The sequence below is a fragment of the Streptantibioticus parmotrematis genome, assembly GCF_019890615.1.
In the GTDB taxonomy this organism is placed as follows: domain Bacteria; phylum Actinomycetota; class Actinomycetes; order Streptomycetales; family Streptomycetaceae; genus Streptantibioticus_D; species Streptantibioticus_D parmotrematis.
This window is the reverse complement of sequence record NZ_JAINVZ010000011.1, coordinates 1-113,278: the sequence shown is the minus strand read 5'-3', so window position 1 is coordinate 113,278 and position 113,278 is coordinate 1. Positions and strand designations below refer to the sequence as shown.

113 protein-coding genes, 1 tRNA gene and 4 pseudogenes are annotated in these 113,278 nt (G+C 71.2%); 64 read left to right on the top strand and 54 right to left on the bottom strand.

Annotated features, from left to right (window positions below; translation table 11 throughout):
* Nucleotides 1–98: 98 nt before the first annotated feature.
* Nucleotides 99–800, top strand: coding sequence for a TMEM175 family protein (locus tag K7472_RS17660; protein WP_252395778.1), 702 nt, complete (start codon nt 99–101; stop codon nt 798–800).
* A 24-nt stretch (nt 801–824) separates the two neighbouring features.
* On the opposite strand, the gene K7472_RS17655 is transcribed toward K7472_RS17660, so the two are convergent.
* Nucleotides 825–1,940: a saccharopine dehydrogenase NADP-binding domain-containing protein gene (locus K7472_RS17655; RefSeq protein WP_222979105.1), complete on the bottom strand. Its 1,116-nt coding sequence runs from the start codon at nt 1,938–1,940 to the stop codon at nt 825–827.
* A gap of 124 nt (nt 1,941–2,064) precedes the next feature.
* Here K7472_RS17655 and K7472_RS17650 point away from each other — a divergent pair, with 124 nt between their 5' ends.
* The gene (locus tag K7472_RS17650; RefSeq protein WP_222979104.1) at nt 2,065–2,634 is read left to right on the top strand and encodes a TetR/AcrR family transcriptional regulator; all 570 of its coding nucleotides are present in this window, start codon (nt 2,065–2,067) and stop codon (nt 2,632–2,634) included.
* Nucleotides 2,635–2,637: 3 nt separating this feature from the next.
* Here K7472_RS17650 and K7472_RS17645 read toward each other — a convergent pair whose 3' ends face one another.
* The 3 genes from K7472_RS17645 to K7472_RS17635 form a co-directional block, all read right to left on the bottom strand.
* A complete protein-coding gene (locus tag K7472_RS17645) occupies nt 2,638–3,492 on the bottom strand; it encodes a phosphotransferase (RefSeq protein ID WP_222979102.1) in 855 nt (284 codons plus the stop codon).
* Between the two features lie 237 nt (nt 3,493–3,729).
* Complete coding sequence (locus tag K7472_RS17640) at nt 3,730–3,957, bottom strand: hypothetical protein (RefSeq protein WP_222979100.1); 228 nt, start codon at nt 3,955–3,957, stop codon at nt 3,730–3,732.
* Nucleotides 3,954–4,178 carry a hypothetical protein gene (locus K7472_RS17635; RefSeq protein WP_222979098.1) on the bottom strand — a complete coding sequence of 75 codons (225 nt, stop codon included), beginning with the start codon at nt 4,176–4,178 and terminating at the stop codon, nt 3,954–3,956. The genes K7472_RS17640 and K7472_RS17635 overlap by 4 nt, the downstream gene beginning before the upstream one ends.
* Before the next feature lie 118 nt (nt 4,179–4,296).
* Here K7472_RS17635 and K7472_RS17630 point away from each other — a divergent pair, with 118 nt between their 5' ends.
* The 3 genes from K7472_RS17630 to K7472_RS17620 are packed head-to-tail and all read left to right on the top strand — an operon-like array spanning nt 4,297 to nt 5,568.
* Complete coding sequence (locus tag K7472_RS17630) at nt 4,297–5,127, top strand: helix-turn-helix domain-containing protein (RefSeq protein ID WP_222979091.1); 831 nt, start codon at nt 4,297–4,299, stop codon at nt 5,125–5,127.
* Complete coding sequence (locus K7472_RS17625) at nt 5,111–5,323, top strand: DUF397 domain-containing protein (protein WP_222979089.1); 213 nt, start codon at nt 5,111–5,113, stop codon at nt 5,321–5,323. The genes K7472_RS17630 and K7472_RS17625 overlap by 17 nt, the downstream gene beginning before the upstream one ends.
* Nucleotides 5,324–5,355: 32 nt before the next feature.
* Nucleotides 5,356–5,568: a DUF397 domain-containing protein gene (locus tag K7472_RS17620; protein WP_222979087.1), complete on the top strand. Its 213-nt coding sequence runs from the start codon at nt 5,356–5,358 to the stop codon at nt 5,566–5,568.
* A gap of 322 nt (nt 5,569–5,890) precedes the next feature.
* On the opposite strand, the gene K7472_RS17615 is transcribed toward K7472_RS17620, so the two are convergent.
* Nucleotides 5,891–6,751 (bottom strand): helix-turn-helix domain-containing protein, encoded by an 861-nt coding sequence (locus tag K7472_RS17615; protein WP_222979085.1) that lies wholly within the window; start codon nt 6,749–6,751, stop codon nt 5,891–5,893.
* A gap of 15 nt (nt 6,752–6,766) precedes the next feature.
* On the bottom strand, nt 6,767–7,522 hold the full coding sequence (locus K7472_RS17610; RefSeq protein WP_222979084.1) for a DUF6879 family protein: 756 nt from the start codon (nt 7,520–7,522) through the stop codon (nt 6,767–6,769).
* A 172-nt stretch (nt 7,523–7,694) separates the two neighbouring features.
* On the opposite strand from K7472_RS17610, the gene K7472_RS17605 reads away from it, so the two are divergent.
* The 7 genes from K7472_RS17605 (at nt 7,695) to K7472_RS17575 (ending at nt 14,281) form a co-directional block, all read left to right on the top strand.
* Nucleotides 7,695–7,925 (top strand): hypothetical protein, encoded by a 231-nt coding sequence (locus tag K7472_RS17605; RefSeq protein WP_222979083.1) that lies wholly within the window; start codon nt 7,695–7,697, stop codon nt 7,923–7,925.
* Nucleotides 7,919–8,566: a recombinase family protein gene (locus tag K7472_RS32715; protein ID WP_252395777.1), complete on the top strand. Its 648-nt coding sequence runs from the start codon at nt 7,919–7,921 to the stop codon at nt 8,564–8,566. The genes K7472_RS17605 and K7472_RS32715 overlap by 7 nt, the downstream gene beginning before the upstream one ends.
* Complete coding sequence (locus K7472_RS17595; protein WP_308013961.1) at nt 8,563–9,732, top strand: methyltransferase domain-containing protein; 1,170 nt, start codon at nt 8,563–8,565, stop codon at nt 9,730–9,732. The genes K7472_RS32715 and K7472_RS17595 overlap by 4 nt, the downstream gene beginning before the upstream one ends.
* Nucleotides 9,733–9,896: 164 nt before the next feature.
* Entirely contained in the window at nt 9,897–10,676 is a 780-nt protein-coding gene (locus K7472_RS17590; protein WP_222979082.1) for an aminotransferase class IV, read from the top strand.
* A gap of 130 nt (nt 10,677–10,806) precedes the next feature.
* Complete coding sequence (locus tag K7472_RS17585; protein ID WP_222979081.1) at nt 10,807–12,027, top strand: ferredoxin-like domain-containing protein; 1,221 nt, start codon at nt 10,807–10,809, stop codon at nt 12,025–12,027.
* Nucleotides 12,024–12,650, top strand: coding sequence for a precorrin-8X methylmutase (locus tag K7472_RS17580; RefSeq protein WP_222979080.1), 627 nt, complete (start codon nt 12,024–12,026; stop codon nt 12,648–12,650). The genes K7472_RS17585 and K7472_RS17580 overlap by 4 nt, the downstream gene beginning before the upstream one ends.
* Nucleotides 12,651–12,808: 158 nt before the next feature.
* Nucleotides 12,809–14,281 carry a precorrin-2 C(20)-methyltransferase gene (locus K7472_RS17575; RefSeq protein WP_252395809.1) on the top strand — a complete coding sequence of 491 codons (1,473 nt, stop codon included), beginning with the start codon at nt 12,809–12,811 and terminating at the stop codon, nt 14,279–14,281.
* Here K7472_RS17575 and K7472_RS17570 read toward each other — a convergent pair.
* Nucleotides 14,269–15,060 (bottom strand): cobalt-precorrin-6A reductase, encoded by a 792-nt coding sequence (locus K7472_RS17570; protein WP_222979078.1) that lies wholly within the window; start codon nt 15,058–15,060, stop codon nt 14,269–14,271. The two genes, K7472_RS17575 and K7472_RS17570, sit on opposite strands and share 13 nt — an antisense overlap.
* 188 nt (nt 15,061–15,248) lie before the next feature.
* Between K7472_RS17570 and K7472_RS17565 the strand changes: the two genes are divergently transcribed.
* The gene (locus K7472_RS17565; RefSeq protein ID WP_252395808.1) at nt 15,249–16,340 is read left to right on the top strand and encodes a cobalt-precorrin-5B (C(1))-methyltransferase; all 1,092 of its coding nucleotides are present in this window, start codon (nt 15,249–15,251) and stop codon (nt 16,338–16,340) included.
* 142 nt (nt 16,341–16,482) lie between these two features.
* On the opposite strand, the gene cobM is transcribed toward K7472_RS17565, so the two are convergent.
* Together cobM and K7472_RS17555 are read right to left on the bottom strand one after the other, a co-directional pair.
* Nucleotides 16,483–17,241: a precorrin-4 C(11)-methyltransferase gene (gene cobM, locus K7472_RS17560; RefSeq protein WP_222979075.1), complete on the bottom strand. Its 759-nt coding sequence runs from the start codon at nt 17,239–17,241 to the stop codon at nt 16,483–16,485.
* 128 nt (nt 17,242–17,369) lie between these two features.
* Nucleotides 17,370–17,987, bottom strand: a complete 618-nt coding sequence (locus tag K7472_RS17555) for a superoxide dismutase (protein WP_222979074.1) — start codon at nt 17,985–17,987, stop codon at nt 17,370–17,372.
* Nucleotides 17,988–18,512: 525 nt separating this feature from the next.
* On the opposite strand from K7472_RS17555, the pseudogene K7472_RS17550 reads away from it, so the two are divergent.
* A pseudogene (locus K7472_RS17550) lies at nt 18,513–20,456 on the top strand (APC family permease); the annotation flags it as partial.
* A 398-nt stretch (nt 20,457–20,854) separates the two neighbouring features.
* Here K7472_RS17550 and K7472_RS17545 read toward each other — a convergent pair.
* The 4 genes from K7472_RS17545 to K7472_RS17530 all read right to left on the bottom strand — a co-directional run bounded on the left by K7472_RS17545 (nt 20,855) and on the right by K7472_RS17530 (nt 26,362).
* The gene (locus K7472_RS17545; protein WP_222979070.1) at nt 20,855–21,946 is read right to left on the bottom strand and encodes a cation diffusion facilitator family transporter; all 1,092 of its coding nucleotides are present in this window, start codon (nt 21,944–21,946) and stop codon (nt 20,855–20,857) included.
* Nucleotides 21,947–22,095: 149 nt separating this feature from the next.
* Nucleotides 22,096–22,647 (bottom strand): hypothetical protein, encoded by a 552-nt coding sequence (locus K7472_RS17540; protein ID WP_252395776.1) that lies wholly within the window; start codon nt 22,645–22,647, stop codon nt 22,096–22,098.
* Between the two features lie 118 nt (nt 22,648–22,765).
* Nucleotides 22,766–24,715 carry an APC family permease gene (locus K7472_RS17535; protein WP_222979068.1) on the bottom strand — a complete coding sequence of 650 codons (1,950 nt, stop codon included), beginning with the start codon at nt 24,713–24,715 and terminating at the stop codon, nt 22,766–22,768.
* A 150-nt stretch (nt 24,716–24,865) separates the two neighbouring features.
* Nucleotides 24,866–26,362, bottom strand: a complete 1,497-nt coding sequence (locus tag K7472_RS17530; protein WP_222979066.1) for a glycoside hydrolase family 5 protein — start codon at nt 26,360–26,362, stop codon at nt 24,866–24,868.
* A gap of 189 nt (nt 26,363–26,551) precedes the next feature.
* Here K7472_RS17530 and K7472_RS17525 point away from each other — a divergent pair, with 189 nt between their 5' ends.
* Entirely contained in the window at nt 26,552–26,998 is a 447-nt protein-coding gene (locus K7472_RS17525; protein WP_222979064.1) for a nuclear transport factor 2 family protein, read from the top strand.
* A 326-nt stretch (nt 26,999–27,324) separates the two neighbouring features.
* Complete coding sequence (locus K7472_RS17520) at nt 27,325–28,173, top strand: MIP/aquaporin family protein (RefSeq protein WP_252395807.1); 849 nt, start codon at nt 27,325–27,327, stop codon at nt 28,171–28,173.
* A gap of 27 nt (nt 28,174–28,200) precedes the next feature.
* Here K7472_RS17520 and K7472_RS17515 read toward each other — a convergent pair whose 3' ends face one another.
* The 17 genes and pseudogenes from K7472_RS17515 to K7472_RS33465 all read right to left on the bottom strand — a co-directional run bounded on the left by K7472_RS17515 (nt 28,201) and on the right by K7472_RS33465 (nt 39,976).
* Nucleotides 28,201–28,842, bottom strand: a complete 642-nt coding sequence (locus K7472_RS17515) for a DUF998 domain-containing protein (RefSeq protein WP_222979054.1) — start codon at nt 28,840–28,842, stop codon at nt 28,201–28,203.
* A 162-nt stretch (nt 28,843–29,004) separates the two neighbouring features.
* Nucleotides 29,005–29,397: a hypothetical protein gene (locus K7472_RS17510; protein ID WP_222979052.1), complete on the bottom strand. Its 393-nt coding sequence runs from the start codon at nt 29,395–29,397 to the stop codon at nt 29,005–29,007.
* A 124-nt stretch (nt 29,398–29,521) separates the two neighbouring features.
* Nucleotides 29,522–30,808, bottom strand: coding sequence for a WXG100 family type VII secretion target (locus K7472_RS17505; protein ID WP_222979050.1), 1,287 nt, complete (start codon nt 30,806–30,808; stop codon nt 29,522–29,524).
* A 38-nt stretch (nt 30,809–30,846) separates the two neighbouring features.
* On the bottom strand, nt 30,847–31,146 hold the full coding sequence (locus K7472_RS17500) for a DUF6317 family protein (RefSeq protein ID WP_222979048.1): 300 nt from the start codon (nt 31,144–31,146) through the stop codon (nt 30,847–30,849).
* Nucleotides 31,143–31,550 carry a hypothetical protein gene (locus tag K7472_RS17495; RefSeq protein ID WP_222979046.1) on the bottom strand — a complete coding sequence of 136 codons (408 nt, stop codon included), beginning with the start codon at nt 31,548–31,550 and terminating at the stop codon, nt 31,143–31,145. The genes K7472_RS17500 and K7472_RS17495 overlap by 4 nt, the downstream gene beginning before the upstream one ends.
* Nucleotides 31,551–31,677: 127 nt before the next feature.
* On the bottom strand, nt 31,678–32,802 hold the full coding sequence (locus K7472_RS17490) for an NADH:flavin oxidoreductase (RefSeq protein WP_222979044.1): 1,125 nt from the start codon (nt 32,800–32,802) through the stop codon (nt 31,678–31,680).
* Between the two features lie 125 nt (nt 32,803–32,927).
* Nucleotides 32,928–33,119: a hypothetical protein gene (locus K7472_RS17485; protein ID WP_222979042.1), complete on the bottom strand. Its 192-nt coding sequence runs from the start codon at nt 33,117–33,119 to the stop codon at nt 32,928–32,930.
* Nucleotides 33,116–33,427 (bottom strand): annotated as a pseudogene (locus K7472_RS32710) (hypothetical protein); the annotation flags it as partial. The gene K7472_RS17485 and the pseudogene K7472_RS32710, both read right to left, overlap by 4 nt.
* A 159-nt stretch (nt 33,428–33,586) precedes the next feature.
* A pseudogene (locus tag K7472_RS32705) lies at nt 33,587–33,826 on the bottom strand (immunity 49 family protein); the annotation flags it as partial.
* Nucleotides 33,823–34,233, bottom strand: coding sequence for an immunity 49 family protein (locus K7472_RS32700; RefSeq protein WP_308013960.1), 411 nt, complete (start codon nt 34,231–34,233; stop codon nt 33,823–33,825). The pseudogene K7472_RS32705 and the gene K7472_RS32700, both read right to left, overlap by 4 nt.
* Before the next feature lie 60 nt (nt 34,234–34,293).
* A complete protein-coding gene (locus K7472_RS17475) occupies nt 34,294–34,950 on the bottom strand; it encodes a hypothetical protein (RefSeq protein ID WP_252395774.1) in 657 nt (218 codons plus the stop codon).
* Nucleotides 34,951–35,511: 561 nt separating this feature from the next.
* A complete protein-coding gene (locus tag K7472_RS33250) occupies nt 35,512–35,646 on the bottom strand; it encodes a hypothetical protein (RefSeq protein ID WP_289679049.1) in 135 nt (44 codons plus the stop codon).
* On the bottom strand, nt 35,634–36,134 hold the full coding sequence (locus tag K7472_RS17470; protein WP_222979040.1) for a hypothetical protein: 501 nt from the start codon (nt 36,132–36,134) through the stop codon (nt 35,634–35,636). Before K7472_RS17470 ends, K7472_RS33250 begins: the two co-directional genes overlap by 13 nt.
* Nucleotides 36,135–36,745: 611 nt before the next feature.
* Nucleotides 36,746–37,030, bottom strand: a complete 285-nt coding sequence (locus K7472_RS32695) for a hypothetical protein (RefSeq protein WP_252395773.1) — start codon at nt 37,028–37,030, stop codon at nt 36,746–36,748.
* A gap of 353 nt (nt 37,031–37,383) precedes the next feature.
* On the bottom strand, nt 37,384–38,028 hold the full coding sequence (locus tag K7472_RS17460) for a hypothetical protein (protein ID WP_252395772.1): 645 nt from the start codon (nt 38,026–38,028) through the stop codon (nt 37,384–37,386).
* A gap of 218 nt (nt 38,029–38,246) precedes the next feature.
* Nucleotides 38,247–38,843 (bottom strand): pentapeptide repeat-containing protein, encoded by a 597-nt coding sequence (locus tag K7472_RS17455; protein ID WP_308013959.1) that lies wholly within the window; start codon nt 38,841–38,843, stop codon nt 38,247–38,249.
* 239 nt (nt 38,844–39,082) lie between these two features.
* Nucleotides 39,083–39,976 (bottom strand): STAS domain-containing protein, encoded by an 894-nt coding sequence (locus K7472_RS33465; RefSeq protein ID WP_222979038.1) that lies wholly within the window; start codon nt 39,974–39,976, stop codon nt 39,083–39,085.
* Nucleotides 39,977–40,150: 174 nt separating this feature from the next.
* On the opposite strand from K7472_RS33465, the gene K7472_RS17445 reads away from it, so the two are divergent.
* Nucleotides 40,151–40,462, top strand: coding sequence for a helix-turn-helix transcriptional regulator (locus K7472_RS17445; protein WP_222979036.1), 312 nt, complete (start codon nt 40,151–40,153; stop codon nt 40,460–40,462).
* Between the two features lie 88 nt (nt 40,463–40,550).
* Here K7472_RS17445 and K7472_RS17440 read toward each other — a convergent pair whose 3' ends face one another.
* Nucleotides 40,551–41,204: a class I SAM-dependent methyltransferase gene (locus tag K7472_RS17440; RefSeq protein ID WP_222979034.1), complete on the bottom strand. Its 654-nt coding sequence runs from the start codon at nt 41,202–41,204 to the stop codon at nt 40,551–40,553.
* A 66-nt stretch (nt 41,205–41,270) separates the two neighbouring features.
* Nucleotides 41,271–41,636, bottom strand: coding sequence for a hypothetical protein (locus tag K7472_RS17435; RefSeq protein WP_308013958.1), 366 nt, complete (start codon nt 41,634–41,636; stop codon nt 41,271–41,273).
* A gap of 283 nt (nt 41,637–41,919) precedes the next feature.
* Here K7472_RS17435 and K7472_RS17430 point away from each other — a divergent pair, with 283 nt between their 5' ends.
* Both K7472_RS17430 and K7472_RS17425 read left to right on the top strand, forming a co-directional pair.
* On the top strand, nt 41,920–43,170 hold the full coding sequence (locus K7472_RS17430) for a sensor histidine kinase (protein ID WP_222979032.1): 1,251 nt from the start codon (nt 41,920–41,922) through the stop codon (nt 43,168–43,170).
* Nucleotides 43,158–43,802, top strand: coding sequence for a response regulator transcription factor (locus K7472_RS17425; protein ID WP_222979030.1), 645 nt, complete (start codon nt 43,158–43,160; stop codon nt 43,800–43,802). The genes K7472_RS17430 and K7472_RS17425 overlap by 13 nt, the downstream gene beginning before the upstream one ends.
* Before the next feature lie 108 nt (nt 43,803–43,910).
* Here the strand turns inward: K7472_RS17425 and K7472_RS17420 are convergent, their stop codons facing one another.
* The 4 genes from K7472_RS17420 to K7472_RS17405 form a co-directional block, all read right to left on the bottom strand.
* The gene (locus K7472_RS17420; RefSeq protein WP_222979028.1) at nt 43,911–44,636 is read right to left on the bottom strand and encodes a response regulator; all 726 of its coding nucleotides are present in this window, start codon (nt 44,634–44,636) and stop codon (nt 43,911–43,913) included.
* Between the two features lie 16 nt (nt 44,637–44,652).
* On the bottom strand, nt 44,653–45,915 hold the full coding sequence (locus tag K7472_RS17415) for a sensor histidine kinase (protein WP_222979026.1): 1,263 nt from the start codon (nt 45,913–45,915) through the stop codon (nt 44,653–44,655).
* A gap of 266 nt (nt 45,916–46,181) precedes the next feature.
* Nucleotides 46,182–46,733 carry a hypothetical protein gene (locus K7472_RS17410; protein WP_222979024.1) on the bottom strand — a complete coding sequence of 184 codons (552 nt, stop codon included), beginning with the start codon at nt 46,731–46,733 and terminating at the stop codon, nt 46,182–46,184.
* Nucleotides 46,734–47,072: 339 nt separating this feature from the next.
* Nucleotides 47,073–47,474, bottom strand: a complete 402-nt coding sequence (locus tag K7472_RS17405) for a winged helix-turn-helix transcriptional regulator (protein ID WP_222979023.1) — start codon at nt 47,472–47,474, stop codon at nt 47,073–47,075.
* A gap of 128 nt (nt 47,475–47,602) precedes the next feature.
* Between K7472_RS17405 and K7472_RS17400 the strand changes: the two genes are divergently transcribed.
* Complete coding sequence (locus tag K7472_RS17400) at nt 47,603–48,577, top strand: NmrA family NAD(P)-binding protein (RefSeq protein ID WP_252395771.1); 975 nt, start codon at nt 47,603–47,605, stop codon at nt 48,575–48,577.
* Between the two features lie 130 nt (nt 48,578–48,707).
* Nucleotides 48,708–49,265: a GNAT family N-acetyltransferase gene (locus K7472_RS17395; RefSeq protein WP_222979022.1), complete on the top strand. Its 558-nt coding sequence runs from the start codon at nt 48,708–48,710 to the stop codon at nt 49,263–49,265.
* Here K7472_RS17395 and K7472_RS17390 read toward each other — a convergent pair.
* The 4 genes from K7472_RS17390 to K7472_RS17375 all read right to left on the bottom strand — a co-directional run bounded on the left by K7472_RS17390 (nt 49,237) and on the right by K7472_RS17375 (nt 54,217).
* Nucleotides 49,237–50,259, bottom strand: a complete 1,023-nt coding sequence (locus K7472_RS17390) for an amidohydrolase family protein (RefSeq protein ID WP_222979020.1) — start codon at nt 50,257–50,259, stop codon at nt 49,237–49,239. The two genes, K7472_RS17395 and K7472_RS17390, sit on opposite strands and share 29 nt — an antisense overlap.
* A 168-nt stretch (nt 50,260–50,427) precedes the next feature.
* Nucleotides 50,428–51,942, bottom strand: coding sequence for an aldehyde dehydrogenase family protein (locus K7472_RS17385; RefSeq protein WP_222979018.1), 1,515 nt, complete (start codon nt 51,940–51,942; stop codon nt 50,428–50,430).
* A gap of 59 nt (nt 51,943–52,001) precedes the next feature.
* Nucleotides 52,002–53,075: an amidohydrolase family protein gene (locus K7472_RS17380; protein ID WP_222979291.1), complete on the bottom strand. Its 1,074-nt coding sequence runs from the start codon at nt 53,073–53,075 to the stop codon at nt 52,002–52,004.
* A gap of 221 nt (nt 53,076–53,296) precedes the next feature.
* Complete coding sequence (locus tag K7472_RS17375) at nt 53,297–54,217, bottom strand: LysR family transcriptional regulator (RefSeq protein ID WP_308013968.1); 921 nt, start codon at nt 54,215–54,217, stop codon at nt 53,297–53,299.
* Nucleotides 54,218–54,546: 329 nt separating this feature from the next.
* Here K7472_RS17375 and K7472_RS17370 point away from each other — a divergent pair, with 329 nt between their 5' ends.
* Nucleotides 54,547–56,286: a cytochrome c biogenesis protein DipZ gene (locus tag K7472_RS17370; protein ID WP_222979016.1), complete on the top strand. Its 1,740-nt coding sequence runs from the start codon at nt 54,547–54,549 to the stop codon at nt 56,284–56,286.
* On the opposite strand, the gene K7472_RS32685 is transcribed toward K7472_RS17370, so the two are convergent.
* Both K7472_RS32685 and K7472_RS17360 read right to left on the bottom strand, forming a co-directional pair.
* Entirely contained in the window at nt 56,273–57,013 is a 741-nt protein-coding gene (locus K7472_RS32685) for a sortase domain-containing protein (protein WP_222979013.1), read from the bottom strand. The two genes, K7472_RS17370 and K7472_RS32685, sit on opposite strands and share 14 nt — an antisense overlap.
* A gap of 22 nt (nt 57,014–57,035) precedes the next feature.
* The gene (locus tag K7472_RS17360) at nt 57,036–57,944 is read right to left on the bottom strand and encodes a hypothetical protein (RefSeq protein ID WP_222979011.1); all 909 of its coding nucleotides are present in this window, start codon (nt 57,942–57,944) and stop codon (nt 57,036–57,038) included.
* A gap of 639 nt (nt 57,945–58,583) precedes the next feature.
* Between K7472_RS17360 and K7472_RS17355 the strand changes: the two genes are divergently transcribed.
* Both K7472_RS17355 and K7472_RS17350 read left to right on the top strand, forming a co-directional pair.
* A complete protein-coding gene (locus tag K7472_RS17355; protein ID WP_222979009.1) occupies nt 58,584–58,889 on the top strand; it encodes a hypothetical protein in 306 nt (101 codons plus the stop codon).
* 231 nt (nt 58,890–59,120) lie between these two features.
* Nucleotides 59,121–59,573 carry an ATP-binding protein gene (locus K7472_RS17350; protein ID WP_222979007.1) on the top strand — a complete coding sequence of 151 codons (453 nt, stop codon included), beginning with the start codon at nt 59,121–59,123 and terminating at the stop codon, nt 59,571–59,573.
* A 72-nt stretch (nt 59,574–59,645) separates the two neighbouring features.
* Here the strand turns inward: K7472_RS17350 and K7472_RS17345 are convergent, their stop codons facing one another.
* From K7472_RS17345 to K7472_RS17330, 4 genes are all read right to left on the bottom strand, one after another.
* The gene (locus K7472_RS17345; RefSeq protein ID WP_222979005.1) at nt 59,646–60,131 is read right to left on the bottom strand and encodes a peroxiredoxin; all 486 of its coding nucleotides are present in this window, start codon (nt 60,129–60,131) and stop codon (nt 59,646–59,648) included.
* A 323-nt stretch (nt 60,132–60,454) separates the two neighbouring features.
* Complete coding sequence (locus K7472_RS17340; RefSeq protein WP_222979002.1) at nt 60,455–61,456, bottom strand: hypothetical protein; 1,002 nt, start codon at nt 61,454–61,456, stop codon at nt 60,455–60,457.
* A gap of 580 nt (nt 61,457–62,036) precedes the next feature.
* Nucleotides 62,037–62,762, bottom strand: coding sequence for a 5-formyltetrahydrofolate cyclo-ligase (locus K7472_RS17335; RefSeq protein WP_222979289.1), 726 nt, complete (start codon nt 62,760–62,762; stop codon nt 62,037–62,039).
* 11 nt (nt 62,763–62,773) lie between these two features.
* Entirely contained in the window at nt 62,774–63,940 is a 1,167-nt protein-coding gene (locus tag K7472_RS17330) for a helix-turn-helix transcriptional regulator (RefSeq protein WP_222979000.1), read from the bottom strand.
* A gap of 320 nt (nt 63,941–64,260) precedes the next feature.
* Here K7472_RS17330 and K7472_RS17325 point away from each other — a divergent pair, with 320 nt between their 5' ends.
* The 5 genes from K7472_RS17325 (at nt 64,261) to K7472_RS17305 (ending at nt 68,277) form a co-directional block, all read left to right on the top strand.
* Nucleotides 64,261–64,665 (top strand): ATP-binding protein, encoded by a 405-nt coding sequence (locus tag K7472_RS17325; RefSeq protein WP_308013956.1) that lies wholly within the window; start codon nt 64,261–64,263, stop codon nt 64,663–64,665.
* A 484-nt stretch (nt 64,666–65,149) separates the two neighbouring features.
* Nucleotides 65,150–65,818: a DNA glycosylase family protein gene (locus K7472_RS17320; protein ID WP_308013955.1), complete on the top strand. Its 669-nt coding sequence runs from the start codon at nt 65,150–65,152 to the stop codon at nt 65,816–65,818.
* Nucleotides 65,772–67,277, top strand: coding sequence for a B12-binding domain-containing radical SAM protein (locus K7472_RS17315; RefSeq protein WP_222978994.1), 1,506 nt, complete (start codon nt 65,772–65,774; stop codon nt 67,275–67,277). Before K7472_RS17320 ends, K7472_RS17315 begins: the two co-directional genes overlap by 47 nt.
* Complete coding sequence (gene tmk / locus K7472_RS17310; RefSeq protein ID WP_222978993.1) at nt 67,274–67,918, top strand: dTMP kinase; 645 nt, start codon at nt 67,274–67,276, stop codon at nt 67,916–67,918. Before K7472_RS17315 ends, tmk begins: the two co-directional genes overlap by 4 nt.
* 44 nt (nt 67,919–67,962) lie before the next feature.
* The gene (locus tag K7472_RS17305; RefSeq protein WP_222979287.1) at nt 67,963–68,277 is read left to right on the top strand and encodes a MazG-like family protein; all 315 of its coding nucleotides are present in this window, start codon (nt 67,963–67,965) and stop codon (nt 68,275–68,277) included.
* A 159-nt stretch (nt 68,278–68,436) separates the two neighbouring features.
* On the opposite strand, the gene K7472_RS17300 is transcribed toward K7472_RS17305, so the two are convergent.
* Nucleotides 68,437–68,507 (bottom strand) — tRNA-Gly (locus K7472_RS17300).
* 162 nt (nt 68,508–68,669) lie between these two features.
* Here K7472_RS17300 and K7472_RS17295 point away from each other — a divergent pair.
* The 3 genes from K7472_RS17295 to K7472_RS17285 are packed head-to-tail and all read left to right on the top strand — an operon-like array spanning nt 68,670 to nt 70,003.
* The gene (locus K7472_RS17295) at nt 68,670–68,843 is read left to right on the top strand and encodes a hypothetical protein (protein WP_222978992.1); all 174 of its coding nucleotides are present in this window, start codon (nt 68,670–68,672) and stop codon (nt 68,841–68,843) included.
* 42 nt (nt 68,844–68,885) lie between these two features.
* Complete coding sequence (gene dcd / locus K7472_RS17290) at nt 68,886–69,461, top strand: dCTP deaminase (protein WP_109448964.1); 576 nt, start codon at nt 68,886–68,888, stop codon at nt 69,459–69,461.
* Complete coding sequence (locus tag K7472_RS17285) at nt 69,458–70,003, top strand: phosphoribosyltransferase (RefSeq protein ID WP_222978990.1); 546 nt, start codon at nt 69,458–69,460, stop codon at nt 70,001–70,003. Before dcd ends, K7472_RS17285 begins: the two co-directional genes overlap by 4 nt.
* Nucleotides 70,004–70,051: 48 nt before the next feature.
* Here K7472_RS17285 and K7472_RS17280 read toward each other — a convergent pair whose 3' ends face one another.
* Entirely contained in the window at nt 70,052–71,008 is a 957-nt protein-coding gene (locus K7472_RS17280) for a Yip1 family protein (protein WP_222978988.1), read from the bottom strand.
* 80 nt (nt 71,009–71,088) lie between these two features.
* On the opposite strand from K7472_RS17280, the gene K7472_RS17275 reads away from it, so the two are divergent.
* Nucleotides 71,089–72,474: an MFS transporter gene (locus tag K7472_RS17275; protein ID WP_222978986.1), complete on the top strand. Its 1,386-nt coding sequence runs from the start codon at nt 71,089–71,091 to the stop codon at nt 72,472–72,474.
* A 132-nt stretch (nt 72,475–72,606) separates the two neighbouring features.
* Here K7472_RS17275 and K7472_RS17270 read toward each other — a convergent pair whose 3' ends face one another.
* Nucleotides 72,607–74,880, bottom strand: a complete 2,274-nt coding sequence (locus K7472_RS17270) for a (Fe-S)-binding protein (protein ID WP_222978985.1) — start codon at nt 74,878–74,880, stop codon at nt 72,607–72,609.
* A 401-nt stretch (nt 74,881–75,281) separates the two neighbouring features.
* Here K7472_RS17270 and dnaK point away from each other — a divergent pair, with 401 nt between their 5' ends.
* The 5 genes from dnaK to K7472_RS17245 all read left to right on the top strand — a co-directional run bounded on the left by dnaK (nt 75,282) and on the right by K7472_RS17245 (nt 81,173).
* Nucleotides 75,282–77,147: a molecular chaperone DnaK gene (gene dnaK / locus K7472_RS17265; protein WP_222978983.1), complete on the top strand. Its 1,866-nt coding sequence runs from the start codon at nt 75,282–75,284 to the stop codon at nt 77,145–77,147.
* Nucleotides 77,144–77,809 carry a nucleotide exchange factor GrpE gene (gene grpE / locus K7472_RS17260; protein WP_222978982.1) on the top strand — a complete coding sequence of 222 codons (666 nt, stop codon included), beginning with the start codon at nt 77,144–77,146 and terminating at the stop codon, nt 77,807–77,809. Before dnaK ends, grpE begins: the two co-directional genes overlap by 4 nt.
* Nucleotides 77,810–77,860: 51 nt before the next feature.
* Entirely contained in the window at nt 77,861–79,045 is a 1,185-nt protein-coding gene (gene dnaJ / locus K7472_RS17255; protein ID WP_222978977.1) for a molecular chaperone DnaJ, read from the top strand.
* 1 nt (nt 79,046) lies between these two features.
* The gene (locus K7472_RS17250; protein ID WP_222978975.1) at nt 79,047–79,499 is read left to right on the top strand and encodes a heat shock protein transcriptional repressor HspR; all 453 of its coding nucleotides are present in this window, start codon (nt 79,047–79,049) and stop codon (nt 79,497–79,499) included.
* A gap of 219 nt (nt 79,500–79,718) precedes the next feature.
* Entirely contained in the window at nt 79,719–81,173 is a 1,455-nt protein-coding gene (locus K7472_RS17245; RefSeq protein ID WP_222978973.1) for an FAD-dependent oxidoreductase, read from the top strand.
* Between the two features lie 82 nt (nt 81,174–81,255).
* Here the strand turns inward: K7472_RS17245 and K7472_RS17240 are convergent, their stop codons facing one another.
* Entirely contained in the window at nt 81,256–81,687 is a 432-nt protein-coding gene (locus tag K7472_RS17240) for a pyridoxamine 5'-phosphate oxidase family protein (protein ID WP_222978972.1), read from the bottom strand.
* A 59-nt stretch (nt 81,688–81,746) separates the two neighbouring features.
* Here K7472_RS17240 and K7472_RS17235 point away from each other — a divergent pair, with 59 nt between their 5' ends.
* The 3 genes from K7472_RS17235 (at nt 81,747) to K7472_RS17225 (ending at nt 85,578) form a co-directional block, all read left to right on the top strand.
* Nucleotides 81,747–82,112, top strand: a complete 366-nt coding sequence (locus K7472_RS17235; RefSeq protein ID WP_222978970.1) for a PPOX class F420-dependent oxidoreductase — start codon at nt 81,747–81,749, stop codon at nt 82,110–82,112.
* 148 nt (nt 82,113–82,260) lie between these two features.
* On the top strand, nt 82,261–84,924 hold the full coding sequence (locus tag K7472_RS17230; protein ID WP_222978968.1) for an ATP-dependent Clp protease ATP-binding subunit: 2,664 nt from the start codon (nt 82,261–82,263) through the stop codon (nt 84,922–84,924).
* 123 nt (nt 84,925–85,047) lie between these two features.
* Nucleotides 85,048–85,578, top strand: coding sequence for a type III secretion system chaperone family protein (locus K7472_RS17225; protein ID WP_109448914.1), 531 nt, complete (start codon nt 85,048–85,050; stop codon nt 85,576–85,578).
* Nucleotides 85,579–85,621: 43 nt separating this feature from the next.
* Here K7472_RS17225 and K7472_RS17220 read toward each other — a convergent pair whose 3' ends face one another.
* Nucleotides 85,622–86,845, bottom strand: a complete 1,224-nt coding sequence (locus tag K7472_RS17220) for a putative hexosyltransferase (RefSeq protein ID WP_222978966.1) — start codon at nt 86,843–86,845, stop codon at nt 85,622–85,624.
* 290 nt (nt 86,846–87,135) lie between these two features.
* The gene (locus tag K7472_RS17215) at nt 87,136–88,296 is read right to left on the bottom strand and encodes a pyridoxal phosphate-dependent aminotransferase (protein ID WP_222978965.1); all 1,161 of its coding nucleotides are present in this window, start codon (nt 88,294–88,296) and stop codon (nt 87,136–87,138) included.
* Between the two features lie 233 nt (nt 88,297–88,529).
* Between K7472_RS17215 and K7472_RS17210 the strand changes: the two genes are divergently transcribed.
* The 12 genes from K7472_RS17210 (at nt 88,530) to K7472_RS17155 (ending at nt 99,971) form a co-directional block, all read left to right on the top strand.
* A complete protein-coding gene (locus K7472_RS17210; RefSeq protein ID WP_222978963.1) occupies nt 88,530–88,829 on the top strand; it encodes a hypothetical protein in 300 nt (99 codons plus the stop codon).
* Between the two features lie 430 nt (nt 88,830–89,259).
* Nucleotides 89,260–89,802, top strand: a complete 543-nt coding sequence (locus K7472_RS17205) for a DUF2617 family protein (RefSeq protein WP_222978960.1) — start codon at nt 89,260–89,262, stop codon at nt 89,800–89,802.
* A 127-nt stretch (nt 89,803–89,929) separates the two neighbouring features.
* Nucleotides 89,930–91,462, top strand: coding sequence for a polyamine aminopropyltransferase (locus tag K7472_RS17200; RefSeq protein ID WP_308013954.1), 1,533 nt, complete (start codon nt 89,930–89,932; stop codon nt 91,460–91,462).
* Nucleotides 91,463–91,658: 196 nt separating this feature from the next.
* Entirely contained in the window at nt 91,659–92,477 is an 819-nt protein-coding gene (locus tag K7472_RS17195) for an SRPBCC domain-containing protein (protein WP_222978958.1), read from the top strand.
* Between the two features lie 9 nt (nt 92,478–92,486).
* On the top strand, nt 92,487–93,302 hold the full coding sequence (locus K7472_RS17190; protein ID WP_222978956.1) for an aldose epimerase family protein: 816 nt from the start codon (nt 92,487–92,489) through the stop codon (nt 93,300–93,302).
* A gap of 66 nt (nt 93,303–93,368) precedes the next feature.
* Nucleotides 93,369–93,908 carry an orotate phosphoribosyltransferase gene (pyrE, locus tag K7472_RS17185; RefSeq protein WP_222978953.1) on the top strand — a complete coding sequence of 180 codons (540 nt, stop codon included), beginning with the start codon at nt 93,369–93,371 and terminating at the stop codon, nt 93,906–93,908.
* Nucleotides 93,909–94,106: 198 nt separating this feature from the next.
* Complete coding sequence (gene fbaA / locus K7472_RS17180; RefSeq protein ID WP_222978952.1) at nt 94,107–95,129, top strand: class II fructose-bisphosphate aldolase; 1,023 nt, start codon at nt 94,107–94,109, stop codon at nt 95,127–95,129.
* Between the two features lie 152 nt (nt 95,130–95,281).
* On the top strand, nt 95,282–95,695 hold the full coding sequence (locus K7472_RS17175; protein WP_222978950.1) for a DUF3151 domain-containing protein: 414 nt from the start codon (nt 95,282–95,284) through the stop codon (nt 95,693–95,695).
* Nucleotides 95,696–95,885: 190 nt separating this feature from the next.
* Nucleotides 95,886–96,740 carry a tryptophan 2,3-dioxygenase family protein gene (locus K7472_RS17170; RefSeq protein ID WP_222978948.1) on the top strand — a complete coding sequence of 285 codons (855 nt, stop codon included), beginning with the start codon at nt 95,886–95,888 and terminating at the stop codon, nt 96,738–96,740.
* On the top strand, nt 96,733–98,001 hold the full coding sequence (gene kynU / locus K7472_RS17165; RefSeq protein WP_222978946.1) for a kynureninase: 1,269 nt from the start codon (nt 96,733–96,735) through the stop codon (nt 97,999–98,001). The genes K7472_RS17170 and kynU overlap by 8 nt, the downstream gene beginning before the upstream one ends.
* Nucleotides 97,998–98,738, top strand: coding sequence for an alpha/beta hydrolase (locus tag K7472_RS17160; RefSeq protein WP_222978944.1), 741 nt, complete (start codon nt 97,998–98,000; stop codon nt 98,736–98,738). The genes kynU and K7472_RS17160 overlap by 4 nt, the downstream gene beginning before the upstream one ends.
* Complete coding sequence (locus K7472_RS17155) at nt 98,739–99,971, top strand: cytochrome P450 (protein WP_222978941.1); 1,233 nt, start codon at nt 98,739–98,741, stop codon at nt 99,969–99,971. It begins immediately after the preceding gene.
* Nucleotides 99,972–100,072: 101 nt separating this feature from the next.
* Here the strand turns inward: K7472_RS17155 and K7472_RS17150 are convergent, their stop codons facing one another.
* Nucleotides 100,073–100,891, bottom strand: a complete 819-nt coding sequence (locus K7472_RS17150) for a diacylglycerol kinase (RefSeq protein ID WP_222978939.1) — start codon at nt 100,889–100,891, stop codon at nt 100,073–100,075.
* A 197-nt stretch (nt 100,892–101,088) separates the two neighbouring features.
* On the opposite strand from K7472_RS17150, the gene K7472_RS17145 reads away from it, so the two are divergent.
* From K7472_RS17145 to K7472_RS17100, 10 genes are all read left to right on the top strand, one after another.
* Nucleotides 101,089–102,372: an adenylosuccinate synthase gene (locus K7472_RS17145; protein WP_222978937.1), complete on the top strand. Its 1,284-nt coding sequence runs from the start codon at nt 101,089–101,091 to the stop codon at nt 102,370–102,372.
* A gap of 221 nt (nt 102,373–102,593) precedes the next feature.
* A complete protein-coding gene (locus K7472_RS17140) occupies nt 102,594–102,824 on the top strand; it encodes a hypothetical protein (RefSeq protein WP_222978935.1) in 231 nt (76 codons plus the stop codon).
* A gap of 455 nt (nt 102,825–103,279) precedes the next feature.
* Entirely contained in the window at nt 103,280–103,612 is a 333-nt protein-coding gene (locus K7472_RS17135; protein WP_222978933.1) for a hypothetical protein, read from the top strand.
* 21 nt (nt 103,613–103,633) lie between these two features.
* On the top strand, nt 103,634–103,942 hold the full coding sequence (locus K7472_RS17130; RefSeq protein ID WP_222978930.1) for a pore-forming ESAT-6 family protein: 309 nt from the start codon (nt 103,634–103,636) through the stop codon (nt 103,940–103,942).
* A gap of 51 nt (nt 103,943–103,993) precedes the next feature.
* Entirely contained in the window at nt 103,994–104,380 is a 387-nt protein-coding gene (locus tag K7472_RS17125; protein ID WP_222978929.1) for a DUF6507 family protein, read from the top strand.
* On the top strand, nt 104,377–108,072 hold the full coding sequence (locus K7472_RS17120; RefSeq protein ID WP_222978928.1) for a hypothetical protein: 3,696 nt from the start codon (nt 104,377–104,379) through the stop codon (nt 108,070–108,072). The genes K7472_RS17125 and K7472_RS17120 overlap by 4 nt, the downstream gene beginning before the upstream one ends.
* 576 nt (nt 108,073–108,648) lie before the next feature.
* Nucleotides 108,649–109,089, top strand: a complete 441-nt coding sequence (locus tag K7472_RS17115) for an HD domain-containing protein (protein ID WP_222979285.1) — start codon at nt 108,649–108,651, stop codon at nt 109,087–109,089.
* Nucleotides 109,089–109,352 (top strand): hypothetical protein, encoded by a 264-nt coding sequence (locus K7472_RS17110; protein ID WP_252395768.1) that lies wholly within the window; start codon nt 109,089–109,091, stop codon nt 109,350–109,352. Before K7472_RS17115 ends, K7472_RS17110 begins: the two co-directional genes overlap by 1 nt.
* A gap of 13 nt (nt 109,353–109,365) precedes the next feature.
* Nucleotides 109,366–110,733, top strand: coding sequence for a type VII secretion integral membrane protein EccD (gene eccD / locus K7472_RS17105; protein ID WP_222978927.1), 1,368 nt, complete (start codon nt 109,366–109,368; stop codon nt 110,731–110,733).
* 297 nt (nt 110,734–111,030) lie between these two features.
* Nucleotides 111,031–111,876, top strand: a complete 846-nt coding sequence (locus K7472_RS17100) for a CpaE/TadZ family protein (RefSeq protein ID WP_252395767.1) — start codon at nt 111,031–111,033, stop codon at nt 111,874–111,876.
* On the opposite strand, the gene K7472_RS17095 is transcribed toward K7472_RS17100, so the two are convergent.
* Nucleotides 111,858–112,745, bottom strand: coding sequence for a hypothetical protein (locus tag K7472_RS17095; RefSeq protein WP_222978925.1), 888 nt, complete (start codon nt 112,743–112,745; stop codon nt 111,858–111,860). The two genes, K7472_RS17100 and K7472_RS17095, sit on opposite strands and share 19 nt — an antisense overlap.
* 29 nt (nt 112,746–112,774) lie before the next feature.
* Here K7472_RS17095 and K7472_RS17090 point away from each other — a divergent pair.
* A pseudogene (locus K7472_RS17090) lies at nt 112,775–113,278 on the top strand (type VII secretion protein EccC); the annotation flags it as partial.

Below are 113,278 nucleotides of genomic sequence, written 5' to 3'. Positions count from 1 at the left end.
TGGGTAGGCGTCCGCGCGGTTCGTCGGAACGTCACGGTCGACGGAGTCCGGTGGCGACAGCAGGCGCGGCGGGCACGACAAGGGAGAGGCGCGAACGTATGGGTTCCAGAGGTGTCATCGACGAGATCGGGACGGCAGGGGCCGACCCGGCGGAGCCGTCGGTTCCCACGTCGGACGGGATCGAGAGCGGCATGTCGGGGGAGCGCCTGGTGCTCTTCACCGACGCGGTGACCGCGATCTCCATCACCCTGCTGATCCTGCCGCTGGTGGACCTCGTCCCGGAGACCGCGTCCGCCCACGAGCACGCCAGCGAGGTGATCACCGGTCACTTCGACCAGATCTGGAGCTTCCTGCTCAGCTTCGCGGTCATCGCGAACATCTGGCGGGAGCACCACCGGACCTTCTCGTCGGTCACGAAGCTCACCCGCGCCCTGACGATGTGGAACATGGGGTGGCTGCTCTCCGTCGTCGTCCTTCCGCTGCCGACGGAGATGCTCGGCACCTTCGGCCGCGACCGGTTCGTGGGGGCGTTCTACTACGCGACCCTCCTGGCCGGCATGGTCTGCCGGACCGCGATGCTGAGGATCCTGAAGACCACCCCGGCACTCCTGGAGGAGGACGGCGAGGCGGCCCGCGCGAGGACCGGCGACCTGTACGCCGAGAGCTGTCTCAACGTCCTCGCCCTGGCCATCGCCTTCGCCATCGCGCTGGCCGTACCCGTCCTGCAGTACTACAGCCTGCTGCTGCTCGCCGCCCCGCCGAGCCTGATGCGCCTGCGACACCGACGCGCCGCCCGCTGACCACGGGAACGGGCGGCGCGCTCCTCAGTCCAGGACGAAGGTGCCGCCCGCGGCCTTCGCCAGGTCCGTTCCGAGGGCGGCTGCCGGTGTCCAGGCCCCGGGCCTGCCGCCGCCACGGGCCAGCAGTTCGGTGACGGTGGCGGTGACGTCGGCCGTGAAGTCCATGCCCTCGTCGGCGCGGAGCCATCCCTCGCGCCGGGTGCCGTCCGCCCACTCGACGACGGCGTGCCCCCAGGAGTGCTCGCGCGGACGAGGTGCGGGCTTCACCGGGACCCGGCCGAGCCGGTCGACGGCGAGGCGTCGCAGCGCCGGAACGGACAACAGGCGGCCGAGCGACGGGAGCAGGGCACGTATCAGCGGAGCGGTCGGCACGAGGCCGGAAGTGGCGGTGACGAACGGTGCTCCGCTCACCGCGTGCGCCGCGACGAGCTCGCCGGACGCGACACCGGCCGACTTCGCCGACTCCCCGTCCGGAAAGGTGAGTTGCTGCGGGTCCGCCCCGAGGCGCGACGTCACCAGCCGCCCGTTCTCGTACCGCCGTCCGCCGGTGGTGAGCACGCCCACGATGCTGGCCGCCAAGGCGGCACCGAGCGCGCCTGCCTCGATGGCCACCGAGGCCACGGAGTCGACCCGCACCCGGTGCGGCGTGGCCCGGCCTTCGCACAGCTTCGCCACCACCGCCTCGGTCGCCAGCACGCCGAATCCGGCGCCGGTGACCAGGGTGCTGCCCGCCGCCACCGCTTCGTCGTGCAGGGCGAGCAGCCCCTCCACGGCGACCACGTCGTTGGCCTGGTCGACGTAGTGGCCGCCGGGCATGCAGGCGCGGGCGATCACCGGTGCCGTGGCGGCGAAGGCGCCCATCGTGTTCACCACCACCCGCGGGCGCTCCCGCGCGATCGCGTCCGCGATCCGCTCGGCCGAGTCGGCGACGACGACCTTCGCGTCCCCGGGCAGACCGGCTTCGGCCCCGGCGGCGGCCATCCGCTCCCGGCTGCGCCCGACCGGCACGACCGTCAGCCCCCGCGCGGCCAGTCGCGCGGTCACGCCGCGGCCCACCCGGCCGGTCGCCCCGACTATCCACACCTCGTCGTTCGTCCTGCTCTCGCCTGTCGTCCCGCCGGTCTCGCTGGTCTCGGTCATGCGAACGTCACCCTGCCTGCTCCGGACCGCACCGGGGACGGGCGTCCCCAGTGATGACACAGTGTGTCGTGAGTGCAGGCTAACACTGATGACACACTGGGACATCGCCTGTTACGGTTGACCTGTGGCGAGGTGGGATCCGGGTGCCGAGGAGCGCCTGAAGCGGGCGGCTCTGGAGCTGTACCTGGAGCGCGGCTACGACAACGTGACGGTGACTCATATCGCCGAGCGGGCCGGTCTCACCCGGCGCTCCTACTTCCGCTACTTCCCGGACAAGCGCGAGGTCCTGTTCGCCGGTTCGGAGCGCCTGCCCCCGGCACTGGCCGAGGCCGTCCTGACGGCAGACCCGGACGCGGCTCCGCTCGCTGCCACCCTCGACGCTCTGGCACGAGTCGGCGCCCAGCTCGTCGAGCACGTGGGCGGCGGCGCGGCGGAGCGCCGGGCGGTGATCGACGCCAGCCCGGAACTGCGGGAGCGTGAACGGACCAAGACGGCCGCGATCACCGAGGCGATCCGCGATGCCCTGATCCAGCGTCAGGTGAACGCCGGGACGGCCGAACTGGTCGCACAACTCGCCACGGTGGCCTGCGACAACGCCTTCCGGCGCTGGATCGGGGCCGAGGGGCACGCGAGTTTCGGCAGCTGCCTGGACGCGGTGACCAGTGAACTGCGAGCCGCCCTCGACGGGACGTGAGAGTCAAGCGCGGTTGCGGGGTCCCGAGATGGTCGGGGGCTCGTGAGGGAATTCCAGTAGCGCGCGGAAGCGGTTGTTGCTCGGTTCCGCGTCCTTTTCGCCTACGGTCGCGGACCACTGTCGGCACGTCGCGTTCACAAACGCTTCCACCGCTTTCGGGCTCGCCTGTCTCCAATGAGGAAACGGTGCCAGCCATTCCAGCGCGCTCGCCGGCTCATGCCCGCATTCCATCAACCGTACCGCCGTACACGCCGCGTCCACCCAGGCGGGACCGAGGGCCGGCATGGCCCAGTCGATCACGTACACCTCTCCGCCCGGCGTGGAGACCATGATGTTGTGCGGATTCGTGTCCGTGTGAAGAAGGGTCTCCCCTTGCAAGAATGCGACGTCACCCGCCGAAAGATAGTCCCGCAGTCGCTCGGAGAGCCGGGGAATACGGGCCCCCGAGCGGGCCAGCCATAAACTGTTTCCGCTCAGGGACCGCATCCGGTTCACGGTCGAGCGGACGGAATGCAGATCCGCTGATCCGGGGCCGAGATCCGCGTGCCGCCCCTGAATGTAGACGAAGGCCAAGCAGTACCAGCCGTCGACGTCGAAGGTGTGGCGGATCATCGGGCCGATACCGGCGACGGTCTGGTTGACGATCTCTTCGTTGCGCAGCCCCTCGAGGCCCGCCGTGTCGGACTTGTGCACCCCCTTGAGGAAGAGCGTCCCGTTTCTCGTGGTGGTCAAGGTCAGCGCGACCGCACAATTCAGCCCGGTGCCGACCGTCTCAGCGCCCAACACCTTTCCCGTGCGCGCCTCGACGGACGCGCGCAGGCCTGGCGGCAACTCGTCCCAGCCGACTCGCGTGATCACTCCACCCCACCCCTTCGCCGGGAGAAGGAGCCGGACCGCTCCAGCCCTTCCCCACCGCTTCTACCTGCCGACTACCGGGTCGCTTACCTGCCGACTACCGGGTCGCTCCGCACCTGCGACTGCGGACCTCGCCGCTCCACCCCACCCACTCGTGGTCACACTCTCCCAGAACCTACGGCTTCGTGGCCTTCCCCGGCCCGGCCCACTACCGCGAACCGCCATCGATTTCCGGCCGTCTCACGCGGGCGATTCCTTTCGACTCCGCCTGTTCGCGGCGGCCACGCGGGCGTTGAGGATTTCGCTTCTGCTCATCTGCTCGATGTCGTCGGGGCCCGTGGTCCATTCGCGACCGCCGCCGAGAGGACGCAGGAACACGCGGCCTTGCTCGAAGGCCCGGAACTCCCCCACTCGGTCATGAGCCGTGTCCTTCACCGGCTGCCCGACAACAGGGGCCCAGTCGTTCACCGTTGAATTTCCTTCGCGAGCCAGCAGGCCCGAATCGGATCAAGGCGTACCGTCACCACCGCCCGGTCGTTCTTGGTGACTTCGGGTTCGACCGACACATCGCCGTACCCCCGCCGCACGAAAGCGAGCTTCAGTCGTGCCGCTTCCCGGGCGGCCACGAGTCGACCGTCTATGCGGGGCCGACGAACCGACGGCGTGATGGTGTCGGGAAGCGTGCTCACGTGTGTACCTCGATCCGATGAGGATTACTGACTTCCCCTCAACGGTGGCGGGTTTGTGCCTACGCTGAACAGAGCCCGATCCATAACTGCCGGGAAGTTATGAACGGAGGTCACACACATGACAGTTGAGGCCAAAGATCTACAGACGGCGCCGTCGTTGCTGGCGTTCTTCGGCACCGAGTTACAACGCGTCCGCAACAAGGCGGGCTGGTCGCAGTCGAAGACGGCCAAGGCGGCGCACACCACGCAGGCCATGGTCAGCTACATCGAGTCCGGCGAGCGCGTTCCGTCGGCCGACCTGGCCAGGGACCTGGACCTCGCGTTCGACACGGACGGCCACTTCGGGAGGCTCCTCCCGCTGGTGATCCGCTACGCGTACCCGGGCTGGTTCCTGCCGTATGTGGAGCTTGAGCGGGCAGCCACGTCCATCCGGTCTTTTGAGGGCCAGGTCATTCCGGGTCTGCTCCAGACGGAGGGGTACGCGCGGGCCGTGCTCAGCGTCGTACGACCGGACAACCTGGACGATCTCGTCGCGGCCCGGATGACCCGGCAGGACATCCTCACGCGCGAGGACCGTCCGCGCACGTGGTTCGTGATCGACGAGTACGTTCTCGAACGCCGCATCGGAGGCCCGGCGGTCATGCGCGCGCAGCTTGAGAGGCTCCTCGAAGCAGGCCAACACCCTCGTACAGTCATCCAGTTGATCGAGAAAAAGCGTGCCGCGCATCCGGGACTGAACGGGCCGTTCAGCATGATGAGCTTCGCGGAAGGCGCGGACGTCCTGTGGGTGGACGGCTTCTCGCAGGGCCGGGCGGCGCTGGACGCGCAGGAAGTGGTCGAAGGCGCTCGAACCTATGATCTGTTGAGGGCCGTCGCCAAATCGCCTGAGGCGTCAGCCGACTTGATCCGCGAGCACCTGGAAGGACTCAGCCATGAGCAGAGCAAGTGATTTGCCCGTGACGTGGCACAAGAGCAGTCACAGTGGCCCGAACGGCGGTAACTGCGTCGAGATGGGGACGGGCCTGTCCGGTGTCGTTCCCGTTCGTGACAGCAAGGACCCGCACGGTCCGGCCCTGGCCTTCTCCCCGGCCGCTTGGGCGTCGTTCACGAACGCGGTGAAGCGCGGGGAACTCGGCGCCGTCTAGCCCGATCCGTGTCCGTCTGGAAGGACTCAGCCATGAGCAGAGCAAGTGATTTGCCCGTGACGTGGCGCAAGAGCAGTCACAGTGGCCCGAACGGCGGTGACTGTGTGGAGATGGGGATGGGCCTGTCGGGTGTCGTTCCCGTCCGTGACAGCAAGGACCCGCACGGTCCGGCCCTGGCCTTCTCCCCGGCCGCTTGGGCGTCGTTCACGGGCGCGGTGAAGCGCGGGGAGATAGGCGCCGCTTAGCGCCTGCTGAGCCGTACTGCGGCCCCGTCCGGCACGCCGGGCGGGGCCGTTCCCCAGCTCCCGGGCTTGAACGGGTGGGCCTGTAACCGTTCGCACCTGTTCGCCCGCTCGACCCCCCCCGCACGGTGGTCTGAAGCGCCACCAGGGAACTGCCGCCGCCGGACTGCTGTCGGCCCAGCACTCCGGTGCCGGCACACGCGAGGTCTTCACGCGGCTCGCCCCCCGCCGGGTCGCTCAGCTCGACCGCCCGCGCTCGCGAAAGCCCCCTGGAATCCGTCGGCAGAGCAGGGCGCTCGGTCTCCTGGCGCGTCGGTGCGCCGCGTCAGGCCCCCTCTCGCAGGCCCAGCGCGCGCCGCGCCGCGTTGATCACGTTGTGAGCATCGTTCCCGTAGACGGCGGACTCTTGCAGGGTCTTCCAGACACGCAGGTAGGTAGCGATGCTGTCCGCGTCATCGATCCACAGCTCTGCATGCCATGTCTCGACGGTGACCAGGCGCTCGTCATGAATCCAAAACCCACCGGTTGGAGGCAGTTTGAGTGAGGCGTCCGGCGGAATGACGCCCAACTGCACAGTGTCCGTGCCGATGAATCCGTCAAGCCGGTTCAGCTGGGCGCCCAGCACAGAGGGCGGGCAGATGAGCGCGCGCAGAGCGGCGTGACCGACGATGATGCGGAACCGCTTGTGCGATGTGTAGAGCATTTCCTGTCGCTGCATGCGGGCGCGCACGGCCTCTTCGGTGTCCTGCTTGGAGCGTTGCAGTTCTGCGTAACGCCGGAAGATCGACCGGGCGTAGTCCGGGTTCTGCAGGATGCCGGGGATCGTGGCACTCTCGAATCCGTGGATCACAGCGGACCGAGCGTACTCGGCGGCAATGGTCCGCTGTACCGGTTCGTGGCCGGCCGCGAGTTGGCGCCGCCACGATCGCACATGAGATTCGAACCCCCGTAACCTGGCGAGTAGTTCGTCATACGCCTCTGGCTGTCCGGTGGCTTCCGCCCACAGCTTCAAGTCTTCGGGCGTGGCCGTCTGCAGGCCGTTCTCCAGCTTGCTGACCTTGGTCTTGTGCCAGCCGCACCGGTCGGCGAGCTGCGTACCGGTGAGCCGTCCACCGGGTGCCCACAGCCGCAGCTCTCGGAGTCGAACGCCGAGGTCTTCGCGTGCCTTCCGGTAGTCCGTGCTCACCGGTACTTCACCTGCCTACTCCTTCTTCACGGGCAGCAGGGCCGCGAAGCGCTCGTGAGGGATGGCGTGATGCACTGCGGCGTCGCGCAGGACGGAGTATCGGACGACTTCGGCCGGCTCCGTGATGAGTTCGACGTTGACCAGGCTGTCGGCGTCGTCGAAGTTCAGCAGCGCGACGAGACGGGAGTCAAAGATCCAGAAGTCTTCGGTCCCGAGCGGCAGCTGTTCCGCGTCCTCGCGCCACAGGTTCCGCACGTCCTCGCCGAGTTCGGCGTTGCGCTGCGCGTTGGCCATGAGGTAGCGCTGGCCGACCGTCGGAGGGTTGTCGACGATGCGCACGCGGCCGACGGACTTGCCCGCCGCGACCTGGGTCCGGATCGTGCGGCAGTACCAAGAGTCCATGTCCCAAGCAACGGCACCCGATTCGGCGAACTGGGCGTAGGTGTCCGTGGCCTCGTCGGAGGCGTAGCGGCGCCGGGTTTCCAGTCGCCAAGCCGAATGATCGAACGTCTCGAAGAGGCTGTTGAACGCGTCCAGGTCAACGACCTTTGCTTTGCGCGTCAGGTCCTTCGGCCCCCAGTCGACGAGAAGTTCCCGCGGCACCACGATCGGTACCTCACCAGGGCCCAGGTGCTGAAGCCGCGCGAGGTCGTCGGGGTCGGTGAGCGGCGGACCGTGCACGATCACTTCGTGCGTGTCGAGGTCTTCGTGTACCGCGGGGCATCCGGTATCGCCGCTGCCAGTGCCGTTGAAGCGCAGCCTTCGTGGCATGACCAGTTCCTTCCTTAGGGGACTGATCTGCCAAGTCTCTGCGGGGCCGAGGCTCCGCGGAGAGAGCTTTGCAGACCTTCTTGAGGAACATCCCGCAACTTCGCTGAGCACTCAAGCAACTTCGAGGAACTTCCCTGGCGGTCTACCGTTCCTCGCTCCTAGCGTCCAGGTCATGGGCACCAGGAACACAGACAGCTGCCGGGCACCGGACATCGACCCCAACGTCGCGGTAGAGGCATTGAAGGTGGCACTCGATGATGCGGAGATCGTTCTGCCCTCGCTGAGGGCCGACATCGCGTCGCCGGACCTCGCCCTGGTGGAGTTGGGACGCGTCCGCGCGGACGTAGCCATGCGGCTGGCCACCGCACTGCGTGGAAGCCTCGCGGGGAGCGCCACATGCTGAACACGCGGCAGCCCCCTCTGGCGTTCGTCTACGACCGGCACGTCACTCAGGCCACCGGTATGTTGCAGGCCCGCATGGACGCCTGCACCGCGTACCTGGAGGCGAAAGGCTGGACAGACGGCGGCCGTTGGCTGGACGTCGGCGACGACGCCCTCAGCGATGACCGGCGTGCCGCGTTCGACGCGATGCTGCGCAACGTCCACGCCGCCGGGGCCGGAGTCCAGCGCGTCGTCCTCGTCCACGACTGGGACCGCCTCTCCCGCGACGGCCACGCCTGCGGCCTGCTGACCCGCCGCGTCCTGCTCCTGGGCGCCTGGGTGGAGACGACGCTCGGCGAGCGGCGCCGCGCTGACGGGTCCTGGATCGAGCGCGCCCGCCTCAACCACGCCCCCATCACGCCATGGGCGCCGCCGTGTGGGCGTCAGGCCGTTGCCGGCTCGGCCGCCGGCGCACCGGCCTGCCCGTCACCTGGGTCGGCCCCACACGGCACCTACCAACCGAAGGAGATCACGATGAGGATCGAACCGGTCGTGTACGGAGGCGACGACGACAAGCTGCCCGGCCGGCCGTGGCCACTGCCGCCGACGCCGCCCTCTCCTGACGGGCCGACCCCTGACGGCGACGGGAAGCACCGCAAGTGACCATCGGTACGGGCAAGGAGCGGCCCACCCGGAGGGAGCTGGGCCGCTCGCTCCGCGACAAGGGCGCCCTGACCCCCGACTGGGAAGCAGCGTTCGAGACCGTGGACCGTGCCGACTTCCTGCCCACCGTGATGTGGCCGCACCGCATGGCCGACGGGACCAGCGTCCGCGTGGACAAGACGACCGATCCAGATGCCTGGTACGAGCACGCCGACAGCGACGAACCGATCACCACCCAGTGGGACGACGGCCGCCACGACGACCAGCCGGGCACCGTGCCGACGTCATCGTGCTCCGCGCCATCCGTGGTGTTCCGCATGCTGGATGACCTCGACCTCGCTGACGGCATGCGCGTGTTGGAGATCGGCACCGGCACAGGCTGGAACGCCGCCCTGCTCGCTCACCGGGTGGGCGTGGCGAACGTGGTGACCGTGGAGATCGACCCGCGGGTCGCCGAAACCGCCAGGGGCGCCCTCGACCGCAACGGGCTTCGCGTCGGCGTGAGGGAAGGCGACGGGTGCGCGGGCCGGCCGGGGGCCGCACCTTTCGACCGGCTGATCGCCACGTTCGGTGTCCGCGACTTCCCGCGTGCCTGGGTGCGGCAGGTACGGCCCGGCGGCGTGATCGTGGCCCCGTGGGGCACGCACTTCACCCACCGCGACGTCGTGGTCGAGCTCCGCGTGGACGGCGACGGCCGGGCGGCGTCGGGCCGGTTCTTGCGGCTGGTCGAGTTCATGAAGGACCGCGGGCGGCGGGTGACGCGGCCAGGGCATGAGGAGTATCTGCCGGACGGCTGGCCCGGGGGCGCTGACGCCTCGGAGACGCGGTTGCCCGCGGATGCGTTCGAGCGGTTCGGGTCGTTCGAGTTCGCCGCGGGGTTGCGTGTGCCGGGTTGCGAGCTGATGACGGCCGTCCGTGACGGCGCCCGGAATGTGTGGCTGTACAGCCTCACGGACAGGTCGTGGGCAGCCGCGCTGTACGAGCCCGGCCAAGCGGTCACGAAGGCGTACCAGGCTGGTGGGCGCCGTCTCTGGGACGAGGTGGAGACCGCCTACGCGTGGTGGCGGGCCCAGGGCTCTCCGGACATCGACCGGTTCGGCCTCACCGTCACCGCAGGCGGTGCACTGGCGTGGCTCGACGGGCCGGGCGCCCACTGGTCGCTGTGAACGCCGTCAGCAGTCCCAGGGAAGCCCAGCGGTAGCTGAAGGCCCTGATCGGTATCCGTCCGGATCGGCTCCGCGCGCCCGTGGGCCGACGCGGCACTCCACGACGTCATGTTGCTCGATTCGGGACGACGGACGGCGGCGTGCGCGCCTGGCATGCTGATCGCATGCCCGACGCCGAACTCGACGGACGTCCCGTCGCTCCGGAGGAGCTTCAGGCTCTCGCGCTCACCAACTACGGGTCGTTCACCACGCTGCGGGTGGAGGACGGGATCGTGCGGGGGCTCGGGCTGCATCTGGAGCGGCTGCGGCGGGATGCCCAGGTGCTGTTCGGGGTGGACGTGGAGACCGCTCGCGTACGGGAGTTGGTGCGGCGGGCCGTGCCCGAGCGGGGGGCCGCCACGATTCGGGTGACCGTCTTCGACCCCGCCACGGATCTCGCCGCGCCTGATCGCGCGAGCGACCCCCGTGTGCTCGTCACCCGTCGCGACGCCGCCGCCGTGCCGTCGCCCCCCATGTCCGTCAAGACCGTCGCGTACGAGCGGGACCTGCCCGAGGTCAAGGGCGTCGGGCTGTTCGGCGCGCTCCGGCATCGCCGGGCCGCGCGGCTCGACGGGTACGACGACGCGCTCTTCGTGGACGCGAGCGGCGCCGTCGCCGAGGGCGGGACGTGGAACGTCGGCTTCTTCGACGGCCACGACGTGATCTGGCCGGACGCCCGCGTACTGCCGGGCGTGACCATGCTGCTGCTCCAGCGCGCTCACCCGCACCGGATCGCCCGCGTCACACCGGCCGACCTGCGCGGCATGCGTGCCGCCTTCGCCACGAACGCCGCCGTCGGCGTCCGCGCCCTCCGCCGCGTCGACGGCGTGGAACTGGACGCGGATCACCCGGTGCTCGACCGGCTGCGGAACGCCTACACCAGCGTCGCGGGCGAGGCCGTTTGAGGGCACCGATGTGGTGGCAGCCACAGAAACGCCAGGTCACGGCATCGTAGGGTTGCGCCGGGACGCGACGGTCGGCCAGGCTGGGACCGCGCCCCCACCCGATTCGTCCCCTCACGCCCCGGGAGCCACCGTGACCAGCGCCTGCGGCGTGCCCTCCGGCCGGGGGCGGCAACGCGACGACGCCTGCCCGGGCGCGTTGCGGCTGCACTCCGCCGACGACGGCGCGCTGGCGCGCGTACGGGTGCCCGGCGGGCTGCTCACCACCGCGCAGGCCGCTGAACTCGCCCTGATCGCCGACGAGTTGGGCGACGGGCACCTCGACCTGACCTCGCGCGGCAACGTGCAGCTGCGCGGGCTGCCGCACGACGCCGGGGACGTGCTCGCCGAACGGCTGGGCCGCGTCGGCCTGTTGCCGTCCCCCGCGCACGAACGCGTCCGCAACATCGTCGCCTCACCGCTCGGGCCCGACACCGTCCGCGTCCTCACCCGCGCACTCGACGCCGCGCTGTGCGCCGACGAGCGGGCCGCGCGGCTGTCGGGGCGGTTCCTGTTCGCCATCGACGACGGGAGCGGGGACGTCGCCGCGCTGCGCGCCGACATCACGCTGGTCGCCTCGCCACGCGACGTCACCCTCTACGTCGCCGACACCCCCGTACGCGCCGTTCCCGTCGCCGACGCGGCCGACCGCGCCCTGCGCGCCGCGCACGCCTTCCTCGACCTCGCCGACGCCGCCGGTGAGGGCGTCCGCGCGTGGCGGGTGCGCGATCTCGATCCCGACGGGACCCTGCTCGGCGGACGGGCACCGGGCCCGCCCCTGCCGCAGGGCACGCCCCCCGCCTTCGGGCTCACCGGCGGCGCGCTCAGCGTCGGGTTCCCGCTCGGGCGGGCGTCGACCGCGCAGTGGCGGGCGCTGGCCGGGGCCGCCTCCGGTGAGATCCGCCTCACGCCGTGGCGCGGTGCGGTGCTGCCCGGGATCGCGGACGACCGCGTGCTCGCCGGACTCGCCGCCGCCGGATTCGTCACCGCCGACGACTCCCCGTGGCACGGCGCCACCGCTTGCGCGGGACGGCCCGGCTGCGCCAAGTCCCTTGCCGACGTGCGCGACGACGCCCGTACCGCGCTCGCCGCCGCGACCGGCCCGCAGCCGCTGCCGGTGCACTGGTCGGGCTGCGAACGCCGCTGCGGGCACCCCGGCGGCACCCGGGTCGAGGTGACCGCGGTGCCGGACGGCTACCGGGTCACCGTGCACGGCGCCGAAGGAGCGCCCCGTACGATCACGGGGCTCACGGGTGACCGCACGTCCGCCGTCGTCGCGGCGGCTCGCGCAACCACACAGACGGGACTGACGTGATCGAGTACGAGAAGGACGGACCGGCGATCTACCGCCAGTCGTTCGCCACCATACGGGCCGAGGCGGACCTCGACGGCCTGCCCGCGGACGTGGCCCAGGTGGCCGTGCGCATGATCCACGCCTGCGGCATGACCGACCTCGTCTCCGACCTCGCGTTCAGCCCCGCCGTCGTCCGCGACGCGCGCGCCGCGCTGCGCTCCGGGGCGCCGATCCTGTGCGACGTGCGGATGGTCGCCTCCGGCGTCACCCGCAAGCGGCTGCCCGCGGACAACGAGGTGGTGTGCACGCTGTCCGACCCGTCCGTGCCCGCGCTCGCCGCCGAGTTGGGCACCACGCGGTCGGCCGCCGCGATGGAGCTGTGGCGCGACCGGCTCGACGGCGCGGTGGTCGCCGTGGGCAACGCGCCGACCTCGCTGTTCCGGCTGCTGGAGATGGTCGAGGCGGGCGCGCCCCGCCCGGCCGCGGTGATCGGCGTGCCGGTGGGCTTCGTCGGCGCGGCGGAGTCCAAGGACGCGCTGGCCGCGCACCCGTCGGGGCTGGAACACCTCGTGGTGCGCGGGCGCCGCGGCGGCAGCGCGATCGCCGCCGCCGCGATCAACGCGATCGCCAGCGAGGAGGAGTGAGCGCCTCGATGAACGCCATCCCGAACGCCACTCCCGATCCGGCGAACGCGGCATCCGATCCCACGAACGCGGCGCTCGACCCGGCGGACGGTTCCGTCGAAGCCGTCGCCCCCGGCAAGCTCTACGGTGTCGGACTCGGCCCCGGCGACCCCTCGTTGATGACCCTGCGCGCGGTCGAGGCCATCGCCGCCGCCGACGTCGTCGCGTACCACAGCGCCCGGCACGGCCGTTCCATCGCGCGTTCCATCGCCGAACGCCACCTGCGCGCCGACCACATCGAGGAGCCGCTGGTCTACCCGGTCACCACCGAGACCACCGACCACCCGGGCGGCTACGCGGGCGCGATGGAGGAGTTTTACGAGCAGGCGGCGGCCCGGCTCGCCGCGCACCTGGAGGCGGGGCGCAGCGTCGCGGTGCTCGCCGAGGGCGATCCGCTCTTCTACGGCAGCTACATGCACATGCACAAGCGGCTGGCCGGACGGTACGAGGCCGAGGTGATCCCCGGCGTGACCTCCGTGCAGGCCGCCTCCGCCCGCCTGGGCAGGCCGCTGGTGGAGGGCGAGGAGACGCTCACCGTGCTGCCCGGCACCCTCCCGCACGACGAACTCGCCGCGCGGCTGGCCTGCGCGGACTCGGCGGCCGTGATGAAGCTGGGCCGCACCTTCCCGGCGGTGCGCTCGGCGCTGGAGACGGCGGGACGGCTGGACGAGGCGCTGTACGTCGAGCGGGCCACGATGAGCGGCGAACGCGTCGGGCGGCTGGCGGACGTGGACCCGTCGACGGTGCCGTACTTCGCGGTCGCGATCCTGCCGAGCCGCGCCCCGGGCAACGCGTCGGTGGGCGTCGCGGCGGCGGCTGTTCAGAACGAGGTACGGGCCGGCACCCCCGGTGAGGTCGTCGTCGTCGGGCTCGGGCCCGCCGGCCCCATGTGGCTGACGCCGCAGGCGCGTTCCGCGCTGGCCGCCGCCGACGAACTCGTCGGCTACACCACGTACATGGACCGCGTCCCGGTCCGCCCGGGCCAGCGCCGGCACGCGTCCGACAACCGCGTAGAGGCCGAACGCGCCGAATTCGCGCTGGAGTTGGCGCGGCGCGGGCGGCGGGTCGCGGTGGTCTCCTCCGGCGACCCGGGCGTGTTCGCGATGGCGACCGCCGTACTGGAGGCCGCCTGCGCCGAGCCGTACAAGGACGTCGCGGTCCGCGTCGTGCCCGGCATCACCGCCGCTCAGTCCGCCGCCGCGCTCGCGGGCGCGCCGCTGGGCCACGACTTCGCCGTGGTCTCGCTCTCCGACCGCCTCAAGCCGTGGCGGGTCGTCGAGGCGCGCCTGCGGGCCACGTCCGAGGCCGACCTGGTGCTCGCCCTCTACAACCCGGCGTCCCACAGCCGCAGGACGCAACTGGAGACGGCGCTGAAGGTGCTGCTGGAGCGGCGCTCGCCGGACACCCCGGTCGTCGTGGCGCGCGACGTCGGCGGCCCGGAGCAGGCGGTGCGCATCACCACGCTGGCCGCGCTGGACCCGGCGACGGTGGACATGCGCTGCGTGCTGCTGGTCGGCTCGTCGCAGACCCACGTCGTGGAACGCGGCGACGGCACGACGGTCGCGTGGACCTCGCGGCGTTATCCGGACTGAGGCCCGGGGCGGCCCGTGCGACCGCGCAGCCCCGCCAGCCACGCCAGCGCTCCCGGCACGTCGGCGACGACCGGCACGTCCTGCGGCGGCGGTGGCCGTCGTACGACCACCACCGGGATCCCCGCCTCGCGGGCGGCCGTCAGTTTGGCGGCCGTGGCGTCGCCGCCGCTGTCCTTGGTGACCAGGACGTCGATCCGGTGCTCGCGCAGCAGCGCCCGTTCCCCCTCCAGGGTGAACGGGCCCCGGTCGAGGATGACGGTCATCCGCTCCGGGTGCGGCGGTTCGGGCGCGTCGACGGAGCGTACGAGGAACGACAGGCCGTGCAACGCGGGCCCGGCGAAGGCGGCCAGGCCCAGGCGGCCGGTGGTGAGGAAGACCCGGCGGCCCAGGCCGGGCAGCAGCGCCGCCGCGTCCTCCAGCGAGGCGGCGTCGTGCCAGCGGTCGCCCTGCGCGGCCACCCAGCCGGGACGGCGCAGGGCGAGCAGGGGAACATGGGTGGACGCGGCGGCCAGCGCCGCGTGGAAACTGATCTGCCGGGCGAAGGGATGGGTGGCGTCGATGACCGCGTCCGCCTCGTGCTCGCGCAGCCACCGCGCCAGGCCGTCCACCCCGCCGAAGCCGCCCACCCGGACCTCGCCCGGCGGCAGCGAGGGCCGCGCGACGCGCCCGGCGAGCGAACTGATGACCCGCAGCCCCGGCCACAGCCCGTCGTCCAGCGCGGCGGCGAGGCGGCGGGCCTCGGTGGTCCCGCCGAGGATCAGCAGGTGCCGTACGGTCATCGGACCTTCCCATGGCTGAGGCGGACGAGGGTGCCCGTGTGAGCACGGACGAGCGGGGCGGCCCCGTGGCAGACGGGACGCCGGGCGCCCACGCGGAGGCGGTCCAGGCGTCGGTCGGCCCCGGGGCCAACGGGACCCAGGGCGGCCACGCGGAGGCGGCGCAGGCGTCGGGCGGCCGGGCCGCGCAGCTGAAGCACACCGGCCTGCGCCCCGGCTGGACCACCGGTGCCTGCGCGACCGCGGCCACCACCGCCGCGTACACCGCGCTGCTGACCGGCGGCTTCCCCGACCCGGTGACGATCACGCTGCCGCGCGGCCAGCGTCCCGCGTTCGCGCTCGCCGTCGAGGAACTGGCGGACGGCCGGGCGACGGCGGGCGTGGTCAAGGACGCGGGCGACGACCCGGACGTCACGCACGGCGCGCTGGTCCGGGTGACCGTCCGCCACGGCGCGCCCGGCTCCGGGGTCGTCTTCCGCGCCGGTCCCGGCGTCGGCACGGTCACCAAGCCGGGCCTGCCGCTGGACGTCGGGGAGCCCGCGATCAACCCGGTGCCCCGGCGGCTGATGCGCGAGCACGTCGCCGAGGTCGCCGCGGCGCACGGCGGCACCGGCGACGTGGTGGTCGAGGTCGCGGTCGACGGCGGCGAGGAGATCGCGCGCTCCACCTGGAACCCGCGCCTGGGCATCCTGGGCGGCCTGTCGATCCTCGGCACCACCGGCGTGGTCGTGCCGTACTCCTGCTCGGCGTGGATCGACTCCATCCGGCGTGGGGTGGACGTGGCCCGCGCGGCCGGGCGCACCCACGTCGCGGGCTGCACCGGGTCCACCTCGGAGCGGGTCGCGGTCGAGGTGCACGGGCTGCCGCAGGACGCGCTGCTGGACATGGGCGACTTCGCCGGCGCGGTGCTGAAGTACCTGCGCAGGCACCCGGTGCCCCGGCTGACCGTCTCCGGCGGCTTCGCCAAGCTGTCCAAGCTGGCCGCGGGCCATCTCGACCTCCACTCCTCCCGTTCGCAGGTGGACAAGACGTTCCTGGCGGACCTGGCCCGCCTCGGCGGCGCGGACGACGCGCTGGCGGCCGCCGTCGCCGACGCCAACACGGCGCTGGAGGCGCTCCAGCTCGCCGCCGCGAAGGGCGTGCCGCTGGGCGACCTGGTGGCTCGGGCGGCCAGGACCGCCGCGCTGGACGTCCTGCGCGAGGCGCCGGTCGCGGTGGACGTCATCTGCGTCGACCGCGCGGGAACGGTCGTCGGCCGCGCCGCCCCCCTGGCGAACCGCTGACGGGCTCACCGCGGCCCCCCGCCGTCGAGCGTCCCGGCACCCCAGCCACCGCGGCCTCCGCCGTCCCGCCTCCCCGGCACCCCACCCCGCCATCAAGCCTCCGGCCCCACCCCGTCATCAAGCCTCCGGCCCGACCCCGCCATCAAGCCTCCGGCACCTCGCACCGGTCCCGTCCCGCCGAGTACAGATAGCTGTCGCCGAACTGCTCGGCGCCCAGCGTCGCCCCGACCATGATGACCGCGGTCCGGGTGATGCCCGCGTCCTTCAGCTGCCGCGCGATGCCCTCCAGCGGCCCGCGCAGCACGACCTCGTCCGGCCTGCTGGCGAACGCCACGACCGCCGCGGGGCAGTCGGGCCCGTAGTGCGGCAGCAGTTCGGCGACGACCCGGTCGGCGTGGCGGGCGGCCAGATGCACGACGAGCAGGGCGCGGCTGCGGCCCAGGGTCGCCAGGTCCTCGCCGTCCGGCATGGCGGTGGCCCGCTCGGCGACCCGGGTCAGGATGACGGTCTGGCCGACCGTCGGCACGGTCAGCTCGCGCTTGAGGGTGGCCGCGGCGGCGGCGAACGCGGGCACGCCCGGTACGACCTCGTACGGCACGTCCGCCGCGTCCAGCCGCCGCATCTGCTCGGCGACCGCGCTGTAGACCGAGGGGTCGCCGGAGTGCAGCCGCGCCACGTCGTGCCCGGCGCGGTGCGCGGCGACCAGCTCGGCGGTGATCTCCTCCAGCGTCATCCGCGCGGTGTCGACCAGGCGGGCGTCCGGCGGGCAGGCGTCGAGCAGTTCGCGCGGGACCAGGCTGCCCGCGTACAGGCACACCGGGCAGCTCTCCAACAGCCGCTGCCCGCGCACGGTGATCAGGTCGGCGGCGCCCGGCCCCGCCCCGATGAAGTGGACCGTCAACTCAATGCCTCCGTGTTGTCGCCGGTCCGCGACTCTACTGGCCCGACGGTTGACGTGCGACGACGGCCCGGCCGCGGGCCCTGGTGGGGCGGGTGCGGCCGGGCCGTGCGCAGGTGCCGGTGCCGGGGTCAGGCGGTGGCGGCGGCGGTGGCCGTGGCGAAGCGGTCGGCGACGTCCGTCCAGTTGACGAGGTCCCACAGCTTCGTCACGTAGTCGGGGCGCACGTTCTTGTACTGGAGGTAGTACGCGTGCTCCCAGGCGTCGAAGACCAGCAGCGGGGTGGCGTTCTGGCCGACGTTGCCGTGGTGGTCGTAGACCTGCTCGACGATGAGCCGCTTGCCCAGCGGTTCCCAGGCGAGGACGCCCCAGCCGGAGCCCTGCACGGAGGAGGTGGCGACGGTGAGCTGCTTCTTGAACGCCTCGAAGCCGCCGAGGTGTTCGTCGATGGCGTCGCGCAGGGCGCCGTCGGGGCGGTCGCCGCCGTCGGGGGAGAGGTTCTGCCAGAAGATCGAGTGCAGCACGTGGCCGGAGAGGTTGAAGGCGTAGGTCTTCTCCAAGCCGACCAGTCCGGTGGGTGTGATCTGGTCCTTGTCGCGGACCTCGGCGATCTGCTCCAGGGTGTCGTTCGCGCCCTTGACGTAGGCGGCGTGGTGTTTGGCGTGGTGCAGCTCCAGGATCTGCCCGGTGATCGCCGGCTCCAGCGCGGCGTAGTCGTACGGCAGGTCGGGAAGCGAGTACGTGCCCATGCGGGACACAGCCCCTTTCAACGTTCAACGTGCAACCGATGCGGTGGCGTTCGCGCGCCCGATGCTGTGGCGTTCGTACGCCCTCGCCACACTATTGCGCACTACTTGCAATTACTACTCGGCTGCTCCAGCATGTTGGGTGCGGGGTCCGGTCCGTCAACTTCTGCCGGGGAACGTCACCATTGGTGAGCCTCTGGCGAGCCACGGAGGCGCCCTTCCAGTCGCTGATCGTCTTTGCAGCCGGCGCCCGCCGGTCCGACCGGCCCCGCGCCCCTCGCCCCCCTCTCCGTGACGACGGCCGCCACACACCCGGTGTGTGGCGGCCGTCTCTTTTTCCCGTTCGGGCTGCTTTCCGGCGACAAGAGGGCGTTAAGACCGGCTCCGGTTTCACGTGAAACGTCCGATTCGGGGGTTCGGGCTGCGTTAAGAAAACTCCAACGGACCTGCTCAGCCGAAACGGAACCCTCCATGGCAACCGCGACGCCGACCCAGTCGGCCGACACCGCCGCCCAGCGCCCCGAGGCGCTGTCCCCTGCCGTCGATCTCCCCGAGAGCCTCGGCTACCGGCTGAAGAAGACCTTCCTGGGTCCGCCGCTGGTGACCTCCGAGCTGCACAACGAGAAGCTGTCCAAGCCCATCGCCCTCGGCGTGCTGGCCCCCGACTGCATCAGCTCCAGCGCGTACGGCACCGAGCAGATGCTCACCCAGCTGCTGCCGTACGTCGGAGTCGCCGGGTTCGCCCTGGTCATGCCGGTCACCGGCATCATCCTGGCGCTGCTGCTCCTGCTGACGCTGGCCTACCGCGACGTCGTGATGACGTACACCAAGGCCGGCGGCTCCTACATCGTGGCGCGGGAGAACTTCGGGCCCCGAATAGCCCAGATCGCCGCCGTCGCGCTGCTCATCGACTACATCGTCACCGTCGCCGTGCAGACCGCGGCCGGCACCGACGCGGTCGCCTCGATGCTCCAGCTGCTGCTGCACGTCGACATCGACCACGACAAGCTGTGGATCACCGTCGGCGTGGTGTGCCTGCTGTGCTACGGCAACCTGCGCGGCATCCGCGAGGCGGGCCGGGCGTTCTCGGTGCCGACCTACCTGTTCGTGCTGGCCACCGGGCTGACCGTGGTGGTCGGCCTGGTGCGGCTGGCGCTCGGCGACCTGCCCCGGCTCACCGACGCCCAGCTGCACGCGTCCGGCACCATCGGCCTGGGCCACCCCGGCGGCGGCCTGCTGATGGGCGCCTCGGTCTTCATCATGATGCGGGCGTTCGCCAACGGCGGCTCGTCGCTGACCGGCCTGGAGGCGATCTCCAACGGCGTCAGCGCGTTCAAGAGCCCGCAGGGCTCCAACGCCCGCCGCACGCTGGTCGTGATGAGCTGCATCCTCGGCGTGCTGGTGCTGGGCGTCTCCACGCTCGCCTGGCAGACCCACGCCATGCCGTACACCTCCGGCAGCCCGACCGTGCTCGCCCAGGAGGCCCATCTGGTCTTCGGCCAGAGCGGGTTCGGCAACGTGATGTTCGCGTTCGTGCAGATCGCGACCGCGCTGATCCTCTACACCGGCGGCAACACCTCGTTCAACGGCTTCCCGTTCCTGGCCAGTTTCGTCGCCGAGGACTCCTTCCTGCCCCGGCAGCTGACCATCCGCGGCCACCGGCTGGCGTTCTCCAACGGCATCATCGTGCTGACCGTGGTGTCGCTGGCGCTGCTCATCGCCACCGGCGGCAACCTCACCAAGCTCGTCTCGCTCTACGCGATCGGCGTCTTCACCGGCTTCGTGATGGCCGCCTCCGGCCTGTTCCGCTACCACTGGAACCGCCGCGAGCGGCACCGCACCGCGCGGCTGGTCATCAACGGCGCCGCGGCCATCGCGTCGGCCGCCGTCGTGCTGATCTTCGCGATCACCAAGTTCACCGAGGGCGCCTGGCTGGTCGTCGTCATCTTCCCCATCGGCGTCGTCGCGCTGATCCGCACCAACAGCCGCTACCGGACCGAGAGCGAGGTGCTGCGCGCCGCGCCCGCCGCCTCCTCGGTGCCCACCTGGACCCGCAGCGTCGTCTACGTGCTCGTCGACCGGCTCGACCTCGCCGTCATCAAGGCCCTGCGCTACGCCCACGCCCTGCGCCCCACCGAACTGCGCGCGGTCTACTTCATGGTCGACGACCACAACGCGGAGCGGCTGCGCGCCGAGTGGGAGGCCAGCCGGGCCGCCGATGTCTCCCTGGAGATCATCGAGTGCCCGGACCGCCGGGTGCGCCGGGCCGCCGCCGAACTCGCCGCCCGCACCGTCGCCGAGGGCGACACCGAGGTGACGCTGCTCATCCCGCGCCGCACCTACGGCCCCATCATCGGCCGTCTGCTGCACAGCCGCTTCGGCGACTCCATCGCCCAGGCGGTGAGCCGACTGCCGCACGTCGCGGCCACCATCGTGCCGTTCGACGTGGCCACCGCGATCGAGGAGGCCGAGGAGGTCGCGGGGGTGCGGCGCGGCCCGGACGAGCCGGGCGAGAGCGCGGTGCGCGCCGAGGGCAACCGGCACCCCGCCGTGCGCCGCGCCGCGTCCGCCCTGCTGACCCACGCCGAGCCGCCCGCCGAACCGCCGGCCGGCCGGGCCGACGGGACGACCGCCATCGGCGAGCTGGCCTGGCGGCACCGCGCCGTCGTACGCGGCCGGGTGCGGTCGGTGCAGGTGACGCCGGTGTCCGGTTCGCCCCGGCTGGAGTGCGAGCTGTACGACGAGAGCGGCGGCGTGGTCCTGGTCTTCTACGGCCGCCGCTCGGTCCCGGGCATCGAGGCGGGCACCGAGCTGCGCGCCGACGGCATGGTCGGCGCGACGGACGGCTACCTGTCGATGGCCAACCCCACCTACGCGCTGCTGCCCGCCGGTGCCGAGGAGGCCGCCGGGGCGGTGGACTGAGCCACGTGGCCGGTGTGCACGGTGGCCGCGGTCAGCCTCGGCACCGCGTGGGCCAGCGCGTGCCGCGCGGCCACCGCGATGCCGTGCGCGTCCGCCACGGTGAGGGCCGCGTCCACCACGATCTCGGTCTCCGCCCGCAGCGCGTGGCCGATCCAGCGCATCCGCACCCGGCCCACGTCCAGCACCCCCGGCACGCCGCGCAGCGCCGCCTCGGCCGCGTCCACCAGCGCCGGGTCGACGCAGTCCATCAGGCGCCGCCCGACCTCGCGGGCGGCGTCCCGGGCGACCAGCGCTATGGCGACGGTGATCAGCAGGCCCACGACCGGGTCGGCCCAGCGCAGCCCCAGCGCGGAACCGCCCGCGCCCAGCAGCACGGCCAGTGAGGTGAAGCCGTCGGTGCGGGCGTGCATCCCGTCGGCGACCAGCGCGGCGGAGCCGATCGCGCGGCCGGTGCGGATGCGGTGCCTGGCCACCCACTCGTTGCCCGCGAACCCGGCGAGCGCGGCCAGCGCGACCGCGCCCGGGTGGTCGAGCCCGCGCGGGTGCAGCAGCCGCGCCACCGCCTCGTACGCGGCGAAGGCGCAGGAGGCGGCGACGGTCAGCACGATGACGACGCCGGCCAGGTCCTCGGCGCGGCCGTAGCCGTAGGTGTAGCGGCGGGTGGCGGCGCGCCGACCCAGCAGGAACGCGATGCCGAGCGGGACGGCGGTCAGCGCGTCGGCCACGTTGTGCACGGCGTCCCCGAGCAGCGCGACCGACCCGGACAGCGCCACCACGGTGGCCTGCGCGACCGCGGTCACCGCGAGCACCGCGAACGACACCCACAGGGTGCGCAGCCCGGCCCGTGAGGTCTCCATCGCGGTGTCCACCCGGTCGGCGGAGTCGTGGCTGTGCGGGGCGAGCAGATGCCGCAGCCGGTGCGCGAGCCCGGAGCGGCCGTGCGCGTGCCCGTGATCGCCGTGGTCGTGGTGACCGTGCCCCTGTACGTGCCCGTGGTGACCGTCGTCGTCGTGGGGGTGTTGGTGCCGCTCACGCTGCATGACCTCACCGTGGCACACGAAACCCGTTGCGGCCATCACCGTCGTACCGGCCCTGACCAGGTGCGACGCGCTCGCAACTGCCGCCGGGGCGCAGCGCGTTCACCGTCGGCCGGGCGCACCGCGTCCACCACCGCCACGGGCGCGTCGCCTCAGCGCAGGCCGCCCGCCTCCAGCAGTTCCCGCGCGATCCGGTCGTCGATCTCGGTGCCGAGCCACCGCAGCGCCTCGCGGGTGCGTGGGTCGCCGTCGGTGAGCAGGCCCGCGGCGTGCGAGAGGCGGGCGCCGTGGTCGAGTTCGTGCCACAGCAGCGGGTTGGCGACGAGTACGGCCGGGTCGAGGCGGGCCGAGCCGCCGTCCGCGTCGACCAGCGTCAGCGTCCGTTCGACCACGCCGTCGACCCTGACCCGCACCAGCCGGTCCAGCCGCACCCGCCGTACGCGCCCCGGCCCGCGCACCGTGAGCACGCCGTGCGCGCAGCTGGTGAGGGCCGGGCACAGCACCGCGAACAGCGCGACCGCCAGCGCCGTCCACAGCGCGGCGCGTTCCGGGGTGAGGGTGCGCGCGGCGGCGTCCAGCGCGAACGCCGCGGTGAGTTCGGCCGCCGCCACGGCCAGTGCGGTGCGCAGCGCGCCGGCCCACTGCCCGTCGTGGACGACGACGGTACGGGCAGCGTGCCGGGGGAGGCCGCACGCGCATCGCATACCGCTGACGCTAGGTCCGGCGGCCGGGCGCGGACGGTCGCCTTGACGCGTCCCTGACGCGCGGGGCGCCCGTCTTGACGTGCCCCTCACCCACCCGCTCATCGGGTTCATCCGAACGTCATCCGACATGGACGCGCGGTCGCCTGCCGCGGTCCGGTTCCGCCTCGCGCAGCACCTCCCGGGTCACCGGCGCGACCTCGCCGTACCCGAAGAGGAAGAAGCGCAGGAAGTTGCGGAACGGGCCGCCCTCGGTCCACTCGAAGTAGATGTGCGGCACCCGCCCGGTCTCGTCCCGCACGTGCAGCAGCAGCGCGGCGAGCGAGTTGGCGATCGACGCGCTCTCCAGCGACAGCACCCGGTAGCGCCCGTGCAGCACCTGTCCGCGCACCACGAGCGCCGCCTCGAACTCCGACGGGTCGGTGACCGTCACCTCGACGAAGATCAGGTCGTCGGCGCCGGGCAGGTCGTTGTCGTGCCGGATCTGGCGCAGCTTGTCGCGGTACTCGGCGGCGTCCCGCGCGCCCGGCTCGTTGGCGATGAAACGCAGGCCGCGGCTGGCCGCGTCGCGCACGAAGCGCTGCGCCATGTCGTCCATGTCGACGCCGGTGACCCGCAGTTCGAAGGCGCGGGCCAGCCGGGACAGCAGCGAGACCAGGATGATCCCGGCGATGAAGCAGGCACCGATCTTCACGCCGTCCGGGCGCTCGGCGACGTTGACGACGGTGGTGTAGAGGAAGACCAGCGCGATCACCGCGAACCCGGCCGTCCACCGCCGCTGCCCCGCCTTGCGGGCGGCGATGGTGACCGCGATCGCCGCCGAGCTCATCAGCACCAGCACACCGGTGGCGTACGCGCCGCCCTGCTTGTCGACGCTGGCGTCGAACAGCCAGGTGACCAGGAACGCGACGAGCGTGAAGACCAGCACCATCGGCCGCACCGCCCGCGCCCACTGCGGTGCCATGCCGTAACGCGGCAGGTAGCGCGGCATCAGGTTGAGCAGCCCGGCCATCGCCGAGGCCCCGGCGAACCACAGGATGGCGATGGTGGAGAAGTCGTAGACCGTGCCGAAGGACGCGCCGAGGTACTGGTGCGCGAGGTAGGCCAGCGCGCGGCCGTTGGCGGGGCCGCCCGCCTTGAACTCGGACTGCGGGATCAGCACGGTGGTGATGAAGCTGGTGACGATCAGGAAGGCGCTCATGATCGCGGCGGCCGTGGTCAGCAGCTTGCGGGTGTCGCGGATGCGGCCGGTCGGGCGGTCCTCGGTGTCGCCCGGGTCGCCCTTGACGTGCGGCATCACCGCCACGCCGGTCTCGAAGCCGGACATGCCCAGCGCCAGCTTCGGGAAGATCACCAGGGACACGCCGATCATCGCGGCGACGTTGCCGTGCGCGGCGGTCAGGCCGTGCGTCCAGTCGGTGACCAGGTGGGCGGCGGTGACGACGTGCCACAGGCCGACGCCCACCACGACGACGTTGAGCGCGAGGTAGACGCCGACCAGGACGACGGCGACGCCGATGGCCTCCAGGAAGCCCTTGAGGAAGACCGCGCCGAGCAGCGCGATCAGCACGAGAGTGATGATCACCTGGTCGCCGTGCAGGGCGTTGGTGAAGTGCGGGTTCTCCACCAGGTGGGTGGCGGCGTCGGCGGCCGACAGGGTGATGGTGATCAGGAAGTCCGTCGCGGCGAACCCCAGCAGCGCCAGCACGAACAGCTTCCCCTGCCAGAACGACAGCAGGCGCTCCAGCATCGCGATCGAGCCCTCGCCGTGCGGGCTCTCCACGGCCACCCGGCGGTAGACGGGCAGCGCGCCCGCCAGCGTCACGACGACCAGCACGACCGTCGCCACCGGGGAGAGCAGCCCGGCCGCGAGCGCGGCGATGCCCGGCTGGTAGCCGAGGGTGGAGAAGTAGTCCACACCGGTCAGGCACATCACGCGCCACCACCGCTGGCCCTTGTGCGCGGGCTGCGGCACGGCGTGCGGGCCCTGCTGGTTCCTGGCCATGTCGGCCAGCCCTTCCAGCAGCCACGCCCGAAGGCGCCCGGCCCCGGCCCCGGGGGAGTCGGCCATCCCTGTCCCGCTCCCGTCGTCGCTCCAGCGGCCCCCTGGGCTCAGCGTAAGCGGCGGGTGGCCACCGTGCCCGCGGGCTCACCCGAGCGGTCGGATCGTCACCGGGTCCCGCGGGGTCGGGCCGTCACCGGGTCCCGCGGAGTCGGACCGTCACCGGGTCCCGCGCGGTCGGACCGTCACCGTGACCCGGGTCCCGTTCCGTACTCCGCGCAGCGTGATGAGCGCCCGGCCGTTCCCCGACCGCACGTCGGCGTGCGGCGCGCCGCTCACCGTGACCCGCGGGGTCGTGGGCCAGGCGGTCGTGGGCGTGCTGAGGACGGTCGGGGCGCGGCGGCTGACCGCGTTCGCCGTGAGGGTCAGGGTGTACGTGGCGGTGCCCGGGTCGTACGACTCCGCGACCGGCGTCCCGGCGACCGCCCGCGCGTACGGCGCGAACGCGGGGGCCTTGCCCGGCGCGGGCATGCCGTCCGGCGTGTAGGCGCAGTAGCCGCCGCCGTCCGGCGCCGCGCAGTCGTACCACATCGCCCATCCGGTGGCGAAGCCCGCCATGGAGGCGACCTGACGCCGCACCAGCTCGGCGTTGCCCGGCGTGACGGCCTGCGGCGGGCCCCACTCGCCGACCAGCACCGGCATGCGGTGCGCGGCCGGGTAGCCGCGGATGGCGTTCTCGTACGCGGTGACGAAGCCGTCGTCCGGGTTCCAGTCGGCGCCGTCCTCGACGGAGGTGTCGTAGGCGTGCGGCGCGTAGCCGATCCTGGGCGCGCCGGGGCGCGGATCGCGGAAGCCGGGCAGCTGGGTGGGCACGCCCTGGCCGACGAGGACGGTGGGCTCGACGAACAGCCAGGCGTCCGGGTCGGCGGTGCGCACGGCGCCGATCAGCCGCCGGTACATCGCGGCGAGCCGCCCGCGTTCCAGCGCGGCGGAGGCGGCCGGCAGGTCGGTGGGGTCGGGGACCGGGCCGAACGGCTCGTTGAACAGGTAGTAGCCGAGCAGCGAGCGGTGCCCGCGCAGGGTCTCGGCGACCCTCGTGTACGCGGCGGCCTGGGCGGCGCGCAGGTCGGCGTCGTCGTAGAGGTGGCGGAAGGCGGCCTGCACGGCGGGCTGGAAGTAGTCGTCGAACCAGTTCCCCGACGGGTCGGGCGCGAACGGCAGCCCGTCGGTCCTGGTCGCCCAGGCCGGGGCGCCGTCGAAGCCGAAGGCGGGCCCGAAGACGTCCTGGTGCCAGTCGACGAGGACGCGCAGCCGGTCGCGGTCGGCCCAGCCGAGGACGCGGTCGAGGTAGCGCAGGTAGCCGGTGTCGAAGTGCCCCGGCGCGGGCTCCACCTCGGACCACTGGATGTCCAGCCGTACGAGGTCGAACCCGGAGCGGGCGACCTGCGCGAGGCGGGCGGGGGTGACGGTGTCGTCCTTGCCGAGGTTGAGCCCGCGCAGCTGGAGCACGCGGCCGAGGGCGTCGGTGAGGCGAGGGGGCGAGGCGGGGGCGGCGTGCGTGGCGGGGGCCTGCGTGGCGGGGGCCTGCGCGGGGGAGGCCTGCGTGGCGGAGGCGGTCGGGAGCGGCATCGCGGTCGTGGCGAGGGCGGTGAGCAGCAGGGCGCACAGGGCACGCGGCCAACGCGCCCGGACAGGAACCGTGCATGACAGGGACATGGCAGCGGATGGTCCCGCCGGTCGCGCGAAGAGGCAAGGCCCGTGCGGCGATCACTTCGCGTGATGGCAGTCGTTCGCGGATGGGCGTTGGCCGGTGCGGGCGAGGCGAGTTGACTGGAGGTCGTCAGGGAAAGGGCGGGTCCGGAGCACGGAAACCGCCTTACGGGAACGTGGGCAGAGGGAGCGGACATGACCACGAGGACGGCAGCGGTGGAAGCGGACCACGGCACCACCGGCGACGACCCGAAGCAGGTGGTCCTGCGCTACTTCGCCGCGGTGCGGGACGGCGACCAGGAGGCGGTCGTCAACTCCTGGGCCGAGGACGGGACCTGCTGGTACGGCGGCGACCTGCCCATCTCCGGGCTGTGGCAGGGCCGCGACCAGGTCGTCGACGGCTTCCTCGCCACGGCCTTCGCCCACCTCGACGCGACCCGCGAGATCGGCCTGCGCGTCACGAACGTCTTCGGCGACGGCGACCAGGTGCTCGTCGAGTGGGACTCGTGGGCCACGGGGAAGACCGGCAGGGCGTACGACCAGAAGAACATCGGCGTCTTCGTGGTCCGCGACGGACGGATAGCGGCGATGCGCGAGTACGCCGACACCCAGCACTGGGAGCGCGCTTTGCTGAACCGGTAGGGCGAGCACCCGGCAGGGTGACGACCACGGGCCAGGAACCCTCCGGCGACGTCCAGAAGATCGTCGGCATCCGCCCCCTCGACGAGACCGCCCCGGCCGCCTGGGCCTCCGGCACCGGCCCCGCACCCTGGACGTGAAAAGGGCCCCTGCCACAGCCCTGACCAGGGCGCATGTCACGTTGCTCCCATCGCGGTACACGGAGAACCGTGGTAAACCCTAGATAAAGGGTTGAATCTGGACTGTCGAGGTCTGGAGGAGTGATGGCACAAGCGGCGGAAGTGAGCACTCCACGGCGTCGGGGTTATCGGGAGGGCCTCGGCGGGGAGCTGCTCGCGGAACTCCTGGGGACCTTCACCCTGATCGTCCTGGGTACCGGCTCGGTGGCCGTGGCGGTGGTGGGCCTTCCCGGCTCCGGTCGGCAGGTGACCGCCTTCGGACCGGGCAACTGGCTGATCATCGCCTTCGGTTGGGGCTTCGCGGTGGTGTTCGGTGTCTACGTGGCCGGCGGCATCAGCGGCGCCCACCTCAATCCGGCGGTGACCCTGGCGTTCGCCGCCCGGCGCGGGTTCCCATGGCGGAAGGTCGGCCCCTACTGGGCCGCGCAACTGGTGGGCGCGTTCCTCGGCGCGGCGGTGGTGTTCTCCGCGTACAGCTGGGCGATCAACGCGTTCAACCAGAAGGCGGGACTGCCCAGAGACAAGTCGCTCGGCACGTTCTCCATCTTCGCCACGTTCCCGGCGCAGTACTTCGGGCATTCGTGGTGGGGCCCGTTCCTCGACCAGGTCATCGGCACCGCTGTGCTGCTGATGCTGATCTGCGCGCTGATCGACACCCGCAACACCGCGCCCGCCGCGAACCTCGGCCCGTTCCTGACCGGCATGGTCGTCGTGGCGATCGGCCTGAGCATCGGCACCAACGCCGGGTACGCGATCAACCCGGCGCGTGACTTCGGCCCGAGGCTGTGGACGTACATCATGGGCTGGGGAAGCATCGCGTTGCCCGGCCATTATCAGTGGTTCGACCACTACTTCTGGATCCCGATCGTCGGGCCGCTGGTCGGCGGCCTGGTCGGCGCGGTGGCCTACGACCTGTTCGTCGGTCACGTGCTCAACGCGCGCTCGGTGACCGCCGAGCCCGGCCGCGCCGGCGCGGACGAGTCGGACCTGGAGGCCTGAGCGGCAGCGCGCCGTCCGCGCGAGCCGTCACCCGTCGCGTTCCCCGGAGCCGCCCCGCGGCTGCCCCGGGGAACGCGACGTGGCGCGCGCGGTCCCGCCGCGCGGGCACGACACGACCACGACCAGCGGCCACAGCGTCTGCGCCTCCGTCAGGACGCGTTCGGCCACGCCGGTCGGGCCGTGGTCCAGCAGCGTCAGCACGAACCACCCGGCCCCCGCGCACATCAACGCGCTCACCAGCAGCGTCGGCACGGGCCTGAGCCCCCACGGCACGCCCGCACCGCGGCCCGCCGCCAGCACCGGCCACAGGGCGAGCAGCGCGAACCCGATCACGACGACGGCACCGTGCCGCAGCGAGCCCCCGCTCACCGGCGCGGGCACCAGCGTGAGCGCGATCGCCGCCACCCCGCCCCCGGCCAGCGCCAGCCGCCCGGCCGGTGCGGCGGGACGCAGGCCGCGCGCGGTCAGCAGGTGGCAGACGCCGAGCGCGATGAGGGTCGAGGTCATCACCCAGTAGCCGGGAGCCCCCACCGCCGCCAGCACGCTGATCGTCTGCGTCACCGGGTCGTACGCGGGCCCCTGGAGCGCCTCGGCGACCCACCACCCGGCGACCAGCGCCACGGGCGCGAACCCGGACGAGACGAGGGCCCACCAGGGAACGAACAACACCGAACCACCGTAAACGCCCCCTCCCCACCTCGCCCGCCGCCACTCGAACGTTCACCTGACCGGAACACCCGGAACACCCGGAACGACTTGAACCAGCGGAACGACCGGAACGCGCCTGCCGGAAGCGCCCCCCCCGCGTCGGCCACGTGTGGTCCGCGACGCTCAGGACATCCCGGCCCGCCGTTCGAGGTCCGCCCGCGCCCCGCGTTCCGCGGGCAGTTCGCGCCCGCATGAGACGCCGATCAGGTAGACGGCCAGGTAGCCGAGGAGAAGCGGCCCGGAGACCGGAAGGCACACCAGGACGAGCGTGTTGACCACGGCCGGGGCGGTCAGGAACGGATGCCTGGCCCGACGCTCGGCGTTGCGCGCCCGCCACTCCTGCGGTGTAAGTCGCAGCCTGTAGGCCGTGAGGACGTCCCGGGCGGCGGCCAGCATCCCCACGACGACGATCAGACCAGTTGCGACGTCCAGCGCACCCCGCCACCCGGCCGCCCACGAGGCCCCGACCAGCGTCCGCCACCCCGCTCCAGCCAGGAGTGCGCTGCTCAGCACCATGATCAGACGGACGAGGAGAAGCCAGCTCCGGCGGACCCAGTAGGCCTTACCCCGCTCGACCCAGGTCGTCCCGAGACCCCGTACACGCTGTGGTTCGACGCCGAGTGCGCCCCGGGAGGGCCGTTCAGAAGACATTCGCGATGCCACTGCCCAGTCCCTTCATGGCGCCCCACACGGTTTTGCACGATCCCGAGGCGACGTCGGCCGTGCCGTGGGCGACGCCACCGAGGACGCCGTGGTCGTGGATGTCCTCGCTCCAGTGCTCGTGGAACGCCTTGTCGACGCCCACGGTCACCAGCATCACGCCCCCCGCCACGGCGGCACCGGTCGCCGCGGCGGCACCACCCACGAGTTCCTCAGGCGCCGCGGCCACGACCGCCGCACCCGCCGCCAGCCCGCCGAGGGCGGCGCCGCCGTCCACCACTACGGAATGCGTCCACGACCAGCCCTTCTCATGGTCCTCGTCGGCCTCGAACCCCGCCGCGGCGGTGGCCGCCGCGATGTCCAGGACCGGAACGTCCTTGAGGAAGTCGGGCAGCTTGTCCGCGCCTTCGACGATCCTGTAGTCGCGCACGGCGTCGGTGAGTTTGTAGTTGACGGCCTTGTCGAAGGTGGTGCGGCTGTGCTCGATGGAGTCGAGCTGCGTGTAGAGGGTCTTGACCTCGTGCATCGACTGCCGGTAGGCGGCGTCCTCGGGGAGGTCCGCGGGGATCCCCTTGCCGGCAGCCTTCAGCTTCCGCTGCTCGGCGCTCAACGCGTCGTACGCGCTGTCGGTCTGTGCCGACGCGCGCTTCAACTCGGCTTCGGCCTTCTCGGCCGCCGCCGACCGCATGTCGTCCTTGACCGCGTACAGGTCGCGCAGAAGGGCGGAGACGGTCGCCTGGTCCGCCTTCTTCATCGACCCGTCGGGGTTCACGTCGTCATACAGCTTCTTGAGGCGCTCGGCGGCGTCGAGCCGGGCCTGCTGGGCGGACTGCACGATCGTCCTGTAGACGATGTCGTACTCCTTGAGGCCAGCGATGGCCTTCTGATCGGCAATGCTGGGCGGGTCGCTCGTCATGAGCGGCTGCGGCTCGCCCTTCGGGCCGACTGCGACGCCCTGTCGCTGCGCCTCGTGTGCCGCGTTGTAGAGAGCGTTCTCCGCCGACGAGAGGTTGTCGGCCAGTTGCGTCAGTGTGGCACCGATCTCGCCCACGAAGGTGGACAGGGCGCCGGCCGTGAGCGCGTCGTCACTCCACTTGCGCCGGAATTCCTCCGCCGCCTCCCCTTTCCACCCCGCGTCGCCGACGAGGGCGTCCACCTTCCCGCTCAGGGGTTTGACCACACCTTCCAGGTCGTGCTGTGCCGAGGTCAGCGTCTGCCCCATGTGCTGGAGCCCCGCTATGTCCCCGCCGACCCAACTGTCACCCATCACGCCCCGTCTCCTCATTCATCGAGTTCGAGGTCTTCTCACTCATCGGGCATGAGGTCTTCGAAGACACCGTGCACATCGATGTCATGGCGCTGGAAGGAGTCGTGGGCGTAACCAAGCTTCTCTCCGTGCTCCTCGATCAGGTCGGACATCTTGGTGTGCAACCCGTCGATCGTCTCCATGACCATCCTGATCAACTGGTCGAGGCCGTCGTCACCGCTGTCCGCGATCGGTGGAGTGATTTTCGGCTTGACGTCCCGGTAGACCTTGGACTGCTGGGTGAAAGTGCCCGACATGCTCTTCAGGTCACTCAGGACCAGCTGGAGATCGGCGCTCACGACTTCTCCGTCCTGTACTGGTCGAGGTCCTTCTCCGTCCAGCGGCGGGCGTGCGGGGCGATGTCGGGATCGAGGTGGACCGGGCCCAGTCCCGCGCGACGCATCAGCGCGACGAACTCCGGTGCACGGGCAGCGGCCCACGGCTGCGCGCTGCCCAACCGTTCTGTCAGCAGGCCCAGTTCGGTGAACCCGACAGGGACCGGCCCTTCAGGACCTTCGAGGAGTTCGAAGACCACGTGGCCCGTGGCAACACTGCCGTCAGCCGACCGCTGCGGATGCGCGGGTACGAAGAGCAAGCCCTCACTGCTGTCGGCCGATTGTCCGGCGCTGGAGGCACCGGACTCGGCTGGTGTCTCGTAATCCCCGTACGCCCAGTAACTGAGTCCGCGTCTCGTCGATGGCATGCCTACCGCCCCTTCCCCTCCGACGGATCCGGTTCGCGATGCTACCGGGACGCGACGGATGGCCAACGGCCCCCGTCAGCACGCCAGATGGGCGATCGCACGGGGGCCGGGTCTCGGCGCAGCCGTCTCAGCTCAAGGACTTCAGGGACTCCGCGTCGTACGGGGCCAGGTCCGTGAAGCGGCCGGACAGGACCTTCGCGGCCCACTCGGGGTCCTGGAGGAGTGCGCGGCCCACCGCGACCAGGTCGAACTCGTCGCGCTCCAGGCGGTCGAGCAGGTCCTCGATGCCGCGGACGGACGAGCCCTTGCCCCGGAAGGAGGCGCTGAACTCCTCGTTCAGGCCGACCGATCCCACGGTGATGACCGGCTTGCCGGTGAGCTTCTTCGTCCAGCCCGCCAGGTTGAGGTCCGAGCCGTCGAAGGCCGGGTCCCAGTAGCGGCGGGTCGAGGCGTGGAAGGCGTCCACCCCGGCCTCGGACAGCGGGGTGAGGATCGCCTCCAGCTGCTCCGGGGTGTCCGCGAGGCGCTCGTCGTAGGCGTTCATCTTCCACAGCGAGTAGCGCAGGACCACCGGGAACGTCGGCGACACCGCCTCCCGCACGGCCGCCACCACCTCGGCCGCGAACCGCGTGCGGGCGACCGGGTCGCCGCCGTACGCGTCGGTGCGCCGGTTGGTGCGCGACCACAGGAACTGGTCGATGAGGTAGCCGTGCGCGCCGTGCAGTTCGACGCCGTGGAAGCCGATGCGCTCCGCGTCGGCCGCCGCACGGGCGAATGCGCCGATCACGTCGTCGAGGTCCTGACGGGTCATCGCCCGCCCCTCGCCCTCGGTGCCGTCCACGCGCAGGCCCGACGGCCCGACCGGGACCGCGTCCGCGAACGGCGGGCGGCCCGGCGCGCGGCGCATCCCGATGTGCCACAGCTGCGGAAGGATCGCGCCGCCCGCGGCCCGTACCGCCTCGGCGACCCTCGCCCAGCCCGCGAGCTGCTCCTCGCCGTGGAAGCGCGGGATGCGGTCGCTGTCGCCGGCCGAGGGGTGGTCGACGTAGGTGCCCTCGGTGACGATCAGCCCGACACCGGCGGCGGCCCGGCGCGCGTAGTACGACACGACGTCCTCGCCGGGCACGCCGCCCGGGGAGAACTGCCGCGTCATGGGGGCCATCGCGATGCGGTTGGCGACCTTGAGGCCGTTGATCGAGACCGGCCGGGACAGTATGTCCGCGGCACGGCCGGCGGAGGCGGTGAGGGTCACGGGTACTCCTCGCAAGAACGATCCGGTCCACGACGCACACCGCGCGCGCCGCACTGACAATCCCCAACCGGCCGGTGGGTCATGGCATTCCAGGGGGCGGTGTGATCCGCGATACGGGGGCGGGGCTACCGCGCGGCGACCGGTTCCGGGGCGGGCGGCGGCACGGTGCCGGGCGTGCGGGCCGCCGCCGTCGGCACCTCGCGGCCGGGCGGCCAGACCCGCCCGTCGAGCTCCCGGGCGAGATGGCTGACGAAGGCCGCCGCCATGGTGCGCGGGTCGGGCATGCGCGGGGTCAGCGCGATGAAGTCCGTGGTCACTGGTGTTCCCGGGGGTGCGAAGGGGCGACGGGGACGAACGCGGTCTGCACCAGCCGCGGGGACTCCCCGCGCCGCACCAGCGTGCCGCGCCCGGGAGGCCGCGGTCCGGCCGCGACGCCGGACAGCAACGGGCCCTCGGTGCGGTCGCCGGAGAGGATCAGCCCCGACGTGCCGCTCTCCCGCAGGGCCTGGAGGAACGGGTCGTACAGGCCGCGCGAGGCGCCCGCCACCCGGCGGGTGATCACGAAGTGCAGGCCGATGTCGGGCGCGGAGGGCACGAACGGCAGGAAGGGGGACAGTGGTTGCCGAGTCCGGCCGGCATGCGGCGGGGCTCGGCGGAGACCCCGGGGAGCGCGGCCTCGGGCAGTTCGGCGGGCAGCACCCGCACCGCCCGCACCCGCTCGGAAGTGCTGGGGAAGGTAGGGCGATTCGACCTCGATGGGAAACCCCGCGTCGTAGGCGAGATAGCCGATCGCCAGGAGGCCGAGGGCGAGGGACCCTTCGACCGACTCTTCGCGGTCCTCGTCCGCCGTCCAGTAGGACTTATGGGCTTCCAACGCCTCCAGGAGTGCTTGGTTGAAGCCCTCGTGATCGCGGCGGACGAAGCGGCGGTAGAGGTTGATGGGCGGGTAGAGCTGCTGGTCGAGCAGGTCGCGGGGGGCGACGCGGGCGACATCGGGGTGCGAGGTGTCGAAGGTGGTGGTCAACTCCTCGACGAGACAGGGACGTTCGGTCCGTAGGTCTGGAGGGTGTCGACCCAGTGGTACTGGAATTCGTCGATGGTGACCTCGGAGGCACGCAGTCGATCGAGGCTGAAGGAGCACAGCTGGTGCATGCGTTGCTGGTCCCGGCAGACGATGGCATGCCAGAAGGCGGTGAGCCAACTACCGGGGTGAGCGAAATACTGCGGACCGACCGCCGGAATGGTGCGCACCTTGTGGTCGATCCGGCATTCCACCGAGCCTTCGGTATTCCCCGCGGCAGCGAACATGGCGGAACCCACCTGCATCGCGGTGACCATTGCCTCCCACGATTCGATCAGCGCCCCGTCGGGATCCATCCCCAGCCTGATCCGCAGGTACAGGTCTGTTGGCCGCTCCGCGCCGAAGCCCACCGGTTGAGGAGGAGTCGTGGCTCCGGGACCGGCCAAGCGCGGCCCCCGGAGCCATGTCGATCAGAGCTTGTCCGACCGGTCGAGCCCCAGGCCGTCGATCAGTTCGTCCGGCTCGGTGCGGGCCAACCCGTAGCCTTCCGTCACGCCGAAGTACGTCGACTCCCCGGGATCCGCCGGAACTCCGAGCAGCGCGTCGAGGTCCCGTAGAGCGGCGGACAGGCGCGGTGCGTTGTGCCCGTAGACCTGTGGGTGGGGACGGCCGAAGAAGTCGTAATCCGCCCAAACGTCGTGGTAGACCTCCAGAACTGCTGACAGCCCGTCCTCCGCGGGATGCATGATGAGCCCGACCAGACCGTCTTCTGAATGCTCACGGCCGGACGCGTCGATGTAGGTACCCCTGCCGAGCACGAAGATGCCCAGGATCTCCGCCTCGGGGAATTCCTCCGGTCGGCAGCCCAGGATGCGGCGAGGGAGGTCCTTGTCATCGAGTGTCCTGTTGAGGAGCGAGAATTCAGTGGTAATTCCCAGCCCGCCGATTCCCTTGGTGAACCAGCCCCACCGCAGCCCCTCAGCCCTGTGCATCAGTCCATGCTCACGCAGGACTTCCACCATGCGGGCTGCCGTTGTGAGGGCGGATCCGAGGCCGGGCGCGAAGTGCTCTTCCAGGTCCCAGTTCCAGGCCCCCGTGTGCTGTGGCGCGCGCAACAAGATGGACATGTTTCTCCTGTATTGCTATGAACTCATGGAGTTGGCTCGACAGTAATGGACCCGTCTTCAAAGCGTAGCTCAACCGTGGCGTTCATTGCGTCCGCCTTCGACTGTATCCTGCGCAGGAGTTCGGGCGTGAGACTGCTCTTGGTGCCGTTCTTGATGTCGAGCACTGCTACCAGTAGTCCAGCGGCCTACGCGACTTCCGCACCACCATCGTCGATGGTGGTCGCCCGAAATTGCGTATCAATCGCATTGCGTGCCTCGGCGTATCGTGTGGCCAGTGGCGGTGGAAGCCGCCGGTGTGCGCCGGGTTGTTGTCGCCTCTTGGTTTTCCGGTCGAGCCTTCTCCACCACCGTGGGCCGAGTGGTGGGGCCTCCAGTGTCGTGCCCCTTGCCCGGCCCGGCGTGATCGTGAGACGCATTGTGCGGAGTCGTTGGCCGGCCCACCCCGTTGCTGCCCTGGGGCCCGTGGCTGGACGATCCCGTTGGCTCATCCGGATGTGGAGCGTGCGCTCGGGCCCGCGCCTTGCCGCCCGCGTGAACGTTGACGAGTTCGCGGGGCTGAAGTCAGGCGGGGGCGTCGTGCCGCTGGATCTCCGGATGCAGGCGGCCAGGAAAGCCGCACCCATCCCTGATGTCGTGGAAGAAGGCGACTTCCGTGGACAGGCCGATGGAATCAGGAGAGACCGTCAGCTCAACCATGCGCTGTTACTGGTGCTGCTTCCTTGCGCATCGATCCAGGTCCCGGGCCCGCGCCACGCGTGGGCCTGCCAATCTGTCGGGTCCCGGATGCCGGCCAGCGGGTCCCTTCCGTGGTCTTCGAGGTATTCCCGGCGTCGGTCTTCAATCTTGGCGGGGATGGCCTGACGGCAGTACTCCCAGAAGTCCAGTAGCACTCGAAGCGCTTGATCGAGAGTAAACTCACCGCGCACATGGTCGACGTACAGGTTTTCCACGACGAGGCCCTCAGGGCTGAACGTTACGGTGAAGGCGTTCCCGTCCATGCTCTCGGGTTCGAAAGCAGGGTTGGCCTGTGCGGTTCGCGCGAGGTCGATGGCTTCGAGAACAGCATACGGTGACAGCTGGATATCGCTCGTCACCCAGTGGCCGAGAATTTTGAGTTCGGCCGGGCCCGTGAAGCTCGGGAGCTCCCTGGCGTCTTCTGTGTAGTAAGTGGTGCGGATAGTCACTTGGGTTCCTATTTCTTGGGCATGAGCGGATGCTTAGTCAAGGCATGTTCGGTCTTCGGGTCGTAATAGCCCTCGAAGTCTACCCCTTTATAGCGACCTTCCACAGGCAAAGGTCCGGGTCTTTTACGGTTGCGTTCTCGAAAGCCTTCGTCAGGGCTCGTCGAACATCGCTTTCCGTCCAATTCGGCGGAAAGAAAGTCATCTTGGCCCGCTTCCAGCCGTGCCGGGGAACCTGGACGGTCATGTGAGGTCTTTTCCAATCCATCGTCGGTGCGTCGTCTTCCGGAAGTAGCTCGGACGGCGTCGCGGTGGGATCAGGAGGTATTGGCCCACCGTGCAGAGGCCCACAGGTTGGGGGCGCGGCGTCCGGCGCCGAGGGTACGTGCCTCCGGGATCGGACAGGTGCGGCACCCGGAGCCATGTCGGTCACAGGGCGCGCACCTTGCTGTTCTCACCAGGGCCAGTGGCCCGTATCAGGAAAGCGCGATCACAACCTGCCGGTGAGATCAGGGCTGCGACCGTCCAGCACATCGGGTGACACACCCAGCAGTGAATCATGCGTTCGCAAGGCTGAGGCCAAGCGGAGAGCGTTGGGCCGCTGGATTTCGTAATCACCCCAGGTGTCGTGGAAGACGGCCACCTTCCGCGGACAGGCCGATGGAAGCGGGAGAGACCGTCAACTCGACGAGGCGCTGTTCCTGGTGCTGCTCCCCTTGCGCGTCGACCCAGGTCCCCGTCCCGGTCACGAGGATGTCGGACATCTCGGCATCCGGCGAACCCACCGGCTTGGACCCAAGAGCGTGGGTCACCAAGTGCGCGTCATTGATCGACGTTCCCGCCAGGGAGAGTCTGGTTCGCACACCGAGTCCGCCCGCGCCGAAGACGAACCAGTCCATTCGAGGCCGTTTGGCTTCAGCAGGCCGTGATCGCTCAATACCGCAGATATTCGTGCCGCCGTCGCCAGGGCGGGCTTCAGGCTTGGAGTGGAGACTTCATCTAGTTCCCATACCCAGGAGGCACACTCCTCCGGGGCGCGCATCAGAATGGGCATGGAGGTTCCTCGCGGGTTTTGCAGTTCATTCAGTGAAACGGTGGCGGAGTCATCCTCGAAGCACGGTTCGAATACCTTCGGTTCGTGGATTTCCAGGATCGCGATCTTGTGTGCGGCCCTGGGGTCGACCAGCTGTCTGCCAGCATTCTTCTCGGCAGGGGATCGGTTCCTGACGACCCTTGCCCGTTCTCGTTCTTGTCAGAGGTGGTCGGTCAGATCCGGGCCCCGGCCGTTGTCGTCCAACTCGGGTTCGGCCAGCCCGTATCCGTCGGCGATTCCGAAGTAGGTCCCCTCGCCGGGCTCGGCCGGCACTCCCAACTCCGCCTCCACTGCCCGCAGGGCTGATTCCAGACGGGGTGCGTTGGCCGCGTACACGGCTGGATGGGGAACGCCCGCGAAGTCGACGGGCATCCAGATGTCGTGGTGGACGGAGACATCTGCCGCGACCCCGGTGCGATCGTGATGAACGATCAGTTCGACAAGGGTGTCCTCCTGTCGCTCGGTGCCGTCCGCGTCGATCCAGACGCCAGGTCCGCGCAAGCTGACGGTTCTGGCGTGCGCCTTCGGGATGCCCACGGGTCGATACCGCTGGATCTCCTCGGCCAGCGTCACGCTGTCGAGCTCGAGACCCATGAGGCTGATCTGCGCACTGCCACGAAGCTGTCCCTCCCCGAAGACGAACCACCCCCACGCGAGCCGGTTCGGACGGAGCAGACCGTGATCACGGAACACAGACGAGATGCGTGCCGCAGTGGCCAGCACCGAGCCAAGATCTTGGCCGGCCGACTCGAGCTCCCAGGTCCACGAGGCGCACTCCTGCGGTGAGCGCATCAAGTAGGGCATGACTCTTCCTTACGGACTCGGTTCGCGGGTGCGGAACAGCGGCCTTTTCATCATCCGCCTGAGCCGCCCAAGTGCAGGGCCGTCTCCAGGCTGCCAAGGACGTGGAAGGAGAGAAAGCCCGGGAGCTGTTCCGTTGCGGACTGCTCAGTACCTTTACGCCGGGCCGGTCGTGCTCGCTCGATCGGAGATGGTGCCCGACGACTCTCGCCTTCGCTCGGTCAGGGCGCCAGGACTTCGACGTGCGCGCCACGTTCGGCGAGGAATCGCTGGAGGGCGGGGCCGTCGATCTCGGAGCGTTCCCGGCCGTCGAGCACGGTGACGGGTCCGTACAGGGAGCCGGTGGCGCCGGTGAACAGGGTCGTACGGTCCAATGTGACGGACAGTGAGGCCCGTTCGGAGACGGCTCGCGTCAAGTCGGCGCCGCGCAGATCGGTGCCCAGCAGCGCCGTGCCGACGAATCGGGCTCCACGGAACCCGGTGCCCCGGGCGTTCGCCCAGCACAAGGACGCGCTGGTGAGGTCGGCGCCGCTCAGCACCGCATCGCGCACATCGGCATCGTCCAACTCCGCCTTCACCAAACAGCTGTGGGACAGATTTGCTCCGGTGAGGTCCGCGCGCGCCCACGACACCCGGTACATGTCCGCTCCGCACAGCGTTGTCCCCGCCGCACACGCGTCGGACAGCCCCGCCTCGGTGAGGTCGGCTCCGGTCAGATCCATCCCGCGCAGATCCAGGTCGGCGGCGAAGAGGGCACCGCTGTCCGCCGAGGCCCACGCGGACAGACGTGCCGCGGCTTCGGCGTCGAACGGCAACACGCGGACTCGCCGGACAACAGGGTCACAGGGCTTACGGGGTGTCATGTCCCACCTGGCTGCTCCTCACGAGACTCCCGCAGCCGTGAACTCTTCCGTCCGAAGCGCACCGTCCGGAGACAGACCGCCTCCGGGCATCGCCCCGACATGAATACGGTCGCGCAGGACGCCGGCCCCGGCAAGAACGCTGCCGACTCCCCCTCACGAGGCCGGTGGGCCGGAGCCGGAAAGGGACCCGTGCCTCAGCCCCGTTCTCCGTCCAGCGTGCTCATCGCCGTCTCCACGCTGTCGTGCATGCGGAAGATCCGTGCGGCGCCCGTGATCTCCAGCAGGCGGGCCACCTGGCGGGGGGCCGCCGCCACGTGTACGGGGATGCCCCGGCGCTCCGCCGCGAGGCGCAGCCTCAGCAGGATGTTCAGGCCCGTGGAGTCGCAGAAGTCGAGGCGGGACAGGTCGAAGACGAGCGCGGACGCCTCCGTGGCCGAGGCCTCGTCGAGGATCGTGGTGCTCGCCAGGTCGAGTTCACCCGCCAGGCGCAGTACGAGGACGGACCCGATGCGAGCGATGGTGAGGGTCGCGCGGGAGGACGGGTCGATGGGGGAGGGGCTGACCCGCGTCATCGGTCGATCCTTTCGCTCGCCGGGGCGGTCGTCGTGCGCTTCGTGCGCCGAGGCGGGCGCCGGGATGGTGCTCCGGCCGCCGATCGCCCGTTCCGCGGGCGTGGCCGCGGAGGCGGGGACGGACGCCGCGGGGGCGGCAGGCCTCGTGGGGGGCTTGGGCCGCGCGAGGGCCTTGGGCCTCGTGGGGGCTGCGAGCGTCGTGGGGGCCGTGGGGGCTGTGGGCGGCGTGGGGGCCGTGGGGGCTGTGGGCGGCGTGGGGGTGTGGGCCAGCAGGGCTGTGGCGCGTTCCAGGACCGCCCACAGTTCCTCCGCCTGCGCCCGGGAGCGCGCCAGGTGGGGATGGGCGGGCTCCTCGGTGGCCAGGTCGAGGTACGCCTCGACGCCACGGATGGCGTGGGCGACGGTGTGTCGCAACGAGTACCCGCCCGTGGTGGCCGGCACCACCCGGGGGTCGCCGATCCGCGCCGTGAGGACGGCGGTCAGCTGGTCGAGGCCATCCTTTGTGAGGCGTTCCACGGGGTGCTCTCCAGTCGGGTTTCCGCCACTGTCGGAAGCGGCGCCGGGTCTGGGCAGGGCGGTCGCCCCCGCTCAGGGGCAGTTTCATGATGCGCACACAGGGTCAACCTGTCAATAAATTCATGAATCCCAGTTCGTGTATTGCTCTTCGTGAGTCTCGTACCATCTGATGTCATGGAAGACAGGCGAGACACGCGAGGCACCTGGACGTTCCTGACGAACCACGCACGGGTGCTGGCCCATATCGCCCGCAACCCCGGCGCACGCATCCGCGACATCGCGGCGGGATGCCTGCTCACCGAGCGCGCGGTGCAGAAGATCATCGCCGACCTGGAGAGCGGCGGCTACCTGACGCACACCAGGCAGGGCCGCGCCAACCACTACCGCGTCATCCTCGGCGCCCCCCTGCGTCACCCCGCCGACCAGGGCACCGTCGACGACCTCCTGGTCCTCCTCGGCTCCGGCCTGGGCCGCGCGGAGGGCTGACCGGAGGCCCGGACGGCGCGTGGCCTCCGGGCGGCGTGGTCTTCAGGGGGCGCGTGGCCTCCGGGCGGCTTCTCCAGAGGGCGCGCGGTCACGTTCGCGCTGAGTACGACGGGCACGGGTGGAACCGGGCCAGGTACGCGAAGGGCGCGCCCTGACGCGTGCCGAGGTGCAGGCCCGCCTCGTCGGCGAGGCGGTGCAGTCTGCCGAACGGGATCCAGTGCCGGTCGAAGAACTCCCCCACCACCAGCCGCCCGCCAGGCGCCAGCACCCGCACCGCCTCCGCCAGCGCCCGCCCCGGCTCCGGGATCTCGCCCAGCGCGGTCACCAGGTACATGGCATCGAACGCCCCATCCGGGAACGGGAGTTCGCGGGCGTCCGCGCGGGTGGGCGTGATGTTGTCCAGCCCGTGGCGTTCCGCACGCCGCATCACGTGATCGAGCATCTCCGGCTGGACGTCCAGCACGTCGAGCCGCCCGCCCGGACCCAGCTGCGGGGCGACGTGCAACGACTGCAAGCCGGTGCCCGGGCCGACCTCCAGCACCCGTTCCCCCGGCCGCGGCCGGAGCACGTCGTCCAGCCGCCGCGCGGTGAGGAACGGCAACTGCACGTCCAGCAGCCTGCGTTGGGCGTACGGGTACGGCGCCTTGTCCCCGTACCACCAGGCGCCCCCGGCAACGGCGACGGCACCGGCGGCGAGTGCCCACCGGGCGCGGGGCCCGACGGTGGGGAGGGTGTGCGGCATGGGTGTCTCCTAGGAATGTGAACGGATGGTGGGATTCGACGGTGCCGTGTGGGTCCGGTACGGCCGTCAGGCGGGCCCGGGGCCGACCGGACCTCGTACCGCCAGCACGACGCAGGCCGCCGCGAGCGGCAGTTCCGCCAGAAGCGCCATCGCCACGGCGGAGACCAGGTCCGCGCCCGGCGCCGCCGTCGTGGTGTCGAACCACGCGTCGACCACCAGCAACGTCGCCGTGGCCGCCGCCGTCAGCGCGTGCAGACGGTGCCCGCGTACCGACAGCAACCCGGTGGCGATCAGCCCCACCGCCTCCAGGGCGTCCAGACCGACCCACGCCGTGCACCAGTGCGCCGCGGTGGCCGTGCCGGGCAGGCCGTCGGCCAGCACCACGAGCCACGGCAGGAGCGCGAGCCCGCAGGCGAACAACACGTGCCCCACGCGGAACCTGTTCCTTCGACGTCCCGGCTCCTTCGGCTCCTTCGGCTCCTTCGGCTTCCGGTCTCCCGACTCCCTTGCCATCGGCAGTACTTGACGACGCGTCAGAATGCTCATCGACACCGACCCCCGTGTTCCCGGCTCTGCTTCACGGCTTTCAGCCTCGGCCGTCGGGGACCGCACCGTCAGTAGCGCGGATGTCCGTCACGGGGGTGGCACCAGATACACCCCGGGGCGGGTGCTCTCGCCATGGTCCGCGCGTGACCTGGGCGTCTACCGTCTCCCCATGCACACGTCCGACCGCCTGCGACGCGCGTTCCTCGCACCCTTCCGGGGCGCGGGACGCTCCGCCGCGTTCCTCGCCACGGGTGTCCTGGTCCAGGTGGGCGTCCTGTTCGTCCTGGGCCTGCCGTGGATCCTCTTCGTACCGGTCGCGATGTGGGCGATCCTGCTCGCCGTGCTCGGTCCGCTTGTCGTCGTGGTCCTCGCCGGCCCGGTGCTGACCCGGGTGCAACGCGATCGTTTCCGCACCCGGCTCGGTGTGGACATTCCCCCGCCGCACACCGGACGACGGCCCGGGACGGCCGAGTGGCTGCGATCGCGGGCGGGACACCGGCAGCTGCGATACCACCTGCTGGACGGGCCGCTGCTCGCCCTCGCGGGAACCGTCGTCCTGGCGGGCTGGGCCGTGGCGTTCGCCGCCACGTCGGTGTACGTGTGGATCTGGCTGGTCCCGCTGGACTGGCGGGCCGGCCACCCCGGCTACTCGACCTGGGCGGCGTACGTCACCACGGCGGGCGTCGCGCTGCTGTACGCCATGGGATGGTCGTCCGGGGCGCTCGCGCGAGTCGACACCCGTACCGCCACCGTCCTGCTCGGCCCCAGCCGCGAGGAGCAACTGGTGCGCCGCGTAGAGGATCTGACGGAAAGCCGGGCCAACCTGGTCGACGCGGCGGACGCCGAGCGGCGCCGTATCGAGCGGGACCTGCACGACGGAGCCCAGCAGCGCCTGGTCTCGCTCGCGGTCAACCTCGGCCTCGCCAAGGCCACGCTCGGCGACCTTCCCGACGACGCCCGCCGTGTCATCGACGAGGCACACCGCGAGGCGAAGGAGGCGATCGAGGAACTGGGCCATCTGGTACGCGGGTTGCACCCCGCCGTCCTGGAGGACCGGGGCCTGGACGCCGCGCTGTCCGGGATCGCCGCGCGGGCACCCCTCCCGGTACGGGTCGCCGTGGACCTGCCCTCCCGGCCGTCGCCCACGATCGAGGCGGTCGCCTACTTCGTCGTCTCCGAGGCGCTGGCGAACGTGGTCAAGCACGCGGAGGCCTCGCGGGCCGAGGTCGTCGTGGAACGCTTCGGCGCGATCCTCCTCGTCGTCGTCAGCGACGACGGCGTGGGCGGCGCGCGACCGGACGACGGCACCGGACTCGCCGGACTGGCCAAGCGGGTGGCGTCGGTCGATGGCACGCTGTCGGTCAACAGCCCCGTCGGGGGGCCGACCGTCGTCACCGTGGAGCTGCCGTGCGCGCCGTGATCGCCGAGGATTCCGTTCTGCTGAGGATCGGCGTGGCGAAAGTCCTCCAGATGGCCGGGTTCGAGGTGGCCGCCGAGGTAGGCGACGGCGAGGCGCTGCTCGCGGCGGTGGAGGAGCACCGGCCGGACATCGCCGTGGTGGACGTGCGCATGCCGCCGGGCTTCACGGACGAAGGCGTGCGCGCCGCCCTCGTGATCAGACGGCAGTGGCCGGACACGGCGGTGCTGCTGCTGTCGCAGTACGTGGAGGAGCGCTACGCGGCCGACCTGCTGTCGGCGAACACCTCCGGCATCGGCTACCTCCTCAAGCAACGGGTCGCGGACGTCGAGGAGTTCGCGGACTCGCTGCGCCGGGTGGCCGCGGGCGGCACGGCGCTCGATCCGCAGGTCGTCTCCCAACTCCTGGTACGCCGCCACAGCGATCCGCTGGACCGCCTGACCCCACGCGAACGCGAGGTACTCGAACTGATGGCGGGCGGCCGCTCCAACGCCGGCATCGCCCAGCAACTCGTCGTCAGTGAGAGCGCGGTGGCCAAGCACATCAACAGCATCCTCACCAAGCTCGACCTCCCGCAGGCGGAGGGCGACCACCGCAGAGTCCTGGCGGTGCTGCGGTTCCTGGGGGTGGCGTGAGGGGATGACGGCGGGGCGTCGCCTCCTCACGCGGCGCCGGCCGGGCGTCGCCGCGTGCGGTGCGGTGCGGGGCCGGGCCGCCGGCGTCCGTGGTGATCGGCTCGGTGGCTAGTGGTCCGTGGGCGTGACCAGGCCGTATCGCCAGGCCCAGGCGATCAGCGCGCCCCGGTCCTCCAGGGCCAGCTTGGCCAGGATGTGGTTGAGGTGGGTCTTCACCGTGGCCTGACTGACCACCAACTCCCGGGCGACCTGGCGGTTGTTGAGGCCGCCCGCGACGAGTCGTACGACGTCGATCTCCCGCCGCGTCAGGCCCTCGGCCTCGGGCGGAGGCACGGGGGCGGAAGGGGCGGCGGCGTGGGTCGCGGGACGCGCTTCGGGCTCGCTGACGACCAGCTGGACCAGGCGGCGCTGGACCGCCGGGTCCAGGACGGTGCGGTCGGCGGCCACGTCGCGTACCGCGGCCAGCAGCGCCTCACCGGTGACGTCCTTGGTCAGGTAGCCCACCGCCCCGGCGCGCAGCGCGGGTATCACCGCGTCGTCGTCCGCGTACGTCGTCAGGATCAGCACCCGCGCGCCGAGGTCCGCGCCGAGCACCTCCGCCGTCACCTGCGCGCCGTCGAGCCCGGGCATGCGCAGGTCGATCAACGCGACGTCGGGCCGCTGCTCGACGGCGAGCCGCACGGCCTCGTGACCGTCACCGGCCTGGCCGACCACCTCGATGTCGTCGGCGGACGACAGCAGCAGCACGACACCGTCCCGTACCACCGCCTGGTCGTCGGCGACCAGCACCCTAATCGTCACGCGTCCGCCCTTCCGCAGGCCCTGGGCGCCCATCGGCGGGCCGATCCTCTCACGCCCCCGCCTCCTTGCCGCCGTGGTCCCGCGGGGTGGTGCTTCCGCCGGCCGACGCCGTGGTGCGGCCCGCGGCGGCTCCCCCCACGGCACCGGCACCCCGGTCCTCGGGCGCCTCCGCCACCGGCAGCTCCACCACGATCCGCCACCCCGGACCCGCGGGCGCGGGACCGGCGTCCAGCGAACCCCCGGCCGCCTCGATCCGCTCCGCCATGCTGCGCAGGCCCGTACCACTGCCCTGCACGCCCGAGGGACCGCGACCCGCGGGCAGTCCGTGGTCCCGCACGGTGACCCGCGCGGTGCGGCCCTCCCATGCCACGTCGACCTCGATGGGGCTGCCGGTGGCGTAGCGGGCCGCGTTCGTCATGGCCTCCTGCACCGCCCGGTACATCGCGTGGCCCGCCTCCGGCGCGAGCCGACCCGCCCGGCCGGTCACCCGCAGCCGTGCCTCACTGGGGAAGCCCCCGACCAGCCTGCCGAGATCGTCCACCCCGCGCAGCGGCGCGGCCCGCAGGGCGCCCACCGCCGCCCGTGCCTCCTGCACGCCGTCGCGGGCGAGCTCGGCGGCCCGGTCGAGCGGCTCGGTCAGCGCGGCCGGGGCGCCCTCCCGGGCGGCGATCACCCGCACCGCCTGCAACTGCACCGACAGCCCGGCGAGGCTGTGCGCCAGCACGTCGTGCATCTCCCGGGCGATCCGGCCGCGTTCCTCGACGGCCGCGGCCTCCTGCAACGCCTGCCGGGACGCCTCGACCTCGGCGAGCAGCGCGACGGCCCGGTCGCGTTCGGCCTGCAGGGCGGCGTGCTCTATGGAGCGGTCGGAGATGAACCAGGCGCCGACGCCCGCCAGCAGCCCGGCCGGGCTGCGGGAGATCACCGCGATCGTGGCCCCGAAGGCGACCGCGACCACGGCCACGCACGCGTTGCGCACCGGGCCGGCGGGGACGGCCATCGGCAGGACGGCGGCTCCGGCCAGCACGGGGACCTCGCCCAGCCCGTTCGGCGCCAGGAGGGTGATGGCGTAACCGGTGCAGATGGTCAGCGCCACGCCGAGGACGGCCACGCGGGGCGGCAGGAAGCGGCGGTTCAGCAACAGCCCGAGCTCGGCGAGGGCCCCGAGGACGCCGACGGTCACCTTGAGGGCGACCCCGTGGGCGGCGATCACCGACACCGCCACGCAGATCACCATGGCCGTCGCGCCGACGAGGTCACGGCGGTCGAACGTCCGCCGCCGCGCCGGGCCGGTCCCCAGCCATGTGCTCATGTCGTGCTCCGTTTCGCTGTCGGCGCCGGTGCGGATGCTCCGGCGCCGTGCCGGTGTCGCCATTCTCGCCGGGTGCGGGGCGGACGTGCGGCACACGCACACGCCGCCGCCGCACGGCCGACCGTCGCCCGCCTCACGATGGACCCCGTCGGTACCCGGCCGCGGGCGCCTGGCGAACGGCGCGAGGCCCGGGCGCCCCAGGGGGCCCGGACCTGCGGTGAGGCGTGTCCGGGTCCGTCGGGGACCGGCCCGCGCCGCGCCGTTCGTCAGACGTACGCGCCGGGGCGGGGCGCCGGGGCGGGGGCGGCGGTCTGCTCGCGGTCGGCCCGGGCGTGGAGGAGCTGACCGCGTACGACGATCGTGCCGAGGCGGACGACGACCTCGCCGAAGGCCATGAGTATCAGGGCCACCACCCACGCCTGGCTGCTGGTGATGTCGTGCGCGGCGGAGAAGTGGGCGACGTGGGCGCCGCCGGAGGGGTGCGAGGACCAGACGGCGAAGCCCAGCCGGAACCCCATGCTGATCACCCACAGGGCGGCCGCGCTGAGGGAGGCCTTGATCCGCACGTGCCCACCGGCGTACCGCACGTGGGTGAGCAGTCCGCCGAAGAGCCCGAAGGCGATGCCGATACCGGCGAACACGATGGCCAGCACGAGGTCGTTGCCCGCGGTCGGTATGTGGTGCAGGTAGTTAGTGGCAGCCCAGCCGATGATGCCGAGGGGCAGCAGGATCGTGCGGGCGGTGAGCCGCTCCTCGCGCATCTGCCGGAAGACGATGAGGAGGAGCGCGATGTCGATGATCCAGTCGGTGGTCGTCATGTGTAAGAGCATCCGCTCGAAGCGGCCTCAGCACTTCAACCCACGGGTGGAGCCAGGGTGGAACTCCGTCTCCACCCTGGGTGGGAGAGCCGCGCCTCCACCCGGTGGGGAAACCCTGGGGCCGACCGCCGTAGCCCACTCGTGGCCGATCCCGGGGCCCGCTCGTGGTCGTCCCCAGGGCCCTTTGTGGCCGCCTCCCAGGGCCCGGTCGCGGCCGGGCCCCGGGCCCGCTTGTGGCTGCGCGTCGGGAGGGCCGTGCGTCGCCCCCGCTCTCGCGCACCCAGCGATGGCGCCACGTGGTGAGCGGCAGCCGTACTACCGCTTCGCGCTCCGCTCGTCCTACCGCTTCGCGTTCCGCTCGTCGTACTCCTCGCGCGCGGCGAGGACGTCCTCGATGTGCCGCACCGACCATTCCGTGAGGGCCTTCAGGGGGCCGCGCAGCGTCTCGCCGAGCGGCGTCAACGCGTACTCCACGCGGATCGGCACCTCCGGGTACACCGTCCGCAGGACGAGGCCGTCGCGTTCGAGGGTGCGCAGCGTCTGCGTGAGCATCTTCTCGCTCACCCCGGCCAGCCGCTGCCGCAGTTGGGTGAACCGGCACGCCCCGTGCCTGCCGAGTTCGCCCAGCACGAGCACCGCCCACTTGCTGCCGATCTGGTCCAGCACGTCACGCGAGGGGCAGCCCCGCGCGTACGGGTCCCATGACGGTATGGGCTCGGTCACATCCTGGCCGGTCGCCACGAAGCTCACCTCGATGCTTTCGTCAGGGTGGCCACCTTACCCGGAAGTGGGTACTTACTGAAGGAGAGCGGCCAGGTCATCGTGGGTCTCGCGCCGCGGGAGGTCCGCGGCGGAAAGGGGCGGTTCCCATGTCGAATCCCATGTCGAATCCCACGTCGGCTTCCACGTCGATTCCCCCGTCAGTTCCCACTGCGGTTCCCACGTCGGCCTCCACATCAGTTCCCACATCAGTTCCCACGGGGGTTCCCGCGCCGATCGTCGTCACCGCGGCCTCGGGACAACTGGGCAGGCTCACCGTCGAAGCGCTGCTGGCCCGCGGAGTGCCGGCCTCCGGCATCGTCGCGACCAGCCGTGACGTCACCAGGATCGAGGACCTCGCCGATCGCGGCGTCGTGGTGCGCCGGGCGGACTTCGCGGAGCCGGACACTCTCCCCGCCGCATTCGAGGGTGCGGACAAGGTCCTGCTGATATCCACGACGACTGTCGACGAGCGCGTCGCCAACCACCGCCGTGCCATCGACGCCGCGGTGGCGGCGGGCGCGTCGCTCGTGGCGTACACGAGCATGCTGCGCGCGGACACGTCCAGCACGGCCCTCGCCGCCACCCACCGGGCAACGGAGGAGTACCTGCGCGAACGCGTCCCCGGCGTGATGCTGCGCAACGGCTGGTACGTGGAGAACTACACCGCCCAACTCCCGCACATACTCAGGAACGGAGCCCTCGTCGGGGCGGCCGGCCAGGGGAGGATCAGTGCCGCGACCCGCGCCGACTACGCCGACGCCGCGGCGGCCGTGCTGACCACCGGCGGCCACGCCGGCAACGTCTACGAACTGGGCGCGGACGAGGCGTTCACCCTGGCCGGGCTGGCCGCGGCGATCTCGGCCGCCACCGGGAAGCGGATCACGTACACCGACCTCCCGGCCGACGAGTTCGCCCGGACGCTGGCCGACGCGGGGGTGCCCGCCGAGCTGGCGGAGGTTCTTGTCGGCGCCGAACTCGCCATGAAGGAAGGTGAGTTGTTCACCGACTCCGGCGACTTGCGGCGCCTGATCGGACGGCCGACCACGACTCCCGCCGAGGCGATCGCCGCCGCACTCGCCTGACCGGACGGCGCCCGCACGACGGCGGTCCACGGCATGGTCAGGACGCGCCGATAGGGCATGGTCAGGACGCGCCGATGGGATCCCGGGAAAACCATTCGTCGGACCGTCGTTCCTCGGACATGATCGGCCGGTGCACATATACCTGGAGACCGAGCGCCTGACCCTGCGCCGTTTCACCACCGACGACGCGGACCTGCTGATCGAGCTGGACAGCGACCCGGCGGTGATGCGCTACCTGACCGGTGGCGTTGCCACGGCGCCGGAGACCGTTCGCGAGCGCTACCTGCCCAACATCCTCGCCGGCTACGAGAAGTGGGGCGGCGGCCTCGGGTTGTTCGCCGCGGAGGAGAAGGACGGCGGCGCGTTCATCGGCTGGTTCATCCTGCGCCCGGAGGACCGGCTGGACGAGGTCGAACTCGGCTACCGGTTGCGGCGGGCGGCCTGGGGCAAGGGCTATGCCACGGAAGGCTCGGAGGCGTTGCTGGCCAAGGCGTTCAGGGAGCTCGGGGTGCGCATGGTGTGGGCCGAGACGATGACCGTGAACCAGGGTTCGCGCAACGTCATGAAGAAGCTCGGCATGACGCACACGGAGACCATTCCCACGCCGCCCGACATGGAGAGGGTCGAGGGCTCCGAGCACGGGGGCGTCCGGTGCGAGATCACCAAGGAGCAGTGGGAGCAGCGGTAGCGGCGGTAGAGGCGGTAGCGCCCGGCGGCCGGATGCCGGATTGCTGCCGGACGCGTTGGGCGGCTGAGGGAAACAACTCCAGTGCCCGGCGCCCGAGTTCGTCGGCCTCGTCGCCGACCAGCACTCCCGAGTGCCGCAGGGCCTCGATGTCGGCCGCCATCGTCGCCTCCGTGCTGCAAGGGACTCCGCAGTCGGCGCCGTAGACGAGGTGGTCGCGCGGGACCATCGTGAGCGCGGGGGCGAGGGCGGAGTCCGCGCCGGAGGCCGCCGTGTCGAGGTAGAGGCGGCCCAGATGCCGCCGGATCTCCTCGCGGGTGATCCGCTGGGGGTTCGGCACCCAGGCCTCGGTACCCAGGAGTCCCAGTCGCCCCGACAGCGCGGGCAGAGCGCCACCGGCATGCGCGAGGATCAGCGTCACGTGGGGATGACGGCGGAACACACCCGCGTACAGCATGTCGACGACGCTGCGTGCGGTCTCGAACGCGACCTCCACCAGCGGGATGGGATGCCACGAGCGGGCCGGTGCGTAGGCATTGGGATGCGCGAAGACGACCGCTCGGCGCCGGTCCAGTTCGGCCCACACCGGCTCCAGGCGCTCGTCCCCGAGGGACACGCCGTTGTAGGCGGCGCTCACGGCGTACCCGTCGGCTCGCAGGTCCGTACCGGCCCGTTCGATCTCGGCGAGAGCCGCCTCGGGGTCGTCGGTGGGCAGGGCGGCGAGCAGTCCGAACCTGCTCGGGTGCTCCGCGACGACCTGTGCTCCGTAGTCGTTCGAGGCCCTCAACTCCTCCAGTTTCCGGGGGATGTTGCTCAGCATCTGCATCGCGATGCCGGTGCGGTCCATGTAGTCGAGCGTGGCCCGCGGGCTCCAGTGGTGGGGTCGCGGAGCCATGAAGTGCTGCGCGCGCATGGCTTCCCATCGCGCGGTGCGTTCCTGCTCGGTGATCGGGGGAGTGAAGTGGGCGTGTACGTTCACCCAGCCGTCAACAGTCATCGGGGCTCCGTTCGGTCGATTCGGTCGGCTCGGTCGATTCGGTCGGCTCGGTCGGGTAGGCGCCGGGTCGGTCGGGTAGGTCGGCTTGCTTCGTCCGGTCCGTTCGCTCTACTCGGTCTCGCCTCGTGCAGTCCGTCGGCCCGTCGGCCCGTCGGCCCGTCGGCCCGTTCACTCTGTCTGCTCTGTCCGCTCCCGAGTGGTGTCGCTGACCTCGACTGATGGCGCCCAGCGGGGGATCGGGCCGGCGCCCGAGGGAATGCGCAGGCTCTTGCTGTAGCCGAATTCGCGCAGCGTCTCGTGTGCGTGCTCGCGGCCGTAACCACTCGCGCCGATGCCACCGAAGGGGGTGCCGATGAACGCGCGGTGGTAGTGGTTGACGAACACCATTCCGCACTCGATGGCCCGGCTCACCCGCATCGCACGCTCGGCGTCAGCGGTGAACACGCCCGCAACCAGACCGAATTCGGTGTCGTTGGCGATCCGTACCGCCTCGTCCTCGTCGTCGAACGGGATCAGGGCGACCACCGGGCCGAAGATCTCCTCCTTCGCGACGCGCATGTCCGGGCGCACCCCGGTCAACAGCGTCGGACGCACGTAGTGGCCATCGGCCAGGCGCGGGTCGTCGGGCAGTTCGGCCTGCGCCGCGATCGTGGCGCCCTCGGCCACACCGACGTCGAGGTAGTCGAGTACCCGGCGCCGCTGCTGAGCGGTGACCAGCGGACCGACGTGCGTACCCGGGTCCGCGCCGTCCCCGACCCTCAGCCGCCGCACCGCGGCACCGACACGTTCGGCCACCCGCGGGTAGACGCCCGACTGCACCAGCACCCGGGAGGCCGCCGTGCACGCCTCGCCCTGGTTGAACCAGCCGCCCTCGACGATCCATGGGATCGCCGAGTCGAGGTCGGCGTCGTCGAAGACGACCAGCGGGTTCTTGCCGCCCAACTCCATCAGTGCCGGCGTGAGGTGGTCGGCGGCGGTCCGCAACACCGCGGTGCCGGTGGCCGGGGCACCGGTGAACGAGATCTTCCTGACCAGCGGATGCCCGGCCAGCAGCGCGCCGACCTGCCCGCGGCCCGGCAGCACGTGCACCACGTCGTCGGGCAGTACCGACTGCGCGATCTCGATCACCTTCAGCACCGAGAGCGGCGCCTGCTCCGGCGGCTTGAGCACGACGGCGTTGCCGACCGCGAGCGCGGGGGCGAGCTTGCCCGCCGTGTGGATCGGCGGCCAGTTGAACGGCACGATCGCGGCGATCACGCCGTACGGCTCCAGCGTCGTGACGTCCAGCAGCGGACCGCTGTCCCGTACCGCGCCGGGCATGGCCGCGGTCAGCCCGGCGAACAACTCGAAGATCGCGATCGCGGCTTCGACGTCGAACTGGCGGGCCTGGCTGAACGGTTTGCCGTTGTCGCTCGTCTCCAGCCGGGCGATCTCGTCGGCGTGCTCCCGGACGGCGTCGGCGATGGCGCGCAGGTACCTCCCGCGCTCGTGCGGTGTGCGCGCCTTCCACGCCAGGTGCCCCTGGTACGCGGCACGCACCGCGGCGTCGACTTCCTTCTCCCCTGCTCCCTGGAGGGTGGCGATCGGCGATCCGGTGGCTGGGTCGTCGACGGTGAAGCGGTCGGCCTCGTCGTCGGAGGACCAGCGGTAGCGGGTGATGGGGGGATCGGTGAACGCGGTCACAACGTGCCTCCTTAGGAGAAGAGTTGACGGGCCATCAGGAGTGGCTCAAGGCAGGCGACTTACGAGGCTCGAAGCCTGGCGGGCGCCAAGCCCAGCCGTACGGCGTTGCCTCCCGCGACGGCCGTGATCGTGGCGTCGTCCAGCCCGGCGGCGTACAGCCGGGCCAACGGGTCGGTGTCACCCATGTCGAACGGGTGGTCCGAGCCGAGCAGTACGTGTCCGGGCCCGGCCAGCCGGATCAACCGGGCGAGCGCCTCCGGGTCGTGGACCAGCGAGTCGAAGCACAGCCGTGGCACGTAGCTGCTGGGCCGGTGTTCGGTCGACCGGGCCTCGGGCCGGTGCGCCCAGGCGTGATCGGCCCGGCCCAGCATGCCCGGCAGGTAGCCTCCGCCGTGGGCGGCGACCAGCCGCAGACCGGGGAACCGGTCCAGGACGCCGCCGACGATGACATGGGACAGCGCCACCGCGTGCTCGACGGGCTGCCCAACGCTGTTGGACAGGTACCAGCGGGCCAGTCGCTCGTCGAGCGTGCATCCCCACGGGTGCAGGAACACCACCGCCCCCAGCTCCACGGCACGTTGCCACAGCGCGTCGTAGCGGCGGTCGGACAACTCCAGGGGGTCGCCGCCCCCGGGGCCGGGAGCGTGGGAGGAGATCGCTACACCGCGCAGGTCGTGGCGGAGCACCGCGTCCTCCAGTGCGGTGACGGCCAGTTCGGGGAACTGCTGCGGTACGACCCCGAACCCGGTCAGCCGGTCCGGGCGCGCCGCGCAGTGGGCGGCCACGGAGTCGTGGGTCAACCGGACCAGTTCGGCGGCCAGTTCGGGGTCGGCGATCCAGTGGTGGAACTGGGTCGGGGTGATCGAGACGACCTGGGCGCCGATGCCGGCGGTGTCCATCGCGGCGAGCCTGGCCTCGACGTCGACGAGCAGGGTGATCCGGTCGCGCAGACGCGCGGCCCCGACGGCGGCGGACTCGGATCCGGCGCGGTGGGCCTCCAGGGCCAGGTGCTCGGCGTGCCCCGGCCGTCCCGCGACCAGGGTGTCGATCTCGTTCGCCCACAGGTGCGCGTGGACGTCGACGGTGTGGACGTGCGCGTGGACGCCGACGGTGCCGATGTCGAGGTGTCCCATCGCTTCCTCCGTGGTGCCGCGCGGTGGTGGTGCTCGCGCGATCGCGTAGGTCCCGCAGGCGGGCAGGCGGGCAGCCGAGCGGCCGAGCAGTTGTGGTGCCGTGCTGCCGTGGCGTTCGGCGTCGCATTCAAGGATTGCCGCTGCCGACACCGCAAAGGAAGCCAATCTTCGGCATGACGTGCATAGACGACGTCAATGGCATGGCCCGGGGCGACGACGCCTCAGGGCGTGGAGATCTCCCGGAGGCGGGCGCGCAGCCAGCGGTGTCCGGGATCGTCGTCGTGCACGGGATGCCACCAGAACGCCTCGACCAGCGGGACGACGTCGAAGGGGCAGTCGAGGACCCGGAAGGCGGGGTCGGCGGCGACCAGGGCCGCCACCTTCTCCTGGAGCAGGGCCACCGCGCCGGAACCCCGCACGAGTTGCGGAACGACGAGGAAGGACTCGGCCACCGCGACCACTCGTGGGATCACCCCGAGCAACTCCATCTGCCGCCAGGCCGGGGCGCGCCCCAGCCGGTCAGCGAACGTCGCGATCCACGGCAGCACCCGCAGGTCCTCCATCGTGAGGCGTTCGCCCACCGCCGCGTTGTCCGCGGCGACCACGCAGACCCAGCGATCGGTGTGCAGGTCGATGGAGCGGGGCAGGTCCAGGTAGCCGTGCGGCATGAACACGCCGTCGACCGTGCGCAGGTACTCGTCGTCGTGACCGATCGAGCGCGTGGTGACGGGAACGAACCGCACGCAGGCGTTCGGCGCCTCGGCCGCCACCCTGGCCACCAGCCGGCCACCGACCGTACCGACTCCGTGGTCCGACGAGACGACGGTGAACGTCCGGCGGCTCGTCCCCGGGGTGAATTCCGCCTCGGCGGCGAACACCCGGTCCACCGCGACCACCGCGGTGGCCGCCAGCGGAAGCAACTGCTCGGCGAAGCGCGTCAGCCGGTAGGTGTTGCCGGAACGAGTCAGCAACTCGTCCCCGAACTGCCGGCGAAGCCGCGCCAACGCACTCGACAGTGTCGGCTGACTCCGCCCGAGCCGCCGAGCGGCCCCGGTAACGCTGCGCTCGGTCAACAGCGCGTGCAGGGCTTGTAGTTGAGTGGACTCCAGCCCCGCGCAGAGCAACGCGTCCCGCCCCGCCACCGCGCCCGTGACGCCGCCACCCCGACCGTCCCCGGGCCCCCGTGGCGGTCCACCACCCGTGGGGCTCATCCCGTCCTCGCTCATGTCCACCTCCAACGGACGGCCTATCACGGACGGTTGACGTATACGTCCGGGCGGCGCGCTCGCGAGACGGAGGGGGGCGACCGCGGGTCCGGAGCGCGGGTCGCGGAGCCTCGCCCCTGCGTGGTGTCCGCTCGTCAGTCGGTCAAGGGGAATCGTCGCGGCATCCAATCCGCGAGCTCCGCGTTGCCGAATCAGCTGTAGAGGCAGCCGGGTCGGCCGGCGTGCCGGGGCCGGGAGGCGACGTCGTGATCGTCCTTGTTCTGATCGGGCTGCTGGGCGGTCTGATCACGGCGGTGTCGCCGTGCGTTCTGCCCGTTCTGCCCGTGGTGTTCCTCGCGGGCGGTCCTGGCGCCGCGACCGGTGCGAAGGCGCAGGCGGACCCGGAAGGCGACTCCGGGCACGATGACCCGAGCGGTCGGCGCAACCGGCGCCCGTACGCCGTGGTCGCCGGGCTCGTCGTCAGCTTCAGTTTCTTCACGCTCGCCGGGACCACGATCATCAGCGCGCTCGGTCTGCCCGACGGCATCCTGCGCTACGTCGGCCTGGCGATGCTCGTCCTGCTCGGCCTCGGTCTGGTCTTCCCACCCCTGGAGCGGCTGCTGGAGAGGCCGTTCGCCCGGCTGCCGCAGCGCCGCGTGAACAAGGAAGGCTCCGCCTTCGCCCTGGGACTCGGGCTCGGGCTGCTCTACGTGCCGTGCGCGGGACCCGTGCTGGCCGCGATCACCGTGGCGGGTGCGCAAGGCCGGATCAGCACGCGCATCGTCGCCCTCACGGTCGCGTTCGCCGTGGGCACCGCCGTTCCGCTGCTCGTCTTCGCGCTGGCCGGCCGCGGTGTCGCCCGCCGCGTCGGGGCGTTCCGCCGCCGGGCACGCGTCTTCCGCGTCGCGGGCGGCGCGGTGATGATCGTGCTGGCCTGCGCGCTGGCGTTCAACCTGACCGATGTCCTCCAGCGGGCCCTGCCGGACTACACCGCGGCCGCCCAGAACAAGGTCGAGGACAGCCAGGCCGCCCGCCAGCAGCTCTCCGGCCTCACCGACAACTCCAACAAACTGCTCTCCCGGTGCGAGGACGGTGTCGACCAGCTGCGTGACTGCGGGCCCGCCCCGGCGTTCGCGGGCATCTCGCAGTGGCTCAACACGCCCGGCGGCCGGCCCCTGAGCATCAAGGAGTTGCACGGCAAGGTGGTCCTGGTCGACTTCTGGACCTACTCGTGCATCAACTGCCAGCGGGCCCTGCCGAACGTCGAGGCGTGGGACCGCGCCTACCGCGCGGACGGGCTCCAGGTCATCGGTGTGCACAGCCCGGAGTTCACGTTCGAGAAGAGCGCCTCCAACGTCGCCGACGCGGTGAGGAAGCTCGGCGTGCACTACCCGGTCGCCCTCGACAACCAGCTCACCACCTGGAACAACTACCGCAACCAGTACTGGCCCGCGCAGTACCTCATCGACTCCGACGGAACCGTGCGCTACCTCACCTTCGGCGAAGGCCGCTACAGCCAGACCGAGGACCTCATCCGCACCCTGCTCCAGCAGGCGCATCCGCACCTGTCGCTGCCGCCGAAGACCACCTCGCACTACACCCCCGTGCCCACGGACACCACACCGGAGACCTACCTCAGCACCCAGCGCATCGACCGCTACGTGGGCACACCCCTGGTCGAGGCCAGGCCCGAGCGGTACCACGCTCCCGCACGGCTCCCGTCAGGCGGAATCTCGCTCAACGGCACCTGGACCACCACCTACGAGGACTTCACCGCCGGTCCCGGCGCCCGCATCGACCTCAGCTTCCAGGCCGCCAAGGTCTACCTCGTCCTCGGCGGCCACGGCCCCGTGAAAGTCCTGCTCGACGGCCGCCTCCTGCGCACCGTCCAGGTCTCCGGCGCTCCCACCCTGTACACCCTCGCCGACCTCGGCGGTCCTCACCACGGCCTGCTCCAGGTCGAGCCGGCGCAGGGCGTCCAGGCGTACGACTTCACCTTCGGGTGACTCCACCCGGCCGGGGCCGCCGGGGCGACAGGGCCACCGGCTTCAGGGGCTGCTTCCCCGTGGCCCCGGTGGACGCTTCCCGCCCGGCCGCGTCGAGGCGGGCGAAGAGCACGATGTTGTCGAGGTAGGCGTGCCGCGCGGCCGACCAGCCGGTGCAGGTGATCAGACGGAGTTCGGGGTCGGGGGCGTCGTCGTAGACGGCGTGGGACGGGAAGCCGTCCTTGGGGTAGACCCCCTCGTCGTCGATCGTGAAACGCGCGGTGGTTCCGTCGGTCCTTCGTACCTCGACCCTCATGCCCACCCGGGCGGCGCCGAGGCCGTAGAAGGCGGCGGGGCCCGAGGCGGAGTCGACGTGGCCGGCGATGACGGAGGTGCCGCGTTCCCCCGGGGTGACGGTGGCCGTGGCCCAGCCCGCGCGGCGGGGGTCGGACGGCAGGGTCACCTGGCCGCTCGGGGAGAGGGCCAGGGCTGAGACAGCGGTGCGCAGGCCGATGGCGGGGATGGCGACGCTGACAGGCGCGGAGCGCGGCAGGCCTGCTCGCGGTACGGGGGCCTGAGGCCGTGGACGGGCGTGCGCGCCGCCCGGCGGTGTCGGTGGGGGTGGCGTCTGGAGTCCCCAGGCCGCGCCCAGGGTGACGAGTGCGACGAGGGCGCCGACGACGGCCCCCACGGTCCAGGGACCGCGGGGGCCGCCCCGTCGGTGACGCGCGCGGTTGCGCTTGATCACGTCGGGTCTCCTGTTCGCCGGGTCAGGCCCGGTGGCCCTTGCGGCGGCGGATGACCAGCGCACCCGCGGTGGCGGCGAGCACCAGGCCACCGGTCGCGAGCAACGCGGGGTGCTGGAGCGCCTGGGCGCCGCCCTCACCGGCTGCGACCGATCCGCTGACCTGGGCGGCGTGGCCCTGCGTCGTGCCGGGCAGGGTCTGGAACCACAGGAAGATGTTGGTGGGGATCGGTTTGGTCACGCCCGCCTCGGGGTCGGCGGCGAGCCTGTTGACCGTCGCCATGTCCTTGCCCTGCTCGATCTTGGCGAACGACGCCGGGCTGGTCACGCCGACGACGTAGACGGGCCACCACTCGGGGCGGTTGTCGTTGCGGTCGGTGATGATGTGGTCGTGACCGGGCAGCATCGCGTTCTTCAGCGCGGACGCGGGCTTGCCGAGAGCGGCCGCCAGCCGTGACAGGTCGGCCGTCATGGGGTGGTCGACGCACGGTTCGCCGCTCGGGCACTGGAGGTTCGCCGGGCCGGGCGCGAACAGCGGCACGGGGATGAACAGCGGGTCGGTGAACCGCTCCGAGGTGGTGCCCGGCGGGACGTGGTTGAACTTGGCTCCCGCCTCGCACTGGTTGGGGGCGCCGGAGGCGACCGACGGGTCGCAGTAGAAGTTCTGGGTGTACAGGAACTGGGTGGTCCGCCCGTCGTACCAGCCGTCCGTGACACCGATGTTGCGGCAGAGGTCCTGCGGTTCGCCGGTGGTGCACAGGTGCTTCAGCGGCTGGACGGTGTGCTCGCCGGTCGGGGCGGGCCCGAATCCGGAACCTGAGGAGCCGCCCATGCCGTCCGCCAGAGCCAGTCCTCCAATCGCGACGACTGCCAGCGTGGTGGCAGCGGTCGCGGCCGCGGCGCGAGAGAGGTGACTGCGTATGCCTGTACGCATCGTGAGGAGTCCTTCCGCCCGGGCACAGCGGCGCCGCCGCACCGTGCTTCCGGGGATAGCCGGTCACCCGACTGTGAGTTGCGCGGGTGATCTCGTCGTCACCTGTTTACGGGGAGTGCTCGCTCCCCGCCCCCGCTGGTGCGCGAGACGGGTGAACCGGCCTTCGCCGCCTGCTGATCGGCGACCGGCCCCGCCGTAGGCCGTCGGAGTGAATCTGTCGCTGGGCGGTGCCCGGGGCCAATCCTCCTGGCCGCCCGCGCCGAATGCGCGGTGACCGGCGGGCTTCCAGCCGGTCACCGCAGGGCCCGTGGCCCGCACCGGTGCCGCCGCGCCGGTTCGGGCCACGGCAGCGTGACGGTCCAGGGGACGCGGCGGTTCGGGCCACGGCAGCCTGACGGCCCGCGGGGCGCGGCGGTGGTGCCGGTCGGCGCGGGCGCGGAGGTAGCGGGGCGTAGGGCCGGACGCCGCTCGGGCCGGGTCGGCTGTCCGTATTTCCTCCGATTCGCCCCCATCCATGACACGTGACGGCATCGAATGCACGGTATGAGGCGGAGGGCCGCGCGTCCGCCCGGACCCACGAGCGGTGCGGGACGAGCGGACCGCCCGGCCCCCGAAATCGGCAGAAGGAGGTGCACGATCATGGCAACACGGGCCAAGCGCTCGGCAGCGGTCGCCGCTGCCGGTGTGATGCTGGCCGGTGGCGCCGCACTGACCACCGCGACGGAGGCGACAGCCGCCCCCGCCCCCACCAGCACGGTCAGCATGCAGCATCACCGCGTGTGGCATCCCGGCCACTGGACGAAGCTCTGGCACCCGGGCCACTGGACCTCCCAGTGGCACAGCGGCCACTGGGATCACCACCATCACTGGCGGCACGGCTACTGGCACCGGGTGTGGCACCCCGGCTACTGGCAGCACGAGTGGCACAAGGGCTACTGGTCCTGAGTCCTGAGCCGTAACCGGCGAAGCCGCTGGGCGGGCCGCTCGGCAGGAGCGGCCCGCCCAGCGATGTGGCGCTGCGGGACGCCCTCGGGTGCGGCGGCAATGCCGTTCCGACGCGGCCAACGGCCGCGGAGGTGACGCCACGTTCACCGGGGCGGGGCTGTCGGTGCCGTCACCCACCCACGTGCGCCGTGGCGCCGAATCCCATGGGAGACGTGTGAGGAGGTGAGAGCCATGGCGGTCGTCTCCCCGCGGCCCGGGCCGAGGCTCGGCCGCGGCGTCGTCCGTCGGTTGCCCGCGTCGGACCGGGCACCGGCCGCGGCGCGGCGTGTCGTCGCGGAACGGCTCCGCGTCTGGCGCCTGGAACGCCTCGTCGGCGACGTGGCCCTCATCGTCAGTGAGCTGGTGACCAACGCCCGGGTGCACGGCGTGGGATCGGTGACCCTGCGGATGGAGTTCACGGTCGGCACCCGCGGTCCCGCGTGTGTGCACGTGGAAGTGCACGACTTCGGCATGGGACCGCGAACGCGGGACGCGGCGGAGCCGGATGGGGGAGGGGCGGACCGGGACGTCGAACACGGCCGCGGGTTGCCGCTGGTCGCCGGGATCGCGGACCGCTGGGGTGTCAGGAACAGCGCGCGTGGGAAGGGCTGCACGGTGTGGGCGGACCGCTTCGTCGCATCCTGATTCCCGCCGTGGCAATGCGGATGACCACGGCCGCGGCGCGGGGCGGCGGGACGAAGGACCCGCGTCCCGGCGTCAGGTGGTGGCGAGTTTCCCCAACTCCCGAATGAGGGTGTCGACGGACTGGAAGGTGGCCCCGAGAAGCGCCACGTGCTTCCACCGCAGGCGACCGTCGGGGCCGGCGAGGAAGACGGCGCGGCGCAGGCCGATGCCCGGCGCGGCGACGCCGAACGCACGGGCGGCCTGGCGGTCGGGATCTGCCAGCAGAGGGATGCGCAGCCCGTACTTGCGGGCGAACGCCTCGTGGCTGTCGACGTCTTGAGGGCTGACGCCCCAGACCGTCGCGTCGAGTTCGGCGAACTGCTCCAGCCCCGAGGAGTAGGCACACATCTGCTTGGTGCAGACACTGGTGTCGTCCCCGGGGTAGAAGGCGAGCACGGTGGGCCGCCCCGCGGTCCGCGAAAGGGTGTAGTCGCGCCGTATGAACGTCGTTCCGTCCCAGACCCCACCGGCGAGGGTGATGTCGGGAAGCTGACTGCCGATCTGCGCTGCGCCGGGCATGGCCGTCCTCCGTCGTCGTAGGGTCACAACGGTCTCACGGGAGCTGGGTGGTGACAGAGGAGCGCCACATCCCCCTGGAACCGGCGGGACCACCTTCGCTCCGTCGGCCATTCGGAGCCGAGGGCGGGGCGGATGGGTCCGACGCTTGTCCTTGCGGCCTTTCCGGGCACCAACGTGGCTGTCCGCCTCCCGACGCCCGCGCCCGCCGCCACGAGCGGCACCGGAACAACAGGGAGACGCGGCAGCCGACCGCTCATAGCCCCCACGGGCGCTGGGAACGTCCATGGCCGGCGAGCGGAAGGCTGCGGGAGCCCTTGGCGGGCTCAGTCGTCGTACGCCTTGGTGACGACGAACCTGGTTCCGGCGAGTGGAGCACCGACACTCGTCTTGGCCCACTCGGTGAGTTGCTGCGGCTCCTGATCGAGCCGGTTCAACAGATCTGCGAGCTCATCAGCGTCTGGGGCCGTGGGTTGCTCGCAGCGAATCATGCTGCTCCCTGTCGCGGAGCTGTAGTCGTCAGCGTCTTCCTCGCTGGGATCATCGGGCTCCCAGCGGCCGATCTCGATCTCCCAGGTGTCGGCGCTGCTGTCTCCCGGCTGCGGCGCGTGAACTGACAGATAGTAGCGATCAGCGTCGAATGGCTCAGCGAAGATCTCAGGGTAGGTGTGATCCACGTGTCCTCTCACCCCGGAGCAGCGAGAGAAGGCGGTGGCCAGTACTCGCATGTCTGCGACTGCCTTCACGCGTTCCTTCGAGGTGACCCCCTTTTCGAGGCTGTCCAATTGCCTGCGAGCCCTATCGCTCAACACGCCCGTGCCACCGTCGTGCACCACAAACGGATGGTCGACGTCCCACAGACGCTGGCTCTCCGTGTCAGGGAGGAAGCCTCCCTCTGGGTCTTCGGCGACTGCTTCGAACAGCCCTCTTGCCTCCGCTTCCAATTCCGCGTTCACCGCGATTCGAACCGGCTCGGGCACCGCGAGCAAAGCGTCGTCCAAGTTGGCCAGCGCCTGGTGGAGTTCAAGACAGACGTACTCGTACCACAAACTGTGGGTGCCACTGAGGAGTTCGGCACGAGAACCCCGATCGGTCAGCGCGACAAGGTGCTTAGTCGGATAGTCCTCCACGCTGCCGTTGCGCCGGTCGTAGACGCTCAGAGGGACAGTGGCGAGGGCGGAGACCCGGTTGAACGCGTCGGTGATCGGCTTCGCGAGGGCGGAGTCACCGACGCTCGTCACAGTCGCGGAGACAACCCCCTCCGGCCCCTGGTAAGTCGCCAGGATCTGGGTCTTCCCGCGGTTCGCGTGCTGAGAGTAAATGGTCACAGGAGCACCTTTCGGCCAACGGCCTATGACGGCTGGATGGCCATGGAGGGTGTATGGAGGAGGCGGTGGCGAGGGTGTCTTCCGACGCTCCATGCCTTTGAAGTGACTGGCGGTGGCTCAGGTCCTGTCCCGAGCTCCGTGCCTATTCGCATCTTAGACGCCACCCGGATGCGTAACAACCTGATCCACCAACGTGGTCACTCCAGACACCTGGATAAGCTGTTGGTGGGATGGTCAGTGGCGAGACCGGCCCCGCAGAGGTCTGTGGGTCGGAGCGATGGGCTGCAAGGGGGTCTGGAGAGCTATCAGCCCGACGCAGAGCGAATTCGGAGTCGGACCACGCCGCGTCGGTGGCGGCCGTAGTGACAAGGACCGACAGTCCGTTCAACGATTAAGCGGGCGAGGACTTGAAACCGCGAGGACGCGCACTGAACTCGACATCGCAGCTCGACCATGACCGTCATACGGTTCTCGGCCTTGTATCTCGTGGACATCGAACAGCTCTGCTTGCCCTGGTCTTGGTGGAATCCCCTTGAGACCAGCCCATCAGCCCCCTCGACCGGCTGAGTCAACCATCGCCTCAGCTCCTCGAGGTGCGTGACGCGAGCAGGGGGATGGAGGCGATCTTCTGTGCGTCCAGGTGTTCCCATATCAGTCCGGACGGCCGATGTGGCGATGAGCAGTTGATGACCTCCTTTGGCGTCACGACCACGTCGACGCCGACGTCGTGCTCCGTCGCCGGGAGTTCCTCGTCAACGACCTGTAGCTCGTCCACGGTAGTGACGACGACAGTGTCCTCTCCGATGAGCCCGGCCTCAGTGAGGAACGCGAACTCCAGATCGGAGTACCCGGCCCCCTTACCGATGCGCACCCCGGCCCGGTTCACCGCGACGCTGCCGAGCACCACCATGTCCACCGGCCGGAGTGCGTCCACGCCCACCTTCGGGGCGATGTCGGCGGCCACTCGGCTGGAGGCGGCTTCGGCCGGAGGGACGGTGAGAACCGAAGGGTCGAGCAGGTAGAAGGGATGCGGGTCGGCGAGCTTGGGTACGGCCATGAACACCGTCTTGCCCTCGGACAGTGCGAGCGCGCGCACGGGAAGCTGAGCCTTGTCCGGCACCGCCTTGATGACCTGGGCGCCCCTCCAGGCGGACAGTTCACCGAGTCTGGCGGCGGCGGCCTCCGCGCCCCTGAAGTTCGGGATGCGGCCGTGCGCGGTGACGTCATGAACGGCGTCGGCAGCATCCAGGGCGTCCCATACCCGCTCACGAACTTGCTGCTTCTCACGGTCCACGTCCCTGAGCATCCGATCCCCCCTCATGCGGCCTCCATCAACGCCAGCAGGCGATCTTGGGCCTCCTGCACCGCGTTCTCACCTCGCCAGGGACGCAGTTCCCGAGCGGCGCGGAAGACGACGTTCATCCCACCACCTCCGCGGGTTCCTCGGAGTTCGTCAACGGCTTCGTTGAACACGGCGAGGGCGGCATCGAGGTCGCCTTGGCGGATCGCGGTCAGGGCGAGGTTACCCAGGACGATCGCGAGTGACTTGCGGCGGCCCTGCATCCGTGACGCGGTCTCTTCCAAGAATCGCTGCGCCTTGCCGTAGTCGCCGAGAGACAAGTAGCAGGAGCCGGCCAGGCGCCCAAAATGCGTCGGGGTGAACAGCTCGTGAGCCGCGTCGGCTCCATCAGACCGCTCGAGGTGCTTCTCGGCACCGAGCAGGGCGCGCTCGCACTCGCTGTGTTCGCCAAGGAAGGCATGCGCCTCGGCTGCGTGCAGCAGAGCGAGACCCGTCAGGGCGTGACTCGTCCCTCGGGTGGTCAGCGCGGCTTGGAGAGCGAGTTCGAGGCCCTGCCGGTGGTCGTTCGCTCCGTACAAGGCGACGTAGCAAGTACGCAGCAGCGCGTGTCCTTCGGTTGCGGGATCGCGCAGGTGGCGTGCTACTTCCAGACTCTGCGCGTAGTAGGCGCGCGCGGTCTCGTGGTCGCGACGATGAGACGCGTCCCACACCAACTGCCCCATGAGCGTTGCCGCATCGGCTTGAAGGGCACGCAGCTCGCGCTGCACTCGGCCGGCCGGAGCTTCATCGGCCAGGAGAGCTACCTGGTTGAGTTGCTGTCCCGCGTCTGCGAGGAGCGTGGCCGAGGGGACGGCGTCGTAGCGATCCGTCAGGTTGTCCATCTCGGAACGCAGCTCAGCGGCCACGACCAGGTCGGCCTGGGAAGGGTGCCGCAGCGCATGGCTGACGCGCTCTGTCTGGCCGGACGGAGTCTCGGGCGTCGCCCTCAGCAACTCTTCCAATTCCTCGGAACCCACTCGAAGGAGTCGGGCCAAGCGGGGCCGCAGGAACGGGAGAGGGCTCGACTCGCCCGACTCCCAGCGCCGAACCGTGGAGCGCTCAACGCCGAGAGCCTCAGCAAGGGATTCCTGCGTGAACCCCAGGGCACGGCGGTGTCGCACAAGTGCGTGCCTCTTCACCGCCATGGGTCAGCTCTCCCCGGTCGTCCGTAGCCTCCATGGAACACCGGCCTTCCAGGTCGCGACCTGGTGTGCCCCATTAGTGCCCCGTCCTTGCCCCAATTCTGCTCTGGTTCCGACTGCTGAGAAGCGGTTCTGTGAACTTCACCGGCAGACCACGCCGCTCGACGCGGCACTTCTGCCAACGAACTTAAGGAGAGCCGTTGCTGAGGTTCTACGCGGTGGATCCGGGCCCGAAGCCAGGCCGCCGAGCCTCGAAGCTGACATGTGCGCCCAGCGCCCCGTGGTTCGGCAGCGCCGCTCCGGCGGGGATGAGGGGAGGGCGCGTGGACGGCCAGAGTGAACGCCAGTTCAAACGTACGCCCGCCTCGGTCGGCAAAGCGCGCGCTTTCGTCCAGGCCGCGCTTCCCATCGAGCAGGCCCGTCATCGGATCGACGACATCGTGCTCTGCGTGTCCGAGCTGGCCACCAACGCGGTAGAGCACGGTACCCCTGCCGGGCACCTCTTCTTCGTACGAGTGATCTTCAACGAGACGCTGTTATGTGTCGAAGTGCACGACGCGGACAACGGCCGGCTCTGCCTGAAGTCGCCTTCGGACGAGGATCTGTCCGGGCGGGGTCTCTTCCTCGTTGACGCTCTTTCCGATGGCTGGGGCATCATGCCCCGCGATGGTCTCGGCAAAGTCGTCTGGGCTGAATTCAAGCTTCCCACCACACGGGCGCTCTCATGATGATGCCCGAATTACGACTGAGACGGCTGCCCGATGCGGAGGTCGTGTTCCGTCCGACTCGCCGGGATGTGGATCCCGTTACCGGTCAGCCAGATGCGCAAGCCGTCTGGAACCGCCATGATTGGGGGCTCGGTGAGTGCTGGCTCTGGTGTGGCCGAGCCCGGATCGGGGTGACATGGATCGGCCCCGTCCGGTCCAGCGGAATGCATGCCGACATGTACGCGTGCCGCACCTGCCTCTACCAGCTCGATCAGCGCGTACTGCTCACGAACCGCCGTCGTGACCGTACGATCCTGGGCCATCACCCGACGGACGAACAGGGGCAACCATGGCAACGCTGATCATCGATCACCCGGCATGGACCACGCACGACGACGGCACCACCACACGCGCGGTTCTGGCCAACGGTGCTGTCTGGCAAGCTCGTTGGTCCGGAGCCGATCTTGAGCTGCATGCACTCGAAGGGTCCGGACCCGAACCTCGAGTGGACCGGACGCCGGCCGACCAACTGCCTGCGAGCGCCCCCGCCGCGCTACGGACTGCCCTCAGCGGCCTGAAGCGCGTCGTGCGGCTGCCGAATCCGGACCTGTGGGACGCGATCACCACGGCCGTCCTGCGGCAGGTCGTACGGGCCGCGCAGGCCCGCGCCCTGTACCAACGCTGGTGCGCCGCCTACGGCACCCGCGACACCGCACTCGGCCCGGTCGCCCTCGCTCCGTCCCCGAAGACGGTGCTCGGTCTGTCCGACGACGCCTTCCGCGAGGTCGGTGCGGCGTTCCACCGCACTGCTCTGCAAGCCGCCGCTGCGGCTTACGAGCAGCACGCCGACGAGTGGCGGTCGCTCGACCCGGACGACCTCGTGAAGGCGCTGGACGACATCCCGCGTGTGGGCCCCTGGACGGCGTCGGCCGCCACCGCCGATTTCACCGGCGACTTCTCCGTCTACCCGCACGGCGACCTGGCCGTACGCACCTGGGCACACCGAGCGGCACCCGCCGCCGCTCTGCCCGACGCCGAGCGCCAGTTCGCCGTCACCTGGCAGCGCTACGCGCCCGACCGGTACCACCTGCACGCCCTCACTCTGTTCACTCTCGCCTGGGGGACACATGCCCGTACAGCCGAGCACAACGGAGCACCAGCCGACCGCACTTGATCTGATCTCCGGCGTCGACCGCAACCGCGCCCTCGACGCCCTGTTCGTCAACGCCCCGCTGCGCGACTACTCCCTGCGCCCACGCGTGAACGACTACACCCTCCCGGTTCTGGGCCTCGGATACATCGCCACGTACGCGGCTCACGCAGGATTCAACGTCGGCGTGCTCGATGCCGAAGCGCACGGCCTCGGCATCGACCAGACCGTCGCCGCCGTGAACGCCGCCAGGCCCCGGTGGGTCGGCATGAACCTCCTGGCATCCACGTACGAGTTGTCGGCCCGAATCGCGGTCGGCCTCGACCCCGGCATCTCCCTGATGGTCGGCGGTCACCACGCCAAGGCGATGCCGCAGCGCGTCCTCGAAGATCCCCGCATGGCCAACCTGACCGCGTTGGTCCTCGGCGAGGGCGAGACTCGCGTCACCGCCCTCCTCGACGACGCCGAGCGCCGCAAAGAGCTTCCCGGCGTGATGTGGCGCGACCGCCTGCTCGGCACGAACGGTGCCGGTATCGCGCGAGGCAAGGACACCGCGAAGTGGCTGGCACCCAACGTCAACGAGCTTCCGTTCGTCGACCGCGTATACCTGCCGCAAGACCCGTACCTCGCCGACGACGGCCGTACCGAGGCGAACATCGTCGGGTCGCGCGGATGCCCGTACGACTGCGGATTCTGCGGCGCCGCCGTATCCGCCAACCCCGACATCACGATCCGCACCCGGGAGCCCGCGAACATCATCGACGAACTCGACAGCGTGCACGACGAGTTCGGAACAACCGCCTTCCGCTTCGTCGACGACCTCTTCCTCGGCGCCGCCCGAATCATCCGCCCGGCCATGGAAGCCTTCACCGCCCACAGCATCGGCGACCACTACGCCTGGGACGCCACCGGTCGGATCAACGTCCTGTACCGCGCCGACGACGCCTTGCTCGACACCCTGGCCCGCAACGGCTTACGGGAAGTCGCTCTCGGCATCGAATCCGGCAGTGACCGCGTCCTCGTCGCGATGGACAAGCGCATCACCGCCGACATGACCGAGACCGTCACCCGCCGCCTCCTCGAACGCGGGATCAACGTCAAGGGGTACTTCATCCTCGGCTACCCAGGTGAGCGACCTGACGACCTCAAGGCCACCGTGCGCCACATCCACACCCTGTGGAAGCTCTCCGACACCCTGCCGGGCGCCTTCAGGGCCTCTGTCTTCGAGTTCCGCCCCTACCCCGGCACCCCGATATGGCAGCAGCTCATCGCCGCAGGCCACGCCCCCGACACGCTGCTCGCCTACGGCGACGTGGACCTGACCGACCACGGTGCCGACGAATCCCTGCGCGACCGCGATGAGTTCAACTTCTCCGTCGGCATCCAGTTCGGTGACGTCCCACTGCCCGGCATCCGTGCCGCACTGGCCGCCCTCGCTCGTGAACAGTTCGCCCGAACGCACCCTGGGGAGGCGACGGTATGACCTCCGGCTGCTTCGTCACCCTCGACGGACCCGGAGGCGTCGGGAAGTCGACCACGCTCAACGCCGTCTGCGAGTCATTGCGTCGCGCCGGCACTCCCGTTCGTGCCACCACCGAGCCCTCTACCAGTGCCCTCGGACAGTTCACCCGGGCGCACGCCGATCAGATCAAGGGGCACGCCCTCGCATGCCTCGTCGCGGCCGACCGGTACGAGCACATACGCGACGAAATCCGGCCCCAACTCGACCGCGGCAACACCGTCGTCTGCGACCGCTACCTGGCCTCGACCCTCGTCGTACAGCAACTCGACGGTGTACCTGAGCAGTTCTTGCTCGATCTGAACGCCGACATCCTGCTGCCCGACCTCGCGGTGATCCTCACCGCCGACGCGTCAGCCATCCGGCAGCGCCTGTCGCAACGCGGCGCGCATCACCGATTCGAGCGCGACCCCGACGTCCCCGCGCGCGAGGCCGCTCTCTACCGCCGGGCCGAGCGGACCGTGCTCGGACTTGGTGTACCCGTGCTCGTGATCGACACCACCAACACCACCCCATCGGCTACAGCCGAGCGGATCGCATCCGAGCTGCGTGCCCTCACGGGTAACGTCGCCTCCGGCCCGACCGACCCCGCAGCAGCACCTTGAGCCCGCCGCGCGCCCAACAGACCGGAGCACCACAGATGCAGCAAATGCAAGAGACCTGGGACACCGTCGAGCGGCTGGTCGAGTGGCTCGACACCGAAACAGAGCTCTCGCCCGACACGGCCCGCTTGCTGCGCGTACTGAAGATCACCGAAGAGGCGGGGGAAGTCGCCGAAGCGGTACACGGGGCCACCCTCGCCAACCCGCGCAAGGGCGCCAGCCACACCTGGGACGATGTCCAGACCGAACTGTGCGACGTCATCCTTACCAGCATGGTCGCTCTCCAGACCATCACCCCGGACGCGGCCAAGGTCTTCGAAGAGCGCCTCGCCCACGTGGCCGAGCGGTCCCTCAACCGCTGAACCGCCAGGTACCTCCTAAAAGGGCTCTTGGCCCGTTGGCGATTTTGGTCCGGTCATCACGCCGAGCGGCTCACTTGGGGCGCGCAGAGGGCACGGTGAACTCTGAGAGGTCTAGGTAGCAAAAAAGCCCCAAACCACTGGCTTGAGGCTTTCATTCGGAGCGGGTGACGGGAATCGAACCCGCGCTCTGAGCTTGGGAAGCTCATGTTCTACCATTAAACTACACCCGCGTAAGACAGGCTTTCGCTGTCCCAGCGTCGCTCACTGTACCCCATCGTCCGCCCCCGGTGTATTCGTCACGGGGTGCTTGCGGGGCGTGGGGTGGTTCATCCCCTAATGTGGCCTTCGTCCGTGCCGGGTCTCAGGGGAATCTCAGGGGAAGAGGGACGACGATGGAACGTACCGTCGTGCGGTGTGCCGAAGGTCATCTGTTCAGGACCAGCACCTTCCCCTTGCAGAATCTCGGCGCCGACCGCATCGGTCCCGGGCGGCTCATCCGGTGCCCGCAGTGCGGGCGGCTGCGTCACGCCGTGCCCGTCGAGGCGGTGCGGGAGGGCCGGGGGTAGTCCACGCCACCGGGAGCGGTCCGTGCCACGTATCCTCGTGGCGTGCTTCTCTCAGACAAGGACATCCGGGCCCAGATCGACGCCGGGCGGGTGCGTATCGACCCGTTCGACGAGTCGATGATCCAGCCGTCGAGCATCGACGTACGACTCGACCGGTTCTTCCGGGTGTTCGAGAACCACCGCTACCCGCACATCGACCCGGCCGTCGAGCAGCCCGACCTGACGCGGCTGGTCGAGCCGGAGGGGGACGACGCGTTCATCCTTCACCCGGGTGAATTCGTGCTCGCGTCCACGTACGAAGTGATCACGCTGCCCGACGACGTCGCCTCCCGGCTGGAGGGGAAGTCCTCGCTGGGGCGGCTCGGACTGCTCACGCACTCCACCGCGGGCTTCATCGACCCCGGGTTCTCCGGGCACGTCACCCTCGAACTGTCCAACGTCGCCACCCTGCCGATCAAGCTCTGGCCGGGCATGAAGATCGGGCAGCTGTGCCTCTTCCGGCTCACCTCCGCGGCCGAATTCCCTTACGGCAGCGGCAAGTACGGGTCGCGTTACCAGGGACAGCGCGGGCCCACGCCCTCGCGCTCCTTCCAGAACTTCCACCGGACGCGCGTGTGAGCACGCCCGCCGCCCCCGACGGCCAGGGTACGGAGGACACCGGCGCCGCGCCCGAACGCGAGACGCTGACCTACCCCCTCTTCGGCACCGCCGTCCGCGAACTGGCGCAGTCCATCGCCGACGACGGCTTCGAGCCCGACATCATCCTGTCCATCGCCCGCGGCGGCCTCTTCGTCGCCGGCGCGCTCGGCTACGCGCTCGACGTGAAGAACTTGCACGTCATGAATGTCGCCTTTTACACCGGGGTGGGGACCACACTGGACATGCCTGTTGTGCTTCCTCCAGTGCCCAACGCGATCGACCTGCGCGAGAAGAAGGTCCTCGTCGCCGACGACGTCGCCGACACCGGACGGACGCTCAAGCTCGTGCACGACTTCTGCGCCGGAAACGTCGCCGACGTGCGCTGCGCGGTGATCTACGAGAAGCCGCAGTCGCTCGTGCGGTGCGACTACGTCTGGAAGCACACCGACCGCTGGATCAACTTCCCCTGGAGCACGCTGCCTCCGGTCGTACGCCGCGGCGGTCAGGTCCTCGACGCCTGACCCCGCGACCGGTCCGGTCCTCGATGGCTGACCCCGCGACCGGTCCGGTTACAGCGTCGGTAGTTTGAACAGAACCAGCAGCGCTACCAGTTGGATCGACGCCGCGCCCAGTGCCTTCGGCCACGGCAGGTCGTGGGACTTGCTCACCATCGACGTCAGCAGCGCCGCGCACGCCAGCCAGGTCAGCCAGCCCAGCACCTGGACGAAGCCGTTGGCGCCGCCCAGGAAGACGGCGAACAGCAGGCGCGGGGCGTCGGTGAGCGACGTGATCAGCATCGACAGGCCGATCGTCGGTGCCCAGCCGCCGTCGCCGCCGAACTGACGGGCCAGGGTGTGCGTCACCGCGCCCATCATCAGGCCGCTGACGACCACCGCGACCGCCGTGCACAGCACCCACGGCACGCTCTGCGAGGTGCTGGAGCTGAGGATGTCCTGGCGGGCGGAGTCGAAGCCGAAGACCGCGATCAGCCCGTAGACGAACGTGACCAGCAGCGCGGGGCCCCACACCTGGTAGTCGCGCATCTGCCAGAACGTGCGGCCGGGGCGCATCACGATGCCGCTCAGCAGGTCGCGCCAGTGCAGACGCGGGCCCGAGGGCGGGCCGCTCGGCGTGCCCGCGCGGTACGTCGCCGGGTTGCCGCCCTCGCCGGGGGCGCCACCGTAAGGACCGCCCGCGTACGGGCCGTCCGCGTAACCGGTGTCGGCGTACGGTCCGTTGTCCGCGTACGTCTCGTCGCCGTAGGAGCCGTACTGGCCCCCGCCGTACGGCCCGTTGCCGTAACCGCCGTACGGGTCCTCGCCGTTGACCGCGAAGGACTGGGTGTGGCCCGGGGCGTCGTCGCGGGTACGGCCGTACGACGTGGGCTCGCCGAAGTACTCCGGGCGGCCCGTCGGGGGCTGCGCGGGGGGCTGCTGCCACTGCGGAGCGCCGCCCGGCTGGGGGCGGGGCGCCCGCTGCGGGGGCTGCTGGGCGGCTCGGCCGCGTCCGATCCTGAATCCTGCCACCCCACGAACGTACCCGTAACGGGCGGACGGCGATGCCGGGGGCCTGATCGGCGGGCGGGTTTGCTGCGAAGCTGTGACACGTGCCCGACGCCTTCGAAGCACCAGACGCCACCGAAGTCCCGGCCGCCCCGGCCCCCGCCGAAGACACCTCCGCCGACGGCTCCGCCACCGGATCACGGCATGTCCCGCAACCGGGTGACGCCGTCCCCCAGGAGGCGGTGGCCGCGCGGCGGTCGGTCTTCGTGGTCTTCCTGTGCTTCGGCGCGGTCTACGCGAACTGGGTGCCGCGCGTTCCGCAGATCAAGCACGCGCTCGGGCTGAGCGACAGCGGCCTGGGCGTGGCGCTGCTGGGGGCGCCGGTGGGGACGGTGTGCGCGGTGCGGCTGGCGTCCTGGGCGGTCGGACGCTGGGGGAGCCGCCGGGTCACGCGGTGCGGCGCGGTCGTGCTGAGCGCGGTGCTGCCGCTGGTCGCGGTCGCGTGGAACGCCGTGACGCTGACCACCGCACTGCTGCTCCTGGGCGCCGCACTCGGACTCACGGACGTGGCCATGAACGCCCAGGGCGTCGCCGTCGAACGCGCCCTGCGCCGCCCCGTGATGTCGGGCCTGCACGGCGCGTACAGCCTGGGCGGTCTGCTCGGCGCCCTGCTCGGTTCGACGGCGGCGCACCTGGACGTCGCCCCGCTCACGCACTTCACCGTGATCGCGGTCGTGAGCGCCGCGACGGTGTGGTGCGGATCCCGGCGGCTGCTCCCCGCGGACGAGCCGAGCCCGGCCTCCCCCGGCACTCCACCGACCGCCGCCGTGGCGAAGGCGAACGCGAAGGCGAGGGCGGACACGAAAGCGAACGCGAAGGCCCGCCCCGCCCGCTGGCCCCTGGCCGTCCTCCTCCTCGGCCTGATCGGCCTGTGCTCCTTCACCGGCGAAGGCGCGGTCGAGGACTGGAGCGCGGTCTACCTGCGCGACGGCCTGCACGCCGCCGCCGGCACGGCGGGCCTGGGCTTCGCGGGGTGCTCGGCGGCGATGACCGTCGTACGACTCGCCGGGGACCGCCTGGTCGCCCGCTTCGGCCCGGTCGCGGTGCTGCGCACGGGCGCGCTGGTCGCCGCGTCCGGTCTCGGCGCGGGCCTGGCGCTGCCGTCGCTGATCGCGTCCACGGGCGCCGCCCAGCCCGCCGCGATCGCGGGCTTCACGCTGTTCGGCGCGGGTGTGGCGCTCGTGGCCCCGGTGACGTTCAGCGCGGCGGGCAACCTTCCCGGGACCCCGTCCGCCTCCGCCATCTCCCGCGTCACCGGCATCGGCTACCTGGGCTTCCTGGCGGGCCCCCCGGTGATCGGCTTCACCGCCCAGGCGGCGGGCCTGCGCGGCGCCCTGGCGATCCCGGCGGCCCTGGCGGCCGCGATAGCCCTCCTGGCAGCAACGGTCCGCCCCCGGCGCGGGACGAGCGCGCGGGCGCCGGAGGCGTAGCCGCCTCGGGCGCCGAGGGCGCAGCGGCCGGCTCCCACCGCAGGCCCATCCCCCCCACCCACACACCGACGGCCGGTGCCCCCCCGACCCGGGGCACCGGCCGTCTGCCGGGGTGGGCGCGGGCGCCCTTCGCTACTTCGCCGGTTCCGGCTCGGGCTCCGGTGCGCTGGAGGGCTCCGGCTCGCCCGTGCCGTCCTTCGGGGTCTTGACCGAGTCCAGCAGGAGCTGGGCGACGTCCACGACCTGGATGGACTCCTTGGCCGCTCCGTCGTTCTTCTTGCCGTTGACCGAGTCGGTCAGCATGACCAGGCAGAACGGGCAGGCGGTGGAGACGATGTCCGGGTTCAGGGACAGCGCCTCGTCGACGCGCTCGTTGTTGATGCGCTTGCCGATGCGCTCCTCCATCCACATCCGCGCGCCGCCCGCGCCGCAGCAGAAGCCGCGCTCCTTGTGGCGGTGCATCTCCTCGTTGCGCAGTCCCGGCACCTTCGCGATGATCTCGCGCGGCGGCGTGTAGACCTTGTTGTGGCGGCCCAGGTAGCACGGGTCGTGGTAGGTGATGAGGCCCTCGACGGGGGTCACCGGCACCAGCTTGCCCTCGTCCACCAGGTGCTGGAGCAGCTGGGTGTGGTGGATGACCTCGTAGTGGCCGCCGAGCTGCGGGTACTCGTTGGCGATCGTGTTGAAGCAGTGCGGGCAGGTCGCGACGATCTTCTTCTTCGACGCGGGCTTCCTCGTCGACTCGTCCTCGTCGTCTTCGCCGAACGCCATGTTCAGCGTCGCGACGTTCTCCGCGCCCAGCTGCTGGAAGAGGAACTCGTTGCCCAGGCGGCGGGCGGAGTCACCGGTGCAGTTCTCCTCGCCGCCCATGATCGCGAACTTCACGCCCGCGATGTCCAGCAGCTCGGCGAAGGCCTTGGTGGTCTTCTTCGCCCGGTCCTCCAGCGCGCCCGCGCAGCCGACCCAGTACAGGTACTCGACCTCGGTCAGGTCCTCGATGTCCTCGCCGACGATCGGGACCTCGAAGTCGACCTCCTTGACCCACGCGAGGCGCTGCTTCTTCGGCAGGCCCCACGGGTTGCCCTTCTTCTCCAGGTTCTTGAGCATCGTGCCCGCCTCGGACGGGAACGCGGACTCGATCATCACCTGGTAGCGGCGCATGTCGACGATGTGGTCGACGTGCTCGATGTCCACCGGGCACTGCTCGACGCAGGCGCCGCACGTGGTGCACGACCACAGCACGTCGGGGTCGATGACGCCGTTCTCTTCCGCGGTGCCGATCAGCGGGCGCTCGGCCTCGGCCAGCGCGGCCGCCGGGACGCCGGCGAGCTGCTCCTCGGTGCCCTTCTCCTCGCCCTCCGCGTCCTTGCCGCCGCCGGCCAGCAGGTACGGGGCCTTGGCGTGCGCGTGGTCGCGCAGCGACATGATCAGCAGCTTCGGCGAGAGCGGCTTGCCGGTGTTCCAGGCCGGGCACTGCGACTGGCAGCGGCCGCACTCGGTGCAGGTGGAGAAGTCGAGGATGCCCTTCCAGGAGAAGTGCTCGATCTGGGAGACGCCGAACTGGTCGTCCTCGCCCGGGTCCTCGAAGTCGATCGGCTTTCCGCCGGAGACCATCGGCTGCAACGCGCCCAGCGCCACGTCGCCGTCCGCCTCGCGCTTGAACCAGATGTTGGGGAAGGCGAGGAAGCGGTGCCAGGCGACGCCCATGTCGGTCTTGAGCGAGACCGTGATCATCCAGATGAACGAGGTCGCGATCTTGACCGTGGCGAAGAGGTAGACGAGGTTCTGCAGCGTCGCGGTGGACAGCCCCCGGAAGGCGACCACCAGCGGGTACGACAGGAAGTACGTCGCCTCGTAGTGGGTCGCGCCGTGCAGCACGCCGTCGAGGCCGTGCAGCGAGTAGATGCAGATGCCGATGATCAGGATGACGTACTCGACGAAGTACGCCTGGCCGAAGTTGGAGCCCGCGAAGCGCGACTTGCGGCCCGGGCGGCGCGGGTGGCTCAGCTGGCGGATGACCATCAGCGTGAGGATGCCGAGGGTGGTCATCACGCCGACGAAGTCCACGAAGATGCCGTAGATCGTCCAGTCGCCGATGACCGGCAGCAGCCAGTCCGCCTTGAACAGCTGGCCGAAGGCGTTGACCAGGGTGAGCACCAGGGTGAAGAAGCCGACCGCGACGAACCAGTGGGCGACGCCCACCACGCCCCAGCGGTTCATCCGCGTGTGGCCGAGGAACTCCTTGGCGACGGTGACGGTACGCGCGACCGGCTCGTCGGTGCGGGTGCCGGCGGGGACGTCCTGGCCCAGCCGGGTGAACCGGTAGATCCGGGCGATGGCTCGGCCGAACAACGCCACGCCGACCGCGGCGAGTACCAGCGACACGATGATCGCGGCGAGTTGCATGGAGGGGCTCCTCGTACCTGCGCGGACGTTGTGCCAGCGGTAGCGCCCGTGCTGCTCGCTACGGCGGGGAACGACGTTCTTACTAAGCGGTAACTTACGTGGTCTTCCGAGACTACCCGCTAAACACCGCCCCATACAGCCGCCCGGCCGGTGATCTGCATCGCTGAGGCGACCCTGAGTGATCATGCCCGACGGGCTCGGAACCCGGCCGTCCGCGCGCCCGTGGCCCTCGCGCCCGCCCGCCGACAGGCTCCGGCGCCCCTCGCGCCCACCCCCGCCGACTGCTTATGCGTTGCTTACCCGCACAAGAGTTGAGTCGGCTCGACTCACGTCTGTTGACAGCGGGCGAGCCGTCCGGCACTCTTGAGTCAGTTCCACTCAAGTCGCTGGAGGAATCAACCATGGCACGTGCGGTCGGCATCGACCTGGGCACGACGAACTCCGTCGTCAGTGTTCTCGAAGGCGGTGAGCCCACCGTCATCACCAACGCCGAGGGCGCCAGGACCACGCCGTCCGTCGTCGCCTTCGCGAAGAACGGCGAGGTGCTGGTCGGCGAGGTCGCCAAGCGCCAGGCCGTCACCAACGTCGAGCGGACCATCCGGTCGGTCAAGCGCCACATGGGCACCGACTGGAAGATCGGCGTCGACGGCAAGGACTTCACGCCGCAGCAGATCTCGGCGTTCATCCTGCAGAAGCTCAAGCGGGACGCCGAGTCCTACCTGGGCGAGAAGGTCGCCGACGCGGTGATCACCGTCCCGGCGTACTTCAACGACTCCGAGCGCCAGGCCACCAAGGAGGCCGGTGAGATCGCGGGTCTGAACGTTCTGCGCATCGTCAACGAGCCGACGGCCGCCGCGCTGGCGTACGGGCTCGACAAGGACGACCAGACCATCCTCGTCTTCGACCTCGGCGGCGGCACCTTCGACGTCTCGCTGCTGGAGATCGGCGACGGCGTGGTCGAGGTGAAGGCCACCAACGGTGACAACCACCTCGGCGGCGACGACTGGGACCAGCGCATCGTCGACTACCTGGTCAAGCAGTTCCAGTCCGGTCACGGCGTGGACCTGGCCAAGGACAAGATGGCCCTCCAGCGCCTGCGCGAGGCGGCGGAGAAGGCCAAGATCGAGCTGTCCTCGTCCACCGAGACCTCGATCAACCTGCCCTACATCACGGCGTCCGCCGAGGGCCCGCTGCACCTGGACGAGAAGCTGATCCGGGCGCAGTTCCAGCAGCTCACCTCCGACCTGCTGGAGCGCTGCAAGACCCCGTTCCACAACGTCATCAAGGACGCTGGCATCCAGCTGTCCGAGATCGACCACGTGGTCCTGGTCGGTGGCTCGACCCGTATGCCGGCCGTCGCCGAGCTCGTGCGCGAGCTGACCGGCGGCAAGGAGGCCAACAAGGGCGTCAACCCGGACGAGGTCGTCGCCATCGGCGCCTCGCTCCAGGCCGGTGTCCTCAAGGGCGAGGTCAAGGACGTCCTCCTGCTGGACGTCACCCCGCTGTCCCTCGGCATCGAGACCAAGGGCGGCATCATGACCAAGCTGATCGAGCGCAACACCACGATCCCGACGAAGCGCTCCGAGATCTTCACGACGGCCGAGGACAACCAGCCGTCCGTGCAGATCCAGGTCTACCAGGGCGAGCGCGAGATCGCCGCGTACAACAAGAAGCTCGGGATGTTCGAGCTGACCGGTCTGCCGCCGGCCCCGCGCGGCGTGCCGCAGGTCGAGGTCACCTTCGACATCGACGCCAACGGCATCATGCACGTGGCCGCCAAGGATCTGGGCACCGGCAAGGAACAGCGCATGACGGTCACCGGCGGCTCCGCGCTGCCGAAGGACGACATCGACCGCATGATGCGCGAGGCCGAGCAGTACGCGGAGGAGGACCACAAGCGCCGCGAGGCCGCCGAGACCCGCAACCAGGCCGAGCAGCTCGTCTACCAGACCGAGAAGTTCCTCAAGGACAACGAGGACAAGGTCCCGGCCGAGGTCAAGACCGAGGTCGAGGGCGCGGTCGGTGAGCTGAAGGAGAAGCTCAAGGGCGAGGACGTCTCGGCGATCCGTGAGGCCACCGAGAAGGTCGCGGCCACCTCGCAGAAGCTGGGCCAGGCGATGTACGCCAACGCCCAGGCCGAGGGCGCGACCGCCGGTGCCGGCGCCGAGGGCGGCGAGAACGTCAACATGTCCAAGGACGAGGCCGCCGAGGACGTCGTGGACGCCGAGATCGTGGACGACGACAAGCGCGAGGGCGGTGCCGCGTGACGGAGGAGTCGCAGGGCTTCCCGAAGAAGCCCGCCGACGCCCCCGTCGACGCGGACGCCACCGCCGAGAACGCGGCGCAGGGCGCCGGGCCCGCTGAACAGGCGGGCCCGGGCGCCCCGGCCGGGGACGGCGGGCGCACGGCGGCTTCGGGAGCGGACAAGGAACTGGACTCGGTACGCGGCCAGTTGGCCGAGCGCACCGCGGACCTGCAACGCCTCCAGGCGGAGTACCAGAACTACCGCCGCCGGGTGGAGCGGGACCGCATCGCGGTCCGCGAGGTCGCCATCGCCAACCTGCTCACCGAACTGCTGCCGGTGCTCGACGACATCGGGCGCGCCCGGGAGCACGGCGAGCTGGTCGGCGGCTTCAAGTCGGTCGGCGAGTCGGTGGAGACGGTCGTCGCGAAGATGGGCCTTCAGCAGTTCGGCAAGGAGGGCGAGCCCTTCGACCCTCTGGTCCACGAGGCGTTGATGCACAGTTACTCGCCGGACGTCTCGGAGACCACGTGCGTGCAGATTCTCCAGCCGGGGTATCGGATCGGCGAACGGACGATCCGCCCGGCCCGGGTGGCGGTCGCTGAACCGCAGCCCGGCGCGCAGGGCAAGGCCGAGGACACGGCGGACGCACATGACGAGGAGAGCGGTGGCCCGGACGAGGGCTGACGCGCGGTACGGGGAAGCCGGACCGGAAGCCGGGAAGGAGGGACGCCGGGGATGAGCACCAAGGACTTCGTCGAGAAGGACTACTACAAGGTCCTCGGCGTCCCGAAGGACGCGACCGAGGCGGAGATCAAGAAGGCGTACCGGAAGCTCGCCCGCGAGTTCCACCCGGACGCCAACAAGGGCGACGCCAAGGCCGAGGAGCGCTTCAAGGAGATCTCCGAGGCCAACGACGTCCTGTCCGACCCCAAGCGCCGCAAGGAGTACGACGAGGCGCGCACGCTGTTCGGCGGCGGGGGCTTCCGCGCGCCGGGCGGCGCGGGCGGGGCCGGCGGTTTCGGCTTCGACCTGGGCGACCTGTTCGGCGGCGGCCAGGGCACCACCACCACCGGCGGCAACGCGGGCGGGTTCGGCGGCGGCCTGGGCGACGTGTTCGGCGGGCTGTTCAACCGCGGCGCGGGCACCCGTACCCAGCCGCGGCGCGGCCAGGACATCGAGTCCGAGGTCACCCTCAGCTTCACCGAGGCGGTCGACGGCGCCACCGTGCCGCTGCGCATGTCGTCGTCGGCGCCGTGCAAGGCGTGCGCCGGCACCGGCGACAAGAACGGCACCCCGCGGGTCTGCCCGACCTGCGTGGGCACCGGCCAGGTCTCCCGGGGCGCGGGCGGCGGCTTCTCGCTGACCGACCCCTGCATGGAGTGCAAGGGCCGCGGCATGATCGCCCAGGACCCGTGCGACATCTGCAAGGGCAGCGGGCGGGCCAAGAGCGCGCGGACCATGCAGGTGCGCATCCCGGCGGGCGTCAGCGACGGGCAGCGCATCCGGCTGCGCGGCAAGGGCGCCCCGGGCGAACGCGGCGGCCCCGCGGGCGACTTGTACGTGGTGGTCCACGTCGGCACCCACGCCGTCTTCGGGCGCAAGGGCGACAACCTCACCGTCACGGTGCCGGTCTCCTTCACGGAGGCCGCCCTCGGCGGCGAGATCAAGGTGCCGACGCTGCACGGCCCTGCCGTGACGCTGCGGCTCCCGCCGGGCACGCCCAACGGCCGTACCCTGCGGGCCCGTGGCAAGGGCGCCGCCCGCAAGGACGGCACCCGTGGCGATCTGCTGGTGACCGTCGAGGTCGCGGTGCCCGCGACGGTTGACGGCGAGGCCTTGCAAGCGCTGGAGTCGTACCGCGAGGCGACCGCGGGCGAGGATCCGCGGGCGGAGCTGTTCAAGGCCGCGAAGGGAGCATGAGATGGACGGCCGGAGCGTACGGCGCAACCCCTACGAGCTGACGGACGAGTCACCGGTGTACGTGATCTCGGTGGCGGCCCAGCTCTCCGGGCTGCACCCGCAGACCCTGCGGCAGTACGACCGGCTGGGCCTGGTCTCCCCCGACCGCACCGCGGGCCGTGGCCGCCGCTACTCCGCGCGCGACATCGAACTGCTGCGTCAGGTGCAGCAGTTGAGCCAGGACGAGGGCATCAACCTCGCCGGGATCAAGCGCATCATCGAGCTGGAGAACCAGGTCGCCGCGCTCAAGGCCCGGGTCGCCGAACTCCAGGCGGGCCTGGAGGGCGCGGCGGCGGCGATGCAGCAGCGCGAGGCCGCGGTGCACGCCTCCTACCGGCGCGACCTCGTGCCCTACGAGGACGTGCGGCAGGCGAGCGCGCTGGTGGTGTGGCGTCCCAAGCGGACACACGAGTAAGGGCGTTCGCGTTCACGCAGGTGCTTCCCGTAAGCAGGCGCTTCCCGTCAAGGGGGCGGACCGTCGAGCAGACGGTCCGCCCCCTTCGTCGTGTCCGCGGCCTCCCGCTTCTCGTGTCCGGCCGGGCCGCGCGAGCGGGACTCGAGAAGCCGGGTTGACAGTGACCGGGCTCACCCCCCGCACGCAGACACCCGAGCACGAGGACACCAGGAGGAAGCCATGGCCGCCGTCGTCATCGCCGGAGCCAGCGTCGCCGGACTCGCGAGCGCGCTGGCGCTGTCCGGGCAGGGTCACGACATCGTGGTCCTGGAGCGCGGGCCACGCCCACCCGAGGGGCCGTACGGGGAGGTGGTCGGCGACTGGCACCGCCCGCTGGTGCCGCAGGCCGCGCACTCCCACACGCTGGCCGCGCTCGGCGTGAAGGTGCTGCGGGAGCGGGCGCCGCGGGTGCTGGCCGCGCTGCGCGAGGCGGGCGCGGTCGCGCTGGACCTGACCGCCGCGCTGCCGCCGACCGTCAAGGACCGCGAACCGCGTTCGGACGACGCGGAGTTGACCGCGCTGGGCTGCCGCCGCGGCACGCTGGACCTGGTACTGGAACGCGCGGTGCGGGCGCTGCCCGACGTGCGGATCGCGTACGGCGACGGGGTGCGGGCGCTGCGCCTGGAGGCGGACGGCCGCCGGGTGACCGGGGTCGTCACCGCGGGCGGTCCGCTCGCCGCCGACATCGTGATCGACGCCACCGGACGGCGCGCCGAGTCCCGGCGCTGGCTGACGGCCGAGGGCGTGCCGGTCGCCGACGACGAGACCGCGCCCTCGGGCCTGAGCGTCTTCTCCCGCTTCCACCGCCTGCGCCCCGGCGCGCGTCCGGGACCGCTGGGCCGGGGCAATGCGGCGGGGATCGTCGGCCGCCACTACGCCGGGCTGCTGCATCCGGGGGAGGACGGCACGTTCGGCGTGCTGATCGGCGCGCTGCCCGGCGACCAGACGCTGGCGGCACTCGGCGACCCCGAGCGGTTCGCCGCGGTGGCCCGCCTGACGCCGGGCCTCGCGCCCTGGCTGGAGCAGGCCGACCCGGTCTCGCCGGTGCACACCATGACCGCGCCGCACAACGCGCTGCGCGGCCTGGCCACCACCCGGCAGCGGCCGGTCGCGGGACTGTTCGCGGTCGGCGACGCGGTGTGCGTCACCGATCCGCTGTACGCGCGCGGGGTGTCGCTGGCGCTGGCCGGCGCGTTCCGGCTGGCCGACCTGCTGGCCTCGGCCCCGGCCGTGGACATCGCGCTCAGCCGCCGTGTCGCCCGCTCCAACGAGGAGCTGTACGGGCCGTGGTTCCGGCAGTCCGCGGACGACGACCGGATCCGGATCGCCCAGTGGCGGGCCGCGATCGCCGGACGCCCTGCGCCCTCGGTGCCCACCGCGCTCGGCGGCCGCCCGCTGCTGTCGGAGGCGTGCGCGGCGGCGGCGAGCGACGGGGAGGTCTGGCGGGGGCTGACCCGGATGCTGACGGGACTGCGCACGCGCGAGGAGGTCTTCGACGACGCGGAGTTCCGCGCCCGGGTGCGCCGCGCGCCGGCCATCGGCACCTCGACGCACCTGCTGGCCCCCGGCCGCGCCGAACTGGCCCGGGCACTCGGCTCGTACGACGTGCGCGGGCGCTTCGACCGCGCGGCCTGAGGCGGGGGGCGGTGTCCGGGCCCGGGCGCGCTTCAGGCCCGCCGGGCCCGGTCCGCTTCAGGCCTGCCGGACCCTGCCCGCCTCAGGCCTGCCGCGCCGCGGCCGGCGCCGGGATGCGGCCCATGGCCCGGGTGAGGGCGATCTCGATGACGACGCGGTCCGGGTTCGGGACGACCTTCCTGCCGTAGCGCTCCTCGAAGCGGCGGACCGCCTCGTCGATCGCCTCCGGGGCCTCGCTGACCCGGGCCACGCCCTCCAGCGTGGCCCAGTGGCCGCCGTCGACCTGGCAGAGCGCGGCGCGCAGGCCCGGCGCGCCCGCCGCCAGGACGTTGCGCACCTTGACGCTGGTGCGGCGCGCGGTGACCCGGGCCAGCCGCGCCCCGGGGTCGTAGGTCGCGCCGACCGGGGCGACGTGCGGGGTGCCGTCGGGGCGCGGGGTGGTCAGGGCGCTGTAGAGCGGGGTGCGCCAGAAGGCCAGGAAGTCCGGTCCGGGACGGCCCAGGTCGATCGACATGGGCCAGACGCTACCTCCGGGCCGATGCGCTCGGGCGCACGGCGCGTGACGATGGCGGTATGACCACCTTCTTCAGCGACGCCGAGCGCGCCTACCTCGCGGGGCAGCGCATCGGCCGCATGGCGACCGTCGACCGGAACGGCCAGCCGCAGGCCAACCCGGTCGGCTACTTCCTCCAGGACGACGGCACGATCCTGATCGGCGGCCTGGCCATGGGCACCACCAAGAAGTGGCGCAACCTCACCCACAACCCGCGGATCGCCCTCGTCGTCGACGACGTGGTGAGCGTCGAGCCGTGGACCGTGCGTGGCGTGGACATCCGCGGGGAGGCCGAGCTGCTCACCGGCCCGCACGACCTCGGCCCGCACTTCAGCCCCGAGGTGATCCGGGTCCATCCCCGCTCGGTCCGCAGCTGGGGCCTGTGACGCCGGGCCGGAAGCGGGCACCCGTCGTCGTGGAACGGCCCGGCCCCGCCCGATCTCGTTCACAAAAGTTGAGCACACTCGACTCAACTTGCCTTACACTCGATAGGGCAGGAACGATGGGACACGCCAGGAGGAGGTCCACCCCCACGTGAACGCAGAGCTGACCAACAAGAGCCAGGAGGCGCTGAGCGGCGCCAACAGCCGGGCGGTGTCCGCGGGCCACGCGGACCTGACCCCCGCCCACCTGCTGGCCGCGCTGCTGGAGCAGCCCGAGAACGACAACGTCAAGGACCTGCTCGCCGCCGTCGGCGCCGACCCGGGAAGCCTGCTGACCGCCGCCGACGCCGCGCTCGCCGCCCAGCCGACCGTGCAGGGCGCCACCGTCGCCCCGCCGCAGGCCACCCGCGACCTGCTCGCGGTGATCGCCGACGCCCAGCAGCGCGCCAAGGAGCTGGGCGACGCCTACGTCTCCACCGAACACCTGCTGATCGGCCTGGCCGCCAAGGGCGGTACGGTCGCCGAGTCGATGGACCGCCAGGGCGCCACGGCCGCCGCGCTGCTGGACGCCTTCGAGACCGCCCGCGGAGGCACGCGCGTGACCACGCCCGACCCGGAGGCCACCTACAAGGCCCTGGAGAAGTACGGCACCGACTTCACCGCCATCGCCCGCGAGGGCAAGCTCGACCCGGTCATCGGCCGGGACAACGAGATCCGCCGCGTCGTACAGGTGCTCTCCCGGCGCACCAAGAACAACCCGGTGCTCATCGGCGAGCCCGGCGTCGGCAAGACCGCCGTCGTCGAGGGCCTGGCCCAGCGCATCGTCAAGGGCGACGTGCCCGGCTCGCTCAAGGACAAGCGGCTGGTCGCGCTCGACCTGGGCGCGATGGTCGCCGGCGCGAAGTACCGCGGCGAGTTCGAGGAGCGGCTGAAGGCGGTGCTGGCGGAGATCAAGGAGTCCGACGGCCGCATCATCACGTTCATCGACGAGCTGCACACCGTCGTCGGCGCGGGCGCCGGCGGCGACTCGTCCATGGACGCGGGCAACATGCTCAAGCCGATGCTGGCCCGCGGCGAGCTGCGCATGGTCGGCGCGACGACGCTGGACGAGTACCGCGAGCGGATCGAGAAGGACCCGGCACTGGAGCGCCGCTTCCAGCAGGTGCTGGTCGCCGAGCCCTCGGTCGAGGACACGGTGGCGATCCTGCGCGGGCTCAAGCCGCGCTACGAGGCCCACCACGAGGTGCGCATCGCCGACTCCGCGCTGGTGGCCGCCGCCAACCTCTCCAACCGCTACATCACCTCCCGCTTCCTGCCCGACAAGGCGATCGACCTGGTCGACGAGGCGGCCTCCCGGCTGCACATGGAGGTCGACTCCTCCCCGGTCGAGATCGACGAGCTCCAGCGCGCCGTGGACCGGCTGCGCATGGAGGAGGAGTCGCTGCTGGCCACCTCGGGCGTGAAGGAGAAGAAGCTCAGGAAGGCGGACGGCCGCGAGCAGGCCGAGGACGCCCTCGCCCCGGACGCCCGCGAGCGCCTGGAGGCGCTGCGCAGGGACCGCGCGGAGAAGGAGGAGGCCCTGCGCGGCCTGACCGCGCGGTGGAACAAGGAACGTGAGGTCCACAACCGCGTCGGTGAGCTGAAGAAGCGGCTGGACGAGCTGGAGAGCGAGTTCCAGCGCGCCGAGCTGCGCGCCCCCGAGACCGGCGACTGGGTCACCCCCGGCCGGATCCGCACCGAGCAGATCCCGGCCGCCGAGAAGGAGCTGGGCGAGGCGATCGAGGCGCAGCGCGAGCTGGAGGGCATGGTCGGCGAGGAGGTCACCCCGGACGACATCGCCCAGGTCGTCGCCGCCTGGACCGGCATCCCGGCCGGCCGCCTGCTGGAGGCCGAGACCCGCAAGCTGCTGCGCATGGAGGAGGAGCTGGGCCGCCGGCTGATCGGCCAGACCGAGGCGGTGCGGGCGGTCTCCGACGCGGTGCGGCGCTCCCGCAGCGGTGTCGCCGACCCCGACCGTCCCACCGGCTCGTTCCTCTTCCTCGGCCCGACCGGTGTCGGCAAGACCGAGCTGGCCAAGGCGCTCGCCGACTTCCTCTTCGACGACGAGCGGGCGATGGTCCGCATCGACATGAGCGAGTACGGCGAGAAGCACTCGGTGGCCCGGCTGGTCGGCGCCCCGCCCGGCTACGTCGGCTACGAGGAGGGCGGCCAGCTCACCGAGGCGGTGCGGCGGCGGCCGTACACCGTGGTGCTGCTGGACGAGGTGGAGAAGGCCCACCCGGAGGTCTTCGACGTGCTGCTCCAGGTGCTGGACGACGGCCGCCTGACCGACGGTCAGGGCCGCACGGTGGACTTCCGCAACACCATCCTGATCCTCACCTCCAACCTGGGCTCGCACTACCTGGTCAACGCCGTGCTGACCGACGAGCAGAAGCGCGAGAGCGTGATGCAGACGGTCCGCGAGTCCTTCAAGCCGGAGTTCCTCAACCGGCTGGACGACATCGTGGTCTTCTCGGCCCTCAGCGAGGAGGAGCTGAAGCGGATCGCCGGACTCCAGGTCGACCGGCTGCGCGGCCGGCTCAAGGACCGGCGCCTGGAGCTGGACGTCAGCGACGAGGCGCTGGGCTGGCTGGCCCGCGAGGGCAACGACCAGGCGTACGGCGCCCGGCCGCTGCGCAGGCTGGTGCAGACCGCCATCGGCGACCGGCTGGCCAAGGAGATCCTGAGTGGTCAGGTCCGCGACGGCGACACGGTGAAGGTGACCGTGGCCTCCGGCGACGGAGAGGGACACTTGGAGGTAGCGCCCGCACGGTGACCCCTCGCGGCGCCGCCCGGCCGGTGCCCCCGGGGCGTCGGCGACCCGCTGCCGGTGGGGGTTGCCACACCCCCGCCGGAGTGCGGGAGGATGGCGCAATCGGCGTACGAAGGGAAACCCGCGGTGAGCATTGACCCGTCCTCGATTCCGAACTTCGGCGGCCGGCCCGCCAACGAGCCGCCCGCCGGACCGCCCGGAGGCGGCGTGATCAGGCCGGACCAGGATCTGGTGAAGCAGCTGCTGGACCAGATGGAGCTGAAGTACGTCGTGGACGACGAGGGTGACCTCGCCGCTCCCTGGGAGGACTTCCGGACGTACTTCATGTTCCGGGGCGAGGGCGAGCAGGAGGTCTTCGCGGTCCGCACGTTCTACGACCGCCCCTACAGCCTGGACGACAAGGGCAGGCTGCTGGAGGTCATCGACGGCTGGAACCGCCAGACGCTGTGGCCGAAGGTCTACACGCACACCCATGACGACGGCACGGTGCGGCTGATCGGCGAGGCGCAGTTGCTGCTGGGCCTCGGCGTCGGCCTGGAGCACTTCGTCTCCTCCACCGTCAGCTGGGTGCGCGCCTCGATCGACTTCGACAAGTGGGTCGTGGAGCAGCTCGGCCTGGAGCAGGACGCCGAGGAGGGCGACGAGCCGGGGGAGTGACCCCGGCCGTTCCCGGCCCCCGCCCGGTGCAGTCCCGCCGCCGCTACAGCGCGAGCGGCGAGACCGTCAGCAGGTAGGTGCCGTAGCAGAACGAGAACCCGGCCAGCGAGACGACCGCCACCGCGGCCGTCCGCGGCCGGGCTCTCGCCAGCGCGAGGGCCGCCGGGATGAGCACCGGGAACGCGGGCATCAGGAACCGCGGCTTGCACTGGAAGAACCCGGCGCCGCCGATGCCGATCAGCAGCAGCACCGCGCTGTAGACCAGCAGCGCCACCGGGATGCGGTCGGTGACGCACAGCACGAAGAGGATCACGAACCCGGCGACGATGAAGGCCGCCACGTAGTACGTGAAGTAGCTCGGATGCGTCAGCAGGTGCTTGAAGTAGCGCAGCGCGCTCCACCCGAAGTCGTAGCGCGACCCCCAGCCCGCCTGCACGGTGAAGTACCCCTTGAGGTCACCGGTCTCCAGGCCCACCCACAGCACGTAGCCGAGCCACCCCAACGGCGCGATCAGCGCCCCTGCCCAGGCCCGTGGCTCGAACCAGCGTCTGCCGGCCTTCCGCTTGCGCCAGGCGTCGACCAGCACGCCCGCGATCACCGCCGCGGCCACCGCGCAGCCGTTGGGCCGCGCGCAGCCCGCGAGCGCCGCCAGCGTGCCCGCCGCGATCCAGCGCTTGGTCAGCACCGCGTACAGCGCCCAGGCCGACAGGGCGGTCAGCACCGGCTCGGTGTACGCCATCGTCTGGATGATCGCGTGCGGCAGCAGCCCGTACAGCAGGACCAGCGCCATGCCGACGCGGTGGCCGTAGAGCCGCTCGCCGATCAGGTAGACCGCCCAGGCGGTCAGCCCCGCGGCCGCCCAGGCGACCAGCAGCGCGACGTTGACCAGGCCGATCGGCAGCACGGCGTGCACCGCCCGCACCGTCATCGGGTACAGCGGGAAGAACGCCAGGTCGTTGTAGATCACGGCGTGCTGGGTGCCGGACGGGATGACCGTCCCGTAGCCGTACTGGGCGATCCGCAGGTACCAGCGGGCGTCCCAGGAGGTGCCCAGCAGGGTGCGCGGGTGGGCGCCGGAGTACCAGGCGTACGCCGTGAGGAAGAGCAGTCCCGCGGCGCGCACCGCCGCGTAGACACCGAGCGCGGGCGCCGATCTGCGCAGCGAGGATCTCGCCCGGGCGAGCCGAGAGCGGACCAGAGGGCGCAGGCCGGGCGGGTCCCCGGGACCGGGAGGGGACTGCGTCGAGACCGGCTCGGCCGTATACACCTTGTTCTCGCTCCTCCCGGCGCGGCCAGGTCGCGGCACCGTGCTGACGACAAGCCTGTGACAAGCCTGACGGACACCGGGCCCTGACGCATCACCGACCGGTTCGGGTCGGCGCGCCGGGATCCGCGTATCCACCACCAAAGGTGAAGGACGGTGGAAAACGGGAACGGGTTGCGTCAGGCCTGCCGTCGCCCCGGCCTGTCCACAGCTTCCTGCAAGTCATCCCCCAGGCCGCGAAACGCCGGGCGAACGCAGGGTGAACCGCTGGTGCCCGTCCGTAGCCGCCCGCGTCAGCGTCCGCGCAGCCGTGTCACGGCCTCCCGCAGCACCTCCTCGCGTTTGCAGAAGGCGAAGCGGACCTGGCTGCGGCCGGCGTCGGGGTCGTCGTAGAAGACCGCGTTGGGCACCGCGACCACGCCGCACCGCTCCGGCAGCTGCCGGCAGAAGGCGATGCCGTCCTTCTCGCCCAGCGGGGCGATGTCGGCCGTGACGAAGTACGTGCCCTGCGGGCGGTGAACGCCGAGACCCGCGTCGGCGAGTCCGGCGGTCAGCAGGTCGCGCTTGCCGCGCAACTGATCGCGGAAGCCCCCGAAGAAACCGTCCGGCAGCCGCAGCGCCTCAGCGATCGCGTACTGGAAGGGACCGGAGCTGACGAAGGTCAGGTACTGCTTGGCCGTGCGCACGGCGGTGACCAACTCGGCGCCGCCGGTGACCCAGCCGACCTTCCAGCCGGTGAACGAGAAGGTCTTGCCGGACGACGAGATCGACACCGTGCGCTCGCGCATCCCCGGCAGCGAGATCAGCGGAATGTGCTCACCGTCGTAGACCAGGTGTTCGTAGACCTCGTCGGTGACCACCAACAGGTCCCGCTCGACGGCGAGTTCGGCGATGGCGGTCAGCTCGTCGCGGGTGAGCACCATGCCGGTGGGGTTGTGCGGGGAGTTGAGCAGCAGCAGCCGGGTGCGCGGGGTGACCGCGTCACGCAGGGCGTCCAGGTCGGGCCGGAAGTCCGGCGCGCGCAGCGTCAGCGGCACCCGCACCGCGCCCGCCATCGCGATGCACGCGGCGTACGAGTCGTAGAAGGGTTCGAACGCGATCACCTCGTCGCCCGGCTCCAGCAGCGCCAGCAGCGCGGCGGCGATCGCCTCGGTGGCGCCCGCGGTGACCAGCACCTCGCGGTCGGGGTCGAACTCCAGCCCGTAGAAGCGGCGTTGGTGGTCGGCGATCGCGACACGCAGTTCGGGGACGCCGGGACCCGGAGGGTACTGGTTGCCGCGCCCCTCGCGCAGCGCCCGCACCGCCGCCTCGCGGATCTCCTCGGGACCGTCGGTGTCCGGGAAGCCCTGGCCCAGGTTGATCGCGCCGGTCGCCACCGCCAGCGCCGACATCTCCGCGAAGATCGTCGTTCCGTGCCCGTCCAGCCTGCGATTCAACACCGGCCTGCCCGCCATGCCCGCTCCCTGGTCCCTGGGGTCCTCGTGGATCCGGCGCCATCCTCCGGCAACCGGCGGCCCCCGGACAACCACGGCACACCGCGCCCGAACCGTTCGGAAACCTTCGGAAACCTCTGGAATCGCTCAACTCCGCTTTACGTCGCGACCGGTGGGGAATGTGGTCCGGCACACACCGCCCGCCCCGGGACCACGGGGACGCGGCGGGCAGCGAACGGAACGGGGGTGGCCCCATGGGCTTCGGACTCATCATCATCGGCTGCGTGGCGTGCGCGGTGATCCTGGCGGCGGTCTCGGCACGGCGGCCGGACCAGCGGCGGCGCGGCGGGCGCGGTTCTTCGGACTCGGGGCTCGACAGCGGCGCCTGGCTGCCCGGCGCCGACGGCGGCGCGCAGGGCGGCACGCACCACCACGGAAACCACCACGGGGGCGGGATCTTCGGCGGCGGCCACCACGGCGGCGGCTTCTCCGGCGGCCACCACGGGGGCGGCGGCTTCTCCGGCGGTCACGGCGGCGGAGGCGGCCACCACTGAGGATGGGGCGACGGGGGCCGCGGGGGTGGTCCGAGAGGGGCCCGAGGGGGGCTCGCGGAGGGTCTGAGGGGGGCCTGCGGGGGCACGAAGCGAGGGCCCGCGGGGGCACAAACCGCTTGCGCGGCAACGCCGTTGAATCGCCCCGCGCATATGCGTGCGCCGGGGCACGGCCTCTCGCGCCCGCCGCGCGGGTGAACACGTGAACTGGTACGTGCCCGTGCGGATGTAAAACCGGGCGTGAATGGGTAAAGAAGCTGTGAGCACGGCCGGTTTCGTGATTCCGTGTTCTCCAGACCCCCGTGGACCTCACCCCCCGTGGACACCGAGCCGGCGGACGTTCCTGGGTCCGTTCACACACCCCCTCGACAGCGAGGGAACAGGGGCGGGCCGGCCTACTCACCACTGCACTGCGTGCTTGCGGAGCCGACCCATGCTCACCACCCTCCAGACCGCCTACACCGATACCCGCGCCGGGGACCTGGCCTGGCGCCTGGGAAAGGAACCGCTGCCGGCGCTCGCCGTGGTCGATCTCGACCTCGACCTGGACCTCGGTGCCTCCCGCACCTCCCGGGTCCAGGTGCAGATGCGGCTGCTCGGCGCCTCCCACCAGGTGCTCGTCGACGCCTTGGGCGGCGGCTGTTCCGAGACCGTCGCCTGTATGCCGGGCAGCAGGACACCCCTGCCGCTCGGCGTGGCCGAACGCGTCGGCGACTGGGAGTACGAGTTCGCCGCCCGCGTCGAGACCCTGCCGCGCGGCACGTTCGCCGGGCGGGCCCAGGAACTGCTGGCGCTCGTCGCGGAACACCCCAACGGCCTGGCCGGGCGCTTCCCCGGCGACCCCAACGCGTTCACCGCGATGCTCGTGCAGCGCGGTCCCGAGGGCGGCGGCGAGGTGCAGTGGCGCACCTGGCACGCCTACCCGCAGGAAGGGCGGCTGGTCGCCACCAGGACCCGGGTGTCGGGGCTGGCCTGAACCGGGCCGGACGCCGCCGCGACCCCCGGCGGGCGGGCCGACGCGTCCTCAACTCCCTTGGGAATGCCGTCAATTGCCCATCCGTCGAGGGGGTTCCCCGGGCGTGGCGTGACCTAGCGTGACAGATGTGATCGACCAGCGTCCGACCACCGCCGTGCGGCTGCCCGTCCCCGCGGTGTTCGGGCGCGCGCTGGTGCTCGGCTCGGTGTTCCTGTGCGCCGCCTGCGGACTGGTGTACGAGCTGGAACTCGTCGCGCTCGGCTCGTACGTCTCGGGCGATCCGGTCACCGACGCCTCCGTCGTGCTGTCCGTGATGGTCTTCGCGATGGGCGTCGGCTCGCTGCTGGCCAAGCGGCTGCGCTGCCGTGCCGTGGTGGGCTTCGCCGCCGTGGAGTCCGCGCTCGCGCTGACCGGCGGGCTGTCGTCGATGGCGCTGTACGCGACCTTCGCCTGGCTGGGGCAGTCGTGGCCCGCGCTGGCCGCGTTCGCCTTCACCATCGGGCTGCTGACCGGCGCCGAGGTGCCGCTGCTGATGACGCTGATCCAGCGCATCCGCGGGCAGGACGCGGCCGGCGCGGTCGCCGAGGTGTTCGCCGCCGACTACGTGGGCGCGCTCGTCGGCGGCCTGGTCTTCCCGTTCGTCCTGCTGCCGTTCCTCGGCCAGCTCACCGGGGTGCTGCTGACCGGCGCGGTGAACGCGGGCGCGGGCGGCGCGATGGCCTGGGGGCTCTTCCGGGGCGACCTGTCCGGGCGGGCCCGGCGCGCGCTGCTGAGCGTCACCGCGGGCGTGCTGGCCGCGCTCGCGGTCGCCGCGGTGTGCGCCACACCGTTCCAGCGCGCGGCGCAACGCGCGGTCTACGGCGGCTCGGCCCGCCCGGCGCCCGGCGGCGAGGGACAGCGGGTCGTGCTGACCGGCTCGCACGGGGGCCGGGGGCTGCGGCTGTTCGTCGACGGGCGGCTCACGGTCAGCGGCGGCGACGAGTACCGCGACCACCAGGCGCTGGTGCACCCCGCGATGGCCGGGCCGCGCCGCGCGGTGCTGATCCTGGGCGGCGGGGACGGGCTGGCGCTGCGCGAGGTGCTGCGCTACCGCGACACCCTCCTGGTCACCGTGGTCGAGCCGGACGCCGCCCTGGTGCGCGCCGCCCGCACCGACCCCGGGCTGCGCGCCCTGGACCGGGACGCCTTCGCGGACCCCCGGGTCCACGTCGTGACGGCCGACCCCTTCGACTGGCTGCGGGCGTACCGTGCGGGCGGCTACCCGCCGTACGACGTCGTCATCGAGGACCTGCCCGCGCCCGGCGCCGCGCTCTCGGCGGAACGCGGCTACGCCGAGGAGTTCTACGGGCTCGCGGCGGGCGCGCTCGCCCCGGGCGGGCGGCTGGCGGTGGACGCCGGGTCGCCCGCGAACGCCCGCCGCTTCTGGACGCTGGACGCGACGGTGCGGGCGGCGGGCCTGCGCACGGCCGACTACTGGATCGGCGGGCGCTGGGGGTACGTGCTCGCGGCGCGCACCCCGGTCACGCCGCGACTCGCGCCGGACGCGCCCCCGCTGCGGTCGCTGACGGCGGCCGGGCTGCGGTCGGCGGTCGCGGCGGCCCGGCGCTCGGCGATGCGCGGGCTGCCGCCGTCGACGCTGATGCGGCCGCGGTATCCGTGAGTCCGTGGACGAGGACGGGGACGGGGATGTCGAGGGGGACGTTGACGGGGACGTTGACGGGGACGTTGAAGGGAACGGGGACGGGGGTCGGGCGTGGCGGCGGCGCGGGCGGTCGGACGGGGCGGTGGCGCGGCACGCCGGAACGCGGTGCGCGGACGCTGCCTGAGCCGTGAACCAGTGGGTAGGCTCAGCCGGTATGGAGCATGAGGCGTTCGTTCCGTTCCCGGTGGAGGTCGTCCGGCAGGCGCTGACCGAGCCGGACCGGGTGGCGCGCTGCGTGTCCGCGTTGCAACGCGACGACGCCTCGCCCACCGGCACGCTCGCGGGGCGGCTGCGGTTGCGGATAGGGGGTTCCACGATCACGTACCGCGGCTCGCTGCGCATCGCCGCCTGCGACGGCGGCTTCGAGATCGAGGGCGAGGGCACCGAGGCGCGCGGTACCGGCGCGATCAAGGTCGCCCTGGTCATCGGGCTCGACCCGGAGGAGGGCGGCACCCGGATGGACTTCTCCGGTGCCGTGCAGGCCGACGGGCGGCTGACGGAGTACGACGAGGCGACCACGGAGGCCTCCGGGCGGCGCCTGCTGGAGCGTTTCGTCAGCGATCTGACCACCGACCTCCAGGCCGAGCCGGTCACCCTGCCCGAGCCCGCCGAGCCGGCCGAGGACGCGTCCGACACCCCTGGTGAGGGGGACGAGGAGGACGAGGGGGACGACGACGGGGTCGCCGCGCTCGGGGTCGAGGTGCCGGAGACGGTGGCCGAGATCGAGGACGACCTGCGCGGGACCGGCCCCGACGGCGACGAGCCGCCCGCCGAGGCCGCGCACGCCCGCCGCACGATGATCGGCCGCAGCGCGGAGGAGGTCGACCACGCGCCGCCGCGCGGGCGGTACGCCCCCGTGCCCGCGCCGGAGACCGGTTCGGCGACCGACACCCTGCGCTGGGCCGCCCCGGCCGCGGCGGCACTGCTGGCGTCGGCGGTCGTGGTGGGCCGGGTGCTGCGGCGGCGCCGGTAGATTCGCGGTATGACCGAGACTCCCGGGGCGTCCGGCGCGCCCTCCGTCCGCCTCACCGCGGGCGACGCCGAGGTGACCATCCTGCCCGCCGCGGGCTGCCGCATCGCGAGCCTGCGGGTCGGCGGCCTGGAGCTGCTGCGCCAGGGCGACCACTACGGCTGCTTCCCCATGGTCCCGTGGTGCGGCCGCACCGCGCAGGGCCGCTTCCGCAACGGTGGCGTGACCCACCAGCTGCCGATCAACGCAGCCCCGCACGCCATCCACGGCACCGGCCGGGACGTCGCGTGGGACCGGCTGCCGTCCCTGGAGGAGAACGAGGCCGTCTTCTCGTACGAGCTCGCCGAACCGTGGCCGTACCCCGGCCGCGTCGTGCAGTCCTTCGAGCTGACGCCCGACAGCCTGCGGCTGACCATGGGCGTCGAGACCGCCGACGATTCCTTCCCCGCGCAGGCCGGCTGGCACCCGTGGTTCCGCCGCAACCTCGGCGGCGAGGACGTCGCCGTGGACTTCTCCCCGGTCTGGCAGGAGGAGCGCGGCGCCGACCACCTGCCCACCGGCGACCGCATCGAACCGCGCCCCGGCCCCTGGGACGACTGCTTCGGCATGCCGGACGGCGTCGACGTCGCGCTGACCTGGCCGGAGCAGCTGCGGCTGCGGGTCACCAGCCCCACGCCGTGGGTCGTGGTCTACGACGAGCAGCCCGAGGCGGTCTGCGTCGAGCCGCAGTCCGGCCCGCCCAACGGCCTGAACACCTGCCCCCGGCTGGTCACGAAGATCGACCCGCTGGAGATCACGGCCTCGTTCACCTGGGAGCGGCTGGGCTAGTAGGGCGGTCGGTCGCAGGGCGCCCGACGGCACTATGTGAACCACGTTTTGGATAACCTCGTGACCATGACTGAAGCCCGTGACGCCCTGCTGCGGCAGATCAAGGACAAGGCCGTGGTCCACGGCAAGGTGACGCTCTCCTCGGGGCTGGAATCCGACTACTACATCGACCTGCGCCGCATCACGCTCGACGGCGAGGCCGCTCCGCTGGTCGGTCAGGTCATGCTGGACGCGACCGCCCACCTGGAGTACGACGCGGTGGGCGGCCTCACCCTCGGCGCCGACCCGGTCGCCACGTCGATGCTGCACGCGGCCGCCGCCCGGGGCCGCGGGCTGGACGCCTTCGTGGTCCGCAAGGCGCAGAAGACGCACGGCATGCAGCGCCGCATCGAGGGCCCGGACATCAAGGGCCGCCGCGTGCTGGTGGTGGAGGACACCTCGACCACCGGCGGCTCGCCGCTCACCGCGGTCGAGGCGGCACGCGAGGCGGGCGCCGAGGTCGTGGCGGTCGCCGTCATCGTCGAGCGCGGCGCCGCCCCGGCGATCGAGAAGGCCGGTCTGCCGTACGTCACGGTGTACGACCTGACGGACCTCGATCTGGGCTGACCCCCGGCTCCCCGGGCCCGTCAACCTGGCGCTGACCTGCACCGACGAGGGTGCGGTCGTTGTTTCACGTGAAACGGCGATCGCACCCTCGTTTGTGTGCTAGAGGGTGGGTGGACCATCGTGGGGAGTCTGGGAAGATGTGGGCGACGACGACGTCACGTCTGCACTACGTACCCGCACACCTCAAGGAGCGGACACATGCCCATCGCAACCCCCGAGGTCTACAACGAGATGCTCGACCGGGCGAAGGCAGGCGGGTTCGCCTACCCGGCCATCAACGTGACGTCGTCCCAGACGCTGCACGCCGCGCTGCGCGGCTTCGCCGAGGCGGAGAGCGACGGCATCGTGCAGATCTCCACCGGTGGTGCGGAGTTCCTGGGCGGTCAGTACAAGAAGGACATGGTCACCGGCGCGGTCGCGCTGGCGGAGTTCGCGCACGTCGTCGCCGAGAAGTACCCGGTCAACATCGCGCTGCACACCGACCACTGCCCGAAGGACAAGCTCGACGGCTACGTACGTCCGCTGATCGCGGTGTCGCAGGAGCGGGTCGCCAAGGGCCGCAACCCGCTGTTCCAGTCGCACATGTGGGACGGCTCGGCGGAGAACCTCGCCGACAACCTCGCCATCGCGCAGGAGCTGCTGGCCGAGGCCGCCAAGGCGAAGATCGTCCTGGAGATGGAGATCACCCCGACCGGCGGCGAGGAGGACGGCGTCAGCCACGAGATCAACGACAAGCTGTACACCTCGGTCGACGACGCGTTCCGCACCGCCGAGGCGGTCGGCCTGGGCGAGAAGGGCCGCTACCTGCTGGCCGCCTCGTTCGGCAACGTCCACGGCGTCTACAAGCCGGGCAACGTCGTGCTGCGCCCCTCGATCCTCAAGGAGCTCCAGGACGCGGTGGGCGAGAAGTACGGCAAGCAGCGCCCGTTCGACTTCGTCTTCCACGGCGGCTCCGGCTCCACGATCGAGGAGATCAACGAGGCGCTGGAGAACGGTGTCGTCAAGATGAACCTCGACACCGACACCCAGTACGCCTTCACCCGCCCGGTGGCGGCGCACATGTTCACCCACTACGACGGTGTGCTGAAGATCGACGGCGAGGTCGGCGACAAGAAGACCTACGACCCGCGTACCTGGGGCAAGGCCGCGGAGGCCGGCATGGCCGCCCGCGTGGTCACCGCCACCCAGAACCTGCGCTCGGCCGGCCAGAGGATCGGCTGACGCCTGCCCGCACCCGCGGCGGTCCCGCCTCCGGCACGGCCGGGAGCGGGACCGTTCGCATGCGGGGGCCGGACCCCCGCTCGGCGCCCGGGCCCGGGGCCAGGTGACCGCTGGGTGACGCGCGACGGGCGGGACGCGGCAGACTGGAACGCATGTCGATTCACGAGAACCTGCTCGGGGGCCCGCCCCCGACCCACCTGCCCGACGACCCCGAGCCGCGCGAGCTGCTCGCCTCGGGGGCCGCGCCCTCCGAGGTCGCCGCGAAGTACCCGTCGTCCTCGCTCGCCTGGGCGCAGCTGGCCGACGACGCCTTCGAGGCGGGCCGCGTCGTCGAGTCCTACGCGTACGCCAGGACCGGCTACCACCGCGGCCTCGACGCGCTGCGGCGCAGCGGCTGGAAGGGCCACGGCCCGGTCCCGTTCGAGCACGAGCCGAACCGGGGCTTCCTGCGCGCCCTGCACGCGCTGGCCCGCGCCGCGCAGGCGATCGGGGAGGACGAGGAGTACGAGCGCTGCTCCGCCTTCCTGCGCGACTCCTCGCCCACCGCCGCGGACACGCTCACCTGAGCGTTCCTCATCGACCTGTCCGGTGACCGGCTCACCGGACAGGTCTTGCCGTGGCGCGGAGATCGAAGAATGATGCGGGTGGGCCCGGCGCAGCGTCCGGTACGCCGCTGTGGCCCGAGGGGACCGGGGCTCCGATGCCGACGACGGAAGGGGCGGACCGCTACCCGGTAGCACGATCGAGGAGACAGCGATGTCCCATCGTCCCTTGCCCGACGCCACCGCCCCGGAAGGCCCGCAGGGCGCTGCCGTGGACCCGAACCTGGACTTCCAGGGCACCACGCCGTACGAGGACTACGTGAAGGCCGACGTCCTCACCCATTTGCAGCACCCGCTCTCCGACGACCCCGGCGAGATGGTCTTCCTGGTGACCACGCAGGTCATGGAGTTGTGGTTCACCGTGCTCGTCCACGAGTGGGAGACCGCGTCCACCGCGCTCGCCGCCGACGACCTGCCCACCGCGATGGCCGCGCTGCGGCGCAGCGTCTACGAACTCCAGTCGCTCAACGCCTCCTGGCAGCCGCTGGCCCACCTGACCCCGGCGCAGTTCAACTCCTACCGCGCCGCGCTCGGCGAGGGCTCCGGTTTCCAGTCGGCGATGTACCGCAGGCTGGAGTTCCTGCTGGGCGAGAAGTCCGCGTCGATGCTGGTCCCGCACCGGGGCGCGCCGCGGGTGCACGCCGAGCTGGAGAAGGCGCTGCACCAGCCGAGCCTGTACGACGAGGTGCTGCGCTTCCTGGCCCGCCGCGGTCACGAGATATCCCTGCCCGCCGACCTCACCGCCCGCCACGAGCACGACCCGGCGGTCGAGCGCGCCTGGCAGGAGATCTACACCGGTGACCAGGACAGCGACCTGGTACGGCTCGGTGAGGTGCTGACCGAGGTCGCCGAGCTGGTCTGGCGCTGGCGCAACGACCACCTGGTGGCGACCCGGCGCGCGATGGGCGCCAAGACCGGCACCGGGGGCTCCGCGGGCGTGGCGTGGCTGGAGAAGCGCGCCTCGAAGAACGTCTTCCCCGAGCTGTGGACGGCGCGCAGCCATGTCTGAGCCCGCAGCCGCCCCCGAGTCCGAAGCCGCTTCTGAGCCCGCAGCCGCCTCCGAGCCCGCGGCCGTTCGCGGCGATGACGCCGCCCTGACCGCCCGCGCCGCGGACCTCGACGCCCGCGACCCGCTCGCGAAGGTCCGCGAGCGCTTCACCCTGGACGAGGTCACCTACCTGGACGGCAACTCGCTGGGCGCGCTGCCGTCCGGCGTCGGCCCCAGGCTGCTGGACGTCATCGAGCGCGAGTGGGGCTCGTTGCGCATCCGCTCCTGGGACGAGAGCGGCTGGTGGGACGCGCCGGAGCGGATCGGCGACCGCGTCGGCGCGCTGATCGGCGCCGCGAGCGGTCAGGTCGTGGTCGGCGACTCCACCAGCGTCAACGTCTTCAAGGCCGTGGTCGCCGCCGCCCGCCTCGCGGGTCCTGAGCGCGACGAGATCCTGGTGGACGAGGCGACCTTCCCGACCGACGGCTACATCGCGACCGCCGCCGCCCGCCTCACCGGCCACACCGTGCGTCCCGTCCCGGCCTCCGCGGTGGCGGACGCGGTCGGCCCGCGCACCGCCGTCGCGCTGGTCAACCACGTCGACTACCGCACCGGCAGGCTGCACGACCTGCCCGGCACCACCGCCGCCGCGCACGCCGCGGGCGCCGTCGTGGTGTGGGACCTGTGCCACAGCGCGGGCGCCCTGCCGGTCGGGCTGGACGCGCACGGCGTCGACCTCGCGGTGGGCTGCACCTACAAGTTCCTCAACGGCGGCCCGGGCGCGCCCGCGTACCTGTACGTGCGGCGCGACCTGCAACCGCGCTTCGACTCGCCGCTGCCGGGCTGGACCTCGCACGCCGACCCGTTCGGCATGGCCGCCGGGTACACGCCCGCCGACGGCGCGACGCGCGGCCGGGTCGGCACCCCGGACATCCTGTCGATGATGGCGCTGGACGCCGCGCTCGACGTCTGGGACGGCGTGGCGGTCGAGGAGGTGCGGGCCAAGAGCCTGGCCCTGACCGACTTCTTCCTCGACTGCGTGGCCGCGCTGGTGCCGGCCGGGCAGGTCGAGTCGGTCACGCCCGCGGCGCACGCCGAGCGCGGCAGCCAGATATCGCTGCGGCACCGGGACGCGGGCGCGGTCATGGCCGAGCTGATCCGGCGCGGCGTGGTCGGCGACCACCGCCGCCCCGACATACTGCGCTTCGGCTTCACGCCGCTGTACACGCGGTACGCGGACGCGCTGCGGGCGGCGCGGGTGCTGGGGGAGGTCGTGCGATGACCGAGAGGGCGCCGCTGTTCGCGCTGGAGCCGGTCGCGCCGCTGCGCTCGCTGCGCTACGGACCGCATCCGTCGCAGGTCGTCGACTACTACGGCGACTCCAACGGTTCCGAAGCCGACACCGGGCGGCGGCTGACCGTGCTGCACGGCGGCTACTGGCGTGAGCGGTACGACCGCTCGCACCTGACGCCGGTCGCCGCCGACCTGGCCCGGCGCGGGTACGTGGTCGCGCTCGCCGAGTACCGCAGGGCCGGCGGTGGCGGCGGTGTGCCGGGCACCTTCGACGACGTCGCCGAGGTCGTGCGGGTCGCCTGGGACGGCGCGCCGCAGACGCTGCTGGGGCACTCGGCGGGCGGCCACCTCGCCCTGTGGGTGGCCCAGCACGACCCGTCGCGGGTCGGCGGGGTCGTCGCGGTCGCCCCCGTCGCCGACCTCACGTACGCGCGGCGGGCACGGCTGAGCGACGGCGCGGCGGACGAGCTGCTGGGACCCGACGGCGACGCGGCCGCCTTCGACCCGGTGCTGCTCCCGCCGCCCTCCGCGCCGGTGGTGATCCTGCACGGCACGGAGGACGCCGACGTGCCGCTGGAGGTCTCGCGCCGCTACGCCGCCGCGCGCGGCGGCGTGCTGCGGGAGCTGCCGGGCGCCGAGCACTTCGGCCCGCTGACGCCGGGCTCGGCGACGTACCCGGAGCTGCTGACGGCGCTGGCGGAGCTCACGGAGGAGAGGGGCACGTAGATGACCGTACGCACGGACGAGGCCGGCGCGGACGCGGGGTTCGACCCGTGGTCCCCGGCGTTCGTCGCCGACCCCTACCCGGTCTACGCGCGGCTGCGCGAGCGCGGCCGGGCGCTGTACTACGAGCCCAGCCGCCAGTGGCTGGTCCCGCACCACGAGGACGTCCACGCGCTGCTGAGGGACCGGCGGCTCGGCCGGACGTATCTGCACCGCTTCACCCACGAGGAGTTCGGCCGCGAGGCGCCGCCCGCCGCCCACGAGCCGTTCCACGTGCTCAACGGCAACGGGCTGCTGGACCTGGAGGCGCCCGACCACACCCGCATCCGGCGGCTGGTCTCCAAGGCGTTCACCCCGCGCACGGTGCGGGAGCTGGGTCCCGTGGTGGAGCGGCTGGCGCGTGAGCTGGTCGACGGCCTCGTGGCGGACGGCGGCGGCGACCTGCTGGCCCGGGTCGCCGAGCCGCTGCCGGTCGCGGTGATCGCCGAGATGCTGGGCGTGCCCGAGTCCGACCGGCACCTCCTGCGGCCCTGGTCGGCGGCGATCTGCGGGATGTTCGAGCTGAACCCGGACGAGGCGACCGCGCGGGCCGCGGTCACCGCGAGCGTCGAGTTCTCCGCGTACCTGCGCGAGCTGATCGCCGCCCGCCGCCGCGACCCCGGCGAGGACCTGATCAGCGCGTTGATCGCCGCGTACGACGAAGGGGAGACGCTGTCCGAGCAGGAGATGATCTCCACCTGCGTGCTGCTGCTCAACGCCGGGCACGAGGCGACCGTCAACACCACGGCCAACGGCTGGTGGACGCTGCTGCGCCACCCGGAACAGCTGGCGGCGCTGCGCGCGGACCACGCGCTGCTGCCGACCGCGATCGAGGAACTGCTGCGGTACGACACCCCGTTGCAGATGTTCGAACGCTGGGTGCTGGACGACATCGAGATCGGCGGGACCCTCGTGCCGCGCGGCAGCGAGATCGCGCTGCTCTTCGGCTCCGCCAACCGCGATCCGGCGCGGTTCGCCGACCCGGACACGCTGGACCTCGCCCGGGCCGACAACCCGCACGTGACGTTCGGCGCGGGCATCCACTACTGCCTGGGCGCGCCGCTGGCCCGGGTCGAACTGGCGGCGTCGTTCGGCGAGTTGCTGCGGCGCGCGCCGGGCCTGCGGCTGGTGGGCGAGCCGGAGTGGAAGCCGGGGTACGTGATCAGGGGCGTGCGGGAGCTGCTGGTCGAGGTCTGAGGCCGCCGCGCGGGCGCCCGTCCACAGGATGCCGCGACCGTGCGGCCGCCCGAGGCAGCCGGGGCCGCCGGGGCTGTCCGCCCGGTGGCCGCCGTCGGGGACTATCCGGCGGCGGCCACCGGCAGGGTCAGGCGCCACGCGTTCTCCTGCACCGTCCAGGTCCGTCTGCGCACCGGGCCGCCCGCGGCTTCGTCGGCGCGGTAGCGGAAGTCGCGGCCGGAGACCGTGACCGCCTGCGCCCGCACCGGCAGCGGGCCCTCGTCGTCGGCGGAGGCCGGGTCCGTGCCGCGCACCACGACCTCGGCCATCCCGCCCGCGGGCGAGCGCACCGACACCTCGCGCACCGGCCGGTCCAGATCGGCCAGCACCACGCCGTCCGCCTCGACCCGCAGCCGGTGCCCGCCGACCGGTGTCCCCGGCAGCGGCGCGGTCAGGGCCCGCACCAGCGTGCGGGCGCCGCGCTCCAGCCACCCGGAGTGCTCCGGCGGCGCGACGGCGGGCGCCCCGGACACGCCCGGGATGCGCAGCGCGCCCACCACGATGCCGCCGCTGTCGTCCACCAGCGCGTCGAAGGTCCGCTCCGCGCCGTCCAGCGCCGCCCGGGCCGCCGCGACCGCGGACAGCGGCACACCCAGCGACCTGGCCAGCGACAGCGCCGCCCGCTGGCCGACCGGGACCAGCGACAGCGCCGCCTCGGCCAGCGCGCCCTCCCGGTGCAGCAGCCGCACGGTGCGCAGCAGCGCGGTGTCGTCGCCGATCACCACGGGCCTGCGACGGCCCCGGTGCTCGATGATTCTCGCCAGTTCTCCGGTGGAGTCGGGAAAGCAGAACTTCAGTGAAGGAGCCCCGGCGCGCAGGACGTCCTTCGCGATCCGTACCGATTCGCCGTCCATCGTGCGGGCCACCGGGTCGATGACCACGAGCAGGGGGCACCCGTGTGGCGCTGGCGGAGACTGCCCGGCCGAGGCTTGAGCCGACACCTTGGTCCTTCCTCAGGTAAAATCTCGGTGCAAGAGCCCCTTGCGCCTTTGCGCCAGGGGCTTCGTCTATTCCGGGGCACCGGTTCGACGGCTCTTACGCACGTTGGACATGCCCCGCCCGGAAGGGGTGTACGCCTGTGCCCGCACTTGTGCTGCTCGGTGCTCAGTGGGGTGACGAGGGCAAGGGGAAGGCCACCGACCTGCTCGGTGGTTCCGTCGACTACGTGGTGCGCTACCAGGGCGGCAACAACGCCGGCCACACGGTCGTGGTGGGCGACCAGAAGTACGCGCTCCACCTGCTCCCCTCCGGGATCCTCTCACCGGGATGCACCCCGGTGATCGGCAACGGAGTCGTCGTCGACCCGGCGGTCCTGCTCTCCGAGCTGAGCGGGCTCCAGGCTCGTGGCGTGGACACCTCCAAGTTGCTGATCAGTGGTAACGCCCATCTGATCACGCCGTACCACCAGACCATCGACAAGGTGACGGAACGCTTCCTCGGCAAGCGTCGCATCGGCACCACCGGCCGTGGCATCGGCCCGGCCTACGCCGACAAGATCAACCGGGTGGGCGTGCGGGTCCAGGACCTGTTCGACGAGTCGATCCTGCGCCAGAAGATCGAGGCCGCGCTCGACGACAAGAACCAGATCCTGGTCAAGATCTTCAACCGCCGGGCGATCACCGCCGACCAGGTGGTCGAGGAGTACCTCGGCTACGCGGAGCAGATCAAGGACTTCGTCGCCGACACCACGCTGGTGCTCAACAAGGCGCTGGACGAGGAGAAGGTCGTCCTGCTGGAGGGCGGCCAGGGCACGCTGCTCGACGTGGACCACGGCACGTATCCCTTCGTGACGTCCTCCAACCCGACCGCGGGCGGCGCCTGCACGGGCTCCGGCATCGGCCCGACCCGGATCACCCGCAGCATCGGCATCCTCAAGGCGTACACGACGCGCGTCGGGGCGGGCCCGTTCCCGACCGAGCTGTTCGACGAGGACGGCGAGGCGCTGCGGCGGATCGGCGGCGAGCGCGGCGTGACCACCGGCCGCGACCGGCGCTGCGGCTGGTTCGACGCGGTCATCGCCCGCTACGCGACCCGCGTCAACGGCCTGACGGACTTCTTCCTCACCAAGCTGGACGTCCTGACCGGCTGGGAGCGCATCCCGGTCTGCGTCGCGTACGAGATCGACGGCGAGCGCGTCGAGGAACTCCCGTACAGCCAGACCGACTTCCACCACGCGAAGCCGGTCTACGAGACGCTGCCCGGCTGGACGGAGGACATCACGAAGGCCAAGTCCTTCGACGACCTCCCGAAGAACGCGAAGGCGTACGTGAAGGCGCTGGAGGAGATGTCCGGAGCCCCCATCTCCGCCATCGGCGTCGGCCCGGGCCGCGACGAGACGATCGAGATCAACTCGTTCCTGTAGCCCACCCCGCTCACCCCTCGACGCCCGCCCGGCCCGCCCGGGCGGGCGTCGGCGTGAGCGGTACGAGAATCGGGCGACGCGATGTTCGGTCCCACGGCATCGAAACGCCCCCTGTAGCATCAGAGCGAAGGGGTTCGGTGCGTGCCTGTGACTGGCTCGGAATGCCGCCTGGGACCCGTACGGAATTGCCGCGGGGATCGCCAGATCCTTGAGGGGGAGTAATGGCGCTGTATGCCCGAGTGGAGAAGCTTTCTGAGGACGATGCCGAAGTCCGTTACAAGTTCACGGATATTCGGGACAACGAGCGGGTCCTGATCCTCGACAAGGCGGCCGAGCGGACTCGCCCCGAAGACGCTGACGAGGACGTTCTCTATCGGGCGGTGGCGATGAAGGTGGCGACCGCCTGGGTGCGTGACGGTGTGGCGCCCGACCGACTGCTCGTCCAGTCGTGACCTGAGGACCTGGATCCTGATGTGAAGACCCGGGCATCGACCCGAGCGGTCGCCGTACTCTCATTCTCCCGGGTCGCATCCGGCGTAGTCCGCGATCTGGCACCGTACGGTCGACTCGGCCACCACTCATATGGCTGGAATGCGACGGTCGTGCCGCCCACATCCACGGCGAGGACCTGACGCTGAGCCGTCCGGACGCACCCCGACGTCGTTCCCGCCCTCGTGCCGGGCCTGACCCGGGCGGAACGCGGGTCTCAGGGCGTTCCAGCACTTGCCTGGCCTCGTGGTGACCGGTGCGGCTGCCTGACTGCCTCGTGCGTCGGTCGAGTTGGCGTGTGGGCGACTCGTGATGGCGACGCATGGACGGATAGGCTTGTCCCTCCCGGATGGCTGCGACCATGTTGCAGTCACTGATGGCGAGTTGACACTGGCGATGAGCCAGGTGGGGGATGAACGTGAAGTTCGACATGGGCAGCACAACGTTGTCGACCCTGTTGAAGCGAACTCAGGGTTCCAGCGAGGACCTCGGTTCATTGATTAAGCAACTGATTGCCGCGGCACAGCCGTTGGAAGGGAAGTTCAACGGCGCGGGCAAGGTCGCCTTTGACGCGTTCAAGGCGAACTCCGACCAGATCACAGCGGATTTGAACGGTGCCCTGGGCTCCATCCTGGGTGGGCAGTCGGGGATGGACAAGTCCTTCGGCACGGGCGATGTGGAGATGCAGGACACCGCGCGCTCGTCGATGAGCGCCGCCAACTTCAACGCCGCCCGGTTCTCCGGGCGCTGACGAACCACGGGGGATCGTTCCATGGGAACCACGGATCGCCGCAGCTACGACACGGCCGCGTCCTCGGAGGCGCAGGCCAACCTGGCCGTTGTCATCGCGCGACTCGAGCACCTGATCAACGAGCGCGATGGCCAGGTGAAGGCCGCTATGGCCGACTTCCAGGCCGACGGCGTCTCGGATGAGTACCACGGCAAGGAACAGCGCTGGAACCGCGCGGCGAGCGAAGTGCGGGCCATTATCCACCTGGTGCGTTCCACACTGGAGAAGAACGACGGAACAGCACAGCAGACCCTCGCGAAGGCGAAGGCCGCGGTCGATGCCATCGGGTGACGGCTGATCAGTAAACCGCGCAAAAGCACGACTGGGAGGAACGGGGGCGGCGTGTCGCATCCGACGGGGAAGTGGGACATCGATCCGTACGGCGTGAACAGTGTGGTCGACAAGGCCGGTGACGCCGCGAAGGACCTGGCAGCCGAGGCGAAGTCGTATGCCGGAAACCTTGAGGACGCCGCGAAGTACGCGGGTACCCTCAGCGGCGAAGGCATGACCACCGGGCTGGTCGGGATCGCCTTGGGGCAGTTCGCCGAGGCGACCGAGGCGGCGGTGAAGTACCTGTTCACCCGGAGCGGCAAGTCCCTCAACGGCGCCATCGACGCGACGAAGCAGTACCTGAACGGTGACGTGCAGATGGCGGCCCACGTGCAGAGCGCCGCCTCGCAGGACCACGGGTCACCCGCCTACGTTCTGCCTGAGCAGGGCACGAAGTGAACCTCATAGACCCCGAGAAGATCCCGCAGTTCGTCGGCGACCTCGGTCAGCTGGAGACCGCCGCGTCCGGGCTGAAGTCCGATGGCGGGAACATCGCCAAGACCGGCGGTGAGATCCACTCCCGGTTCCAGGGACTGTCCGCGTTCTACCACGCTCCGGAGGCGGAGCAGCTGTTTGCCACCACCAAGCCGGTGGCCGAAGGGGCGAAGACGTTCGGCGGCGACCTGGGTACCGTCGCGGCGGCGTTGAGCGAGTACGCGCATGAGGTACGTCCCATCGCGCAGAAGTTGGTTCAGCTGAAGAAGCAGGCGGTCGCCTTCCGGGCCTACGTCCAGGACCATCCGCACTGGCGCTCGGACGGGCACAAGGTCAGCGAGCACAACAACCTCGTCGACGCGGTCGACGCGGCCGTGGCCGCCTTCTGGGCGGCCGAGCGGCGATGCGCCAACAAGATCGAGGCGATCTTCTGCGGGGTGGGTTTCCGGGCCGACGACGGTTCCCACAAGCCGGGCATGTACGGCTACACCGCGAAGGAACTCGATCACGCCAAGGGCATGCCGTGGGGCGAGGCGGTGGGCCAGACCCATCGCTGGAACACCGTCGGCGCGGTCTTCGGCAGTCTCGGCCACTACATCAAGGTCGGGGTGTGGGACGGCCTCGTCATCGACGGTGGCGGAAGTCTCCTCACGGGGCTGTACCACCTGGTCGATCCTTTCGACTGGCACACCTTCACGCAGTCCTGGGAAGGCCTCGGCGACGTCACCCTCGGCTTCCTGTCCAAGGCAGTCCCGAACCTGCCCGGTGCGGCCAACAGCCTGGCCAACGGAATGGCGCCGGGTACCGGAGCCGGCATCCCCACCGCGGCCACGCCGCAGTGGGTGAAGAACGACCAGGAGATGGCAAAGGAGTTCGCCAAGAGCTTCGTGGCCTGGGATGAGTGGAAGACCAACCCGGTCCGGGCCGCCGGCACCAGTGTCTTCAACGTCGGCACCCTGGCCTCGGGCTCCCTGATGAAACTCGGTGACGCCGCGGATGCGGGCCGCTTCGCCACCGCGGCGAAGGTGGCCGGTGCGATCGGCAAGGCGGGCCACTACATCGACCCGATGACCTATGTCGTCAAGGCTGTAGGCAAGCTGCCGAAGATATCCGACATCGCCGCGGCGCTCGACCACCTGCGCACCGGGGATCTGCACAGCCTTGACGACCTCACCCGGCTGCACGGCACCGAACTGCCCGACGGCGCGCTGAAATTCCCTGACGGCTCGGTCCTGCACACCGATGGTCAGTGGCACTTTCCGGACGGCACCGTCATCGAGGCCAAAGGGCCCGGCGAACTCACCGTCGCTCACGCGGGCCACGACGTGTCGCACGCAGTCGAGCGCGCCGGGTCCCACACCGGGGTTCACGTCGGGCACGACCTCCACGGCGCGGCGGACCACGCCGCCCACGCCCCGGTACCGGGTCCGGATTTCCACAACGGTCACGATCTGCCCGCTGCGGCGGGTCACGGCGACCTCGACGGACCCGTGCCCGTTCCCGGGCAGGCCGGCGGTCACGTCCGGCCGCCGGATGACGGCTCCGTTCGCAGTTGGACCAGGACGGAAGAGTGGGCCAACGGAGCCTACGACTCCATCCGAGCCACCGATGACGTCCATCAGATGGCTGCGGCCCTGCACGACGCCCCGCGACTCGACGGATCGCATGGCTTCTCGGCCGAGGAGATCGCGGCCGTCAAGCACCACGTCTTCGAGGAGGAGCATCCCCTCGAATCGGTGGACGGCGGGATCGTCCACGCTCGTTATGACGCCAACCCCGACATGGCCGAGGCATGGATCCGGCTGCGTTCCGGGAGGCAGACCCCCGCTGACCTGCTCCTGCTGGAGCACGAGCTTGCCGAGCACCAGTACTACGTGGACCACCCCGGATCCACCTACGCGGAAGCGCATGCCGCCGCCACGGAGGTAGCGGACTGGAGCACGCACCGGGAACCGCCGGGGCGGGAGGACTACTCCGCACCTTTCACGCCGGAGCACCTCGAGCGGGGTCTCGCAGGCCCCGGCGCGCACGACGCCAACGCGCCGCCGCACGTGGCGAGCGACGCGCCGGGAACCCAGCAGGACCACCACGATCTTCACCTCGGCCGCGCCGAAGGCCACCCCGATTCGGTCGGCCCCTCGCACGGAGATGGTGGAGACCCGCACGTTCTGCCCGCAGAGCCGCACGGCAACCTGCCCGACGGGTCCTGGCGGGGCCCCAACGGGCTGAGGCTGGGCCCGGAGGAGAACGCGACCACGGATCGATTCCTGGCGCGTGCGGTCACCACGGAACCGCACATCACGGGGGCCGTGGAGACGATCGCGCACGACATCGACCATGGCAGGCTCAACGGGCTCGAGTACCGGCTGAAGGGAGAGGACTCCCTCAAGCGCAAGATCGCGACGTCCATGCTCGAGAACCCGGAACTGACCCCGGAAGAAGGGCTCGCGCGCGTCAAGGACTCGCTGCGCTACACCCTCGAAATCCCGACGGACCGCTACACCGACGGTGTGCAGCAAGCCGTGGCCGACCTGCACGCGCGCGGCTTCGAGAACGTCACCTTCAAGAACACGTGGCGCAGTTCCGGCTATAAGGGAATCAATTCCACCTGGCGCGATCCGGCGACCGGCCAGGTGTTCGAGGTGCAGTTCCACACCCCGGAAAGCTTCGCCGCCAAGATGGACGGTCACGCCCTCTACGAAAGGGAGCGGCTTCCTGGTGTCTCTGCGGACGAGGTGTCGGCGATAAAGGAACAGCAGAAGGAGCTGTTCGGCCGACTCGCTGTTCCGTCGCACGCCGAAGAAATCCGTCTGGACTGGAGAGACCACCAAGGCGGCTTCCCTGCGCGCCACGCGGAACGCGACACGCCCTCGCCTCTGCACGGACAGGAGCCCGCCCCGCCCCACGCCGATCACGCTACTCCCGACGGTCGTGGCGACCACGTTCACGAAATGGGATCCGGTCACGGCGCCGAACCCCATCAGACGGATGGGACGGGTCCGGCCGATCCCGAACTGAGTGCCGCGGAGCAGGCGGGGAAGGCGATCGGCGATCGTCATGGCGTCGACGTCAACTACACGGCCCATCCCATGGCCGCCGAAAGCGCCAGGGACGTGAACCGGGCCATAGACAGGCTCTCGGCCGAGTATCCGAAGGTATTCGGGGACCTGGAAGTGATCCGCACAGTGCCCTCCGGTGACGACTCTGCGTTGGCCTACGCCATTCTGGATCACGGTGGCCCGGAGCCGCGTGGGATCTACCTGGATTCCGGTGACTTCTCGGACTACGGTGAACGAATGAGCCAAGGGGCGGACGAGGAGGCGACCAACTGGACAGTGCCCGGCGGGGGATCCGTGCAGGGGATCTTCTATCACGAGTTCGGACATCACTGTGCTCAGCGAATCTTCGACTCGCCTGAGGCCAACCAAGAGCTTGAGCACGTGGTCTCTGAAGCCATCGGTCGACCGTACGACTCCAGCAGCGAGCCTCACGACCCCATCACCGAGAGCGAGGTGGAACTCGTGGTGTCGGAGTACGGGGCCACCGATCCACACGAGATGGTTGCCGAACTGTTCGCCGAGTACAAACTCGCCCCGTCGCCGCGCCCGCTCGCTGCCAGCATAGGGCAGATAATCGACAGGTACCTCAGGCCCTAAAGGAATTACGTACTCATGCGCCGCAAGCCGACTATTTGTGATGCGTGCACGCATCTGCAGCGTCGCCTCAATCCGGACCATCGAACTACAGCGGATCGATACATCTTCACATGTGTCGCATTTCCTGAAGGAATTCCGGGAGATATTCATCCGGGTGGTTACGATCATCGCGTCCCTTACCCCGGAGACGGTGGTATCACCTTCGAGCTGGCTGCGGGTAAGGACCATGTTCTCGGGCTGTACGAGCGGCTGACACCTGAGGCACGTAGGCACCGAAGGCCAAACGGCGCGGCCGCGGAACGGGCGACGTACTACGCGCGCTTCAGTTCTGGATCCACACGGGACAAGCCGCTGGGCATCGTCCGGCGCCGGACGGTCGGTGGCGTGGAGTACGACGAAGCCTTCACTCGGAACCTGCGGTGGGAGGCGACGGAGTACCTCAGGCTTCACGAATTGGGACACAACGAAGAGGACGAGCACGAGGAGATCACAGAAGCGCAGGCCACGGCCTTCATCGACAGGGTGATCGCCAAGTCCAACGCCGCGGGCGGGGGGCGCGACGCAAAAGTCCCTTACATGACTCTTCCTGAGGTGGAGGCTCTTGCTCGGCGGGCTCATGGCGGGCAGGTGGACAAGGCCGGCAGGCCATACGCCGAGCACCTCGCCGCGGTCGCCAGGGGAGTCGCGGAGCGGGGTGGTACCAACGAACAGGTGGCCGCCGCGTGGCTGCATGACGCGGTCGAGGACGACGCCCTGTCACAGGAGTGGCTCGCGCAGGCCGCGTTGCCGCAGACCACGAAGGACATGATCCTCGCGGTCACGAAGCGGCCCGGAGAGGCGCTGGAGGAGTACGTGGCGCGCATCCTGCGTACGCCGGGTGCCTTGCTGATCAAGGAAGCGGATCTCGCGCACAACGCGGATCCGGACCGTCTCGCGGTTCTGGACCCCGCCACGCGGGACCGGCTGACGGCGAAGTACGACTACGTGCGGCGGCTTCTGGGAGTGAACTCGGACTGATGGCACGGGATTTCGACAGCCAACTGCTGGAGTCGGTCGCCGTCCGGCGGCGTCGTCTCAGGGACGCCCTGCTGTACGGGCCGTTGCGGACGCGGCGGGCGGTGGACGAGAACGTCGGGAAGGCGTTCGCCGGGGTCGTGCTCGCGGCGGTGCTGTGCGCCGGGTGTGTCGGCTGGTCGTTCGTCTCACACCGGTTGATGAACCAGTCGTCGCCGTCCGCGCCCGCCGTCTCCCCGGCCCCCTCGACGGCGTCGCCACGTTGATAGGTTGGGCGGAATGACGAGTGTGGGGGCGAAGCGGTCGACCCGGTTGAGCCGGATCACGTTGGTCGGTGAACGGCGGCGGGTGGACCTCGTACTGCCTTCGGACGAACCGGTCGGCCGGTTGCTCCCGGATGTGCTCCAACTCCTCGGCGACACTGTGGGTTCGCCGCCCACGCTGCGGCACCTGGTCACCGCGTCGGGAACCGTCCTGTCGCAGGACGAGACGTTGGCGACGGCGGGTGTGGCGGACGGCGCGGTCCTGCGCCTGGTACGTACGCAGTACGCGCCGGCGGCTCCGGTCGTTCACGACGTGACCGACGAGGTCACCGCCGACCTGGATCTTCGCGCATGGCGTTGGCGCCCCTCGGTGCGCCGATGGACCGCTGGCGGTGCCGTGCTCGTGCTGTCGCTGACGGCCGCGGCTCTGGCCTGGTGGAGCGCCGGGGCGGCCGCCACCGCCCCTGGGCTGCTGGCGATCGCAGGCCTGGCCGAGGTGAGCGGCGCGGCGACGACCCGGTTTGGCAACCGAGGACTGGGAACCGCGCTGATGGCCGTCGGTGGTGCGCTCGGTGGCATGGGAGTGGCCGCCCTGGCGCAGGCGCACGCCTGGCCCCCGGATGCGCTGTGGGGCACGCTGGCGGCCGTACTGGCGCTGACTCTCGCGGCGTTGGGGGCCTTCTCACCGGTGGGTCGCGGTGGCCTGGTCGGCGCCGGCTCGGTGGCTGCCCTCGCCTTCGGCTGGGAGGTCGTCGCCGCGCTGGTGCACGGCGCGCACGGCGCGGTGGACCAGTCCCGACTCGGCGCCGTTCTGGGTGTCGTCTCCGTCGTCGCACTGGGTGTGCTGCCGCGGTTCGCCCTGGTCACCGCGGGGCTGACCCGGCTGGACGACCGGCGGGCCGGTGGCGCGTCGGTGAGCCGCTACGAGGTCGGGACCGCCTTGGCGGCCGCTCATCGTGGGCTGTCGGTGGCGACTGTGGCGGCGGCTGTGTCGACCGCCTTGGCGGGTTGGTTTGTTGTGACGGCACCCAACTGGTGGGCGGTGCTGATCGGGATACTGCTCGTTGTCGTGTCGGCGTCCCGGTCGCGGGCCTTCCCCCTGGTCGCCGAAGTGGTGGCGCTGCTCGTCGCCGCGTCGGTCGTGCTCGTACGGCTGGCGATCCTCTGGCTCGACACCGAGCCGGGGGCCGGCGCGTGGCCCGTCGCAGTGGTGTGCGTGGCCGCGCTGCTGCCGTTGGCGGTGCTGGCGGTGGAGCCTCCGGAACATGTGCGGGTCCGGATGCGCCGTGTCGTGGACACGGTCGAGGCGGCCGCGGTGATCGCGCTGTTCCCACTGCTGCTGGGCGCGTTCGACGTATACACGCGGCTGCTGGCCACGTTCTGATCTGCCGCACGGCCGGAAGACCAGCGGGGATGCGAGGGGGCAAGGGTGATGGAGAAGGACTGGCAACGGGCTGTACTGGGCGATGTCGGCGTGTCGACGCACACGCCACAGCCGGACCCGGTCCGGCACGCGCGCCCGGCTGAGGCACCCCGGCCGCAAGTGGCTCCGGTACCCCAACCGTCGGCCGCCTCGTCCGCAGGTCCTTCCACACCTCCGCTCGAGCCGCCGTCGGCGGTGTCCGTCCTCCGCGCCGACGCCGCGGCCGTGTCGAGGAGCAGGCCCCGTAAGGGAGATCCGTTGGCGCGACGTGTCGGCAGAGCCCTTCGGCAGATGGTCGCCTCGTCGTCCGCGCGCGAGGTACGGCTTGCCGGGGAGGCGGCCGCACGGATGCAACAACCGATCACCACGGGTCGGCAGATCGTGGTCACGAGTGTGCGCGGAGGCGCCGGCAAGACGACCATCGCAGCCCTGCTGGGGGCAGCGTACGCGCACCATCGCGCCGATCCGGTGTTGACGATGGAGGCGGATCCGACGCTGGGCACGCTTCCGCTGCGGGCCGGGGCGACGTCGTTGCGCTGGACGATGAGTGACCTGGCGCGGGTGGTCGAGCCGTCGATGCGCTTCGATCAGGTCATCGGGTATCTGGTGGCGCTGCCGGAAGGGGGCTGGCTGCTGCCGGGCAGCCGGGGGCAGATCGGCGCCCAGGTAGGTCTGGAGGCTTACCAGACGGTCGCCATGGCGCTGCGGCGCTTCTTCGCGGTGACCGTGGTCGACTGCGCGACGTTGCCCGACGAGGTGGCCCGCAGCGCGATGGCGGGAGCGCAGGCCCGGGTGCTGGCGACTCCGGCCACGGTGGACGGCGTCGTGTCGACGCGTGCCGTACTGGACTGGATGGCGAGCCTGCCGCGTCCCATGCTGCGCGGCACCGTGGTCGCGTTGACCGCCACGTCCGCGAACCCCGGGGTCGACCTGGCCGCCGCGGAGCGGTACCTGCGGGTCGGTGACGCGCGCGTCGTCGTGCTGCCGCACGATCGGCATGTGGCTGCGGGCGGAGCGATCGAACTCGGCCTGCTGGGACAGGAGATACGGGTCGCCGTCGCCGAGCTGGCGGGCGAATTGCTGAGTCAGGCTGTGCGCGGCTGATGGTCGTGATGGCGTACCAGTGCGCGCAGTGCCCGGGGGATCCTGGCGCGCTTCCTCAGCCGGGTGAGTCCGATCGCACGCAGAGTGTCCCCGGCCCACCACAGCACCTGATCCGTGCAGGGGGTGTCGGTGGTCGCGTGGTCTTCGCGAGCGAGATCCGCGAAGCCGGTGGCGGTGGCGGGGAGCTCGTCCGGGCGGACCGGAAGCAGCAGCACCCTGCCGTAGTCGGGCATGGCCACCAGGGCACCGTACGGGCACGCGCCGGGCAGGAAGCGTTCGAGGTCGAGCAGCGCGCTGGTCACGTAGGGGCGGCGGTCGTGATGGACGACCCGGACGCGTCCCACGCCGGGCAGGTGCTGCTCGGTGACCTCGAACGCGGGCAGCTCGTCTCGCAGCGTGTTGGCGATCGCGCGGCGGCCGGGGTCGGGGAGCGCGAGCTGTTCCGCCCGATCGCGGGTGAGGCGACCGCCCTCGGGATGATCGATGGCGATGACGACGTCCAGCAGATCCCCGTACGGTACGCACATCAGCCGTTCTCGCTCGTCACGGGGCAGACGGGGGGTGATCTGGACACGCAACAACAGCTCCACGTCACCCAGTCGCCTGCGCTCGTCAAGCGCCGAGGCCACCTCGGACGTCTTCTGCGCCAGCCAGGCCCGCACCCGCTCCGGCCATGCGGCTGGTGGCAGCGACGCACAGTCGGCCACGATCGCGTGGAGGGAGACCTCGGCGTGGCAGGTTCCGCCGGGCAGGACGAGCAGGCCGCTGTCCGGGTCGAGCAACGCGTGCGGGACGAGAACCGGGAGCAGGTCGGCCACGAGCGCCCGCACGTCCGCCACCACACGGGGGTCGGGGTGCTCTGCACTCATGGGTCGTTCATACCAACGGGGAGGCGGCGATGACCATCCGCCTGGTGCACCGTCCAGCGCGCAGCACGCGGCATCTGGTCGGTGGCACGACGCGGACGATCGAGGCACCGCCCAACCTGCCGGAAGGCAGGACCGGCGGCGCCGCGCAGGTGTTGATGCCGATCGCGGGCGTGATGAGCTCGATGGTGATGATGACGGTGCTGCGCAGCGGGCAGTACGCCGCGATCGGCGTTGTCGTGCTCGCGGTCACCGTGATGGGCAGCGTCACCCTGCTCTTCTCGCAACGCGGCAAGGCGCACCGCACCCGGCGGCGCCAGCGCGAGCGGTACCTGGAGTACCTGGAACAGTTGCGGGAGGAACTGTCCGAGCAGGAGCGGGAGCGGCGGGGGGCGGCCGGGGGGGGCGGCCCCCCGCCGGGGGGTCTCTACGACGTCGTACGCGACCCCGCGCGACTGTGGGAGCGGCGCCGGCTGGACATGGATTTCCTGCTGGTGCGGATCGGCACTGGGGGAATGAGATCGGGAGAGGACAAC

Coding starts and splice junctions, on each gene's coding strand:
- K7472_RS17660 (WP_252395778.1), top strand. CDS start 99: ATGGGTTCCAGAGGTGTCATCGACGAGATCGGGACGGCAGGGGCCGAC.
- K7472_RS17655 (WP_222979105.1), bottom strand. CDS start 1,940: ATGACCGAGACCAGCGAGACCGGCGGGACGACAGGCGAGAGCAGGACG.
- K7472_RS17630 (WP_222979091.1), top strand. CDS start 4,297: ATGACAGTTGAGGCCAAAGATCTACAGACGGCGCCGTCGTTGCTGGCG.
- K7472_RS17625 (WP_222979089.1), top strand. CDS start 5,111: ATGAGCAGAGCAAGTGATTTGCCCGTGACGTGGCACAAGAGCAGTCAC.
- K7472_RS17620 (WP_222979087.1), top strand. CDS start 5,356: ATGAGCAGAGCAAGTGATTTGCCCGTGACGTGGCGCAAGAGCAGTCAC.
- K7472_RS17610 (WP_222979084.1), bottom strand. CDS start 7,522: ATGCCACGAAGGCTGCGCTTCAACGGCACTGGCAGCGGCGATACCGGA.
- K7472_RS17605 (WP_222979083.1), top strand. CDS start 7,695: ATGGGCACCAGGAACACAGACAGCTGCCGGGCACCGGACATCGACCCC.
- K7472_RS32715 (WP_252395777.1), top strand. CDS start 7,919: ATGCTGAACACGCGGCAGCCCCCTCTGGCGTTCGTCTACGACCGGCAC.
- K7472_RS17590 (WP_222979082.1), top strand. CDS start 9,897: ATGCCCGACGCCGAACTCGACGGACGTCCCGTCGCTCCGGAGGAGCTT.
- K7472_RS17575 (WP_252395809.1), top strand. CDS start 12,809: ATGACCCTGCGCGCGGTCGAGGCCATCGCCGCCGCCGACGTCGTCGCG.
- K7472_RS17570 (WP_222979078.1), bottom strand. CDS start 15,060: ATGACCGTACGGCACCTGCTGATCCTCGGCGGGACCACCGAGGCCCGC.
- K7472_RS17555 (WP_222979074.1), bottom strand. CDS start 17,987: ATGGGCACGTACTCGCTTCCCGACCTGCCGTACGACTACGCCGCGCTG.
- K7472_RS17545 (WP_222979070.1), bottom strand. CDS start 21,946: ATGCAGCGTGAGCGGCACCAACACCCCCACGACGACGACGGTCACCAC.
- K7472_RS17540 (WP_252395776.1), bottom strand. CDS start 22,647: ATGCGATGCGCGTGCGGCCTCCCCCGGCACGCTGCCCGTACCGTCGTC.
- K7472_RS17535 (WP_222979068.1), bottom strand. CDS start 24,715: ATGGCCGACTCCCCCGGGGCCGGGGCCGGGCGCCTTCGGGCGTGGCTG.
- K7472_RS17530 (WP_222979066.1), bottom strand. CDS start 26,362: ATGTCCCTGTCATGCACGGTTCCTGTCCGGGCGCGTTGGCCGCGTGCC.
- K7472_RS17525 (WP_222979064.1), top strand. CDS start 26,552: ATGACCACGAGGACGGCAGCGGTGGAAGCGGACCACGGCACCACCGGC.
- K7472_RS17510 (WP_222979052.1), bottom strand. CDS start 29,397: ATGGTGCTGAGCAGCGCACTCCTGGCTGGAGCGGGGTGGCGGACGCTG.
- K7472_RS17505 (WP_222979050.1), bottom strand. CDS start 30,808: ATGGGTGACAGTTGGGTCGGCGGGGACATAGCGGGGCTCCAGCACATG.
- K7472_RS17495 (WP_222979046.1), bottom strand. CDS start 31,550: ATGCCATCGACGAGACGCGGACTCAGTTACTGGGCGTACGGGGATTAC.
- K7472_RS17475 (WP_252395774.1), bottom strand. CDS start 34,950: ATGTCCATCTTGTTGCGCGCGCCACAGCACACGGGGGCCTGGAACTGG.
- K7472_RS33250 (WP_289679049.1), bottom strand. CDS start 35,646: ATGGTTGAGCTGACGGTCTCTCCTGATTCCATCGGCCTGTCCACGGAA.
- K7472_RS32695 (WP_252395773.1), bottom strand. CDS start 37,030: ATGGACTGGTTCGTCTTCGGCGCGGGCGGACTCGGTGTGCGAACCAGA.
- K7472_RS17460 (WP_252395772.1), bottom strand. CDS start 38,028: ATGCCCTACTTGATGCGCTCACCGCAGGAGTGCGCCTCGTGGACCTGG.
- K7472_RS17445 (WP_222979036.1), top strand. CDS start 40,151: ATGGAAGACAGGCGAGACACGCGAGGCACCTGGACGTTCCTGACGAAC.
- K7472_RS17440 (WP_222979034.1), bottom strand. CDS start 41,204: ATGCCGCACACCCTCCCCACCGTCGGGCCCCGCGCCCGGTGGGCACTC.
- K7472_RS17430 (WP_222979032.1), top strand. CDS start 41,920: ATGCACACGTCCGACCGCCTGCGACGCGCGTTCCTCGCACCCTTCCGG.
- K7472_RS17420 (WP_222979028.1), bottom strand. CDS start 44,636: ATGGGCGCCCAGGGCCTGCGGAAGGGCGGACGCGTGACGATTAGGGTG.
- K7472_RS17415 (WP_222979026.1), bottom strand. CDS start 45,915: ATGAGCACATGGCTGGGGACCGGCCCGGCGCGGCGGCGGACGTTCGAC.
- K7472_RS17410 (WP_222979024.1), bottom strand. CDS start 46,733: ATGACGACCACCGACTGGATCATCGACATCGCGCTCCTCCTCATCGTC.
- K7472_RS17400 (WP_252395771.1), top strand. CDS start 47,603: ATGTCGAATCCCATGTCGAATCCCACGTCGGCTTCCACGTCGATTCCC.
- K7472_RS17390 (WP_222979020.1), bottom strand. CDS start 50,259: ATGACTGTTGACGGCTGGGTGAACGTACACGCCCACTTCACTCCCCCG.
- K7472_RS17380 (WP_222979291.1), bottom strand. CDS start 53,075: ATGGGACACCTCGACATCGGCACCGTCGGCGTCCACGCGCACGTCCAC.
- K7472_RS17360 (WP_222979011.1), bottom strand. CDS start 57,944: ATGCGTACAGGCATACGCAGTCACCTCTCTCGCGCCGCGGCCGCGACC.
- K7472_RS17355 (WP_222979009.1), top strand. CDS start 58,584: ATGGCAACACGGGCCAAGCGCTCGGCAGCGGTCGCCGCTGCCGGTGTG.
- K7472_RS17350 (WP_222979007.1), top strand. CDS start 59,121: ATGGCGGTCGTCTCCCCGCGGCCCGGGCCGAGGCTCGGCCGCGGCGTC.
- K7472_RS17345 (WP_222979005.1), bottom strand. CDS start 60,131: ATGCCCGGCGCAGCGCAGATCGGCAGTCAGCTTCCCGACATCACCCTC.
- K7472_RS17335 (WP_222979289.1), bottom strand. CDS start 62,762: ATGCTCAGGGACGTGGACCGTGAGAAGCAGCAAGTTCGTGAGCGGGTA.
- K7472_RS17330 (WP_222979000.1), bottom strand. CDS start 63,940: ATGGCGGTGAAGAGGCACGCACTTGTGCGACACCGCCGTGCCCTGGGG.
- K7472_RS17315 (WP_222978994.1), top strand. CDS start 65,772: ATGCCCGTACAGCCGAGCACAACGGAGCACCAGCCGACCGCACTTGAT.
- tmk (WP_222978993.1), top strand. CDS start 67,274: ATGACCTCCGGCTGCTTCGTCACCCTCGACGGACCCGGAGGCGTCGGG.
- K7472_RS17305 (WP_222979287.1), top strand. CDS start 67,963: ATGCAAGAGACCTGGGACACCGTCGAGCGGCTGGTCGAGTGGCTCGAC.
- K7472_RS17295 (WP_222978992.1), top strand. CDS start 68,670: ATGGAACGTACCGTCGTGCGGTGTGCCGAAGGTCATCTGTTCAGGACC.
- K7472_RS17270 (WP_222978985.1), bottom strand. CDS start 74,880: ATGCAACTCGCCGCGATCATCGTGTCGCTGGTACTCGCCGCGGTCGGC.
- dnaK (WP_222978983.1), top strand. CDS start 75,282: ATGGCACGTGCGGTCGGCATCGACCTGGGCACGACGAACTCCGTCGTC.
- dnaJ (WP_222978977.1), top strand. CDS start 77,861: ATGAGCACCAAGGACTTCGTCGAGAAGGACTACTACAAGGTCCTCGGC.
- K7472_RS17250 (WP_222978975.1), top strand. CDS start 79,047: ATGGACGGCCGGAGCGTACGGCGCAACCCCTACGAGCTGACGGACGAG.
- K7472_RS17245 (WP_222978973.1), top strand. CDS start 79,719: ATGGCCGCCGTCGTCATCGCCGGAGCCAGCGTCGCCGGACTCGCGAGC.
- K7472_RS17240 (WP_222978972.1), bottom strand. CDS start 81,687: ATGTCGATCGACCTGGGCCGTCCCGGACCGGACTTCCTGGCCTTCTGG.
- K7472_RS17235 (WP_222978970.1), top strand. CDS start 81,747: ATGACCACCTTCTTCAGCGACGCCGAGCGCGCCTACCTCGCGGGGCAG.
- K7472_RS17215 (WP_222978965.1), bottom strand. CDS start 88,296: ATGGCGGGCAGGCCGGTGTTGAATCGCAGGCTGGACGGGCACGGAACG.
- K7472_RS17210 (WP_222978963.1), top strand. CDS start 88,530: ATGGGCTTCGGACTCATCATCATCGGCTGCGTGGCGTGCGCGGTGATC.
- K7472_RS17205 (WP_222978960.1), top strand. CDS start 89,260: ATGCTCACCACCCTCCAGACCGCCTACACCGATACCCGCGCCGGGGAC.
- K7472_RS17195 (WP_222978958.1), top strand. CDS start 91,659: ATGGAGCATGAGGCGTTCGTTCCGTTCCCGGTGGAGGTCGTCCGGCAG.
- K7472_RS17190 (WP_222978956.1), top strand. CDS start 92,487: ATGACCGAGACTCCCGGGGCGTCCGGCGCGCCCTCCGTCCGCCTCACC.
- pyrE (WP_222978953.1), top strand. CDS start 93,369: ATGACTGAAGCCCGTGACGCCCTGCTGCGGCAGATCAAGGACAAGGCC.
- fbaA (WP_222978952.1), top strand. CDS start 94,107: ATGCCCATCGCAACCCCCGAGGTCTACAACGAGATGCTCGACCGGGCG.
- K7472_RS17175 (WP_222978950.1), top strand. CDS start 95,282: ATGTCGATTCACGAGAACCTGCTCGGGGGCCCGCCCCCGACCCACCTG.
- K7472_RS17170 (WP_222978948.1), top strand. CDS start 95,886: ATGTCCCATCGTCCCTTGCCCGACGCCACCGCCCCGGAAGGCCCGCAG.
- kynU (WP_222978946.1), top strand. CDS start 96,733: ATGTCTGAGCCCGCAGCCGCCCCCGAGTCCGAAGCCGCTTCTGAGCCC.
- K7472_RS17160 (WP_222978944.1), top strand. CDS start 97,998: ATGACCGAGAGGGCGCCGCTGTTCGCGCTGGAGCCGGTCGCGCCGCTG.
- K7472_RS17155 (WP_222978941.1), top strand. CDS start 98,739: ATGACCGTACGCACGGACGAGGCCGGCGCGGACGCGGGGTTCGACCCG.
- K7472_RS17140 (WP_222978935.1), top strand. CDS start 102,594: ATGGCGCTGTATGCCCGAGTGGAGAAGCTTTCTGAGGACGATGCCGAA.
- K7472_RS17130 (WP_222978930.1), top strand. CDS start 103,634: ATGGGAACCACGGATCGCCGCAGCTACGACACGGCCGCGTCCTCGGAG.
- K7472_RS17115 (WP_222979285.1), top strand. CDS start 108,649: ATGACTCTTCCTGAGGTGGAGGCTCTTGCTCGGCGGGCTCATGGCGGG.
- K7472_RS17110 (WP_252395768.1), top strand. CDS start 109,089: ATGGCACGGGATTTCGACAGCCAACTGCTGGAGTCGGTCGCCGTCCGG.
- eccD (WP_222978927.1), top strand. CDS start 109,366: ATGACGAGTGTGGGGGCGAAGCGGTCGACCCGGTTGAGCCGGATCACG.
- K7472_RS17095 (WP_222978925.1), bottom strand. CDS start 112,745: ATGAGTGCAGAGCACCCCGACCCCCGTGTGGTGGCGGACGTGCGGGCG.